This window comes from Corynebacterium marambiense (assembly GCF_016342275.1).
Classification (GTDB): domain Bacteria; phylum Actinomycetota; class Actinomycetes; order Mycobacteriales; family Mycobacteriaceae; genus Corynebacterium; species Corynebacterium marambiense.
Map to the genome: position 1 here is coordinate 229,430 of NZ_JAEIOT010000005.1, position 115,343 is coordinate 344,772.

A 115,343-nucleotide genomic window follows, 5' to 3' on the forward strand; every position below is an offset into this window, starting at 1 on the left:
CCGAGATTTGCGGCCGAAGGACTCCGTCGGGCGTCGCTGACCGACACTGATACCGGCCGAGCGGTGATGCCTTGATGATTGCGGGCGTTATCGCGTGGTCGGCAATGTAGGGATGTACCCGTGAGCCTGGTGACGGATTCGGGGACGATCAGAGGGCTCGTGGGGGCGGTGGCTTCACCGACCGTCGCTGCCGACTGTGCCTCGGACGAACAGGTGCCTTGAGCTGGGTCGGTTGTTTCCTGTTCCCAGAACTTGTGGGCCGCTCGCCTGCTCGATAACGATCAGGTCTATGTGCAGTCGCGGGAGTGATCGTCCGACAAGAGAATCGTACTCTGTCGATTGGCACAGACACTGCAGCTCACTCGAGGATACCGAGGGAAAACCCTGGATTTCCTCCAAAAAGGGACTCGTTCCTGGGTGTCTCTCAGTGCGGGGACCGAATTCGACTGGTCGGGTATTCCGTTGTACGTGCTCTACGTAGCGTTCGGCTGTTTAGGTGTTCATTCTCTCGTCGTTCATGCGGAGAAGAAAGACCAGGGAACCGATATCATGTTGAGTGGCTTCGTTCGAATGGTGGCGGTCCCGGGTGATGACGGAATGAAGAGCCAGTCGGGAAGGCCTTCGGAGTTTTCCCGACCGGCCCCTACTGATGCGTGGGGGAGGGGCGCGAACGTGCGTCGAAGTCGGGACGAACATGAGCGGAGGTGACTGCCCATCGGCGGACACCGGTGGGGTCAGCTGTAGAGATCGTCATCCAGCCACCGTCGCCGACGTGTCGGGGGTGCCTGCGGTGTGTCCTCCGGGGTGGGGGAGGGATGCGCCGCCTGCTCTAGACCATGTCGGGGAGCGGGAGCATCGGGCGTGTGGTTGGTTCCGATGAGGTGCTGCTCCCGACGGGGACGCTGTGGTCGCGCGACAGGCCGCCGGCGGGGACCTCGCGGGTACTCGGAGGAATCCTCCCGCTGCCGTTGTTCCCGGGGATCCTGCACCCGACGACGGGCGGGTTCCCCGACGGAATAACGCTCACGGCGGACTTCCGGACGCAGGTGACGTTCTTCATGTTCGGGGTCCCGCTGCTGCGCAGCCCGGGCATGCCCGGGCTGACGGTCCGTGGCCGCGGACCGCACCGCACGCTGTGCACGTGTCGTACGGTCCCGGTCATCCGTGGTGGGGCGTGGCTGGGACTGCTCGGAGAACAGTTGACGCGGCCCGCCGACGGGCCGCCGACGGGGACTCTGTCCTCCGCCCCGGAGGCTGCCCCCGGAATCCGGATGCATTCGGCGACGCCGTGCAGATTCCTCCTCCATGGTCTTCCGACGGAGCTCCGCGACGGTGGGACGGGTATCACCCTCGACCTTTTGGCGGCGGGCACGGGAGCTGACACTGCGCGCCCTCGCCGCCGTGGCTATATTCCGGTGCTCGGCGTCGGTGATCTGCCTCCGGGCCTGAATATGGGTGCGTTCGGCGATGATCTGCAGCTGGCGTACCCGGGTGAGGCGCAGAGCCGCGACCAGGATGCAGCCGACGGTGGTCGCCGCGAGGATTGGGAAATGCTGCGCCAGCGGGTAGATCGCAGTGGCTATCCCTGTCGCGGAAAACGCGTCACTTCCCTCCGCAGCGGTGGAGCGGGTTATCGTCCAGGCTGCGACGGGGGTGGCAACGCCGAACATCAGCGGGACACCGGCGGTGGTCAGCCAGAGGCCGCGTGGCACGACGAACAGGGTGCACCCGAGGGCTGTAGCTGCGAAGAGCCCGAGGTAGACGCCGCTGATCTGTTGCTGGTTGACACTGATGACCGTACCCACAATCAGAGAGAGGATCATGATGATGGGGCAGCACCACGTCGGAATTCCGGCGCGCCGGACTAAGGAGACGGGGCGCCGGTTGTTCGACCGAATCGGGGACTGCTGGGGCACGGGACGATATGTTACCGACTTCGGCGCTGAATTTCGGTACCGTCACCCCGCGGCGATGCCTCAGCTGTCCGTCAGGCCCCCTCGATCCCATCACCGGGGACAGGAGAATCGCCCGTCGGTGTGATCCTCCGTCCCCTCCCGGTTGCAGGCCGCAGTGTCGTGGGGCGGGTGTTTCCCGCGGGACCGGCGTCCATCTCGTGCAAGGTACGGGCCGTGACCATTACGCGAGACTCCAGGGAACCCAGCGTCGAGTTGTAGGCGTCCACGGCGCGGTCGAGGGCGCTACCCACCTTGTTGTAGTGCTCCGCCATGGTGTTCAGCCGGGAGTACAGCTGCCGCCCGAGCCGGTGGATCGTGGCCGCCTGCTCATTCACCGCCTCCTGCTGCCAGCCGAGTCCCACCGTGCGCAGGAGCGCCACCAGTGTCGTCGGGGTCGCAAGGATAATGTTTCTCGAAAACGCGTGCTCGAGAAGCTCAGGATCCGTAGTCAATGCCGCATCCAGGAAGGGGTCCGCCGGAACGAAGAGCACGGTGAAATCGGGAGTCCGCTCGAATGCAGCGGAGTAGTTCTTCGATGACAGCTGATTGACGTGGCTGCGCAGCTGGTGCGCATGGCGGCGCAGGTGGGCCGCGTGCTCCTCGGGGTCCTCGGTATCCAGCGCATCCAGGTATGCCGCGAAGGGAACCTTGGAGTCCACGATGATTGTTCGCCCCCCGGACAGCCGGACCACTAGATCGGGGCGCAGAGCACCCTCCGAGCCGCGCGCGGAGACCTGCGTGTCGAAGTCGCAATAGCGCACCATTCCGGCCATCTCCACGACCCGTTCCAGTTGCATCTCACCCCATCGTCCGCGGACCTGGGGCGCACGCAGCGCCGTGACGAGTTTGCCCGTCCGGTCTGACAGCATGGTGGAGGTCCGCGTCATCGACTGCATTTGACTGCTTAGCGCGGCGTAGGCCTCAACCCTCTCCTGTTCCAGCGCGCGTACCTGCTGACTCAGCTGAACCACGGCCTGCTGCAGTGGCGCCAGGGAAGTGCTGACCCGTCCGGTGAGTTGTTCGGCTGCGGCGGAGGTTCGTTCGGCGGTGTCCGCCCGGAGTTGTGCGGACGCGAGTTCTGCGAGCCGTGTGACGTCGGTGGTGGTCGCCCTCGAACTCTGTCCGCGGGTGAGCCATCCGAGTACTGCACCGATTGCGATACCGAGAATCAGGGTGAGGAAGAATGTGGCGGGCGGACTCATAGGAATCACTGTGCCATCCGTATCGGACACGGGGACGGCACTAGCGCGGCGTGTCGAAAAGGTGTACGAATTTCGAGGTGAGGTCATGGAAGCGGTTCGTGGAGACCGCGCGATCCGGTGAGGCGCCCATGTCCTTCTCGCCGTCGGCGGCACGGAGGTCACCGGGCCCGTCACCGGTGGATCGCCGCGCCGCCCGCATCCGGCGTCCCGCTTCCTCGCCGTGGCGGGCAGTCAGCGACCCTGCGACGGTAGCGAAGACGATCTGATCCGCAGTCTTCTCGCCGGCGCGCAGCGCGACCATATCCGAAAGGTACCGGAAGAGCACCGCGACCATCGCCGCCGTTGGCACCGCGAGGAATGCCCCTATGATGCCGAACATGCCACCCCCGACGGTGACGGAGACCAGCACGATCACCGGATGCAGATTCATCGCCTTCGATTGGAGCCAGGGAGAGAGAACGTAGCCCTCGAACTGCTGGACCGCGATCGCGAGGATCAGCACCAGGACCGCTTCGGTCATTCCGAGGGACACGAACGCGATGAGGACTGCCAACGCTCCCGCGACGACGGCCCCGACGATGGGGATGAATCCGGCGATGAAGGTGAGCACAGCGAGCACGAGCGCCATCGGTACCCCGATCAGCACGAGGCCGAGGCCGATGAACAGTGCGTCCATCAATGCGACGACCGCCTGTGCGCGGATGAACCCCGACAGGGTGTTCCAGGAACGGGTCAGAAGTTCGGTCAGGTGCCAGCCGATCCTCGGCCCCGTGACCTCCCGCAGCCAGGGCAGGAAACGGTCGCCGTCCTTGAGGAAGAAGAACGTCAGCACGAGTACAATGCCGAGCATGATGAGGATCGTTGAGGCTACCCCGAGTCCGGCGAAGATCTCCCCGGCGATCGTCGAGGCCTGCTTCTGCATCCACGTCGCACCCTCAGCGAGCCAGTCACCCAGATCGCTTCCCTGGAACTCGACTGGTGGGTCCTGCAGCCACAGCTGGACCCGCTGGACGCCCTCAAACGCCTGGTAGTAGAGAGCCTGCGATTGTCGGGCGACACTGGGTGCCATCAGCGCGATCATCCCGCTGAATAGCGCGAGGGTCCCGAGAATCGTGATGATCGCGGCCAGCGCGCCGGGCACTCCGTGCCGCCGGAGCCAGTAGGCGGGCTGGTAGAGCACGGAGGAGACGATCAGGGCGAGAACGACCGGCAGAACCCCCTGCCAGACCTTCAGTAGAACGAACCCGACCATGTAGGTGGCGGCGGAGACGATCAGCAGGCGGAGACACCACGCCGCGAACTCGCGTAGTCCTTCGGCGATGATCACCGACCGGTCGATGGGGGCGTCGGGCTGGAACTCCTCGAATGTACGGGAGGCTTCATTGACAAGGGCGTCCATCCCGTGCAAAGACTGATCGGCTGTCGGATGTGGCGAAGCCGCCGAATCGAAGGACCCGGACAGCATTGAGCTGTCTCCGGGCCTGATGCCGGAGACGCGGTCGGAGGAATCGCGGGCGTCGGTCACAGCCACTATATTGCCCTAAATCGGTGTGTTCCTGAACACGGTGGACCGATGTTGGCAATGGAGTTGATGATCAGGGCTTCTCCTTCTGTCCTAGGAACGGGAAACCCGCCCTTGGCCGTGGGGACGGTCAGGGCGGGTTTTCGGTCGGGGTCGGACCGTCTAGTCGGTGTTGCGGGCCGGGGGACCGGCCTTCTCCTGCTCGATCAGGACGTCGTCCGTCGCGAGGTGCGAGTCGCCGAGGATCCCGGAGGAGTCATCGGGGTGCTTGCGCAGGGCGAGGATGCTCACCAGGAGGCCGCCCCAGATGACCACCATGAACAGGATCATCATCATGATTGCGATACCACTCATTTGCGGGCTCCTAACTGTTCGATCGCGAAGCCTGCGTGCCGCGGGCGTTCCGGATCGTATTTCTGCGGGGTGGTGATCTCGAGCTGCAGGTCGGGGTCGACGCCGAAGTCGGAACCGGGGGGACCGACAAGGGCGATGTTTCCGCGCCACGGGACGAGGCTCATAACGAGGGCAGTAGTCAGGATCAGGGCGACAACACCCCAGCCCCAGACATTCACCTGAATGGTGGTGTATCCACCGTAGTTCTCCTGGATCAGGCTGATCAGTTCCTGCAGCAGCGTGTAGCCCAGAACGATCGTCGTGATGTTCACGACGCAGATGCGCCACAGGTTACCGACCCGGAAGCTGGAGACCGCGTTGAGGTGGAGAGCCATCTCATCCGATCGACGCAGAACCCAGTCCACGATGATGATCGCGATCAGTGCGATGCCGACGATGCCGATGTTGTTCACGAACTTGTCCATGATGTCCAGGGTTGCGAGACCGGAGGTCGTGGCGAACAAGGTCAGGGAAATCAACGTCATGAGAACACCGACACCCAAAGCGGTGGCCTTGCGGGGTAGAGCGAGCTTGTCCTTCACAGCGGAGACAACGACCTCAAGAAGGGAGAACAAAGACGTGAAACCGGCCACGGTGAGGCAACCGAAGAACATGACACCGAAGACGGGGCCGAGAGGCATCTGGTTGATGATCGCCGGGAACGCGATGAACGCCAGACCGATGCCGGAGGTCGCGACCTCGTCGACGGGAACGTTCTGCTGGACAGCCATGTAGCCGAGGGCCGAGAACACGCCGATGCCGGCGAGAACCTCGAAGGAGGAGTTCGCGAATGCGGTCACCAGGCCGGTGCCGGTCAGGTTGGTGCGCGGCTTGAGGTAGGAGGAGTACGTCAGCATGATGCCGAAGCAGATCGACAGGGAGAAGAAGATCTGGCCGTACGCGGCGACCCACACGCCCGGATCGCTCAGCGCGGCCCAGTTCGGGGTGAAGAAGGCGTCGAGACCCTCAGCGGCGCCCTCCAGGGTGACGGAGTAGCCGACCACGAGGATGAAGAGCACGGTCAGGATCGGCATGAACACCTTGGAGATGCGTCCGATGCCCTCGTCCACGCCCATCGCGAGAACGATGATCGCCAGAACCCAGACGAAAGCGAGTGCGAGAGCGATCTGCGGCACGATGTCCATCGAGACCATCTGTGTGCTGTCAAACTTCAGGAAGTCCTCGAAGAAGTACGTGTTGGGGTCATCGCCCCATGCCGTGTTGAAGGATTTCAGGGTGTAGAGAGCCGCCCAACCGATGATGGCGGCATAGTAGATGGTGATGATGAAGCAGATGCCCACCTGAACCCAGCCGACGGGCTCCGCCCAGGTCCGCAGACGACGGTAGGCGAGGGGGGCGGAACCACGGAACCTGTGGCCCAACGCGTAGTCGAGGAAGAGGAGTGGGATACCCGCGGTGATCAGAGCCACCATGTAAGGAATCAGGAATGCGCCGCCACCGTTTTCATAGGCGACGTAGGGGAAGCGCCAAATATTACCCAGGCCCACAGCGGAACCGATCGCCGCAAGCAGGAACGCTATGCGGGTGGAAAATACTTCGCGACCTTGAGAAGTGTCAGCAGCCATTGCCGGCCTTTCGGATCAAGTCGGATGAGGAGATACCGCGGCGATCGGTGGGCGTCGGGGTGGTGACTGGGATTACGACCGCGGTCAAATGTCCGGCGCAGGTGTCGGTGGCAGGGGTGGCGCCATGCCGATTACCTTCAGCGCGTTCTACGGTTTTTCTTAACCTGGAATGACTCTAGCAGCTCATTTCATTGGGTAAAACATGCCGTCCACCAAATGAGAGCCTGGGTGTAGCGGATGACAAGCGCTTTATGACGCATCGCCACTCCTCCCGGCATGCTGCGAGTCCGGTGATATCCTGCGTGCTGCTCAGCGGTTGATAGGATAAGCGACTGTGAGCCTTACTCTTGGAATCGTCGGACTGCCCAACGTCGGCAAGTCAACCCTGTTCAACGCGCTGACCCGCAACGATGTGCTGGCGGCGAACTACCCGTTCGCCACCATCGAGCCCAACGTCGGGCTGGTCGAACTGCCGGACGCGCGACTCAAGCGTCTCGCCGAGATCTTCGGATCCGAGCGCATCCTGCCCGCGACCGTCTCCTTCGTCGACATCGCGGGCATCGTCAAGGGCGCCTCCCAGGGGGAGGGCATGGGCAACAAGTTCCTTGCCAACATCCGCGAATCCGACGCCATCTGCCAGGTCGTCCGAGTATTCAGCGACGACGACGTCATCCACGTCGACGGACGAGTCGACCCCGTCAGCGACATGGCCGTCATCGAGTCCGAACTCATCCTCGCGGACCTCGAGACCATCGAGAAGGCCATACCGCGCCTGGAGAAGGAAGCCCGCAAGGACAAGTCCAAGGCCGCCGAGGTCGAGGCCGTCAAGAAGGCGCAGACGATCCTCGAGGACGACCGCACCCTGTTCAAGGCCAAGGACGAGATCGACCTCGGAACGCTGCGCGAACTCCACCTGCTCACCGCGAAGCCGTTCCTCTACGTCTTCAACGCCGACGAGACCGTACTCACCGACGAGGACCGCAAGCAGGAACTCCGCGACCTCGTCGCACCCGCCGACTGCGTCTTCCTCGACGCCAAGACCGAGACAGAGCTCCTCGAACTCGACGAGGAAGAAGCCGCCGAGCTCCTCGAATCCGTCGGCCAGCACGAACCCGGCCTGCACTCCCTCGCCCGCGCCGGCTTCGACACCCTCGGCCTGCAGACCTACCTCACCGCAGGCCCCAAGGAATCCCGGGCCTGGACGATCCACAAGGGCGACACCGCCCCCCAGGCCGCCGGCGTGATCCACTCCGACTTCGAACGCGGCTTCATCAAGGCCGAGATCGTCGCCTTCACCGACCTCGACGAAGCCGGCTCCATGGCGGAAGCCAAGGCACGTGGCAAGGTCCGCCAGGAAGGCAAGGACTACGTCATGGCCGACGGCGACGTGGTGGACTTCAAGTTCAACGTTTAGCCAACTGTCCATCACTGGTTCTGTGATTTCCGGCCCGCGCAGCACCCGTGCTGGGCACGGGGCAGGATGTGGAACCGGAGCCCTCCCGGATCATGGAACTGGACTTTAACGCCTGGCGTCAATGACGGATTCCGTTATACACTGCTGATGTGATCAGATCGTTCGGCAACAGGGACACCGAGCATATCTGGCAGGAGAAGTACGTCAGGAGCATCGATCGGACGGTTCAGCGGAAGGCCCTCAGGAAACTCGAGCTCATCCACGCTGCCAAGGATGTTTCGGATCTGCGAATACCTCCGGGTAACCGGCTGGAGCGCCTGATCGGTGACCGACGAGGACAATACAGTATTCGTGTCAACGCCCAGTGGCGTATCTGTTTCATCTGGAGGAAGGGATGTGCGGACGATGTCGAACTCGTCGACTATCACTGAAACCGATCTGATCAGTCCGATTCACCCCGGGGAGATTCTCATGGAGGACTTCATTGAAGGCTTCGGCATCAGCCAGAACAAGCTCGCCGTGGAGATCGGGGTTCCGCCCCGGAGAATCAATGAGATAGTGCACGGTAAGCGAGGTATCACCGCCGATACTGCGATCCGGTTGGCTCGATACTTCGGTACCTCCGAGGAGTTTTGGATGAACCTGCAGGCGAACTACGAGCTACGTATGCGGCGGAGGGCCCTGGGTGGATCGATCGCCGGTATCAAGCCTCTGCAGGTTGCGTGACATCAGGCGGCTACGGTGTCCGCTGGATGAGAGGATGAGTTCCGACGGTGGCGCCTGTTCCGGATAGTTGACCTCGGGGTGTCCCGGAGAGCATCGCCGGATTTTCCCTTCCCTCACGCAAGAGGGCCCACATTTTCCTGCGGAGAGACCGCGGGCCCCGATAGGTCGTGTCGAACCATCTTCGTCAGGAGTGGGTGGGCCCACAAGCACCCCTACACTTCTTTCATGATCAGTTCTGTTCCGGTTGACTCGAATGCGCCTAAGTACGTCCACGGCCATGACTCCGCGACCCTCGCCTCGCACACGGTGCGAACCGCCGCGAACTCCTGCGGCTATCTCCTGCCGCACCTGAAACCGGGAATGAGTGTTCTCGACATTGGCTGCGGCCCCGGAAGCATCACTCTCGACCTGGCGGAGATCGTTGGCCCGGAGGGGCGTGTGATCGGCCTCGAGAACACCGCCGAACCACTGGGTGCCGCCCGGCAGATGGCTGAAGGTCGAGGGGATTCGGGGATCCGCTTCGTGGTGGGGGATGTTCTTCAGCTTCCGTTCCCGGACGGATCGTTCGAGGTGGTGCACGCATCAGGTGCTCCAGCATGTCGTTGACTCCGTGAGGGCGCTGACGGAGATGCACAGGGGCTGCGCTCTGGGTGGGGATGTCGCGGTACGGGACGCCGATTACGCGGCGATGTCCTGGTATCCGGAGTACCGGGGAATAGAACGGTGGCTGCACACGTACCGGGAGCTCGCGAAGCGCAGTGGCGGAGAGCCGGACGCGGGGCGTCATCTTCGTGCCTGGGCTAACGCCGCAGGACTCGCCGATCCCGTCATCACGACCAGCGCATGGACGTACGCGGACACGGCCAGTTGCCGGTGGTGGGGCAATAGCCAGGCCGACCGCATCTCCGGGGCGATCTTCCGTGATCGGGCGGCCACCGTTTTGGGGATGACTGATGGGGATCTGGACGAGATGGTGAGGGCGTGGCGAAGCTGGGCTGACCATCCGGATTCGTGTTTCATGATGACCCACGGTGAGATGATCGTCTTCCGCTGAACGAGCGGGATCTTCCGGTGATCCGTGACCGAAGGGTGGTGTGAGCGGATTCTCCTCGGGAGTTGATCCGGAACTCGGTACAGGAGACTCTCATGTTGTCGCCCCAACAGCCTGATACCGGTCAGCGGTGCGTGTTCCGTGCGCTGCCGGGGTGCCTGATGGAACAGGTGCAGGAGCAACCGTCGTCGATACCCTGACCGTCGGTCGAACTGGGCCTCTCCGGCTGTGGTTCCGCCACTTACCTAAGGCAATACGTCGTTGCGGAGGTCGACTCAAAGCGAGCATGATCCAGGTATGTCGTTAAACAAAACTGCGGAATTCGGTGCACCGACAGATGGTGTGGTGAAGCGTCCGCTCATAACGCTCCTGGGGCCGGCGTTCATCGCCGCGGTCGCCTACGTCGATCCGGGCAATGTCGCGGCGAACATCTCCGCCGGGGCGACGTACGCCTACCTGCTCGTCTGGGTGCTCGTGTTGTCCAACGCGATGGCCGTGCTGATCCAGTACCAGAGCGCCAAGCTCGGTCTGGTCACGGGCAGGTCCCTGCCGGAACTGCTGGGGGAGAGGCTCGGCAAGGGCCGGCGGCTGGCTTTCTGGGGCCAGGCGGAGCTCGTCGCCGCCGCGACCGATCTCGCTGAGGTCGTCGGCGGGGCGATCGCGCTGAATCTCCTGTTCGATCTGCCGCTCGTCGTCGGTGGAGCCATCGTCGGCGCCATCTCGATGGGGCTGCTTTTGTTCCAGAATCCCGATCACCAGCGACACTTCGAGTTCATCATCATCGGTCTGCTGCTCATCATCACCGTGGGTTTCCTGAGTGGCCTGGTCATCAGCCCGCCGTCCGCCACCGGGGTGCTCGGTGGTCTGGTGCCGCGTTTCGAGGACACCAATTCGGTCCTGTTGGCGGCCTCCATGCTGGGGGCGACCGTCATGCCGCACGCCATCTATCTGCATTCCAGCCTGGTCAACCACCGGTTCCCGAAACTCGGGCGTGATCTGCCGGGGCTGTTGAAGGCGACGAAGCACGATGTGGTGTGGGCCCTGGTTCTCGCCGGCACCATCAACATCGCGCTGCTGCTGCTGGCGGCGTCGGCACTCGGTGGGGTTCCCGGAACCGACAGTATCGAGGGGGCGCACCACGCGATTGAGCAGGCGCTGGGCCCGGTGATCGGTGTCATCTTCGCCATCGGTTTGCTCGCCTCCGGTCTGGCGTCCACCTCCGTCGGTGCCTACGCCGGCTCGGAGATCATGGCTGGTCTCCTGCACGTCCGGGTTCCGCTGGTCCTCCGCCGGGCGATCACCCTGATTCCCGCCCTGCTGATTCTCTGGCTCTACCCGGACCCGAGCTGGGCGCTGGTTCTCTCCCAGGTCGCGCTGTCCTTCGGTATCCCCTTCGCGATCATCCCATTGGCGCGGATGACCTCCGGGCGGGAGTTGATGGGGCAGTGGCGGGACAACGTGTGGGTGCGTTCGGCGATGGCCGCGATCTCGGTGGCTATCGTGGCCCTCAACTTCCTGCTCATCTACCTGACGTTCGTGCAGTAGACCGAGCCGGCATCACAGTGCGGGAGCGCCCTGCGGAAGTGACGTATCATCGGAGTTCCGCGGTCGGAGGTCAACCGGCCGCCACGTTGACCGGCCCGTCACGGGCCGACTGAAAACACAGGAGAAAACACACCATGTTCGGTGCCACCGTCACCTTCACTGTCCTCGCCATCTGCACGGCTGTCGCCGGTTTCTTCACCTGGGAGCGCAACAAGGGGCTGTCGTTCCTTCTCGGGGGAGCGACGATCGTTCTTTCCTCGATCGCCCTGATCCTGGCGTTCGTCGGCGCGGTCGTCGGATTCTTCAAGTTCCTGCCGATCCTGCTCCTACTCGTCGGCTGTTACATCCTCTACCGCCGACTCGGTTCCGCCCGCTAGTTTTTCGCGTGTCGGAGAGGGCTCTGTATCCCGGTACCGGGATACAGAGCCCTCTCCGTGTGCGTGTCAGTGTTTCTTCTTCCCGAACGGCAAGTTGTGGATGATCCCGAACACGATCGCGCCCCAGGCCAGGCCGAGGACCATGGAGAAGAACGTGTTGACGATCCATGCCGCGGCGCCACCGACGCCCGACCAGCCGCGTACGGCCTCCTCCACGTGGTGCACGAACCCGTACGGTGCGTGGAGCCCGAACTCGTCGATTCCGACGAGGATGATGTGCCCACCGACCCACAGCATCGCGAAGGTCCCGATCACGGCGATGAGATCCAGGACCTTCGGCATGGCTGAGACCAGCGCCCGGCCGAACTTCTTCGACCGGCGGCTGGGGCGTTTCGCCAGCTTCAGGCCGACGTCATCCATCTTGATCAGGACGGCCACCGCCCCGTAGACGAGGGCCGTGATGAATAGGGCGACGATGACCAGCACGGAGGTCCGGGTCCAGAACGGTTCGGTCGCGACCTCGTTGAGGGAGATCACCATGATCTCCGCGCTGAGAATGAGGTCTGTGGTGATCGCGCCCCTCACCAACCGGTCCTCCGCGTCTGGACCGGATTCGCGGACCGGGGTGTCGTGCCCCTGACCGGAATCGAAGAACTTCTCCCATACCTTTTCCGCGCCCTCGTAGCTGAGGTAGGTTCCGCCGAGCATCAGGATGGGGGTGAGGATCCAGGGGGCTACCGCGCTGAGCAGCAGTGCCAGCGGCAGGATGATGATGAGTTTGTTGAACAGTGAACCCTTGGTGATCCGCCAGATGATGGGCAGTTCCCTGGCTGGACGTACCCCCTGGACGAACCGTGGGGTCACTGCGGCGTCGTCGACGACGACTCCGGCGGCTTTCGCGCTGGTGCGGCCGGCTGCAGCCGCGACATCATCGACGCTGGCTGCGGCTGTCCGGGCGATGAGTGCCACATCGTCGAGGAGGGCTGCCAGTCCGCCGGCCATCAGAGGGCCCGCAGCCGGTCTGTGAGCTGTGCATGCATGGGCACAGTATTACTGATGCGCGCCGCCATCGGCGAATGCGTCAGGTCCACAGATGACCGGGTCGGGTCGGTTCTCCAGGCGGATGTCGCCGGGGGCGTGGATCATGGTTGCCTGCATGTCACGACATGGTGCGTGGCGGACTTCCCGGCTATCGCAGTGTGGCCTCGGTGCCGAGCACGATTCCCGCCATGATGAGCGCCAGTCCTCCCACGGCGAGAAACGTGACGACGAAGAAGAAGGGATCGACGGTCGGGGGCCTGCGGACATCGCCGGTGCCGTGCTTCGTGACGAACAGATCGACCTTCTGGCCCACCTGTTCCCGGGCGAAGGAGGTGTGGTGTGGGTCGGTCCACTGATGGAGGCCACCGTCGGGACCCGTGAAGGTGATCACCGCACACCGGAATGGATCATCGGCGGGCGCGCCGGGACGCCGAATCGCATCGATGACGGTGCCCTCGGTGCGGTACCAGCCCCGTCGCAGCCGGATGCGGCGGAAGACGAGACCCGCGGCGGCGGCGATTCCGAGCAATCCGATGCCGAGGAGTGCAGCTGCGTCGAGAAGTCCACTGGTCATGTCTGAAGAACCTACCCTCGCGGAGGGTTTGGCGGTACCGTCAGAAGTGCACAAATGGAGATTCGCTGTGGCGCCACCCTGTCCACCCGATCTCCTTCTGACGACCTGACACCCGAGGGGTTGGATATATGAACACACACGTGAACAAACTCGTCATCGTAGGACTGGGGCACGTTGGCTCCTATGTCCTCGCGGATGCGGTCGCATCCGGGCTCTACGGCGAGATCGCGCTGATCGACACCGCCGACGGGGTAGCACTCGGTGAGGCCTTGGACCAGCATCACGCGACCGCACTCAATACGAGGGTCAACGTCGATGTCCACGCCGGTGACTACGGCGACTGCGCGGACGCCGACGTCGTCATCGTCGCGGCGGGCCCGTCGATCGTCCCCTCGGAGAAAAACAGGGTACCGGATCGCGCCGAGCTCGCGAAGACGAACGCCGCGGTGATCCGCCAGGTGATGGGCGACATCGCCGCGGTGACGCTCGATCCGGTCGTCATCGTGATCACAAACCCCTGCGACACGATGGCCCATATCGCGGCGACGGAGTTCGGATTTCCCCGCGGGCGGGTGTTCGGTACCGGAACGATGCTGGATTCGGCGCGGATGCGGCGGCTCATCGCGGATCGCCACGGTATCGACCCGAGTTCCGTGCACGGGCTGATGCTCGGGGAGCACGGCCTGTCCGCTGTCCCGGCGTTGAGCCTGGTCTCTGTGGCGGGAGTACCGAATTCCGGACTCGGTGACGCGTTCGGCGGTGATCCCTATGAGCTGGATGAACTCGCCCACGAGGTCGTCCGGGCGGCGTACGACGTCTTCAACGCCAAGGGCTGGACGAACGCCGGAGTGGCGCAGTCCGCGATCGTGATGGCGCGGGCTGCGCTGCTCGATGAGCGTGCGGTGTACCCCGCGACGTATCCGCTGGACGGCGAGTACGGGTTGGACGGTGTATCGGTATCGTTGCCCTGTGTCATCGGTCGGGGAGGGGTCCTGCGCCGTGTCGCACCCGAGCTCGCCGAAGATGAGGAGGTGCTGTTGCGGACGTCGGTGGAGGCGGTACAGCGGGCGATGGCCGATGCTGGTGTACGGGTGAGGTGATCAGCCCGCGCTGACACCCGTGACCGTGATCGTGCTGATCCGTTCGGAGCCGCAGGTCGGTTGGTTCACGGGGAGCGTGAGCCATCTGGTGTCGTTCGGAGGGTAGATTTTCAGCTGCTGGGCTCGTTCGGTGGGTTCGCACGCCTCGGCGTTGTATGCGTACGGCTGGCTGAACCTGGTGGAGAACACCGCGGATGTACCGGTGTCCAACCGGACGGGGGAACCTTTCGCCCCGATCTCTCTGTCAGCTGCCGCTCCCACCTGGTTGCCTGCGGCGTCGATGAGAGACACACCCGGGTATCCGGACAGGGTACAGGGGTCACCGGTGTTCGTCAGCCGGATCACGTAGAAGGTGTGGCCGGCACCTGCGCTGGTGGAGTCGACGGTCGCGTCGAGCTGTTGTGCGGGACAGGTACGGGAGGGATCCTTCGGTACCGGTGTCAAGGACGTGGTTCCGGTGGCGATCGAGGGGCTGCTCCCCACGTCGAAGGTGCCTGCGAGCGTCATCTCGGACTGGTCGTGGTCGGCACAGCCAGTGATTAGGGCGGATACGGCGGTGAGGCATGCCAGTAGTATCGTGGCGTGCCGGGGTTCGCAGGTCGTCCGTCCGTGTAGCAGCTCGCCCATGGGGTCACTGGTTCTGCTGTGACTCATCATTACTTCAGGGTAGTCGCAAACTCCCCGCGCGGGAATCTCGGGCGCGGGACGGCCGTTCACCGGTCCCGGACGGACCAGTCGACCGGGTTACGGTATCCCGATGCTCTCTTTCGGGGGTGGTCGCCGGGAGAGTCGCAAAAATGGCGGCGGCATCGCAGCCTCGCGTCCGCCCGGAGTGGCCTGTATCATTGGCTCGGTCCCACGGGTGTCCGAGCGTGAATCGGGCTGAGACGTCGGTTGACCGCGAGGTGTGAACCCCGCGGCGCATCGGTGACCGTAACAACCTGATCCGGGTAATGCCGGCGCTAGGGAGATGAGGAAAACAATGAGCACTTCTGTGCCCGAAACCCGCACACCGATCACGGTCACCGCACCGTCAAAGAAGAGTTGGCGGGTGATCGACATCATCGCACTCGCCGTCCTGGGGGTCGCTGCAGGCCTCGTGTTCTGGGTCTACAACGGCCCCGGCGGCGCCTTCTATGAATCGATCAGCGCCGTCACCCCGGGATTCGGTGGCCTCGCCGTCGGCCCCTGGCTGTTCGCCGGTGTCCTCGGCGGTCTGGTGATCCGCAAGCCGGGTGCGGCGCTTCTGTGTGAGGTCATCGCCGCCTCCGTGTCCGCAGGGCTCGGCAACCAGTGGGGTATAAGCACCCTCTACTCGGGCATCGCGCAGGGGCTCGGGGCGGAGATCATCCTCGCGGTCTTCCTCTACCGCCGCTTCGGTCCGGTCGTCGCAGCGCTCGCGGGCGCCGGGGCAGGCGTCGGTGCGTGGATCCTCGAGGGATTCTTCTACGGGAACTTCGCCAAGTCGACCGAGTTCCAGGTCACTTACCTCGCCACACTCCTGGTTTCCGGCGCGGTCATCGCCGGCATCTGCTCCTGGCTCCTCGTCCGTGCCCTGGCCGCGACGGGTGCGCTGGACCGCTTCGCCGCGGGGCGTGAACGCCAGCGGCAGGTCTAGACCGTGGCACCGGATCCGTCGACCGGTGCCGGTCCCCGGGGAGCGGAGGTCCGCGCGGTCGGTTTCGGTTGGCGGCACGCGGGCCGTCTGCACCCCACAATCGCTGATCTCGACCTGGATATCGAACCGGGGCAGCGCATTCTGTTGCTCGGGGAGTCCGGCTCAGGGAAGTCCACCCTCCTCGCCGCGATCGCCGGGGTGCTCGGCGGTGATGACGAGGGCGATAGACAGGGAACACTACTCGTCGACGGACGTCCGCCCGAGCAGGCCCGTGGTGTCGTGGGAATGGTCCTGCAGGACCCGGACTCCCAGGTCATCTCTTCCCGGGTCGGGGACGATGTCGCCTTCGGCTGTGAGAATCTGGGCATCGGGCGCGCGGAGATCTGGTACCGGGTCGCCCGCGCACTGGATATGGTCGGACTCGATGTCCCACTGGACCATCCGACGGCCGAACTGTCGGGTGGACAGAAGCAACGGCTCGCTCTCGCCGGCGTCATCGCCATGGGTGCGCGCCTGATCCTGCTCGACGAGCCCACCGCGAACCTCGACCCGGAGGGCGTCGCCGAGGTCCGGGACGCCGTCAACCGCGTCGTGCAGGAGACTGGAGCCACCCTCATCGTCGTCGAGCACCGGGTGGAGATCTGGTCCGGTGTCGTCGACCGCGCACTCGTACTCGGCACCGCCGACCGCGGTCTGATCGCCGCCGGACCACTCGACGACGTGATCGCCGCAGAGGGTGCCCACCTTGCGGAGAACGGGGTCTGGGTCCCCGGAATACCCCTGGACCTCCCTTCCGCGGATCCCGTGGATGGCATCGACCTCGTTCCCGCGCTCAGCGCGGAGAAACTCACCGTCGGGTGGGAGGAGGGCCGGCCCGTGGGGGAGCCCCACGACCTGGTTCTCCCGGAAGGTCGGTCCACTGTGGTCACCGGACCGAACGGTGCCGGAAAGTCCACCCTCGCGCTCACGCTGGCAGGGCTGCTCGACCCCCTCGGTGGAACCGTCCACGTCGGTGAGCGTGTCGCAGCGGGACTGTCGGGTGGGCCGCACTTGTGGTCGTCCCGCGATCTGGCGACCCGTATCGGATTCGTGTTCCAGGATCCGGAACATCAGTTCGTCGCGCGGACGGTCCGTTCGGAACTGTTGATCGGTCCGGCCGTCACCGCAGGCGGGCGCGGTCGTCTCGGACTGTGGCGGAGGCTGACCGGCCACGCACCCGCGGATGCGGTCACCTCCGCCGACAGGGAGCGGGTGGACGAGCTCCTCGTGCGCCTGCGCCTCGACCATCTCGCGGAGGCCAATCCATTCTCCCTTTCCGGCGGGCAGAAACGTCGGTTGAGTGTGGCCACCGCGCTCGTCACCACCCCCTCGATCCTCATCCTCGATGAACCGACCTTCGGGCAGGACCGCCGGACGTTCACCGAACTGGTGCTGCTACTGCGCGGGCTCGTCGATTCCGGGGTGACGCTGGCATCGATCACCCACGACCGTCTGTTCGCGGGGGCTCTCGGGGACCACAGGATAGAGGTTGGGAAGCATGCCTGATCTCCTTGCGCGCACCAACCCGGTGGCCCGGATCGCGGGACTCGCCCTCCTGACCACGCCGTTGCTGCTGTCGATCGACGTTGTGTCCGCCGCCTGCTGCCTTGGTGCCATCCTCATCGCACTTCCGTTCACCGGGACGGAGATCCGGCGGCTGCCGATCCGTGCGTGGCCGCTGTTCCTGGCGGCACCGCTGTCGGGGATCTCGATGGTCCTGTACGGCCGACCGGAGGGCACCGAGTACCTCTCCTACGGCTGGATCCACGTGACGGATAATTCGATTCAGCTTGCGCTGGCGATCATGGTTCGCATCTTCGCCATCGGCCTGCCCGCCATCGTGATGATCGGGAGGACCGACCCGACGGATCTCGGGGACAGTCTCGCGCAGATCTGGCACCTGCCGGCGAAGTTCGTCATCGGCACGGTCGCCGGAGTCCGTCTGGCAACCCTGTTCAAGCGCGACTGGCAGGCGATGGGGAGGGCCCGACGGTCTCGGGGGCTTGCCGACGACGGCCGCATCGCCCGTGGTGTGACCATGCTCTTCGGTCTCCTCGTCCTTGCACTGCGACGCGGAGCCAAGCTGGCCACCGCCATGGAGGCCCGTGCGTTTGGTGCGGAGATCACCCGCACCTGGGCGAGGCCGACCCGGCTGCACCCGCGGGACTGGGTTCTGATGGGGGGTTGTCTCGCGGTCTCCCTGCTGTCGTTGGGCGTCGCGGTCGCCACCGGTGACTTCCGTTTCCTGGGGGTGTGATGGACGGGGCCGTCGTATTCGATGCCGCGGTAGATATGCTCGCCGACGCCTGCGCCCGGGGCGCCCGCACGATACTCATCGGCGGACGGTCGGGCTCCGGTAAGACCACGCTCGCCCGGGCGGTGGCGGAGCGGACCGGGCACAGGGTGGTGCACCTCGACGACTTCTATCCCGGTTGGGGTGGTTTGGTTGAGGGTAGTCGGATGGTTGCCCGCGATGTGCTCGCGCCGGTGAATCCCGGTTTCACCCGGTGGGATTGGGGGAACGACTGTCCCGGTGGGTGGGTGCCTCTGGAGCCCGGAGAGGCGCTCATCGTCGAGGGGGTGGGAACGCTGACTCCGGAGAATCTCCGCGCTGCGCGACGACGTGGCCCCTGTGTCACCGTCCGCGTTGATCTCGACGCGGAGACACGCCGGGCCCGCGCCCTGGCCCGTGACCCGGGATTCGGTGATTGGTGGGAATACTGGGCACGCCTGGAGGAACGGCATGCCGCGGATACTGCCAACGTTCTGTCCACCGTCGATCTCGTCGTCACCGGTAGATAGGATCATCCACCATGACAGTAATCCGTATCGCAGCCGTCGTCCTCCGCAACTCCGACGGGGAGGTTCTCAGTGTGCGTAAATGCGGAACCGATGCGTTCATGATGCCGGGAGGGAAAATCGAACCGCGTGAGACGGCCCGCGGGGCCGCAGTCCGGGAGATCTCGGAGGAACTCGGTCTCGACCTGGAACCCGGGGCTCTCACGTTTCTCGGGCGCTTCAGCGCGCGGGCCGCGAACGAAACCGGGTGCAGCGTCGACTGCGACGTATTCATTCACCACGACCCGTTGCGCCGGGTCCCGGACGTCCGGGCGGAGATCGCCGAGGCCCGCTTCTTCCCGGTCGGGTCGACGGCTCCTTCGTTGGCTCCACTCAGTCGTGAGGTGGTGTTCCCGGTATTGGCCGACATTTCCCGCTAAACCGGGGGATCGGGTGTCTGTCAGGCTCGACTCATCTGTCATTCACCGCCCGTATGCTAACGATTCAATAACGGACCCGCGTGCTGAATCGGCTGAGGAGTGGTGAAGGTGCAGGTCCGGACCGTTGGTCGTGCGGGTGGGGCCTGTGGTATCGGATCGCCTATGTGACAGTTGAGGGTAACGCTATCGATAATTGAGGTGGGTGACAGTTAAGATGACCCACAGTGAAACAGACAGTTGACAACGAGACAATACAACTGTCGGGTTCCCGTTCACCCATATTGGAGGTCCCCGCATGACTTTGAAGAAGACCATTGCCGCGATGACCGCGGCCGCACTTGCTGTATCCGTGTCCGCCTGCTCGTCCGACTCCGAGGGGGGCAGCGGCTCGGGCAGTGGTTCAGGCGGCAATTATGTCACTGCCTGGGGTTCTGAGCCGCAGAACCCGCTGGTTCCGCAGGACACCAACGAGACCGGTGGTGGGCGCATCGTCGAGAGTATCTTTGCGGGTCTGGTGTACTACGACGCAGAGGGTAAGCCGCACAATGACCTTGCTGAGTCCATCACTCCGGAGGATGGCAATAAGAAGTTCGTCATCAAGATCAAGGAGGGGGAGACCTTCTCTGACGGCTCCCCGGTGACGGCGAAGAACTTTGTGGACGCCTGGAATTATGCTGTCGAGAACGAAACCTTGTCCAGTTACTTCTTTGAGCCGATCGAAGGTTATGAGGACGGCAAACCGCTGACCGGACTCGAGATCAACGATGATCACACCTTCACCGTTACCTTGGCTCAGCCGGAAGCGGATTTCCCGCTGCGTCTCGGGTACTCCGCCTTCTATCCTCTGCCTGATTCAGCCTTCGAAGACATGGATGCCTTTGGCCAGGAACCGATCGGTAACGGCCCCTACAAGGTTGCGAAGTGGGCGCACAACCAGTCCCTGACGTTGGTTCCCAACGAGAACTACGACGGCGGACGCAAGGTGCAGAACGATGGCATCGAGTTCGTCTTCTACCCCAAACAGGACTCGGCCTATGCTGCACTCCTCGACGGTAACCTTGACGTCCTCGATGCAATTCCGGACTCTGCCTTCACCAAGTACAAGAATGAGCTCGACGGACGCTGGGTCAACGAGCCTTCAGCAGTCTTCCAGTCCTTCACCATCCCGGAGAAGCTGGAGCACTTTAGTGGTGATGAAGGTAAACTCCGCCGTGAGGCCATTTCAATGGCCATTAACCGCGAGGAGATTACCGACAAGATCTTCGACGGAACCCGGACTCCCGCGACGGATTTCTCATCCCCCGTGATTGACGGCCACAGTGATTCACTCAAGGGCTCCGACGTTCTCGACTACAACCCGGAGAAGGCCAAGGAACTGTGGCAGAAAGCCAACGAGATCTCCCCGTGGAGCGGTCAGTTCACCATCTCCTATAACGCTGATGGTGGACACCAGGCATGGGTCGATGCCGTGGCGAACTCTATCAAGAACACCCTCGACATCGACGCAGTGGGCAACCCCTACCCGGACTTCAAGTCCCTGCGCGATGACGTGACCAACCGCACGATCTCCGGTGCGTTCCGTACCGGTTGGCAGGCCGACTACCCGTCCGTGGGTAACTTCCTCGCTCCGATTTACGGTACCGGTGCCGGCTCCAACGACGGCGACTACTCTTCGGCGGAGTTCGACGAGAAGTTGAAGCAGGCCGCGAGTGCATCCAGTGTTGAGGAATCCACGAAGCTCTACAATGAGGCGCAGGAGATCCTGCTTCAGGACCTCCCCGTCATCCCGCTGTGGTACTCCAATGTCACGGCTGGTTGGTCCTCGGCTGTTGACAACGTCCAGTTCGGCTGGAACTCGCAGCCCATCTACTACGGGATCACCAAGAAGTAATCAGAGGTGCCGGTTCGCCCGGTACCACCGACTCCTCACCGACCGTAGTGCGATTCGTCCAACGGATCGGACCAGTACTCAGGTGAGCTGGGTTGACGCCAGGCCCCGGGTCTCCGTTTTCCGGCGACCCGGGGCCTGGCGCGGTAGCCCGGTGTTTTCCTCACCGGGATTGTTCCGCCCCCACTTTCCTCGACAGAAGGAACCCCCATGCTGCGTTACGTAGGGCGCCGTCTGCTCCAGATGATTCCGGTCTTCTTCGGTGCGACATTCCTGATTTATGCGCTCGTATTCCTCATGCCCGGTGACCCGGTGCAAGCCCTCGGAGGTGATCGTGGACTCACCGAGGCCACCGCCGAGCGAATCCGTGCCGAGTACAACCTGGACAAACCGTTCATCATTCAGTATCTGCTGTATCTCAAGGGAATCCTGTCCCTCGATTTTGGTACCACCTTCTCCGGTCAACCCGTCAGCTCGGTCATGGCCACCGCATTCCCGGTGACCATCAAGCTGGCGGTGATGGCTCTGATCTTCGAAGCCATCATCGGTGTCGGCTTCGGTTTTATCGCCGGAGTCCGTCGGGGTGGCATCTTCGACTCCACCGTGCTCGTCATGTCCCTGATCGTCATTGCTGTACCCAGCTTCGTCATCGGCTTCGTCTTCCAGTACGTCGTCGGAGTGAAGTTCAGTCTCCTGCCGTCCACGGTCGGACCTCACGACACGGTCAAGAACCTCCTCATGCCCGCGTTGGTTCTCGGAGCCGTTTCCCTCGCCTATGTCCTTCGGTTGACCCGCCAATCGGTATCCGAGAATCTCACCGCCGACTACGTTCGTACAGCACGTGCAAAAGGCCTGAGCAACAACAACGTCATGGTTCGCCACGTGATGCGGAACTCGATGATTCCGGTCACCACGTTTCTCGGTGCGGATCTCGGCGCCTTGATGGGCGGAGCCATCGTCACCGAGGGTATCTTCGGAATCAACGGGGTCGGTGGCACCATATACAACGCCATCCTGAAGGGCGAGCCGACTACGGTGGTCAGTTTCACCACCGTCTTGGTCGTCGTCTACATCCTGGCGAACCTTCTCGTGGACCTGTTCTACGCCGTACTCGACCCGAGGATCCGCTATGCATGACAACATTGACAAGCCATTGCCCAACCCGACCGTCGATGACGCCGCAGGCACCTTGTTCCCCTCGAACCGGCGTGGCCAGAACCATTTCATCGCCGAGACCGACGAGACAGGTCTTGGTGCCGTTGATGCGGTCGCCGATGAATCTGCGCCCACCAGCGTGTGGGGCGAGTCGTGGCGATACCTGCGTCGTCGCCCGCTGTTCTGGTTCTCTGCGACTCTGATTCTTATCGCGGTGTTGCTGGCAGTTTTCCCGGGGATGTTCACGTCGACTGATCCTGCACTGTGTGAGCTGTCGAACTCTCTCGAAGGACCCCGTGAAGGGCATCCTTTCGGATTTGACAGGCAAGGATGCGATATTTTTGCGCGTACCATCTACGGTGCCCGTGCGTCGGTGACCGTCGGTATCCTCACGACCGCGCTCGTCGTGTTCATCGGAACGGTGATCGGTTCGCTCGCCGGGTACATCGGTGGCTGGATCGACGCCATTCTCTCCCGTATCACCGACACATTCTTCGCTGTTCCGCTGGTGCTCGCCGCGATCGTCGTGATGCAGATGTTCAAGGAACAGCGCACCATCATCACCGTCGTTCTGGTGCTCGGTCTATTCGGCTGGACGTCCATTGCCCGCATCACCCGTGGTGCCGTGATGAGTGTGAAGAACGAGGAATATGTCACGGCGGCCCGTGCCGTCGGCGCGTCACCGGCGAAGATTCTGACCAGCCACGTGCTGCCAAATGCGGCGGCACCGATCATCGTCTACTCCACCGTCGCGTTGGGCGTGTTCATCGTGGCCGAGGCCACGCTGTCATTCCTGGGCATCGGCCTACCGACGACGATCGTCAGTTGGGGTGGGGACATCTCCAAGGCGCAGAGTTCGCTGCGTACTCAGCCGATGGTTCTCTTCTACCCGGCTATGGCTCTGGCACTGACCGTGCTGAGCTTCATCATGATGGGCGATGCCGTACGTGACGCCCTCGATCCGAAGGCGAGGAAGCGATGAGCGATCCCGTGAACCCCACCACCCAGGACGCCGACGGCACCCGCCACATGGGGCACCGCCACGGAGATGATCCGCTGCTTGAGCTGAAGGACCTCTGCGTTTCGTTTACCTCGTCCACCGGCACCGTCGAGGCGGTCCGGAACGTCAACCTCACGATCTACCCGGGGCAGTCCGTGGCCATCGTGGGTGAGTCCGGTTCGGGTAAGTCGACCACCGCCATGGCTGTGATCGGGCTGTTGCCCGGAACCGGCAAGGTTACCAACGGTGAAATCCTGTACAAGGGCAAGGACCTCTCGAAGCTCTCATCCAAGGAGATGGAGGGCTACCGGGGATCCGAGATTGGTCTTGTCCCCCAGGACCCGATGAGTAACCTGAACCCGGTGTGGCGCATCGGAACCCAGATCAAGGAGTCGCTGAAGGCCAACAACATCGCGACCGGTTCCCGCGCGGACAAGCGGGTCGCTGAGCTTCTTGAGGAGGCGGGCCTCCCGGATGCCGAACGCCGTGCGAAGCAGTACCCGCACGAGTTCTCCGGTGGTATGCGCCAGCGCGCGCTCATCGCGATGGGTCTCGCCGCGCGGCCGAACCTCCTCATCGCCGATGAACCGACGTCCGCGCTCGACGTCACGGTGCAGAAGCAGATCCTCGATCATCTCGGGACCCTGGCGAGCGACCTCGGCAACGCCGTGTTGTTCATCACCCACGACCTCGGGCTCGCTGCGGAACGTGCCGAGCACCTCGTCGTCATGCACCGTGGGCGCATCGTCGAGTCGGGGCCCTCGCTCGACATCCTGCGTGACCCGAAGCACCCCTACACGCAGCGCCTGGTTAAGGCGGCCCCGTCACTGGCCAGCGCGCGGATCAGGTCCGCCCAGGAACAGGGGATGGAGACCTCGGAGCTGCTGAGCCACTCGTCAGACCAGATCCCCGACGAAGAAGTCATCCGGGTGGAGAACCTGACGAAGGTCTTCGACATCCGGGGTGCGAAAGGATCCAAGAAGAAGTTCAAGGCTGTCGATGACGTCAGCTTCGGGCTCCGCAAGGGTACGACACTCGCACTCGTGGGGGAGTCCGGTTCCGGTAAATCCACCGTCGCGAACATGGTGCTTAACCTGCTGGACCCGACGTCCGGGAAGGTCTACTACAAGGGCACCGACCTGTCGACGCTGGGCCGCCGGGAACTGTTCGAGATGCGCCGCAAGCTGCAGGTCGTTTTCCAGAACCCGTACGGATCACTGGACCCGATGTACTCCATCTACCGGTGCATCGAGGAACCGCTCAAGGTGCACAAGGTCGGCAACCGGAAGGAACGGGAGAACCGCGTCGCCGAATTGCTTGACATGGTGGCCATGCCCCGGTCCACGATGCGCCGCTATACCAATGAGCTTTCCGGTGGTCAGCGGCAGCGCATCGCCGTGGCCCGCGCGCTGGCCTTGAATCCGGAGGTGATCGTCCTCGACGAGGCCGTCTCCGCGCTGGACGTCCTGGTGCAGAACCAGATCCTCCAGCTGATGGCGGACCTCCAGGATGAACTCGATCTGAGCTACCTGTTCATCACCCACGATCTCGCGGTCGTCCGGCAGACCGCCGACGAGATCGTCGTCATGAAGCAGGGACAGATCGTCGAGTCCGGCACCGCCGACGAAATCTTCGCAGGCGCGAAGGAGGCCTACACCCGGGATCTCATCGACTCGGTGCCCGGTCTCGGGATCGAACTCGGGGCGACCATCTAGACGAGTTCGTTCCGCACGAAAGGCCCGGACCCACGATGAGAATCGGGGGTCGGGCCTTTTCCGGTCGGTGAGTCGGTTCCGGGTATCGGGAGGATCCGACCGGCTGTATACCGTGAACAACTCGGAGTAGGTGAGCAGGATGATGGCGAGAGCGAGGGATCCGAGCATGTCGCCGCCGGCTGGTTCGCTCACTGTATTCGATGAGCAGCCCCTCCGACTTCGAGGGCCTGCTTTGTCGTTGCCCCAGCCTGCGCCGGCGGAACATCCTCGCTCGAGACGACTCGGAGTGCGTGGGAGAACCCCGGGAAAACCGTTGCTGGTTCTGATGGGCAAAGCGGCTGACGTGATGGAAGGGGAGGGGTAGTCGTATCGGCGCAGATGATCGCCGGAGTTCTGGACCGCACGACTGATGCGGAACCGGAGGGGGCTGTAGTAGCAGATGTTGGGCTCGAACGCCGATACTGTCGTGGTCGTGGACGAGGCAGGCGTGGTATCCCCCGGAGATGGTGCGCACCTTGAAGACCGCCCAGGCCACAGGCTCGGTTACCATCGTGATGAACCACGCCCTCCACGACTGGAGGCGAGGTACCTCCGAGGATAAGAAATCCCTGGTGGCCTCGAACCGGAGCTCTGACTCGTGCGGTGCAGAAGGTGGTGGACGAGCGCGTCGAGATGACCGGGCGTTTGTAGGGGATGCGCCTCGGACCTGCCGTGATGACCGGTCGCTGACTACGGGTGTGGGCGATGTGGTGCGCAACGGGCAGCGTCGGGTAGTCGAGCGGATCACCCCGGACGGAACGAAGCAGCCGTCGATCATACGGGACACATTCCACTGCGACGTTGAGTGCATGATCACGGTGTGAACTGGAATAATTCTCCACCGGGCGCTCCGCCCAGGGGCCGGTCATGGATGCGGCCCGCGTGTCTGATCGGGTCGACAAGGCCGGGAAGTATGCGCCGATGGTGTGCGGGCGGCAGGGTAACCGCCGATAAAAGTCCTTTCGGTATCTATCGACTTTTCTATGGAGTATGTGTTGAGCTCAAATTGTGTCTGTTGGAGATCACTTGGGGGAATCAGACTTTACGGTTGCCTGCGCAATTAGTCCAAATACCGCGGATACAAGGAACGCTCCCATGAAGCTGAAGATAACACCGACTCCCTCTTGGGCACCAACTCCAAAAGAAACCCCGAATGACATTACCGTGGATAGGCCCGATGCCAGTAGGAGAGAGAAAAGGATTGCTTCGCCTTTTCTTGATGCCCTATATTTGGAAAGTGATGCTGAACAGATTGCAAGCGTTATCCCACAAGCTATAACTTGCCAAATAGACACTTCGGCCGGGGGTCGTGTTTGGAATGTGTCGCTGATGGAGTGATAATCATTCCATGAAAGCCATAGTGCGGCAGTGATAATTCCAAGGAGGTAGGACGTGAATGCTGGGCCTATAATGCTCCGTAATTCACTTCTTTTCTCCCGTTTTTTCATCTCCCTGGAAATGATTGCTATTCCGATCACTGTTGGAAGTATCACAAACCATGTTGTGCCTAAAAGAAACTGGATAGGTTGAAACAAACTCGACTCCTAGAGATTATCGAGATGGGCGCCAGTCACGGCCAGCCAGTAGGCGTCGCGGAAGTATCGGCAATTGTAGTGTCTTGGGTCTGCTGCTGTGTGGACGTTGCTGCATACTTATGTCTTGGAAGAGGTGATTATCGCAGTCCCAGTAACCTTAGTGGTTTCGGTTAGCTCTGTCCACGCACATGTCATGTCGTGCGCATGCACCAATGTGCATAGGCCGGTTGACCATGTCATACTATGGTTATAAAAATTACTGAGCTTCTTTGTTCGACAGCAGGACCTACGGTTGCTCTGTGGTCTCTCAGAATCGCACTAGACAATCTACGGCCGATCAACGATGTAACTTGCTGCCAATGGAAAAGGCGGTTCTTATCAAATCAAGACCGTTCCGAGACGAAGAAAGTGTACTCTGGAAATGAAATCACTTAAATTCCTCCTGGTCGTGTTGATGATTTGGCTGGCAACCCAAATCATTGTTTGGAGCTTCGCCGAAATGGTATTAGGCGATAGCGGGCTGGCTCATGTCCTGGGCCTCGAAGAAACAGAGCCCTACCTCAAAATTCTTGTCTACACTCTTTTCCCATTACCCTTGGCTGTTGCGCTTGCACGTCGAGTGATTGGGAGGTATGACGCCTGATGTAAACGGCTCTGGCCCGGATTGTCATGGGTTGATGATTCTGAGGTGTCGCTACAGTATTCGGCAGTATTCGGCCTGTTATCCTACGAGATACGGTGGCGGCTCGAATTAGCCTTCAGGTCCGGCGTTTTTCCACATGCTCTGCTCGTGTTGTCTGTCGGGGTCGGGGCGATGGGGTGAAGCTCTCATCATCCGTGAACCCGCTGCCCCGCGGCAGACGGCAGGCGACATCGTCGTGATGAAGCAGGGGCGGGTCGTCGAGGCGGATACCGCCGACGAAATCTTCGCCGGCGCGAAGGAAGCGTACACGCGGGATCTCATCGATTCAGTGCCCGGTCTTGGGATCGAACTCGGGGCGACCATCTAGACGAGTTCGTTCCGCACTAAAGGCCCGTCCCCACGATGAGAATAGGGGGCCGGGCCTTTGTCTGGCCGGGGTGCTACCGGACGGTCGAGGTGTCGTTCTAGGAGGAACCGACCGGGGGCAGCCCCTGCAGGAGGTGCTGCCCGGTCAGGAAGGACAGTTCGGGCGGAAGCTGCAGCATGCTGCTCCCGAGCGGCAGGGGAGCGGGACGGACCGGCGCGATGGTCGGGTACGCGGTGGCGTCGACGAGCGGGGCAGGGGCCCCGGAGACCGCGGGTCGGGGTACGCCGGAATGCCGGCTGATCCAGTCGAGATTCTCCGCGACCGGGACATACCAGGCGACCGTGCCGTCGACCGTGTGCTCGGCCCCGGCGTTCGACATGGCGATCACACCGGTAACCGCGCCGTCCATGAACACGGGGCCACCCGAGTCGCCCCTCTGGATGCGCCCGCCGTCAACCCAGGTCTCGACCATCGTCGCGGAGCGGTCGGGGCTGGGAACGTTGGTAACCCGCCGCTGGACCGTGACTGAGGATTCCTGGACCGGGGGTGCGATGCTGCTGTGGATGCCGCCCCAACCGACGGCCTGTCCGATGTCACCGGGCTGCATGTGGTGCCCGGAGAGCGGCGCGACCGGAGCCGCCGACGGCCGATCCAGTTTGACGAGGGTGAGGTCGACCGTCGGGTGGATGATGACCTCGCGGGCGAAGTGGTGTTCGGCGCGGTAGGTCGGGCCGACGGAGATCTCCGAGGTGTCGCCCTGCCCGACGCAGTGTTTCGCGGTGAGGACCCACTCCGGGGCGATCAGTGTGCCGGTGCAGCTCATGTCCCCGAGTGCGAGCCGGACGGCCGACGCTGCGCGTGCGGGGTGTGCGTTGTGTGCTCCGATGATCGCGCCGGCGGGTGTGGCCACTGCCAGTGGAGACAGCAGCGTGACGCCTGCAGCGGTCGATGCGAGTGCGCGGCGGATGCGGTGGGCCATGGTCTGTGGATTCCTATGCGGTAGGGGCGTGAACGGGTGTTGCTGGAGTGGCCGGTGTTTTCCGGGCCCTTTCCGTGACACTCTACCGTTGTGCGGGCTCCGGGGTGTGTCCCCGGGCGGCGGCGGAGGACCCGTTCTTCTGCTCCCGGACGACACTGCCCGCCTGGACGAAGCGCAGGGCCGAGACGAGGCCCAGTCCGCCGATCAGGTTGGCCAGGGCGACCCACCAGACGAAGGAGAGCCAGTCGGTGAACACCAGTCCCGAGTCCCCGGTGAACAGTCCACCGAAGATGAACAGGGTGTCGAGGATTGAGTGGATGATGCCGGTGGCCGATAGCAGGAATCCGCCGATGGTGCTGGCGATGATCATCGGTACGACCTCGTCGGTGAATTGGTGCATCCGGGTGACCAGGGTCAGGAACATTCCGCCGAGTGCGGCGAGGATGACGTGCTGCGGGTCGATGGGCATGAGGGCGTAGTGCCGGGCCTCCTCGATGAGGTGCGGATGCATATCGGGGTAGGCGACGACGAGGAGCGCCATGATGACCGCCGCACCGATGATGTTCCCGGCGAAGGTGATCGCCCAGAACCTGATCAGACGGTGGAGAGGCATCTTTCCGGCTACGACGGAGGAGACGGGGACGAGGAACCCCTCGGTGAATAGCTCGGAGTGTGCGAGGAGGATGATGACGAGACCGATCGCGAACGCGAGGGACCCGAGCATCTCGCTGCCGGTGGAGGCGGTGACGATGTACTCGGAGAGCAGCCCGACACCGACCTCCAGCGAGCCCATGATGCCGGTGACGAGCAGCGCCGCCGGCGGACGGGCCAGGCGCTCCGTACCCTCGTTGATCTGCTTGATCATCGCCTCCGACAGTCCGTCGGTGTCGGTGACGTCGTCTTCCCGGCAGTCGATGGGGGCGTTCTGTGTCGGATCGTGTTCGTCGGACATTGCGGACTCCTTGGCCGTGTCAGCGCATGCCGACGTCCCACTGTCCCGATCGGGTTCTGGGGCGCGTGCGCGGGGGGTGCCGGTCCGGGGGTCCGGCCGACAGGGCGGGAGGTCAGTTTAGTCAGCCGGTACCGGGGCGGGAAATCCGCGGGGGATCAGGCGGGTTCCACCTGCGGAGGTCTATTCCGCGGGGGTGAGTGTGATCGTCGCGGGATCGGCCCAGTCGAGCTCGATCCCCTTCTTCCGGAGCCAGGCCATGAGGTCGTCGTCGTTGCGGGTGATCCCCTCGACCGCGAGAAGTGTGGTGTCGATGGCGCTTTCGGCGTCCTCCGCGGAGATCAGGCCGGCCGAGGTGGCGGCGGCGAGCTCGTCGATGTCCATGACGTCGACGGGTTCTCCGGTGACGGAGACCAGGTCGACGTAGAGGTCGCGCGTGCGCCACACCCCGTCCGCCCCGGCGGTGATCTCCGCGACATCAACGTAGAAGTCCTGGTGGACGTCGACGCCTTCGCGGAAGTGGAAGATGTTGACCCGCAGGTCCAGTTCCGGGAGGAGCCAGGTCTCCAGGTAACCGAACCTCGGATGATTGGCGCCCCGGGCCATGTAGAGGCCGAAGTCCGTCGTACGGTAGGTGTCGACCTTGCGGATGAATCCCTTGGGGTCGGTGTTCGTTCCGCCGTCGATGTTGAAGCTCTCGTGCTTCACGGGGTGCAGGTCGGTCATGTCGGGTTACCTCACGTCGAAGATTCCGGTTGTCGGGAGGAACCGGCAGGTGGAGTCGCCGCCGTCTCCGGTGGTGGTCACACCACCGTCGAGGAGCGCGACGATCGTCCCGGGGCCGGTGTCGGCGGTTCCGGCGACCGTGGCGGGACCGTCCGGGTTGATTCCGGTGTAGGCGAGGGGGGTCACCCCGGTGCGTAGGGTGTTGATGTTGATCCACCGGACCTGCATGGAGGTCTGCTGGTTCTCCGCGACGCGCTCGGTGCCGAGCGCGGTGAATACGAAGGTCGCGTGTCCTGCGGGGACACCAGGTAACGGCAGGTCGGCGGGGCCGGGCACCGCGATCGCCGTGCCGGTCGCCCTGCTCTGTCCGCCGATACAGTTTTCCGCGACCGTGGGCCAGCCGAACTGGGCGAAGACCGGAGCGTCCTCGGGGATCGGGGCTCCCGGTTCGCCGCTGCCCTCGAAGAAACCGACCGCAGCGAGGAGCATGCCGCGGATGTTCTCGGGGATGAATTCCTGTTCCGCGAGGTCCCGGAGTTGCTGGAGGATGTGCGGGGCCGGGCGGCCGAGGTGGTCCAGCGGCGGCGGGGGGAGCTGGGGGAGGCCGGGGATGCTGGAGCCGAAGGGGGTTGAACCTACAGGGGCTGCGGTCGCTGGTGCGGTACCGAGAGTCGCCGTGGAGACGAGAAGCGCCGTGGTGGCGGCGGCGATTCGGCGGGTGATGCGACGGGAAGTGTCGGGCACGGGGACGGGCTCCATCTGTCTGTGGGGTCGTGAGAAAGGGGACGGGATGAATCTGACGGGTGAATATTACGGTGCCGGAGACAGGGATCAACCCACGAACACATCATTCACAAGAGCAACATCCGCAACTTTAGCCCCTTTTATTTAGTTTTGCACCAGTGATGCCGGTGGGGTTGAGATGGATGTGCGGTGTCCCGTGCCGCTGGGGGCGCGGGGAAGATGCGGCAACCACCGTCGCTGTCACCCCCTGTGTCGCGGAAAGATAACGATTCGTTACACAATCGTGGTGTGCGTCGTTCGGCACGATGTGCCGAACACACGCCGAAAAGCCGAAAAGTGTGGTTCCGGCACCGATGCGGGTACGCTGAACCACCGATTAACACAGCGGAGGGCGCTTCAGTCCCTCCGTTCGCATTCCGCCAGGAGAGAAACCACCAGTGAGTACCACAGAGTTCCGTAACGTCGCGATCGTCGCGCACGTCGATCACGGAAAGACCACCCTCGTCGACGCCATGCTGCGTCAGTCCGGCGCCTTCGAGGAGCGTGCCGAACCCGTCGACCGCGTGATGGACTCCGGGGACCTGGAAAAGGAAAAGGGCATCACCATCCTGGCTAAGAACACAGCCATCCGACGTAAGGGGGTCGGCAAGGACGGTGCCGATCTCGTCATCAACGTCATCGACACTCCCGGTCACGCCGACTTTGGTGGCGAGGTCGAGCGCGCGCTGTCCATGGTCGACGGGGTCGTTCTGCTCGTCGACGCCTCCGAGGGTCCGCTGCCCCAGACCCGCTTCGTGCTGGGTAAGGCACTCGCCGCGAAGATGCCGGTCATCATCGTCGTGAATAAGACGGACCGCCCCGATGCCCGCATTGATGAAGTCGTCGACGAGAGCCAGGATCTGCTTCTCGAGCTGGCTTCCACCATTGAGGATCCGGAAGCCGCCGAGGCCGCGGAGAGTTTGCTCGACCTCCCGGTGCTCTACGCATCGGGTCGTGAAGGCAAGGCGTCGACCGAGAACCCCGGCAACGGCAACGCGCCTGACACCGAGAACCTGCAGGATCTCTTCGACGTTCTCTACAACGTTCTCCCGGAGCCCAGCGCGGACCTGAACGGTCCGCTGCAGGCCCACGTCACCAACCTTGACTCCAGCTCGTTCCTCGGCCGCATCGGTCTCGTACGCGTCCACGCCGGCAGTCTGAAGAAAGGCCAGCAGGTCGCCTGGATCCACTACGACTCCGAGGGCAACCAGCACACCAAGACGGCGAAGATCGCCGAACTGCTCCGCACCGTCGGCGTCAACCGTGTCCCCACCGACGAGGTCATCGCCGGCGATATCGCGGCGATCTCCGGTATCGAGGAAATCATGATCGGCGACACCCTCGCTGATCTGGAGAACCCGGTCGCCCTACCGCGGATCACCGTCGACGAGCCCGCCATCGCGATGACCATCGGTGTCAATACCTCCCCAATGGCCGGACGCGGTGGTGGCGACAAGCTCACCGCCCGTGTCGTCAAGGCGCGCCTCGACCAGGAGCTCATCGGCAACGTCTCCATCAAGGTCCTCCCGACCGAGCGGCCCGACGCCTGGGAGGTCCAGGGGCGTGGTGAGATGGCGCTGTCCATCCTCGTCGAGACCATGCGCCGCGAGGGCTTCGAGCTGACCGTCGGAAAGCCCCAGGTGGTCACCCGCACCATCGACGGCAAGCTGCATGAACCCTTCGAGCACATCGTCATCGACGTTCCCGCGGAGTTCCAGGGGGCTATCACCCAGCTGCTCGCGGCCCGCAAGGGACAGATGCTGTCGATGGACAACACCGGTACCGACTGGGTCCGCATGGAGTTCTCCGTCCCGGCCCGCGGTCTGATCGGTTTCCGCACCACGTTCATGACCGAGACCCGCGGCACCGGTATCGCGAACCACTACTCCGAGGGCTACAAGCCCTGGGCCGGCGAGATCAAGGGCCGTGCCTCCGGTTCCCTGGTCGCCGACCGTACCGGTCAGATCACCGCCTACGCCCTCCAGCAACTGTCGGACCGCGGATCCTTCTTCGTGGAGCCCGGAACCCAGGCGTACGAGGGTATGGTCGTCGGCGCGAACAATCGCGACGAGGACATGGACATCAACATCACCCGTGAGAAGAAGCTGACCAACATGCGTTCGGCGAACGCTGACGCCACGGTCACGCTCGCCAAGGCCCGCAATCTCACGCTCGACGAGGCTATGGAGTTCTGTGGACAGGACGAGTGCGTCGAGGTCACCCCGGAGGTCATCAGGGTGCGAAAGGCGATCCTCAACGCCACCGAGCGCGGTCGCGCCCGCTCCCGCGACAAGCAGCGCAACCAGGGCTGACCCTCACCCCTTGGGGGACATCCCGGCACCCCGTTCCCCGGCCCAGCACCACGCCGCGGAACGGGGTGCCACCATGAGCGGGGCCCTGCGGGCATCTCCACCGACTACGATGGACGTGTGTCTGTTCTCTCTAGTTGGATCCCCGCGACCGGAGCTTTCCGCGCCGGAACCGGTGATTCCGCCACCTCCCGGTTCGGGTCTCTCCGAGTAACGGCCGTCGTGGCCTCCTCGGTGCTGGCCATGATCCTCACCGCGTGTTCATCCGGTGACCCCACCCCACTTCCCGTTGCGCCCGCTGCTGGGAGCTCGTCCGTCGGACCGCACCCGTTCCCTGACGAGGACACCGCTACCGGCGTCGCCCCGGGGCCGGTTTCGCTGGCACAGGAGATCACCATCGGCATTGATCCGCTCGATGGGGGGTTCAACCCGCACCTCATCGCCCAGGATTCGGCCTTCGTCCAGGCTCTCGCCGACCTGGTCCTCCCGGGGGCGTACGTCAACGGCGAACTCAACACCGATCTTGTCGAGTCGGTGGAGTTCATTGAGCCGCCGTCGCCGGGCGTCGCACAGACCGTGCGCTACGAGCTGCATCCATCGGCGCAGTGGTCCGACGGTACCCCGATCACCGGTGCTGACTTCAGCTACCTCCGGGACTCAATGGTCTCCACCCCGGGGGTGATCGGAGCCGCCGGGTATGAGCAGATCAGTGCCATCCGGACGTCTGGCGGGGGCCGCACGATCGACGTGGACTTCCGGCGACGTGTCGCCGATGTCACCGGATTGTTCGATCATCTCCTCCCCAGCCACCTGCTGCGGGACACCACCGACGGATTCACGACGGGCCTGAACGAGTCCATCCCGGCCGCTGGTGGGCGCTACACCGTGGATCAGGTGGACCGGCAACGCGGGGTCGTGGTCCTCGTCCGCAACGACCGCTTCTGGGGATCGGACCCGGCGAGAACCGAAACGCTGGTGTTCCGCGAGATCCGGTCTGTCCAGCAGGGTGTGCAGATGTTGCGCTCCGGTCAGGTCGGCTACTTCGACCTGACCCCGGCGGAAACGACGTTCGAAGCCTTCAGTCTCTTGCCGGACACCCGAGTGTCGGTTCGCGAGCGGGAGGCCAGACTCGAGCTGACCATGTCGGTGACCTCCCCGATCCTCTCCACCGCGGCACTCCGCAGGGAATTCGCGGCGCTCATTGACCGGGAGGTGGTCGCGCGCCTTGCCACCGGACGGTCCACCGACCTCAACATCCCGGGCGGGGTGCCGGGAACCGGGGACGGGACAGCTTTCTCTGATGCCTTCGGTCAAGGAACGTCGACGCCGGAAAAAGAGACGAACATCTCCGCGCAGGCGGATGCGGCGTCCTCCGGTGGTTCCGCCGGACCGGCCGGCCCCACCCTCGAGTCTGCGATCCGCAACCGGCCCCTCCGGATCGCCGCGGATCCGTCGGACCGGACCGCGACCGCCGCGGCGAACACCATCGTCGACCTCCTCTCCAGGAAGAACATCACCGCCGAGGTCGTGCTCGCCCCATTCACCGAGATCGCCGGAGAACTCCTGCCGTCCGGGGATGCTGACGCCGTCGTCGGTCGGCGCCGGAGCACCATCGACCCGGTCGCGGTGGCGGACAGGTTCCTGTGCCCCATCGCGGTCGATCCATCGGACGTAACGGCGGACACTGCCGACCGCGCCACTGACGTCTCCTCGGTGTCCTCCAGTTCCCGGAAAAGACCGGTGATCCGGTCCGGGAACCTCTCGGGCATCTGTGCCAGGAAATTGGACGGGACGCTGATGTCTGTGCTCTCCGGTGAGAAGACCCTCGATGAGGTGCTGCCGGAGCTCCGTGCCGTCGAGCAGAGCGAAATGCTCACGGTTCCGTTGCTCGCAGAGACCCGCATCATCGTGCTGGGACCCGGTATCGTGGTGCCGGACGCGGACATCGAAGAATGGTCGGCGCATCCGGGTACGACAACCGGCCTGTTGTCGACGGCCGCCGGGTGGACCGCCGAGGAGGAGCAGAGATAGATGCGCAACCACGACCTCAAGGGGCTGACGGTGTGTGCGGTTCACGCGCACCCGGATGACGAGGCGATTTGGACAGGCGGGCTACTCGCCCATCTCGCTCGCCGTGGTGCCGACGTTACCGTCGTCACCTGCACTCTCGGTGAACAGGGCGAGGTCATCGGGGATTCGTACCAGGGTCTCGTCGCGGATGCGGCGGACCAACTCGGTGGTTTCCGGATCGCGGAACTTGATGAGTCACTGGCTCACTTGGGGGCATCAGGCGTTCATCTCGGTGGGGCCGGGTGCTGGCGCGACTCAGGTATGGCGGGGGATCCCGCCAACGGGCATCCACGGGCATTCGTCAACTCCGGAGACCGGGCTGTCCACCAACTCGTGGACATTTTCCGGAGCCTTCGCCCCCAGCTGGTCGTCACCTATGGGCCGGATGGCGGGTACGGGCACCCCGACCACGTGCGGGCCCACGAGATCACCCACGCGGCGGTCGAGGAGATGACGTGCGGCGAACCTGCGGGTCGGGTTCCGCAGCGGATCCTCTGGGCGGTCACCGACCGCGCTGAGCAGCAGGTGGGACTCGACGCCATCACGCGGATTCCGGAGGGGTGGCGCCGAGCTGCGGAGGGTGAACTTGCCTCGGTCGACGCCTATGACCTGCGCATTGAGCTCGATTCCGGATGCCTCGCGGCGAAAAAGAACGCTATGGCGGCGCATGCCACGCAGATCTGGTTCGCGGACGGTTCCGTCAACCGGGTCAATCGGTCAGCCGCGTTCGCCACCATCGGAGATCCCGTGGCAGCTCCTCACGTATTCGCCCTGAGCAACCTCATCGCACAGCCGCTGCTGCGAAGCGAGTGCTACCGGATCGGATGGGGAAGCACCCCCGCGGGGATCACGTCGGATGATCCGGTGGCGGGGTTGGAGTTCCCGTGACTGTCGACGTCCCATTGGAGCGGTACACCTACCGTGAGCACACGGTGGGGGAGAAAGCCGGCGGGCTCGCCTGGCTCTCGGTCGGCGCTCTGCTTTCCGTCCTTCTCGAGGTGGTGTACGTCGGTGCCCGGATCACCCTACCGACGGGGCAGACCGTTGCTTTTCCATTCACCATCCTGATCGCCTTCGGATTCACTCTCGTCCTCTCCCGGACGGCCCTCCTCTGGACGGAGAACCGCCTCGTCGCGGGGATTCCACTGGGTGTCTGGCTGGTTGGATACCTCGCTCTGCTCATCTGGCCCGAGGTGACTGGGGACGTCATCGTCGCCCAGACACTGCGCGGGGTGCTGCTTCTCGTGGCGGGGGCGGCCGGTGGCGGTTGGCCGTTGATACGGGGGAAGTGACACAATGGGGTCCGGCGATGGACCAGCCCCTGTCGTCCGACCACCCGAACCGTTTCCACCTGGAGCAACCGAACCACGATGACCTACGTAATTGCGCAGCCCTGCGTCGACGTCATGGACAAGGCATGCGTCGAAGAATGCCCTGTCGACTGCATCTACGAGGGAAAGCGCTCGCTGTACATCCACCCCGACGAGTGCGTCGACTGTGGTGCCTGCGAACCCGTGTGCCCGACTGAGGCGATCTTCTACGAGGATGATGTCCCGGACGAGTGGATCGACTACACCGACGCCAACGCCGCGTTCTTCGACGATCTCGGTTCGCCCGGTGGGGCCGCTCGCCTCGGCCAGCAGGACTTCGACCCGCCGCTGGTCGACAAGCTTCCCCCGCAGGCCTGAGACCAGACGGACGACAGCCCGGCGCGATCCACCGTGACCCGCCGGGCTGTCGTCCGTCAGTGGACAGGTATAAACGGTGGTATGGCATCTCTCACCCGCACTCCTCCCGGAAACGCCCTCCCCGATTTCCCTTGGGACACTATCTCCGACGTGAAGAACAAGGCGGCGCAGCACCCCGATGGTATCGTCAATCTCTCCGTGGGCACCCCTGTGGATGACGTCGCGGAACCGATCCGCGTCGCGTTGGCGGATGCGGCCGCTGAACCGGGCTATCCGCAGACGACTGGTACCCCGGAGCTGAACCGGGCGCTGGTCGAGTCACTGTCCCGCCGCTACAACATGACGGGACTGACACCGGAGAGCGTCCTGCCGGTCATCGGCACCAAGGAGGCTATCGCGCTGCTGCCGATGCTGCTGGGGGTGGGTGCTGGGCACACGGTCATCATCCCCGAGGTCGCCTATCCCACCTACGAGGTCTCGGCGCTCATGTCCGGTGCCCGTCCACAGCGGGCGGACTCCCTGACGCAGATCGGTCCCGCCACTCCGACGATGATGTTCATCAACTCGCCGTCGAATCCCACCGGCAAGGTACTCGGCATCGAGCACCTGCGGAAGGTCGTCGGCTGGGCGCAGGATCGCGGCGTGATCCTGTGCAGCGACGAGTGCTACATCGGCCTGGGCTGGGAGGAGGAGAACCCGCCCCTGTCCATCCTGGATGAAGGTGTCTGCGGCGGAGATCATACCGGTCTCATCGCGATCCATTCACTGTCCAAGTCCTCAAACATGGCCAGCTACCGTGCCGGGGTACTTGCCGGTGATCCGGAGTTGATCGGTCAGTTGCTGGAGGTTCGTAAGCACTGTGGTCTCATGATGCCGGGCCCGATCCAGGCGGCCATGGTCGCAGCTCTCGACGATGACGCCCAGGAAACCGCTCAGAAGGAACGGTACCGGGCACGCCGGGACAAGCTGCTCGCCGCCCTGACGGGTGCAGGCTTCACCGTGGACTACTCGGGGGCCGGCCTCTACCTGTGGGCCACGCGGGGCGAGGACTGCCGGGCCACCCTCGACTGGTTCGCCGAACGCGGGATCCTCGTCGCCCCGGGGGACTTCTACGGCCCCAAGGGGGCCCGCCACGTCCGCATGGCGCTGACGGGAACGGACGAACGCATTGACGCCGCGGTGGCGCGGCTGGCGTGAGCCGCCGTCCTCTCCCGGTCATCGACGGCATCTCCCCGCGCCGGGTCGTTCTCCGAGGGGTGGTGCCGGCTGGCCCTTGCTATGTGGCCGGTGACGCGGGTGATTCACCCTTCCGGTTCGGTGAGGCGATACCTGCGGGTACGGTCCTCGAACGTCCGACTCCCGCGTGGTTCACCCCCGATGTTCCGGTGGAACCGCCGATTCCCTTCGCCCACGTGGTACTCGAGATCACGGGCCGGTACGTGGTCGTGGACAAGCCGCACTTCCTGCCTGCAACGACGAACGGGCGGATCGTCCGGGAGACCGTCCAGACACGGCTGAGGGTGGAACTGGACAACCCTGACATCGTTCCCCTGCACCGCCTGGACCGGCTGACGGCGGGTGCCCTGCTCTGCTCCGCGGATCCGGAAACCCGGGCCGCTTATCAGTCGTTATTTCAGCGCCGTGAGGTAACCAAAACCTATCTGGCCCGGGTGGTGGGGGAGCCTCTGGTGGGGGAGGAGTGGACGACCATCGATCTGCCGATGCGCAAGATCAGCGGTGAACGGGTGGTTCAGGTCGCGGTTGGCGGCGTCCCGACGCGCACCCGGATCCGCCGGACGGGCGACAGACTGGTCGAGCTGCAGCCCGTCACTGGGCACACGCACCAGCTCCGCGCCCTGCTCGCACACCTCGGGTGCCCGATCGTCGGCGATGACACCTACCCAGTGGACACTGGTCTGGATCTCGCTGACTTCTCGACTCCCCTCGGTCTCGTCGCCACCCGGTTGCAGCTGGTCGATCCGGTTGACGGACGGTTCCGGGGCTGGCGGAGTACCCACCTGCCGTGAATGGTGTCGAAGGTGATGATCGCCACTAGGGGACGAATATCCGCCCTTTGAATGCTGAATCGGGGACGGCACGAAGTAGAATGCTCTACTTGGTGGGTACCTGCTATGTGGGGTGCCCCGGGCCGTGCCGATGGGCGGCCACCGTGCTTCCGCTGTACTGGATCGATAAGGACACCCGCTCGTACCATGACGTCAACCACCGGCCGCTACGCCAACAGTCTCCGGCAGTTCATCAAGTTCGGGCTTGTCGGTGGTTCGGGTGTCGTCGTCAATCTCATCGCCGTCGCCGCGAGCAAGAAGATCGCCTGGTGGTGGCACGGGATCACGGAACACGACCCCTTCCTGAATCTGCTCGGCTCCGACTACAACATCCGCTGGTACCACGTGTTCCTGACGATCGCCTTCCTCGTTGCGAATGTGTGGAACTTCCAGCTCAACAGATCCTGGACGTTTCGCTCGTCCACGCACCTAAGCTGGTTTCGGGAGTTCGTGCCGTTCCTGCTCACTGGCCTGGCCGCGCTCGTGGTGAGCCTGGTTGTGGTGACGGCCCTGATGAATCCGGAATCACCGTTCGCGCTGCCCGCGCACATCTTCGACGATTCCTCCGGGATCCGGACCCGTTTCTACTGGGCGACGCTGATCTCGATCATGGTGGCGATGCCGGTGAACTTCGTCATGAACAAGTTCTGGACGTTCCGCTCGAGCCGTGTCGTGGCCGTCCGGGAGCCCACCGTCCCGAGGGCCTGATCAGTCGGCCCCCAGTCGTGCGTCGATGCGCCGGATGTCCCGGCGCCGGGCACGACGGATCAGTCTGGGGCCCGCCACGATCAAGGTGATGAGTCCGGCGCAGGCACCGACGATCAGTCCGAGGAGCCAGTCCGCTCCCGAGGTCGGACCGTTCCGCCAGATTCCGGCCAGCCATGACACGGTGAGGACACCCGTCAGTGCGATCACCGGTGCCGGTGGCCGCGGCGGTGCGGGGCGGGGTACCCGGCGGGTCAACCATGCGTTGGCGATCAGCTCGGAACCGGCGAATGGGAGCACGGCGAGAAAGGACAGCAGTGCCCGTCCGTCCGGAAGGACCCAGGCGAGGATCATTGCGGTGAGCAGTGACAGCTGACCGCAGAGTATCCGTCCCAGTGTCTGCGAGCGGTGGAACGTCCTGATCTGGAATTCGTCCTCGAACTGGTTCTCCGACCAGCGGATCGCGGTGTCCAGGTGTCGGGTGATGGTCATCATCGGTTCCTTTCGTGGGTGATGCCGGGGGCTGTCGTGTTCTGTTCGGCGCCGAAGACCTGCTCGACGGTGGCTCCGAGTTCGCGGCAGATCGCCAGCGCCAGGTGGACGGACGGGGAGTAGTTTCCCTTCTCGATGTTCGCGATCGTCTGCCTGGTGACGCCTACCCGCTCCGCGAGATCGGCCTGGGACAGCTCCGCCCATCGGCGGAGCTTACGCACCAGGTTCTCTGTCGTATCCGGATCCATGGTCATAATGTAAAAAATAATTACCCTCGGGTCAAGGATTATTTCCTGTATGGCCGGACGGAAAGGGAGCTGTGGGGACTGAAAACTGAAAAATCCGTCCCCTCCCGTGCCGGGAGGGGACGGACGGTGCCCGCGCACCGGAGAGCGAGGACGGCGCGTGACTACCGCAGAACCCGGTCCTCACCGGGCAGGAGCGCCTTCTGCCACGGACTGACACCACGAATCCGCGAGTTGGCCAGGGCCGCGATGAACAGCAGGAGGAACATGCCGGCACCGGACATTAGCTGGATGCGTGCACCCGCGTCCGCGAGCATCAGCAGCCCGAGGGCGACGAGTACGGCGAGGGTCGCCCACGTGCACACGGGCCAGGCCCACATCCGGATCGGCAGCTCTGACACCCGCTCCAGTCGGCGCCGGAGTTTCAGCTCGGAAACGGTGATGAATCCCCAGACGATGAGCAGGGAACCTCCTGCCGCGTTGAGCATGAACCCGAGCAGCCAACCCGTGTCCGCGAAATTCAGCACTACCATCACGGTGGCGAGGATGATCGACAGGATGATGGCCGGGACAGGGACCTTTCTGGCATTCACCCGGGAGAATATCGCCGGAGCGTCGCCGCGCTGGGCCAGCGAGAACATCATCCGGGAGGAGGCGAACAGTTGGGCGTTGAACGCGGAGAGCAGTGCGAGCACGATCAGCGTCTCCATCAGTCCCACGACCCCGGGTATTCCGGCGAGCCCCAGAACGAGGGCGAATGGGCTGTCCGCCGCGGTGTTGGCCGCCCCGAGGGTGGAGTAGGGCAGGAGGAAGGTGATCACCAGGACACTGCCCAGGTAGAACACGCTGATCCTCGTGATCGTCGTGCGCACCGCGTTGACCAGTGATCTGCCGGGATCCTCGGATTCGGCGGCAGCGATGGCGACCACCTCGATGCCACCGAAGGCGAAGGCCACGGCGAGCATGCCCGCGGCGACTCCGCCCAGACCGTTCGGCATGAACCCGTCCGCCGTGAACACCGACGACCCGATGTACGGGTGCCCCGGGAGCAGGCCGAAGATGAGAAGGAACCCGATGACTAGGAATCCGGCGAGCGCGAGCACCTTGATCAGTGCGAACCAGAACTCGAACTCACCGAAGGCCCGGACACGCAGGAGATTGACCACCCCGAAGAAGACGACGAACACGAGCGCCGGGACCCACTGCGGGATCGACAACCAGGAACCGATGATCGCCGCGGCCCCGGTCATCTCGGCGCCGAGGACCGCGACGGTGGCGAGCCAGTAGATCCAGCCCTGGGTGAATCCCGCCCACCGGCCGATACCGAGCTCCGCATACTCGGAGAACGAACCGGAGGCAGGCACCACCGACCCCATCTCGCCGAGCATCCGCATCACCATCACGGCGATCGCCCCAGCGGCGATGTAGGCCAGCAGCACGGCCGGCCCGGCAGCCCTGATCCCGACGCCGGTTCCGAGGAACAGTCCCGCCCCGATGGTCGAGCCGAGGCCCATCATGGTTAGGTGCCGGACCTTGAGCCCGGATCCCAGGTGGGTTGTGGTTGCTGTCACGGCGCTCACGTCTCCTGCTGCGTGTCGGCTGAGAATAAAGGTTCCGCAGAACAAGTTACGCGCCTGACGGTGGCGGCGGGACACCGGCCCGGCATTCTCAATTCAGGGAGACGTGGCGTTCGACACGGTTCCCGAGGACCGACCGGATCACGGGCCACTCATGCTCCAGCGCCGAATACAGCACGGCATCATCGAGGGTCCCGTTCCGGAGTCTTGCATGTGAACGGAGGACCCCGTCGCGTTTGAATCCGAGGCGCTCGATGGCGGCCCGGGACGTGGTGTTGGAGAACTTCGTCCGGATCCCCACCCGCGCGCAGTTCAACTCGTCGAACGCGTATCTCAGCAGCAGGAGTTTCGCCTCGGGGTTTGCTCCGGTGCCCTGCGCCGAGGCGCGGAGCCAGGTATACCCGATCTCCAGCCGGGGGACCGTAGGATCCAGATCGTAGAAGCAAGTCACTCCGAGCGCACTGCCGCCGGTCGCTGCGCGAATGACGAACGGGACCATCGTTCCGTCGGCGGCCTGCACCAACTTGCCCGCGATGTCCGCAGTCATGTCGTCGGGCGACGGGGTGGAGGTCCACCACTCCCGGTGGAGATCGCCGTCGCGGACGGCCTTGGACAGCTCCGCAGCATCGTCCGGGTGCAGCGGGGACAGCTCGACGATCCGGCCGGTGAGAGTGGGAGGAGAACTGATCCAGGGCATGGTCGGGTCCTTGTCGTCGTAGTGCCCCGGGGGAAGGGGGCGCCGTCGCGGATTAGCGTAGCCGGTCGCTGGCGTATGCCGCGCTCGGCGGAAGACCGCCGGGCGCGTTCAGGCTCGGGATTGAGCTAGTTCGCGTGCAGGTCGGCGTTGAGCTCCACCTTGGCGGAGCCCCATGCGGTGGCCTCGACCGCGCCGGTGAGCGAGTTCCGGCGGAAGAGAATATTCGAGGCGCCCGATAGCTCGACGGCCTTCACGGAGTCGCCGTCGGCGACCCCGGCGGCCGTAGCTACGTCGCCGAGAACCTTCACCTTGGTTCCTGCGGTGACGTACAAACCGGCCTCGATGACACAGTCATCGCCGAGCGAGATGCCGCACCCTGCGTTGGCGCCCAGCAAGCAGCGCTCGCCCAGGGAGATGACCTGCTTCCCACCGCCGGACAGTGTACCCATGATGGAGGCGCCGCCGCCGATGTCGGTGCCGTCGCCGACGACGACTCCCGCGGAGATGCGGCCTTCCACCATGGAGGAGCCCAGGGTGCCGGCATTGAAGTTGACGAAGCCCTCGTGCATAACCGTCGTGCCCTCCGCGAGGTGGGCGCCCATACGGACCCGGTCGGCGTCGCCGATGCGGACCCCGGTGGGGACGACGTAGTCGATCATCCGGGGGAACTTGTCCACCAGATGAACGGTGACTTTGCCGCGGCGGGAGAGTTTCGCCCGGGTGATCTCGAAATCGGCCACCGGGCAGGGCCCGAAGTTCGTCCAGACGACATTGGTGAGCAGCCCGAAGACGCCGTCCATGTTGAGGCCGTGGGGATGGACTTTGCGGGTGGACAGCAGGTGGAGCCGCAGGTAGACGTCGTACGCGTCCGTCGGGGCGTCATCGAGGTCGGCGATGACGGTACGGACACCGACACGCTCGACACCGCGATCGTCGTCAGGACAGGCGAGGGGGGCGAGGTGATCGGGCAGATCTGCGGCGTCGAGGCGGGTCGTCCCGGGGATCTGTTCTGTGTCTGTGAGCTCGGGGGCCGGGAACCAGCAGTCGAGAACGGTTCCGTCGGGTTGGATGGTGGCGAGTCCGGTGGCTAGTGCTGCAGTCATGGCCTCCAACCTACCGGATACGGCGACGGCCGCCGGATCCACCTACCGGTGGACCCGACGACCGCTGCGATGCGGGGGATTACCCCGGTTGTCACTTCAGTTCGCGGCTTCGGGCGGCTTTGGCCGCCTTCGCGGTATTCGCCCCCGGAGCCAGGAACGAGAGGCCGACGAGCGCACCGAACACGACGATGACCGAGAGAACCTGGTACCGGGCTGCGGAATCGGACAGCATCAGCATGGTGAGGACGACGAGCATGCTGAGCGTGATCCAGCCGAGCCACGGGAAGCCCCACATGCGAACCGAGATCTCGTTGTTGCGTTCCAGCTCCGGGTGCAGGCGGAGGTAGCTGACGATGGTGAAGCCCCAGATGAGCAGCAGTGAACCACCCACGGCGTTGAACAGGAACTCGAGGAGGCCTGCCGGGTTCCAGTACTGCAGAGCGACGGAGACGAACGCGAAGAACATGCTGAGCAGCACGGCGTTCATCGGGACCCCGTCCTTGTTCGTCCGGCCGAGAAGCTTCGGGGCGTTCCCCCGGGTTGCGAGTGAGTAGGCGAAACGGGAGGTGCCGTAGATCTGGGCGTTGAACGCACTCAACAGCGCCAGGACGATCACGAGTTCCATGATCCCCACGATGCCCGGTACGTGCGCCATCTCGAGGACCCGGGTGAATGGGGACTCGGCGGCAGAGTCCGCACCGCTGATCTGGTCGTAGGGCAGGAGGAAGGTGATCACGAGGACGGCGCCGAGGTAGAACACCACGATGCGCCAGATGACCGAGCGGACGGCGGTGGCGATGTTCCGCGCGGGATCGTCGGACTCCGCTGCCGCGATGGTGACGATCTCGATTCCGCCGAAAGCGAACGCCACGGCAAGCAGACCTGCCGCGACACCAGGGAGACCATTCGGCATGAAGCCGTGATCACCGATGAAGTTGCTGAAGCCGACCGGGTCCGTACCCGGCATGAGTCCGAAGACAAGCAGCGCACCGATGATCAGGAAGATGATGATGACCGCGACCTTGATGAACGCGAACCAGAACTCGAACTCGCCGAACCCGGAGACCTTCCAGAGGTTGATCGCCGCGAAAACGACGACGCAGACGAGAGCGGGTATCCAGGGAGCGACCCCGAACCACTGCGACATGATTCCGGCGGCGCCGGTCATCTCCGCACCCATCACCATCACGAGCAGGTACCAGTACAGCCAGCCGGTGGAGAAACCGGCCCAGTGGCCGAGGGCCATCTCGGCGTAGTTGGAGAAGGAACCGGATGCCGGACGGGCTGCCGCCATTTCCCCGAGCATCTGCATCACGAACACCACCAGGATGCCCGCGAAGACGTAGGCGAGGAGGACGGCTGGGCCGGCGATCTGGATGCCTACGCCAGTGCCGAGGAAGAGCCCCGCGCCGATTGCGGATCCCAACCCCATCATGGTCAGATGTCGTGTCTTCAGCCCGGAACCGAGTTCAGTTCTGGAGTTCTCAGTGATTGTCATGGATAAACAATAACTGTTGGTTCCCCTGTGCAAACGCTTAAAACCCCCGGCAGTGTCGAGGAAGCGGTGCGGATTCGGCCCGCGGTGTCCGGATCTCACCGGGCCGTCGTCGGTGTGCGGCCCTGTACGGTGCACAGACGCCTTGTGGCGATCGGCGCGGGTATCCCGGCAGAGTTGACCGGCAATGTGGTTTACGGGGGTGGTTGGTCCTGGCTCCTGCCCCCGCTGGGAACTTTGGGACAGGTGGAGTTGTGTAGGGAACAGTCCGGAATCTGAGAGAAGATCAGCGGCGCCGGGCGACCGGCTCCGGGGATCCCGGCTCATGGTCAATGTGCCAGCCGGACTGACCGCTGAGCTGCGTCGCGGGAGCCGTGACACCGCTGTCTGGGAACCGGAGTGTGGTGGTTCGGTCGACGACAACGTTGTTGCCGATGACGCAGTCATCGCCGAGATCGATCCCGATGACGCCTGCGCCGACACCGATCCGGCAGTTGTCGCCCACACGGACCGGATGCGGGACGTCTGCCCCGCTCGCATCGTCTGTGAGGACGGTCGCAGATAACCCGATGTGGGTGCCCGCTCCGATGACGGTTCCCTCGGACATGAGACCCTCAATGTGGGCCGGTCCGACAGAGCCGGAGTTGTAGGACACGAAGCCCTCTCGCAGCACTCTGGTGCCTTCCGCGAGATGTGCCCCCAGACGGACCCGTTCGGCCTCGGCGATCCGGACACCGGTCGGCACCACGTAGTCCACCATTCGCGGGAGGATGTCGATGGCGTAGACATGGATCAGTCCCCTGGATCGCAGGGAGGTGCGCACGAACTCGAAGTTCTTCGGTAGGCACGGGCCCTTGTTTGTCCACACCACCGTCGCGAGGAGTGACTCGAGTCCCTCCAGATTGGTGTCGTGGGGGCGGATCATCCGGTGGCTCAGAAGGTGTAGTCGCAGGTACACGTCGTGCGCGTCGATCGGGGGTGCGGATAGGTCGGGAATGGTCGTATGGACCGCCACCTGTTCAACCATCCGGTCCTCATCGAGCCTGACCAATGACAGGAGCTTTCGGCTCAGTTTCGCCGCTCCCAGCCGGATTGTTCCGGCGGACACCACCGGTTCCGCCGTGAGTTCCGGTTGCGGGTACCAGGTGTCCAGAACCGTGCCATCCATGGCGATGTTGGCGATACCGACTGCGCTTGCTCCCGAAGTAATCATCGCCCCCAGTTTAGCTGCTTGTGCCCCGACAACAGACATGCTGTCTGACAGGATTACCCCGAAAGTGTCACCGGGTGGGCTGAGGTCGAAAGGGGTGCGCGGACCGTGGGCGCTAGGGTGGGGTGCGTGACCGACATCAGACTGGACCTCACCGCCGACCCCGTTGACCTGACAGCACAACTGGTCGACATAGCAAGCCCTTCCCACCATGAGGGCGCGATCGCCGATGCCATCGAGTCCGCGCTCAGAGAACTCGCGGAGGGTACGGGAATTGAGGTGCTCCGTCACCGCAACAACGTGCTCGCCCGTACCGACAGGGGACTGCCCGAACGGGTCATTCTCGCCGGACACATCGACACCGTTCCGGTGGCCGACAACGTCCCCTCCACACGCGGCACCGATGCCGAGGGCCGGGACACCCTCTTCGGCTGCGGGACCGTCGACATGAAGAGCGGCGACGCGGTCTTCCTCAATGCCTTCGCCCGGCTCGCGGAAAGCCCCGAGCTGTCTCGCGACCTCACCCTCATCTGTTATGAATGCGAAGAAATCGCCGCCGAGTTCAACGGACTAACGCACCTGGTGAGGGATCATCCCGAATGGCTCACCGGTGACGTCGCCATTCTCGGGGAACCTTCGGGGTCGGTGATTGAGGCGGGCTGCCAGGGATCCATCCGGGTGAAGATCACCGCGCACGGTGTCCGTGCACACTCCGCACGGTCCTGGCTCGGCCTCAATGCCATGCACCTTCTCGCACCGGTAATCGCCCGTATCGCCGAGTACCAACCCGGTGAGGTCTGCATCGACGGCTGCACGTACCGCGAAGGCATCAACATCGTGCGCTGCGAATCCTTCGTCGCCACCAACACGATCCCGGACGAGGCGGTACTCTATGTCAACTACCGCTTCACGCCAGACAAGACCGCCGACGAGGCGATGGCCCACCTGCACGACGTCCTCGGTATCCGGGGCGACGAACGCTTCACCGTGGTTGCCGACGACATCTCCCCTGGAGCCCTCCCCGGTCTCGGGCAGCCCGCCGCCGCGGAGCTCGTCGAGGCCACCGGGGGAGAATTCCGGGCGAAGTTCGGCTGGACCGACGTTGCCCGCTTCGCTGAACTCGGTATCCCGGCAGTGAACTTCGGTCCCGGCGACCCGTCCTTCTGCCACAAGCGCGACGAGCAGTGTCCGGTCCACATGATCACCGATGTCTCCGAGACCCTCCTGAACTACCTGCGCCACTGACCCGGAGTCGACCCGGCGAACCGGGCGCGCCGGTGGACCGGGGCGCCAGAACGGACGTGGGGCGTTACCCTGCATGGTGCAGACCCCGTTAGGCAACACCACAACGACAACCGCGAAGGACATCGATGAGCGAGAACACCACGAGCCGGAACCGCTACATGCGCGGCCCCGTACTTGTGCGGGACGGCGGCACGCAGGAGTCCACCACGGACCAGCGGTTGCTGGACACCCAGAAATCGACAGACTGGCTGCACGAGGATCCCTGGCGCGTCCTGCGGATTCAGAGCGAATTTGTCAACGGCTTCGGCGCCCTGGCAGAGATGCCCCTGGCTGTCACCGTCTTCGGGTCCGCCCGCCAGGGGGAGGAAACGGAGTACTACGCGCTCGGAAGGGAACTCGGGGAACAGCTCGTGGCTGCCGATTACGCCGTGATCACCGGCGGCGGCCCCGGACTGATGGAGGCCGGGAATCGTGGGGCGACCGAAGGCGGAGGATTGAGCGTGGGGCTCGGCATCGAACTGCCCCACGAGGAACGGCTCAACCCCTATATCGATCTCGGGCTCCATTTCCGGTACTTCTTCGTCCGCAAGACGATGTTTCTCAAATACAGCCAGGCCTTCGTCTGCCTGCCCGGCGGATTCGGCACCCTCGACGAGCTCTTCGAGGCGCTTTGCCTCGTGCAGACCGGAAAAATTACCAACTACCCGATCGTCCTGCTGGGCACCTCCTTCTGGTCCGGGTTGGTTGACTGGATCAGGGAGCAGCTCGTGGCCAACGGGATGATCGCGCCCGAGGACATGGATCTCGTCATGGTCACCGACTCCCCGGAGGAGGCCGTGGCCCACATTCGCGCCGCCCACCGGGGACTTGCCCGAGAAGCCGAGGAGACCGCCGCCCGTGACTCCGCGGCCGACGCCCGGGCCTAGCCCCATGCGACCGCGACGTTCCGGATACGGGGGAGACGACGGTCTGCCGGTCGTGATGGCTATCGTCAACCGGACACCCGACTCCTTCTATGACCGGGGAGCCACCTTCGCACTCGGGGACGCTCTCGAACGGGTCGACGCTGCGGTCGCGGCCGGCGCTCGCATCATCGACATCGGCGGTGTGAAAGCCGGTCCCGGGGGCCACGTCGGCGAGGCAGAGGAGACAGATCGCGTCGTCCCGCTCATCGCTGCAACGGCGCGCAGGCACCCCGAGGTGACGGTATCCGTCGACACCTGGCGAGCCGGCGTCGCGGACGCGGCGATCACCGCGGGTGCACGGCTGATCAATGACACCTGGGCAGGTCACGACCCAGAGCTCGTTGAGGTTGCCGGCGCGCACCGTGTCGGTTACGTCTGTTCCCACACCGGGGGAGCGGTCCCCCGGACGCGGCCGCACCGCGTGCACTACGACGATGTGGTGGCGTCGGTGATCGACGAGACCACCACGCTGGCGGAACGTGCCGTGACGTGCGGGGTTCCCGAGGACCTCGTCCTGATCGATCCGACGCACGACTTCGGAAAGAACACTTTCCACGGGCTTGAACTACTGAGGCGCGTTGATGAACTCGTCGACACCGGGTGGCCCGTCCTCATGGCACTGTCCAACAAGGACTTCATCGGGGAGACCGTCGGTAGACCCCTGGAACGCAGGGTGTCCGGGACCCTCGCAGCGACCGCCTGGGCCGCGGCCCGCGGTGTTGCGGCCTTCCGGGTGCACGAGGTCGAGGACACCGTTGACGTACTCCGGATGACCGCGGCGATTCGTGGCGACGTCCGCCCGGTGGCCGCAATCCGGGGGCTGGCGTGATCGGGGGCCCGGTACTTCGGGATGTCAGTGTGGTGATTCCCGCGCTCAACGAGGAATCGACCGTCGCGGGTGTCGTCGCCGCGATTCTCTCAGATGAGCCGGGTGAGGTGCTCGTCATCGACTCGGGTTCCCGGGATGCGACGGCGGCTCGCGCCCGCGCCGCCGGTGCCCGCGTCCTGACACGGGAGGAAGCCCTCCCCGGAGTTCCGGTGAGACCCGGGAAGGGTGAGGTGCTCTGGCGTGGTGTCGCCGCTGCTCGGGGAACGGCGGTTGTATTCATCGACGCGGATCTGAGCGACCCCGAACCGGGGATGATCCGAGCGCTGATCGCTCCGTTCGACGATCCCCGGGTGCACCTCGTCAAGGGGGATCACCGCCGTCCACTCGGGGACGACATCGATGGTGGGGGTCGGGTGACACGACTGACGGCACTGCCGTTGCTTCGTGCCCTCAACCCCGAACTCGCCCACATCCGCCAACCCCTGACCGGCGAATACGCGATTCGCCGCCGTACCGCGGTCGATCTTCCCTTCGCCACGGGGTGGGGTGTGGAAGCGGGTCTACTCCTCGATGTCGCGTCCCGGTTCGGCCCCGCAGCCGTCGCCTCCGCCGACCTCGGGATCCGTCGTCACCGCAACAAGCCGACCCAGGATCTAGAGCCGGTGGCCGATGCGGTGGCAGCTGTGATTTTGTCGAGGAACGGCATCGATCCGGTGGGCGTGTGTACTACCCCCGAGCGTCCCCCGCTGTCCGTGCTGTACCCCGCAGCCACCGACGGGTAGCCTGGTAGGGGTTGAGGACATACCCGCCACCATGATGAGTGGCCTGCCCCGAGGAGCTGACCCTGTGTTGACCTGGATCATTTACATTTGCATTCTGCTGGTCCTCATCGTCGTGTTCACCGTTGCGTTCGGGCTGTTGTTCGGACGGGGAGAGTCGCTTCCCCCGTTCGAGGAGCAGCTGCCCGACGTCCATGCACACAACGAAGCTGCTGTCCGAGAGGGGCGGGTCGGCGACATCCGTTTCCGGACTGTCCTACGTGGCTACCGGATGGATGAGGTCGACCGAGTGATTGAAGCCTACGAAAGCAGGATCGCCCGACTCCGGACCCAACTCGACAGGGATAACGCTCCGGTCGAGTGAATCAGTGCCGTGCCTGTGCCGGCCGTCGCCGGTGTGTTGAAAAAAGACTAGGCTGGTAGGCGATACTTCTTAAAACACAAGCTTGTGAAGGAGCTGGACGTAATGGCAGCTATGAAGCCCCGGACGGGAAATGGTCCGATGGAAGCGGCTGAGGAGGGGCGCAAGATCGTCATGCGCATCCCCACCGATGGTGGTGGTCGTCTCGTGGTCGAGCTCAACAAGGAGGAAGCCGCCGAACTGGGTGCCCTCCTCGTCGAGGCTGCGGGCTGACCCTGCCGCTTCAGCAGTAATCGGACCGTCCCGGCAGAAGAACGCCGCGGACGGTCTCTTTTCCGTCATACGACTCTCTGCATCGACGAAAAACCACCCTGTGGCGCCGTTGGGCAGGCTCGTTCGCTACGCGGAACGATCATGCGGGTATCATGAACCGCGCTGACCGGTCACTGTGCCCGGGCCGGATCAACAGCGGCGCCGGTGCACGATTCCATTCACCAACGGTAAGGAGTTTCCCCGACGTGCTCACAGATATCTCCGATGTTCTGGCGGATCCGGTGGATGGGAGTCCTCTGAGCCTCGACAGTGACAACTCCCGGCTGAACAGTGCGTCGGGCAGACACTACGGCATCGCCGGTTCCGGGTACGTGACACTGACCATCGATGAGGTCCACGCCGACCGGGCGGACGATGACCGTATGGTCACAGCGCGCGAGACCTTCCTCTCCCGGGGACACTACGCCCCCTTCGTCGAGGCTGTGACCGGCGCGGTTCAGCTCGCCCTCGATGATGCCGGTGTCGACGATGACGCCCGCCCGGTTATCTGCGAGATTGGCGCAGGCACCGGGTACTACCTCTCCCACACACTTGATGATGTCGAGGGTGCCAGGGGCGTCGGCATCGACCTGTCGATCCCGGCTGCCGAACGCCTCACGACTTGCCATCCCCGGGTCGGGGCCGTCGTGGCGGACGCCCGGCACCGGCTGCCACTGCGGGACGCGTCGGTTGATGTCGTCACCGTGGTGTTCGCTCCCTCGAACCCGAAGGAATTCGCCCGCGTCCTCAGGCCCGGTGGTCAGGTCGTTGTTCTCACCGCGGAAGCAGGACATCTCACGGAACTCCGCGAACCGTTGGGCATCCTCGATGTTCCCGAGGGCAAGGCTGCACAGGTCGTGGAGCAGTCCTCGGAGTGGTTCGATCCGGTTGGGGAACCGGAGCTCGTCGAATTCACGATGCGCCTCGATCAGGAGTCGATCGCGACGCAGACGGGTATGAGCCCATCCGCACGCCATATTCCCTCGGAAATCCTCGCTGAACGCGCCGCACGGCTCCCGGACCACATGACCCTTACCGCTCGCGCAACCGTGACGCGGCTCCAGGTCCGCTGACACCGGGGCCGACCCGCACAACAGGAAAGCGGGGCGCTCCGCTTTCCTGGTTCGCTACTGCTCTACCGGATCCGGATCGAACCCGTCCTCGACCTCACCGAGATCGGTGGAGTCGTGGGACAGAGGGCCGAGCGTCATCGTCTGGAGAACACGCGCGTCGCCGTCGGCGCGGATGGTAAAACCGCTGCAGCCGCCGGTGAAGTACACCCGACTCGCGAGAGCCGCAACCCCGCCGTCTGCGAAGACCTCAATCGTCGATCCGTCGACGATGACCGTAAGAGAATCGGTGTCCGCCTCTGCGAGGGGGCCGGAGGCGACCTGGTCATCACGGTGCGCCGAGTTCATGGAGCGGTCCAGGATGACGCGGTCGCCGTGATGGCTGACGGTCGCCGCCGTCGTACCGGAACCGTCGAGTACGTTGATGCTGACGGACCCGTCCCCGACATCGAGCATCGCGGTGAACATCCGCGCTGCGGTGGTCCCGGGGATGACGTCCGGCAGACCGGGTGTAGGGGTCTGGAACAGCCGACCGCCCTGGAGCGTGACCAACCTGGGCATGGACAGGCAGTTGGCCCAATTCTCTTCAGTGAGACTCTTGTGCCGGGTGGGGTCGTCCTTACGTCCAACACCGTTCATCAACCCGAAGACCAGTGCGCTGTCGCTATGGCGCTCGCCAGTCCCCGTACCGATGAAGTTCGTGTTCCGGGGCCGGGTGAAATCGTGGCCGAAGTCCATCCGCGTAAACGGGGTCCGTACGGTGAATCGTGGGCCGTCCAACGCTCCGACGAGGTACCCGGAGATGTCCGGCCCATCTTCCTGCTCGACCGTGGTCAGCAGGACATCGCGCAGTTCGCCGTCGACTTCGTCGCGGAGCCGGAGCAACCGTGGACTGACCATGCAATGCCCACCGCTGACACCCGGGTCACCCTCGAAGCTCATCGGCCCGCGCACCGTCCACTTCCGGAGATCCTCGGAGTCGAGGATGACCAGCCGCGGCTCGTCGACGTCTCCGGTGACGGCCAGCATCAGCCACGTTCCGGGGCCGTCCGCCAAGACACAGGGCGACCGGAAGTTGTGCCATCCGTCATGGTCCCCCAGCACCCGGCCGATCCTGGACACCGAGGAATCGAGGGCGAGTACATCGTCATCGAGTTCCGCGACGGTCTCGGGCAGTGCGGGGATCGAGGCGACGTGTACCTCGGTTCCGTCTGGGGTGACGGAGGTGAAGAAGAGCTCCGCAGCACCGGAATCCCCGACTGGGACGACGGAACCCGCACGTACCTGGATCTCCGTCCCCTGCGGGGCGAGGACATCGTCGCAGATATCCCAGTCGTAGGGGTTCGTGACGTCGAGCGCCTGGTGTGCCCAGCGGGCGGGAGCTCCCTGCGTCGGCTGATACTGCAGAAACACGTGCCAGAGATCAGCGTCTCGGATCGCAGCGGCCGGGGCGTTGAGGATTCCTTGCTCAGCGGTGACGTGCAGTTCAGGGCGATGGGTTGTGTAGGTCATCGGTGTTCGGACTCCGGAATCGGTGTCAGTGTGTGTCGAGTGAGCGGCGGCCGGCATTCACATCAGGGAGCGGTAGACGTCGATGGTCTGTTCCGCGATGGTCGCCCAGGAGAACTCCTCGACCGCGCGGCGGCGCCCGATCTCTCCGATGCGACGGGCCCGTTCCCGGTCGGAGACCATGGCGTTGACTGCTGCTGCGAGATCCCGCTCGAAGATCTCTGGGTCGGTTTCGTCGTAGTGCACGAGGGTGCCGGTCTCACCGTCGACGACAACCTCGGGGATGCCGCCGACGTCGGAGGCGACGACCGCGGTGCCACAGGCCATGGCCTCGAGGTTCACTATTCCGAGTGGTTCGTAGATTGAGGGGCAGGCGAACGTGTCCGCCGCAGTGAGGATCTCCTGGATCTTCTCCTTCGGCAGCATCTCGGTCACCCAGAACACCCCACCTCCCCGGGAAGCGCGGAGTTCGTCGACGAGAGCGGTGGTCTCCGCGGCGATCTCCTCTGTGTCGGGAGCGCCGGCGCAGAGGACCAGCTGAACGTCCGGATCGAACATCTTCGCTGCCTTGACCAGGTGGCCGACGCCCTTTTGTCGGGTGATCCGGCCGACGAATGCGACGATCGGCTTATCCGGATCGACACCGAGTTCGGTCAGAACCGAGGAGCCGTGGGACTCGATGGCGTCGGTGAAGGTTGGGCGTGGCTGCCACAGCTCACAGTCGATGCCATTCAACACAACGTGGATTCTGTCCGGATCGATCCGCGGGTAGGCGTCGAGGACGGCGCCCTTCATCTTCTCGCTCACGGCGATGACTGCATCCGCGTACTCCATGGTGTTCTTCTCGGACCAGCTGGAGACGTCGTAGCCGCCCCCGAGCTGTTCCCGTTTCCATGGGCGGTGCGGCTCCAGGGAGTGCGCCGTCGCAACGTGCGGGATGCCGTACAGACGGGCGGCGAGGTGTCCGCCGAGACCGGCGTACCAGGTGTGTGAATGGACCACATCGACCCCCGATGCGCCATTCGCCATACGGAGTCCCGTCGACAGGGTCCTGATGGCTGGGTTCGCCTCAGACAGCGCCGGATCGACGCCGTGGGCCCACGTGTTCGGTTCATCCCGGTCGGCTCCCATGCAGTGCACGTCAACCTCCACGAGTTTGCGCATGTAGCGCGTCAACTCGGTGACGTGAACGCCGGCACCGCCGTAGATCTCCGGGGGATATTCCTTGGTCATCATTCCAACTCGCATGCCACCGACGATAGCCGTGCCCGTCACGGCCTGCAGGAACAGCTGGCCGGGGGAGGGGTGGATACGGGGAAAGGGACAGCTCTTGGTCTCTGCGAACATGGGATATCGTCGATCTTTAGCCTCGTTGGCCGCTGAGGCAGGGGGTGCGCCTGAAGTGGTCCTGATCAGAACCTGTGTCGCGTAGCCACGCGTGTTTTGGTCGCAGGTGCTCTGATCCAAGGGCCCTGGAGGTCGGTGTGACGTACAGCATGTCGGCGTATCTGTGGCTGTGGCCACGGGTTTCGCACTTTCGCTGCAGTCAATTCCGCGGAATACCCTCCATCCGTGACCAATGTCTTATACAGTGATTTGTGTGAGGAGCCAACCACATGTCCTAGCCATCGTCCTCGCCGGCGGTGAGGGTAAACGCCTGTCCCCCCTGACGGAGGACCGTGCCAAACCCGCTGTGCCCTTCGGGGGCACCTACCGGCTGATCGACTTCGTTCTGTCCAACCTCGTCAACGCCGGATACATGCAGGTCTGTGTGCTGACGCAGTATAAGTCCCACTCCCTCGACCGGCATATCTCTCAGTCGTGGCAGTTAGCCGGACTCGCAGGGCAGTACATCACCCCCGTGCCTGCCCAGCAGCGTCTGGGTAAGCGGTGGTTCACCGGGTCCGCGGACGCAATTCTCCAGTCGCTCAACCTCATCTACGATGAGGACCCGGAGTACGTCATCGTGTTCGGCGCGGACCACGTTTATCGCATGGATCCCCGCCAGATGGTGGAGGAGCACATTGCGTCCGGTGCATCCGTCTCCGTCGCGGGCATCCGGGTCCCCCGGTCCGAAGCGACAGCGTTCGGTTGTATTCAGTCGAACGATGACGGTGAGATCACCGAATTCCTGGAGAAGCCCTCCGATCCGCCTGCGACACCGGACGATCCCGACATGACCTTCGCGTCGATGGGCAACTACGTCTTCACCACCGAGGCGCTCGTTGAGGCCCTGAAGGCAGACGCGAAGAATGAGAATTCGGACCATGACATGGGAGGGGACATCATTCCCTACTTCGTCAGCAAGAACGAGGCCCACGTCTACGACTTCTCTTCGAACCAGGTTCCCGGTGCCACCGACCGAGACCGCGGATACTGGCGTGATGTCGGTACCATCGACGCCTTCTATGAGGCACATATGGACCTGATCTCCGTACATCCGGTATTCAACCTCTACAACCGCCGTTGGCCGATCCACAACACCGACACTGGAAACTACCCGCCCGCAAAGTTCGTTCAGGGTGGTATCGCCCAGTCGTCCATGGTGGCCTCTGGGTCGATCATCTCCGGTGGTACGGTACGGAACTCGGTGCTGTCTGCCAACGTGGTCATTGAGGAAGGCGCCACCGTCGAAGGCTCCGTTCTCATGCCGGGGGTCCGGGTCGGGAAGAATGCCGTGGTCCGTCACGCGATCCTGGACAAGAATGTGGTGATCTCCGAAGGGGAGTTCATTGGGGTCGATCATGAGCGCGACTCGGGGCGTTTCACCGTGAGTGCCGGCGGTGTCGTCTGCATCGGTAAAAACGTCGTCGTCTAGCCTGCTGGACAGGTTGCACTGGCTGCCGCGCTTGTCGCGGTGACACCGGCAAGCGGGGCAACAACGGCAGAAAGCGCGTTCACGGGATGACCGTGGACGCGCTTTCCTGCGTGCGGTGGTAGATCAGGAGGAGGGTGCCGGGCGCTTCGTGAGGATCGTCATTCCCGCGCCCAATGGAAGCCGGGTAACCAGTGCACCGTCCATCTGACGGACGTGTTCATCGGCCTCCCGGGCGGCGATGGTGTCGCGGTCACGCCGCGTGTCATCGGACAGAGTGCCGTCGAGGAGGCAGTCCGCGAGGATGAGCACCCCGTTGTCGCTGAGCAGGGGCCAAGCCGCGGTGATGAATGCCTTGAGGTCGCTCGGGCGCATGTCGCCGTAGACCAGCTGGTAGGAGCCGTGGGCGAGGCGTCCCATCACTTCGAGGGGCCGCGATGGGAGGAACCGGAATCTGCTGGGACGGTAGCCGGCGGCGGTGAAGGTTGCTCGGGCCTGCTTCTGGTGCTCCGCCTCCGGGTCTATGCACGTGAGATGTCCCCGCTCGCCGAGGCCCTCAAGAAGGTACAGGCCCACAACGCCTGCGGCCGGTGTGACGGCGATGGCGCCCGCCGAGTCCGACGCCACCGCGCCGGCGGCGAGGGTGCTGAGGAGGGAACCGGTGATCTCGTCCGGGACGACGAGCCCGAACTCGCCCGCGTCGCTCCGGGCATTGGTGAGCTCGGGTGGGGTATCGGTGGTCCCGGAGATGTAGGAACTGAGGGCGTTGAAGGTAGTGTCACTCACGGGTTCAAGTGTATGGCCCGTGCCGGTTAAAACGGGCGCAACCCGCCGGTTGTGGTGGCTGTGGCGCCAGTGAATGACCGGGGGAGGGTAATGGGGGCACCGAAGGGGTGTTACGGAACTGACGCGGGAAAATCAGGATGGTTTAAGGACCTGCTTCGTTATAGGATAGATCCCTGATGGAGAATCAAACCATGATGTCCGATCCCTCCGGAATGACCAGTCCCGCTGATGTCCAGTCGACCACCGACTGCGATGGAGTGGCAGCTGCGGAACTCCGTGGAACCGCCGCGTTCGACGCCGGTGCCGCGGCGATGCCGAGTTGGTCTGAGCTGGTCGAAGAACACGCGGACGGCGTCTACCGGCTTGCTTACCGGTTGTCCGGTAATCAGCACGATGCCGAGGACCTCACCCAGGAGACCTTCATGCGGGTCTTTCGCTCCCTCAAGAACTATCAGCCCGGTACGTTCGAGGGCTGGCTTCACCGCATCACCACGAATCTCTTCCTCGACATGGTCCGGCACCGCACCCGCATCCGGATGGAGGCGCTGCCGGAGGACTACGACCGTGTCCCCGGGACCGAGATGACCCCTGAGCAGGCATACAACTTCGCCAACCTCGACCCGGTGCTCCAGAATGCACTCGACGCCCTGAGCCCCGAGTTCCGTGTCGCGGTCGTTCTCTGCGACGTACTCGGCATGACCTACGACGAAATCGCCGACACCCTCGGTGTGAAGATGGGTACGGTACGTTCACGTATTCACAGGGGACGAAGCCAGCTGCGCAGTAGTCTCGTGGATGCCGCGCGCACCGACATCGATGCCCAGCTTCTCATTCCCGTGAGCGCAGACAACTGACCGTCCTCCTGGTGTGCCTCCCGCGTGCGCGGAGACGCAGACTCACGGAACCGCGTATTCTTGACGACAGACACCGGAGAACCCGGACGATGGTCCGGCTCCGGATGGTGAAGTACAGGGAGGCGGTTCTGTATGACCGGACAGCAGCCCGATGACGGGCGGGCGCCCTGCGGAGATGCTCCGCGTCGGGCACGACGTCCCCGCGAGTTCGCTTCTGTCGAGCACCTGAGTCCCGAAGCGGTGGCCGCCTTCGTGGACGGTGAACTTACTCCGGGCGCAGCACACCGGGCGCGGGTACACATGGTTCACTGCGTCGAATGCCGGGATGATGTCGACCAGCAGCGACGTGCGGCGGAACGCCTCCGCATCTGCAGCGAGAACGATGATATCCGTGTCCCCAGCTCCCTCATGGAACGGTTGACCTCGATAGCTCAATCCTGTCCGGCGGGGCCGGGAATTGAGGATGCTGTGTGTTCGCCCCCGGAGACTCTGCTCGACAAGGTCGATATCCTGTACCGCGCGGTCCGTCGGTCGCGGGGTCGGTGATTACGTATGCCTTGCCAGGGAGCACACTTCAGTTAGGATGAAAGGGTGTTCACCAGTGTCGGTTGGTCCGAGATAGCCGTTCTCTTTGTCGTCGGTCTGATAGTCATCGGTCCCGAACGCCTTCCCCGTGTCATAGAGGAGGTCCGTGCGGCGATTCTGGCCGCGCGGACCGCCATCGATAACGCCAAACGCTCAATGAACGAGGAATTCGGCCCGGAATTCGAGGATATCTCCGGTTCTCTCGGTGAGCTCGCCGCCATGCAGCGGATGGGGCCACGTGCGATACTCACCAAGACCCTCTTCGACGGGGACGACAGTGTCCTCGATGCCTTCGATCCGAAGAAGATCATGTCCGGAGATACCGCGGGCCGCGCACACAGGCAGCGGGCCGCGGAACAGGGCACCACCGTCTCCCGGGCCGCCGAGGAGACGGTTCGCGTCGATCGGCCATCCGATGGATCCACCTCCTCTCGCCCGGTGGCTCCGCCGCCCCCGGATGCCGGGCGATCCGGGGCCGGGGACTGGTCGGACGTCACCTAACCGCCGAGTCAACAGCAGAAAAAAGTCCCCGGGGGTGGATGTCCCCGGGGACTTTTCTTCGGAACCGGTCACTGCTGGTTCGCGACCCCCAGATTCAGGGATCTACCGGCCAGCGACTCACGTCGTACGACGATCTTGTCCGCGATACCCCTGATGGCCTTGGACGTGGGTGACTCAGGATGCGCGATAACCACGGGGACACCGACGTCACCACCGGCGCGGAGCGCCGGATCGAGGGGTACCTCACCGAGAAGATCGATTTCGGTGCCCGTCAGGATCGACAGTCGGTCCGCCACGGTCTGCCCGCCACCGGCACCGAACACGTCGACGGTGGAGCCGTCCGGCATCACCATCGCCCCCATGTTCTCGATGACTCCGGCGATGCGCTGCCGGGTCTGCTGGCTGATGGATCCCGCGCGCTCGGCGACCTCGGCCGCAGCCGCCTGCGGAGTGGTGACGATGAGCAGCTCCGCATTGGGGACCAGCTGTGCGACGGAGATAGCGACATCGCCGGTACCGGGTGGCAAATCGAGTAGGAGCACATCCAGGTCACCCCAGAAGACATCGGTGAGGAACTGCGTGATCGCCCGGTGCAGCATGGGACCCCGCCACACGACGGGGGAGTTGCCCTCGACGAAATGGCCGATCGAGATCATCTTCACACCGTGGGCCATTGGCGGCATGATCATATCGTCGACCTGGTGCGGTCTCTCATCCGATCCGAGCATGTGCGGGATCGAATGGCCGTAGATGTCGGCGTCCAACACACCCACGGAGAGTCCTCGGGCAGTGAGCGCCGCCGCGAGATTCACGGTCATGGAGGATTTACCGACTCCTCCTTTACCGCTGGCGACCGCATAGATGCGGGTCGTGCACCCCGGCTGGGCGAAGGGATTAACCACCTCGGTGGCGTTGCCCCGGAGGCTCGTACGCAGTTCGCGGCGCTGTTCGTCGGTCATCACGTCGGTTGTGACGGTCACGTCTGTGACACCGTCCACCTCGGCGACCGCAGCCCTGGAGTTCTCCGTCAGGGTCGACTTCATCGGGCAACCGGCAATGGTCAGATAGATCTCGACCTGCACGGATGAGCCGTCGATGGCGATGGATTTCACCATACCGAGCTCGGTGATAGGGCGCCCGATCTCCGGGTCGGTCACCCGGGCGAGCGCGGCACGGACTTCGGATTCAGTCACGGTAGTCATCACCAGACGATCCTAGCGCGCCATCACCCCGTCACGCTGGGCGGGGCGTTCGCTGATCCGCCGGTTACATCACCCCGCCGAGGTCACCGATTATCGTCGTCACGCTGTTTAATCTCGCCCATGGTCGGTTCCGCGAGCAGGTCCTTTCCGTCGCGTTCGCCGTGCGTGAGATGCTCTCGCGCCTGCCGCGCCGCTGATTCATCGTCGATCTTGGCTTCGAGGCGCTCGAGGAGATCCGTCAGCTCCTCGAGTTCCCGGCGGAGGTAGTCGCGGGTGACCGTCTCGCCGACGGCGATCCGGACGCCGGCGAGCTCACGAGCGAGGAATTCCGTGTCTGCTTTCGTCTGCTCACTCCGTCTCCGGTCCTCCGCGATGACCACGCGGTCCCGGTCCTCCTGCCGGTTCTGGGCGAGGAGGATGAGGGGAGCCGCGTAGGCCGCCTGTGTGGAGAATGCAAGGTTGAGGAGGATGAATGGGTAAGGATCCCAGCTGAAGGTCCAGGCGCCGACGTTGAGTGCGATCCAGATGATTACGAATATCGTCTGCCAGAACAGATACTCACCGGTACCGAAGAACCGGGCGACTTTCTCCGCGAATGCGCCGACCGAGTCTCCGTCGATGTTGATGAGCTTTCGACGCTGGCCGGCTACCGGGGTGTCGAGATCGATGCGCTGGTAATCAGCCACGGGTGGGCTCCTTCACGGTGTGGTGGGGAAAACGGACGGGGTGGTGGCGGCGGGATGTCACCTGGGTGCCTGTGGACCGGGGTGTAGCAGAGGTCGCCTGCCACCCAGTTCCGGATCGGGGCGTAGACCGCGCTCACGCCAGTCATCGGGGAGCATGTGGTCCAGGAGATCATCGACGGCTACGGCGCCGAGGAGGTGCTTGTCGGCGTCGAGAACCGGACCGCACACGAGGTTGTAGGTGGCGAAGTAGCGTGCGGCGGTCTCCTGGTCGTCGTCCGCATACAGCGGGGGCAGATCGGGGTCGAGGCAACCCCCGACGAGTGATCCTGGAGGTTCCCGGAGAAGACGCTGTAGATGGACGCAGCCGAGGTATTTTCCGGTCGGTGTCGCCGTCGGTGGACGAACGACGAACACCATCGACGACAGTGATGTTGGCAGCTCCGGATCGCGGGCGAACGCGAGCGCCTCGGCGACCGTCGTCTGCGGGGTCAAAACCAGGGGCTCGGGGGTCATCAGGGCGCCGACAGTGTCGGGGGAGAAGCTCATCAAGCGGCGGACCGGTGCGGACTCTTCCGGGTTCATCTCCTCGAGCAAGGCGGCGGCCTTAGCGTCCGGCAGTTCACCGAGGAGGTCGGCGGCGTCGTCCGGATCCATCTCCTCGAGGACGTCCGCGGCCCGCTCAAAGTCGAGGGCGTCGAGGAGTTCGGCCTGCCGATCCTCGGGCAGCTCCTGCATGACGTCGGCGAGCCGCTCATCGTCGAGTTCGACGGCGATCTGCTCCCGTTGCTGGGCGGGCAGGGCGTACAGCTGCGTCGCGATGTCCGCCGGGCGCATGTCATCGAACTGGGCGATCATCTCGGCGGTCGCGTCCGGATCGCCGGTGCCGCCTGCGGAGATGCCGTGGACGTGGGACCACGGAACGACGTCGAGTTTCGGGCGCCGTCCGAACTTGGGTTTCTCGTGGTACACGGCGACCCTCGAGATCACCCAGTCGCGTGTGCGGATTCGCTCCAGCTCGACATCGGCGATCTCTAAGGCACGGCCGTGGAGGTGGTCGAGCTCCGGGTCGTCGACCTGGATTTTCGATCCGACGATGTCCGCCATGATGCTGAGTTCACCGGTTCTCGACTGAAATGCCCGCAGTGACACCGATCCGGTGGCGAGCACGATCTCCTGGGGCTCGATTTCGGCGATCCGGAGCATCGGTAGGAAGATCCGCCGCTTGTTGAGCATCTCTACGACGAGGCCGAGCGCCCGGGAGGTCTGTCCGTTGGGGCGCACCGCGATGACGATGTCCCGGACACGACCGATGACATCGGTGTCTGGACCACGGACGACCATACCGGAGAGACGGCCTGCGTACACACGGGTGATAGGGCTCATGTTGATCTACTTTACTGTGCCGTCGACCGGGGAACATTTCGACCCGGCGAGCCGTTGTACGGAGTGGAGGAAGATCCTCCGGAACGCCGGGTGGAGAGCATGTCCACCGTACCTCAGGAGGAGATCGTGAGCATGATACCGTTCGGAACCCCCAGGGCGCAGAATCAGCCGGGGGAGCGCTGCCGTCCGGAGGGCTGGCCCGTCGGTAGCTTCGAGGACTACACCTCCGCGCAGGCCGCGGTCGACATGCTCAGCGACCGTGGTGACTTCCCTGTCAACGAACTCACGATCGTCGGCGTGAACCTCATGGAGGTCGAACGTGTCGTCGGCAGATTGACCTGGGGGCGGGTGCTGGCCGCCGGAGCGGCGTCGGGCGCCTGGATGGGGCTCTTCGTCGGTATCCTGATGAGCCTGTTCAGCGACAGCTTCCTTGCCCCGATGATCTACGGCATCGTCATGGGGGTCGTCTTCGGTCTGATCGCGGCGGCGGTGCCGTACGCCGCGTCGAAGGGCCGTCGGGACTTCGCGACGACGACGCAGATCGTCGCCGGACGATACGACGTCCTCTGCGCCCCGGAGCATGCGCGGCGGGCCCGGGATGAAATTGCCCGGGCAAAACTGGGCGGCCAGTACCGGTCCGGCAGTTGAGCGATGAGTGGCGTCACAACCAGTTCTTGCGATGCAGGAGCCACCACAGGAACACCACTGAACCGGCCATGAGCAGAAGAGCCAGGTAGTACCCGTACCGGAGCCCGAGCTCCGGCATGAATTCGAAGTTCATGCCGTAGATACCGGCGATGACCGTGGGAACGGCGGCCATGATTGCGACGGAGGAGATCTTCCGCATGTCATCGTTTTCCTGCAGTGTGATCTTCGCTACACCTGCATCGATCAGCGCGGAGAGCCGCTCATCGAGGCCCCGCACGTTGTCCACGGCGAGCAGCTCGTGATCGAGGGCATCCCGGAAGTACCGGACCAGTTCGCCGGGCAGCATGTCCCCGTTTCGCTCGAGCAGCAGGCGCAGGGCGGCGGCGAGCGGATCGATGGAGTGCCGCATCTCCAGGATCTCGCGTTTGAGCATGTAGATTGTCTGGATGTCGAAGCGTTCGTTTGGGGTGAACACCTCGGCCTCTAGCTCGTCGACGTCGGCGGCGAGCTCACCACCGATACGCACGTATTCGTCGACCGTCGCATCCGTGATCATCCACGCCACGGAGGCGGGACCGAGCGCGGTCTGCTCGGGATCCTCCTCTACGCGCTTGCGTAGCCCCTTGATGTTGGAGGGTTTGCCGTGGCGGACGGTGATGATGAAGTCAGGCCCGAGGATCATCTGGATCTCTCCGGTCTCGATGATTTCCGACGCGTCGTTCACGGACTCATGTTCCTTGAACATGACGGAGCGGACGACTATGAACAACTGTTGGTCGTAGCGTTCGACCTTCGGACGCTGGTGGGCATTGACCGCATCCTCGACGATGAGTTCGTGGATGTTGAAGGCGTCCGCGATCTCCATCATCTGGCGCTCATTGGGCTCGAGGAGCCCGAGCCAGACCCATCCGCGTCCCTCCCTGCGGACATGGTCGAGAGCGCTCCGGTAGGTGTGACCTTGCTGGTCATCGGCGCCATCGACGTAGACGGTGCACCGTTCTATGGCTTCCTCGACGGGGACATCCGGCCCCATCGGAGAGGGCGTGATCTTGTCGGCGGGAGGTGTCCGGGGTTTGAGTACACGACGGATACTGGGCATCGGGCGGTGACGTTCCTTTGTGCGGTGCGGGCGGGTTTCAACGGGATGGCCAAAATTTCGAAGATTCCCGGACATGGGTCAGCAGTGAGTGTACCGAGTCCGTTGCCGCAGACACCATTATCGGAAATCAGGGCTATCACACGAAAATCCTTCCGGTCGACGTAGAGTAGACACCGGAAAGCGTGGCGGTGCCCGGGAGAACTAGCCTGCGGCCACCGTATGCACGCCGGACGACCCAGGAGACCCCATGACGCTGACTGATACGCCACCGACGCTGCGGCGGTTGTGCAGGGCTGCCTTTGCCGCGGTGATCGGGCTGCCTCTCCTCTCCTCGTGTGCACCAGAACCGGCGGCCCCTCCCGGTGAGTCGGAGTTCCGGCCGGTGCAGATCTCAGTCAATTCCTCATCCATCGAGCAGCGAATCCTCGGCGAGATGTACCAACGGACACTCCGATCACACGACCGGGATGCCTACCTCACCCTGGAGACCGCCTCGAACGATAATCAGCGCATCGAACGGCTCAATGAACGAAGGGCCGATCTCGTCGTCGGCTGTACCGGTGAACTGCTCCACCAGCTCAATCCCGTCGCCGCGGAGGAACTGTCCCGCGAATACACCACTGCGCTGGAATCCGGGGAGGTGGACAAGAACTCGGGGAAGTGGCGGGAAAAGGTCTACTCGGCCATGGTCGGCTCACTTCCGGGGAACATGATGGCGACCGATCCCTCCAATGCTCTGGGCTGTGCGGACTATGACGGTCCGGAGCTTCCGCAGAACATCGTTCCGGTGTACCGGAAGCCGATGCTGAATCGCCGGGACCGGCTCATCCTCAACTCCGTCGGTGGCACAATATCGACCGCTGACATCCGGGAACTGACCCGTGACGCTATGAAATCGAACTCGGTTTCGGTGGCCGTTGTTCCCTATCTCCAGGCGGAGGGGCTGTAGTCCGGGGCATCTATGACGGCGCGGCCGTCTCTTACACACCGTATGACAGGGCCTGCCCCGCCGGAAAACCGGCGGGGCAGGCCCTGTCATACGGACTCCCGCCGATCAGATGTCCGGTGCGAATGCCGATTCGATGAGCTGCTGCTGCTCGAACTGATGGACCTTCGAGATGCCGGTCGAGGTCGAGGACTGCGCACGGCGCGAGATCCTCTTCAGCGGCGGCATGTCCGGTACCCGCTCCGGGAGGTTGAGCGCGAGGAACGGCCAAGCTCCCTGGTTGGCGGGCTCGTCCTGGCAGAACCGGACCTCGGTGGCGTTCGGGTAGATCTCGAATGCCTCCTTGAGTCGGTTGTGCGGGATCGGATGGTACATTTCCAGCCGGATGATCGCGACGTCTTCGCGGCCGTCCTTCTTCCGGCGCTTCTCTAGCTCGTAGTAGAGCTTGCCGGAGACCAGAAGGATCGTGGTGACCTTGTCCACATCACCGATGACGTTGTTGTCGCGGTCGACGAGACGCGGATCGTTGATCACGGAGCGGAACTTGCGCACCTCGGTGAAGTCCTCGACCGGGCTGGCGGCGTCCTTCATACGCAGCATCGACTTCGGGGTGAACACGACCAGCGGACGGTGCAGTTCACTGAGCGCGTGACGACGCAGCAGGTGGAAGTAGTTCGCCGGGGTTGACGGCTGGGCGACGGTCATGGAGCCCTCCGCGCACAGTTGGAGGTAACGCTCGATCCGTGCGGAGGAGTGGTCCGGACCCATGCCCTCGTAGCCGTGCGGAAGAAGCAGGATGACGCCGGAGGTCTGTCCCCACTTGGCCTCGCCGGAGGAGACGTACTCGTCGATGATGGTCTGCGCACCATTTGCGAAATCACCGAACTGCGCCTCCCAGGCGACAACGGCGTCCGGGTTACCCACGGAGTAACCGTATTCGAAGCCCATACCCGCGTACTCGGTGAGCGCGGAATTATAGACGAGGAACTTACCGTTGCCCTTCGACTGCGCGAGTGCGTTGAGCGGGTTGTAGTCCTCGGAGGTCTTCGGGTCGATGAAAACGGCGTGGCGTTGGGTGAACGTGCCGCGGCGGGAGTCTTCGCCCGCGAGACGCACGAGTTTGCCGGAGTTCGCGAGAGAGGAGAAGGCGATGAGTTCGCCCCAGCCCCAGTCGATGCCGCCCTCGTGGACACTCTCCAGACGCTTCTTCGCCACTGGCTGGACGCGCGGGTGGATGGTGAAACCTTCCGGGGTCCGACTGAAGGCCTCCCCGATCTCGACGATGTCGGCCTTGGTGATGGAGGTATCCAATCCGTGCGGGAGTTTCTGGGAACTTGTGATCCCCTCCTGCGCGGAGGCCTGCTTCTTACCGGCCTGCTTGACTTCGTTGAATACGGACTCCATCTGATCGTGGAAGTCACGGATGACGGCTTCGGCGTCCTCGGGGGAGAGGTCACCACGGCCGAGAAGATCCTCGGTGTACCGGGTACGAACGGTGTCCCGGCTATCGATGATCTCGTACATCTGCGGCTGCGTCATCGACGGATCGTCGGCCTCGTTGTGGCCGCGCCGGCGGTAGCAGACGAGGTCGATGAAGACGTCCTTGCCGAAGCGGCGACGGTACTCGGTGGCGAGACGCCCGACCCACACGACAGCCTCGGGATCGTCACCGTTGACGTGGAACACGGGGCAACCGAAGCCCTTGGCGATGTCGGTGGCGTAGTGCATAGAGCGGGCGGAGTCCGGGGTCGTGGTGAAACCGATCTGGTTGTTTACCACGATGTGGATGGTGCCGCCCACGGTGTAGCCACGCAGTTGCGCGAGGTTGATGGTCTCAGGGACGATACCGAGGCCTGCGAAGGCGGCATCACCGTGGAGTAGCAGCGGGACGACGGAGTAGCCGTCCTCGCCTTTGTCCAGGATGTCCTGCTTGGCGCGGGCGATACCCTCCATGACCGGGTTGACGGCCTCGAGGTGGGAGGGGTTTGCCGTGAGTGAGACCTTGATCTCGCCGTCACCGAACATCTGCAGGTGCTGTCCCTCGGCACCGAGGTGATACTTCACGTCACCGGAGCCACCCGCTTGCGCCGGGTCGAAGTTGCCCTCGAACTCGTTGAACAGGTTGTGGAGCGGCTTGCCGACGATGTTGGCGAGGACGTTGAGACGGCCGCGGTGCGGCATACCGATGACGACCTCGTCGAGGCCTTGGCCTGCGGCGGTGTCGATGCAGGCGTCCATGAGGGGGATGAGACTCTCGGCTCCCTCGAGGGAGAACCGCTTCTGTCCGACGTACTTGGTCTGGAGGAAGTTCTCGAAGGCCTCCGCTGCGTTGAGCTTCTGCAGGATGTACTTCTGCTCCGCACCGGTGGGCTTGTTGATGCCCGCCTCGAGACGGTCCTGCAGCCAGGTCCGTTCGTCACGGTCGAGGATGTGGGTGTACTCGGAACCGACTTTGAGGGTGTACGCCTGCCGGAGGGTCGTCAGGACCTCCCGGAGGGTCATCTGTTCGCGACCAGCGAACCCGCCGACGGAGAATTTCCGGTCGAGATCCCACAGCGTCAGGCCGTGGGTGGCGATGTCGAGGTCGCGGTGGTCCGGGATCGGAACCCCGGGCTGGTTCCAGTGCAGCGGGTTGGTATCGGCAATGAGGTGCCCGCGTGAACGGTACGCCTCAATGAGCTGCATGACGCGGGTGTTCTTGTCCACTCCGGTATTCGGGATGTCCTGACGCCACCGCATCGGCGTGTAGGGGACCTGCATGCAGTCGAAGATGTGGTCCCAGAAGGCGTCATCGGTGAGTAGCTGGCTCATCGTGCGCAGGAATTCACCGGACTCCGCACCCTGGATGATGCGGTGGTCGTACGTGGAGGTGATGGTGACCAGCTTACCGACACCGAGCTCGGCGAGACGGTCCTCGGAGGCGCCGGCGAACTCCGCCGGGTAGTCCATCGAACCGACGCCGATGATCGCGCCCTGTCCCTTGGTCAGACGCGGCACCGAGTGCCGCGTTCCGATACCACCCGGATTCGTCAGGGTGATGGTGACGCCAGCGAAGTCCTTGCCGGTCAGTTTGCCCTTCCGGCCACGGGAGACGATGTCCTCGTAAGCCTCGACGAACTCGGAGAAGGAGAGGTTCTCGCACTCACGGATGGCCGCGACGACGAGCGCCCGGGATCCGTCCTTCTGCGGCAGATCGATGGCGAGGCCGAGGTTGATGTGGTCGTGGACCACCATCGTGGGCTTGCCGTCAATGATGTCGTACGAGTTGTTCATTGCCGGATGCGCCATGGTCGCCTTAACCATGGCGTAGCCGATGATGTGGGTGAAGGAGATTTTCCCACCGCGGGTACGGCGCAGCTGATCGTTGACCATCGCGCGGTTCTCGAACATGAGACGGGCCGGCATGTCCCGCACCGAAGTTGCGGTGGGGACCTCGAGGGAGAGATCCATGTTCTTCGCGATGGCCTTGGAGATTCCGGTCAGTTGTGACTTCCCGGATTCGGGAAGATCGCCGATGCGACTCAAGGGAGACTTCGCGAACCGTTCGGCCGCAGCGTCCCTCCTGCGGGTGGTCTCGCCCTCGCACTTCGGCGCGTGGTCGCGGGCTTTGGTCGCCGGGGTCTCGGGAGCCTCTTTCTTCGCCTCGATGCCGATCCCCTTTTCGGGGGCAGTGGGTTGAGAGGATGCCGCGCTCTTCACATCAGCCTTCGCGCTCTTCCCGGAGACAGGCTCAGCGGGCTTCCGCACTGCGGCAGCGGGGGTTTTTTCGGGGGTGCTTGAAGGGGCACCTTGTGTCTCGAAATAGTCCCGCCATTCCTTGTCGACGGACCCGGGGTCCTCCTGGAACTGCTGGAACATCTCGTCTACCAGCCACTGGTTCTGGCCGAAAGTACTAGCGCTGCTCACGGCAGGTGCTCGCCTCATTTCCTTGGTTAACCTACGTCATCATGTCCACTGTAGTCGTCCACTACAGGCTAGTTGCCCCAACCCCGTTCTGTCGCATCATTGCGACGTGGGATCGTGCCGCTTTGTGCCGTGGTGGGAGCGGGGACACATCAATACGGACACCGCACCGCGCTCACGTTACCGGTTTCCGTCGTCCGGTGGCGAGTAAATGCGCCCGCCAACGTTCGCATCGACCCGCATGTGGGCGTTCCACATCGCGCGGTAGCGGGTGTCAGCTTTGACCAACTCCGCGTGGGTCCCGTCTTCGATGATCCGGCCGTTGTCGACGACTAGGATCCGGTCGGACCGAACTGCGGTGGCCAGCCGGTGTGCGACGACGACGGAGGTACGCCCTCCGGTCACGCGTTCTGCGGCAGAGAGCACCGCCGCCTCCGTCGCCGGGTCGAGCGTCGCCGTCGCCTCGTCAAGGAGCAGGATCTTAGGATCGACGAGCTCAGCCCTCGCGAGTGCGATCAGCTGTCGCTGGCCTGAGCTTAGGCCCCGACCCCGTTCTCCAACGGGGTGGTTGAATCCACCGGGGATGCGGGCGATCGCCGCCAGCGCGCCCACTCGACGGGCCGCCGCAGTGATAGTGGAGCGGTCAGCACCAGGTTGCCCGTAGGAGATGTTGTCGGCAACGGTACCGGTGAACAGGTGCGGTTCCTGGGGGACGAGCCCGATCTGTCGGTGCCAGTCGGCGAGCGGGAACTCACGGATGTCGATGTCGGTGGCGCGCACGGAACCGGCTACGGGGTCGTAGAACCGAGCGAGTAGCTTGACGAGGGTGGATTTCCCGGCACCTGTCGGACCGACGACGGCGACCGTGGTACCCGGTTCCAGACGGAGATCCAGGCCTTCAGTGACGGTATGGTCCGTGGCCCCGGGATAGGAGAAGGTGACCATGTCGACGGTCACTGGCCCTGCGGCGGCCGTTTCCGCGCCCACCCGCGTTCCCAGATCCGGAACCTGCGTCCGCGTGGCCAGGAGATCGGTGATCCGCGACAGCCCCACGGAGGCCTGCTGGTAAGCGTCGTAGATCTGGCTCAGCTGCTGGATCGGGCCGAACAGTTGTCCGAGGTACATGATGAAGGCCACGAGGACCCCGGTGCTGATCTGCCCGTCCATGACGAGTCCGGCGCCGACCCCCAGGACGAATGCCTGGGATAGCTCGGAGATGAACGCGATCCCGGGGAAGTACAGCGCGACAGCGGTTTGGGCGCGAATCCGGGTGCGTCGGTAGGCAGTGGCCCGGCCCCCGAATCTCTCCAGCCTGAGAGCTTCGGTCCGGAACATCTGGGCGGTCCGCAGACCCGAAACCGATTCCTGGAAGTCCGCGTTGATCGCGCTCACCTGTTCCCGTGCGCGGGTGTAGAGGCGCGATGAGATTCTGCGGAACACAATGGTGGAAACGAGGATCACCGGGACCGCCCAGACCGCCCACAGGGCGAGTGCCGGGTCGGTGGCCATCAGGACCCCGGCGATTCCGATCAGCGTCCCGACCGCCACGACGGACTGGGCCAGTCCGGTCTGCAGGAAGGAGCTCAAGGCGTCGATATCGGTGGTCATCCGGGTCATGATCCGGCCGGACATGGTGGCCTCGAAGTAGGAGAGACTGAGTCGCTGCAGGTGCGCGTAGGACCGGAGACGCAGACTGAACAGCAGACGTTCACCTGTCCGGGCGGTGAGCACCGTCCTTACGGCGGACGCCGACCAGGCGGTGGCCACCACGACCACGCCCGCGGTCGCGGCCCACCACAGCGCGTGGATGTCGCCCCCGGTGACACCGTGGTCGATCGCGATTCGGACCAAACTCGGGAACGCAAGATCGGTGGCCACACCGATGATGAGCAGCGTGATCACCGCGGCAGTGAGCCCACGGACCTGTCGGAACAGTGTCCACAGCGAGAGCTCGCCCGAATCGGCCCGCGCTACGCCGCCATCGATCCCCGGTTGCTCCGTCGCCGGGGGGAGTGCGGCCACCTGAGCCAGCAGTCCCGGGCTGGGGGGCACGGCGCCTATCCCTCGACCGCGCCCGCCGGCGACGGGTACCGCCCGGGTGATCCCGGGGCTCGGGTTCCAGCGCAGTCCGGGTTGTGGCGTGATCGTCGGCCAGAGCTCCGCATCGGTCGGTTCCCCGTCCCCGGTGTCGTTTTCCGTATGCCGGACCGCGGGCTTCAAAGATGCACCATGGTCGCGGAAGGTGAGATCCATGAGGCGAGCGAAGCGGGGACTGCGGCTCATCTCATCCAGGGGGCCTACGTCCGCGATCCCACCGTCGATCATCAGGGCGACCCGGTCGGCGAGCTCCAGCGTGGACCGCCGGTGAGCGACGGTCAGCACCGTGATGTCCGGGCAGTAACGTCGTAACGCCCGGTAGATCGCCGCCTCCGTGACCGCATCGACCGCTGAAGCCGCGTCGTCGAGCACGAGGACGCGGGGGCGGGCGAGCAGTGCCCGCGCGAGCGCGATCCGCTGCCGCTGTCCGCCGGAGAGGGTCAGACCTTTCTCTCCCACGGGTGTGTCGTACCCCTGCTCGAGAGTCATGATGAAGTCGTGTGCCTGCGCTGCCCGGGCGGCGGCATGCACCTCATCCTCGTCGACCAGCCGACCTCCGGCCCCCACCGTGATGTTCTCCCGGACGGTCGCGGAATAGAGGAAAGCCTCGTCGAAGGCACAGATGACGGTGCCACGGATGACGTCCGTGGGAACCTCCGCGACATCGGTCTCCGTCCCGTCCACGCCGGTGAGCAGGATCCGTCCCGAGTCGGGGGCGTAGAAACGGCCGAGCAACTGGACCAGCATCGTCTTACCCGCACCGGGTGGTCCCACGAGCGCCACCGTCGACCCGGCTGGTATGTCTAGGGACAGGCCAGAAAGAATCGTCCGGTCATCTTCGGCGAAGGTGACCTCATCCAGCCGGATCCCCATCGGCCCGTCCGGGATGCCGTGGCCGGTACCCGCGGGGGGTGTGGACATCGTGGGCCGCAGGTCGATCACCTCGAAGACCCGTTGGACGGAGCTGGCCCCCATCTGCATGCGGACCATCGTCGCTGCGAGTACCCGGGCGACGGTTGTCAGTGTGGACAGGTAGGTGGAGAACGCCACGAACGTACCGACCGTGATGCTGCCGTGCAGGGCGAGCCATCCGCCGAGCGCGATGTTGATCACCAGCGCGATCATCGGCAACTGGTCCAGGGCGGGCTGGAACCTGGCGTTGATGCGGGCGGCGCGCATGCGGTGGGCGTAGAGCTCGCGTCCGGCCTCCTCCATCCGCGCAATCTCGTTCTCCTCCTGGGCGAACGCCTTGACTACCCGTACCCCGGTGACGGTCTCCTCGACCCGGGTCGCCAGGTCGGCGGCCTTCTGCTGGGCCGACCAGGTGGAGGCGAAGAGGCTTTTCCTGCCCCGGGCGCCGAGCAACACGATGACCGGGAGGGTCGCGAGTGCGATGGCCGCGAGAAGCGGTGACAACCAGAGCATCACCATCGTGGTCAGGACGAGCTTCAGCATGTTCCCGATGGTCAGCGGAAGGATCGCGAGGATCCCCTGGAGCGTGGTGACGTCGGAGATGGAGCGGCTGACCACCTGTCCGGTTCGCAGTGCGTCCTGCCCCACCCCATCCAGCCCCTGGAGGGAGTCGAGCAGCTGAACGCGGAGGCGCTGCTGGGTGTCCAGGGAGACGACACCGGCGGTGAACCGGCGGATGAACTGGAAGAGGAACCTAGCGACGGCCACTGCACAGAGCGTGACCACAACCGCGTTGAGCGGAGAAACCCCCGGGAGTAGCCGCGTCAACCGGTCACCGGTGTGCACCCCGAGAGCGATGTCGATCGCGTCGCGTGTGAGCAGCGGCGTGGCGGTCTCGAACAGGGTGACCAGAATTGTCGCCGACAGGGCCGCGACCGCGAGGATTCTCCGCTGGGCTGCTACCCAGAGGAGTCGGAGGAGCGCATCCCGGATGCCGGGAGCGGCAGTCCCTGCCCGATCGGCGACCGTCATCCTTGACCCCTTCCTGTCCACAGGTGCTTCCCCCAGATCATCTCAGAAAGACTGACATGGTTAGCCGGTCGGGGGATGACCGGAAAAGGACGCCGCCCCGACCCGGGTGCGGCGTCCTGGACGGTCGGAGACCGGGGAGCTACTTGTCCCCGTCCGAATCGACGTTTGCCTCAGCCACATCACGGGCGATCTCCGCCGGTACGTCGATGTCCTCCGGAACATCCTTCGGGACCGGAGTGGAGAACTCCGCGGGCAGGCCGCCGAGGGACTCGCCTACATTCGATACGACCTTGTCCGCGAGCCGGTGGTTGGTGTAGGAGCCGACGATTGCACCGATACCCAGGGGCATGATCTTCCCCAACCAGGCGCGGCGGAACTTCTTGCCCATCGTCTTCACCGCGACATTGACCATGCGATTGTTCACGCTGGTCAACTTCGCCCCGGAGAAACTCGACAGGGTTGTGGCGATTGAGCGGCTACCGACACCGGCGGAGAGATCACCCACCGCTGCATCGACGATGGCGGTTCCCGATGACCCGGTGAGAGCGACGAGGATCAACGCGCGGCGGCGTTCAGGATCATGGATGTCCACGTCCCGCAACTTTGCGGACGCCATGGTGTAGAACGCCGCGAGATCCAGGAAAACCAGGGATTCGACACCGATGGCAGCTGCTCCGGTGATCAGTCCGATTCCGGGAACAGCTGCGGCGATACCTGCGGCTCCGCCGGATCCCGTCGCCAACACCGAAAAATGCTGGTCGATGGCCTTCTGTAGTTCGCGGGGGCTGAGTTCCGGATTCTTCGCCCGCATCCAGTCCACGTATTTCGCGATTGTCCCAGCCTGGATGTGCACGGCCTTGTCTAGCCCGGATATCAGCATCCGTCCCGTCGCTCCGGTTCGGCCCTCGAGCGCCTTCGGATCGGAACCGACGGCGTCGGTGATCGGGGGGTCGTTTCGCTTGTCGTTGTTGTCGTCTCCGAAGAGTCCGTCAAAGAGACCCATGGGTGGCACTCACTCATTTCTCATTCTCGTGGGTGGCCCCGGTCGAGGGCTCGCCGGGGTTCGCCAGATTTCCGGCGACGGTGCTGCGCTACATCGTAGATGTGCCCGGAGGCTGATGCGCGGTAGGTGCCGATGGCGCGGCGCGCCGTCGGCACGTTCTTCCGGTCAGGTCGCTGCTTCCCCCAGCTGGGGCGGACAGTCGTTCCAGAGTCGGTCCCTGGCTGGTCCCTGGCTGGTCCCTGCGGCGTCATGCTGCGGTGGAGGCGACGGTCAGGCCGCGGATTCTCCGGTGCCCGTCAGACGCCACTACGGTGTAGGGCAATGGACGATATCACAGCTACCACCGCAGGCCTCATTCGCGGCACACTCGTCTCCGGGATCCGCACCTGGCGCGGAGTGCCATACGGGGCCGACACCTCCGGTCCGAACCGGTGGCGCGCGTCGGCGACCGCGGAACCGTGGAAAGGTGTCCGGGATTGCGGCGATTTCGGCACTGTCGCACCGCAACCCGTCTACTCCTACAAGGACTCGGTGCGGGGCGGTGAGGACTGCCTCAACCTTGACATCGTCCGTCCGGACAGCGATGACACCGACCTGCCCGTCGTCGTCTACCTCCATGGCGGATCCTTCATCGTCGGTTCCTCGCACGAGACGATGCTGCGCGGGTACAACTTCGTTCGAAATCTCAATGTCGTGTACGTGTCCATCAACTTCCGGCTGGGTGTACTGGGGTACCTCGATCTGCGCAGTCTCAGTGACGGGGACTGCGTCGCCAACCCTGCTGTCCGCGATCAGCTGCTCGCCCTCAACTGGGTCCGCGAGAACATCAGGGCATTCGGTGGAGATCCGGACAACGTCACTCTCATGGGAGAATCCGCGGGTGCCGCCGCGGTCACCACCCTGATGTGCGTGCCCGCGGCGGAGGGCCTCTTCCACAAGGCGATCGCACAGTCCGCACCCGCCGCGACACTGCATGCGCCGGTGCAGTCGGAGTACTGGGCGCAACAGCTCATCGGAGCAATGGCGTTTCCGTTGGAGACCACATGCGCCGATCTCCGGCTCGAATCCGCAGCGGATCTCGTCCGCGCTGGGCAGTCGATGTTGTGGCGGTCCAGAGAACTGCTGCAGCTCAACTCCTGTTACGGCCCTACGGTCGACGGTGAGCTTCTCCCGGATCACCCGTTCGACACTTTCGCTGCAGGCCGACAGGCCAAGGTTCCCCTGCTCATCGGGACGAACAATGATGAAGCTTCGGTGACCAAGCTCCTCTATCTCCGGCAGACCGCACGGAGCAGAGCGGCGGCCCGCATGCTCGACGCGTATGACCACTTCAATTCGGCTGTGCTTCTCGACGCGTACAACGGTGCCGTCGAGCGCGCCGATTTCGCACGGATGCTCACGGACGCGGTCTTCTGGGCACCGTCGCTCCGCATCGCCGAGGACCATTCCCGGAGCGCCGACACCTGGATGTACCGGTTCGACTACGCCCCGGCCGCACTCCGCTGGATCGGGCTCGGTGCGATGCATTCATTCGAGTTGACGGCGGTGTTCGGCGCCCACCGGGAGTCCCGCACACACACCCTCACCAGGTTCGGCGGAATCGACGATCTGGGTGTGGTCACCTCGGAGATGCAGGCGTACTGGGGGAACTTCATCCACCACTCGATCCCCGGATCGGGTTGGCCCCGGTACCGGCTCGCCGGCGAAGCGGGCCCGGGGCGTGCGACCCGGATCTTCGACTCCGAGTCCACCGTCGTCTATGATCCCCGTTCCCACCTGCGCCGTGCCTGGCGGAACTACGACATGAGGGAGTGGGGCGCCGGGAGGCCAGACATCCTTGACATTCGTGGGGCAGCACCGGAGGACGTCCCCGGAACCGGGGATCCCGGGTATTTCGACGGATAAACTGAGAAGGGAAGTTCCCCGATACAACCGGATGAAGGAGGCGACGGATGGACCCCGTGTTCGGGCAGCTACTTGCGGAGTATCCTCGTTTCCTGACGGCCCTCGAACCGGCGGAACACAGTCGGACCATGACCGTGACGGACCTCGCGGAGCCGGCCGTCATTGAACGTGCAGTGGCAGCTGCGGCGGAGATCTTCGGGATCGACGATCCGAGACACGCGGGGCAGCTGTGGTGGTTCTCCGCGGTGAATTCCCTCGTGTCGCCCGCGGTGACGATGATGGTCGAGTACGACCGCGTCCCCGACCTTGATCTCGCGACCGGGAGGGTATTCCTCCGGGATCCGGTGGACCGGTGTGATGATCCCGGAGCGGGCTACTGGATCGGATTCACCCCGGAGGTCTTCTCCACCGGTTCGGAGGAGACACACCGTAGAGCGGGGGAGGGCTTCTCGCGATCCGTCGGACCGGTGGTCTCGGTGCTCTCGCGTGTGGCGGGTATCAAGCCTGCCCCGCTCTGGGCGGTGGCCGCGGACGGTCTGGCCCAGGCCGCCGTCGAAGCCGGTAATGAGGCATTCGATCCATATCTAGGGGTCCGGGTCGCGTCACGTCTGGTCTCCGGGTTGGCGGCGGCGACACCTGCGGGTGTCGTGGTTCCCGCCCCGCGTTTCTTCGACATAGTCGACGGTACGGTGACCCCGACGGACATGGACGCCGTGTCCGCAGAAGAGGAACCCGACGAGGTCCACACCGTCGTCAAGAGAGCGTCCTGCTGCATGGTCTACCGGTCACCGAGCTCCGGAAAATGCCTGTCCTGCCCCAGGCAGGACCCTGCCGAACGCGAGCGGAAGCTGATTGCCGCACTCGATCAGTAGGGTCTCCGAGGACTGTCTGGCTACGGTGCAGGTGGAACCACCACCGCGCCGGGCGTCACGGCACTAGGCTGTCAGGTGTCCCGGTGCCTGCACCTGGATTCGGGCGCTGGGTATGCCGAGTTCCCAGTTAACTCACCGACACAACCGCCAGTCACTGGAAGGTGCACCACGACATGAGCTTCTATGAGGATCTTGCTGCCGCCCTGGACGCCGAAGGAATTGAATCACGCGTCAACGACGACACCCTGTTCGTGCCGATCTCATCCGGTGTCGAGATCCAGTTCGACGTGACGAATGAGCTGCTTCCGGCGGCGAACATCTACATTGCGGCCGCCCCGGAGTCCTGTGCGGGGGAGATGATTCCGGATGCCGACGAGGAGGAGTTCGAAGCCGTCCTGGTCTCGGCGGTGTTCTCGGTCGACGCGGCGGTGGATGCCGTTCTCGATCACATGGCGACCGACGCGATCGTCGATCTCGTCGATGAGCTGGTCACTGACCCGGACGGCCGCTTCGGGGATCTCCAGTTCACTGCGATCGAGGGGGAACCGATCACGGTTCGTTCGCTCGCCGCGGAGAACTCCGAACTCGACATCGTCATAGACATCGTCGACGGGGAGCCGACGGCGACAGTCACCCTCACCGCGTTCGACCCTGATCTCGAAGCACTTCTGGATGACCAGCTCAACGGCGTGGACGGCCCAGTCGATGATGAGGTGATCGAGGAGCTCATCGGGTGTTTCCTCGATGAGGGTCTGATCCTCCCGGAACAGACCATGGGGCTCGGCACGTACACGGATTTCAGCCGACTGCTGACGGTGATGCCCTTCATCGCGGAGCATGTCGCCGAGTGGGAGGAGGACCTCACCAACACCGCTGATGACTACGACGCCCTCTTCGGCGACATCGGGGACGATGGGGACATGGTCGAGGATGACCTTGAGGCCTTCGACCTGGACGGTAATGACGGGGACGGTTCCCTTCCCCGGTAGCGGGGATCTACTTCGCTCGTTTGGGGTTCAGGCCGCGTAGGGATGGCCGTCGAACAGTTGATCCGGGGCAGGAACGGGGTGGAATGCCCGTTCGACGATCCAGCAGAAGGTGGGAGCAGGTTCGCCCGTCAGCTCAAAGACACAGCCGTCGCTTTCCGGACCTGCGACGGCTGTGGCCCATGCTTCGGCACGTGCGGGATCGATCCGTTCCCCGGTCGGAGCCGTCAGGCGCAACGTGATCAGGTAGGCGGGGGTTCGGGTGACCCCCTCGGTGCGGAGCCGGGTGCGGACGGCTTCACCCACCAGGTAGCGCTGGAGAGTGGCTTTCATGCGGGGGTGACCGTCCACCCCGGGTATCAAGGCGGATGGTGGGCGCCATGTCGCGGTCAGGCGGGCAAGTGACCGCGGATGGCGCATCATGGAACGTATCGCTTCCAACTGTCGAGCGCACCCGGTTCGGACCGTGAATCCCGGAGATTCGATCGGCGGTTTGGATGTCCGGCCATCACGGCGGTCACGGCGTGCGCGCAGGAGCTGCCCTTCGGAGACGCCTGCGGTTCTCCGGGGGATCTTCCGTGAGACACCTGTTGATTTCCTGGGGATGAACATGCCCCGAACGTAGGGGGAGGGAGGGACGCCACCCACCATGGGCATCGAACATGTGTTCTATATCTGCGAGGGTGGCGGCACCCACCACCGCCCTATGTACCCGAGTGCATCCCCACCGGCGAGTGGAGTTAGCCTGAACAGGTGGCGAGAGAGAAGACGGATCAGCAGTTGGCGAAAACCCCCATCCCCCAGGAGATCTGGGTGCTGGTCTCAGCGGCATTCGTGATCGCGGTTGGCTTCGGGCTCATCGCTCCCATCATTCCGCAGTTCGCGCGCAGCTTCGGGGTGTCTATGGCTGCGGCAGGCCTCGTTGTGTCCGTGTTTGCCGGTTCCAGGCTCTTCTTCGCGCCGGTCTCGGGGCGGTTGGTCGACCTCATCGGTTCACGGCGGGTGTATCTGACGGGTCTCATCACCGTCGCCGTGGCGACGGGGCTCGTCGCCTTCGCTCAGGAGTACTGGCACATCGTTGCCCTCCGGGCCATCGGTGGAATCGGCTCGACGATGTTCACCGTCTCTGCGATGGGCCTGATCGTCAGGATTTCCCCACCGGAGATTCGTGGGCGTTCGTCCTCGGTATACGCCACCGCCTTTCTCACTGGTTCGATCATTGGGCCGGTGATCGGGGCGGCCCTGTCGGTGCTGGGGATGCGGATCCCGTTCCTCATCTACGGAGCGGCGCTGTTCCTCGCGTCGTTCATCGTGTGGTGGAAGCTCAGCGCCGCGAAGATCTACGGGTACGACCATGACACCTCCGCACCACCGATGAGGTTCGCGGAGGCGATTCGCGACTCCGCGTATCGCAGTGCCTTGGTCGGGGGGTTCGCCAACGGATGGGCGAACCTGGGTGTCCGGGTGGCGTTACTACCGCTGTTTGCTGCAGCCGCATTCCACACCGGTGGCGCGGTGGCGGGAATCGCCTTGGCTGCCTTCGCTGTCGGCAACGCCTCCGCGCTCCAGGTCTCGGGCCTACTTGCTGACAGGATCGGCCGGAAACCACTGATCATCGCAGGGCTCGTTATCAACGGATTGTTCACGGCGGCGATCGGTCTGACGTCGGTGCCGTGGGTGCTGCTGGCGGTGTCCGCCGGTGCCGGCGCCGGCGCAGGGCTGTTTCTCCCGTCGCAACAGGCGACCCTGGCGGACATCATCGGTAACCACCGATCGGGTGGAAAGGTTCTCGCGAATTTCCAGATGGCACAGGATCTCGGGGCGATCGCGGGACCCGTGGTCGTCGGCGCCCTGGCGGATGCGTTCGGGTACCGTGCGGCATTCGCGGCATGTGGCGTGGTGAGCCTGTTGGCGGCGACAGTATGGCTCGGTGGTCGGGAAACCCTGGATGGTCGGCGTATCGTCAGGCCCGCCCGGATCTGACCGCCAACCACCAGATACCGGCTGTGATACGTCGATAGTGGGATCTGCATTTCGTCCGATATGTCGGAAGAACGGATGAATAATCGCGGTTGACTTTCATTTTTTTGACGGTCGATCCGACTACCTGAAAATAGTGAGCGGAGTGTCTCCACAGTATTATCTGTATTGACATGTCCTCTCTTTTTTGGTGACTAAAGCGTGTTTGCGGTTGGTAATATTCTCCATTTTGGTAGAAATGTTCGGATGTTTGCACACCAAATTTATCGTCGGAAATCGGATACCGATGTTGCCATGAGGGTCCGGTTTGACTGTTTGATGGTTACTATCTGACGTTCTGGCATCTCGGGGGCTGAGGTTGTTTCGGCATATCGCCAGCTCGATGCATGTTATCGAAGAAATGTCGGGGCTGGTAATCCTTACGGTGGTGGAGAGGGGGCTTTTTGCGGCAAGGTGATGACCGCTGAAATTGCCCCCTTGCCACCCCCGTGAATTCTTGTGACCTGCGTCGCAATAAACAATTTATTAATTTATGTGACACGCCTCACCGGGAGGTTAATTGGGTGTTACAGTTTTGGGACCAGTAACACTTAGGTTCCTGGAACGCCGCGGCCTTCGTTAAAGGGCGCGTGAGGAGGACACATGAAACACCTCATTAACATCGACAACGGTGGAACACTGACCGATGTCTGCGTGTGGGACGGGGATCAGTTTTCGTTCACGAAGACACTCACCACACCCTTCGATCTCTCAGAATGCCTGTTCGAGGGGATCGCCAAAGCGTCCGCGAACCTGTACGACGAGCGCGATCTCATCCGGCTGCTCCACGAGGCGGATCACATCCGCTACTCCACGACACAGGGAACCAATGCCCTCGTCGAACGGAAGGGACCATCCATTGGGTTGCTCGTCGAAGACCCCTCAGTGATTGACGCCATGCAGTCGGACGACGACCACTCCACACTCTTCGCCGATCTGATCGGCAACCGGGTCGAGACCTTTGACCTTTCTGATGACGAGCTAGAGTTCAGCCTTGTTCAGACCGTCAACAAGCTCACCACCGACGGCGCCGCACGGCTCGTCGTTGTTGGACGCGACGCGGAGTCGGAGCGGACCGTCAGGAATCTGCTCCTCCGCAACTTCCCGCGTCAGCTGCTCGGTTCCGTACCGGTTCTCTGCAGCTGGGAGTTCGTCAAAGATGCGAATGACGCCCGCCGTGGCTGGTCATCCGTGGTCAACACATTCCTCCACCCCGTCATGGAACGGTTCCTCTACCAGGCCCAGTCCCGCCTCCGGGAGAACAAGGTGACGAACCCGCTCCTCGTCTATCGGAACGACGGAGCATCGTCGCGGGTGTCGAAGTCAGTCGCCCTGAGAACCTACTCCTCCGGACCCCGGGGAGGTCTGGAAGGGACGGCGGCACTCGCCCGGAGCTACAACCTCGCGCACGTCCTGATGATGGACGTCGGCGGAACCACCACCGACGTCGGCGTCGTCGACAGGTGCACCATCGACACACAGCGTCGTGGCCGCGTCGGCGAGGCGACGATCTCATTCCCGATGTCGAGCGTGCACAGCTCCGGTGTCGGAGGCAGCTCGATCATCAGCGTCCGCGACGGGAGGATCGTCGTCGGCCCGCGTTCCGTCGGTGCCGCCCCCGGCCCCGCCTGTTTCGGTCTCGGTGGCAAGGACGCCACGATCACCGACGTGAAGGTGCTGCTCGGAATCCTCGATCCCGAAACCTATCTCAACGGACAAATGCACCTCGATGCTGCCCGAAGTCGCGCGGTCATCACCTCGACGATCGCGGAACCGCTCGGCATCAGTCTCGAAGAAGCCCTGATCCGGATGGAGGACGCGTACCTCGACACGATGGCGGAAACGTTCCGCGATCTGGTGCAGGAAGACACGACTCTCGCCGCGTTCGGCGGAGCAGGCCCGATGAGCGCCTGCGGCGCCGCCGAGAAGGCTGGTGTCAAACGTGTGCTGATACCGCGTATGGCCGCCGTGTTCTCCGCGTTCGGCATCTCCTTCTCCGACATCGGGAAGACCTACGAGAGCAGCATCTCCGAGAACACTCGCGACAGTCTGCAGCGGAACTACGACGACCTGCTGCACCGCGCTGAGCGCGACATGTTCCAGGAGGGATACGCCCTCGACGAATGCCAGATGAAATGGACCATCGAGGAGCACGACGCGAACGGCGAGGTCCTCGCGAGCCGCGACTACGAGAACGGTGAAGAGGTCGCCGACTCCGGTCATAACCTTATGCTCTGCCTCGATGTGAAGAAGGTGCTCCCGCACGCCGATCTCGCGGCCAACGACAGCGTGGACACCTCAGAGGCGACCTCGACCGGTACTCGAACCGTCCGCGTCAGCCCCGATGAAACCCAGGATCTACCGGTCTACGTACTCGAGGACCAGATCCCCGGGGCGACAGCAGCCGGACCGGCGATTCTCGAGGGCCCGTTCTTCACGGCACGAGTGACCCCGGGCTGGACGTTCACCGTCACCAGCAATGGCGATCTCATCATCACCGACGAACGCTGATCCACCTTCACCCGAGACCTTAAGGAAACACTGTGCGAGTCCCCATGACCGAGTACCTGCTCATCGATCTCGACACCGAACGGTGGGTGTGCCGCAGCTGCGGCCACGACATCGGTGACGCGAACGACAACTACAAGCCGGGCTGCCTGGTGTATGACCGGGATCCTACCGAGATCCACCAACCGATCATCGATCCCGAACGATACGAGTACACCTTCTCCCCGGACCCCGAATACTGCCGGATCCTCGAGTTCTACTGCCCCGGTTGTGCGACTCAGCTGGAAACCGAATACGTCCCACCGGGACACCCCCCGACCCGCGACATGGTCATCGACGTCGCCGCCCTGCGCAAGCAGTGGGAGGAACGGGGTGTCGATGCGGAAGAAGTGTTCAACTACGGCCCCGGCGAAGACGCCCAGAAGTACACAGCAGAACTCAAGAAGAAAGCCGCCGACTCACAGCGCTGAGTTGCGAAAACGAAAGCAGGAGACATCCATGAAACGCATCTCCGTCGACATTGGCGGCACATTCACCGACTGCTTCTTCGTGTGGGACGACACCTACATCGAAGCGAAGGCGCTGACGACACACCACAACCTGGCCCTGGGCTTCAACGAGGCGCTCGACCTGGCGTGTGAGCGCGCCGGATTGGACCGCGAGACGGCCCTGTCCGGAGTGGACTCGGTACGGTACGCGACCACTTTGGGAACCAACGCGCTCATCGAGCGCAAGGGCCCGAGAGTCGGGGCGATCGTCACGCACGGCTTCGAGGACACGATCCCGCTGTCCCGTGGCCGGGGCTACGGCGAAGGCCTCGACTACTCCATGCAGCAGAACATGCCCGCCGCCGAGCGGCCAGAACCTCTCGTACCGCGTGCCCTGATTCGCTCAGTCAAGGAGCGCATCAACTCCGCAGGAAAGGTCGTGGCCTCACTGCGGGAAGAGGACGTCCGGAACGTCGTCCGGGAACTGATGGACGCTGGTGCCGAGGCCATTGTCGTTTCCCTGACCAACGCCACCGAGAACCCGGTTCATGAGCTCAAGATCCAAGAGATCCTCCTGGAGGAATACCCCTCCCATGAGCTCGGGGCCGTCCCGGTTCTCCTCGGACACCAGGTCTCCGGACGGAAGGGCGAGTACGTCCGCGCGACGTCCACCATCGTCGACGCCTTCCTCCACGAGATCATGTTCCACGCGCTGAGCCAGCTGTCTAACAATCTCCGCGAGTCCGGGTACACCAAGCCAATGCTGGTCAACCACAATTCCGGTGGTATGGCGCAGATGAACTCGACAGACGCCCTGCAGACCATCCATTCTGGTCCCATCGCCGGTGTTGGTGCCGCAGAGCATCTCGCGAACTCCACCAACATCGGAAGCGTCATCAGCACCGACATGGGTGGAACCTCCTTCGATATCGGGCTTGTTCCCGAAGGCGGTGTGAAGCACTACGACTTCATGCCCACCATCGACCGGTGGTTGGTCAGCGTCCCCATGGTCCACCTTGACACCCTCGGTGCCGGTGGCGGATCCATCGCCAGCTACGACCGCATCCACCAGTCCGTCAAGATTGGTCCCGAATCCGCTGGCTCCAACCCGGGTCCGGCCTGCTACGACCGCGGTGGCCTTAAGCCGACGGTCACCGACGCCGACCTGCTCCTCGGATACCTCGACCCCGACAATTACGCCAACGGCTATATCAAGCTGAATCCGAAGCGTTCGGTGTTCGCTATCGAGGAGACCCTCTGCGATGAGATGGACATGGATGTCCTGGACATCGCGAAGCTCATCAAGAACTCCGTCGATGAGCAGATGGCGATCGGCATCGGCAAGGAACTGCGTGTCCGTGGTTACCTGCCCGAGGACTTCACGATGCTCGCCTACGGCGGCAACGGACCGCTCCACGCCTGCGGCATAGCGCGTCATGTCGGCATCACCCGCGTGCTCGTCCCGCCGTTCAGCTCCGTGTTCTCCGCCTGTGGCGCGGGAAACATGCAGCAGCTCCACTTCCACGAGCGGGGCACCCACATCACGATGTACAACGCGACAACCCGGGCGCTGTACGACGACTATGACGCGTTCAACGAGATCGTCGAGGACCTCGAGGCCCGTGGACGCGAGGACCTGCGCCGCCAGGGATTCGATGCTGAGGACGTCAAGTACCGTCTTGAGCTCGACATGCGCTACGGGAACCAGCTCCTCACCCAGGCAGTGACGCTGGACATCAACCGGATGAATGGCGTCGGTGACGTCCTGCAGATGATCAAGACGTTCGGCGACGTTTACAGTCACCGCTTCGGCTCCAACTGCGCCGCCCCGGAGGCCGGTATCCGCGTGAATACGGTCCGCGTCGCTTCCTACGTCGAAGGGGACACCGTCAACTTCGAATCTCTCACGGACGGTGGCGAGCGGGCCGTCCCCGAGGCCGTGGGGGAGCGTCGCGTCCACTTCGTCGACGTCGAAGGAGCCATTGACACTCCGGTGTACAACCATAACGCTCTGACCGCCGATGCGGTCATCCCGGGTCCGGCGATCGTCACCACGGAAAACACCACATTCCTGGTCGAACCCGGATGGCACCTGGAACCCACTGAACAGGGCGCCGTATGGCTCCTGCAGGACTGATGAACGACACCACGAGGAGATTGCAATGACCACAGTCGACAGAGACACGACAACGTCCACCCCAGCCAAGGAACTCACCGCACAGGAACAGGAGTGGGTCGACGCCTTCATGGACGAGACCACCCTGTTCCTCGGGCCCGACCCGGAGATCATGCGGAGCCACAGCATCGCAGAACGTAGCGAATATGAGGACGAGTGCATCTCCAAGGGGATTGACCGGATCCAGGTGGAGCGCATCCGCAAGCGTATCTCCGGGGCCCTCGATGAGGGATACGAGATGTGTGAGGCACAGGGAGCTGCGCCCGGCGCGAAGTGGGGTGACCTGACCACTGCGATCTACACGGCGGAAGGGGACGTCTCCTATCTCTCCTGCCACGGGGTCATCGCCTTTTCGGCGATCCTGCACCATCCGATTCGGTACATCATGAAGTACTGGAAGGACGAGCCGACCGTGGGTATCCACGCCGGTGACGGCTTCATCCACAATGACGCCCGTTACGGCAATGTCCACAACACCGATCAGTCGATGATCATGCCGATCATCCGCGACGGTGAGATCATTGCCTGGGTCGCCGCCACCATCCACGAGGGTGAGAACGGCGCCTGCGAACCCGGCGGAATGCCCTCCGGCTCTGAGACCCCGTTCGATGACGGACTCCGGATGAGTCCGTTCAAGATCGTCGAGAAGGGGCATCTCCGCAGAGACCTGCTGACCTTCCTCCAGCACTCCGTCCGAGACCCGAAGCTCCAGCTCGCCGACCTCAAGGTCAAGATCGCCGCGGTGAACCGCATCATGGACCGGATCAACACCCTCATCGACGAGGTCGGGGTCGAGACCTTTGTGGCCGCGATCCGGATCACCATCGAGGACGTTGATGCCGAGGTGCATCGTCGCATCGGTGAGCTGCCGGACGGTACCTATTCGTTCAACCAGTTCATGGACTCCACGCTCAAGGAGAACATCCTGATCAAAATGGCGTGCAAGATAACAGTCAAGGGTGATCAGATGACGGTTGACCTCAGAGGCTCCGGCCCAGAGATCCTCAACCGGGCGATGAACTCGCCACTGTGTTCCGTGAAGTCGATGATGATGCAGGCGATCCTCGCCTTCTGGTGGCCGGACCTTCCCCGGTGCACCTCCGCGATGAGCTGCATCGAGATCATCTCCGACGAGGGAACCTGGTCGGACGCCTCCTACGATGCGCCGATGGGACAGTCCCTCCAAGCATCCTTCCGTGGTTTCTCCTGCATGCAGGCGCTCTACGGCAAGATGCAGTTCTCCACGCCACGCAAGTACTCGAACGTCGTGGCGAACTGGTACAACCAGATCAACACGTTCCTCTGGGGTGGCGAAACACAGCACGGCGACCAGGTCGGCAATCTCTGCGCGGACCTCAACGGTATGCCCGGCGGCGCCAAGCCTTTCCGCGACGGTGAAGATTCCGTATCCCCGCTCTTCTGCGCCATGGCGGACACCGCCGAGCAGGAGATCATGGAGGAGGAGGTGCCCTTCATGCAGCTGGTGTCGAAGCGGCTGATCAAAGACAACATGGGATTCGGCAAGTTCACCGGTGGTATGGGCTACGAGATGATCGTGGCCTCCGAGGGAACCCCCCACTGGGGCTTCATGACGGTGACCTCCGGGTCCAAGTTCAGCTCCATCTACGGCATGTTCGGCGGCTATGGCTGCGGAGCCTACCCGCTCGCCATGGTTAAGGGCGTCAACACCTACGACAGTTTCCGCAAGGACTCGCGCACCTTCGATCTCTCCATTGAGAAGGTCATGAACGAGCGACCCTTCGAGGGCGCCAAGTACATGACCTCCCACATGGGACTGCAGTTCGACGTCGCCAAGGACGGTGAGCTGTACATGATCGCCCAGGGCGCCGGTGGTGGGTACGGTGACCCGATCGAACGCGACCCCGACTCCGTCGTCCACGACGCGGAACTCGGCCGTATCTCGCCAAAGGTTGCCCGGGACATCTTCTGTGTCGCATACGACGAGGAGCACTTTCGTCTGGACGCCGCAGAGACGAAGCGCCTGAGGGAGGCACGTCGCAAGGAACGGCTCTCCCTGGGCAAGCCCTACGCCGAGTTCATCGAGGAATTCGTCACCGATGAACCCCCGGAGGACCTGCTCTACTACGGCAACTGGGGTGATGACACCGAGGAACTCACCGCAACGGTGTTCACCGTCAATGGCCGGAAGCGGGTCACCGGAAAAGTCGGCGAGCTGCCGATCGTCATGATCCCGGATCGCCGCGAACTCAAGATCGAGGTACTCGAAGCCCGGATCGCGGAGCTCGAGGAGAAGCACGGCGAGATGGTCTCCAAGAAGAGCTGACCCGTCTCTCCACAAACCTGGGCGCGGCTCCACGCCGCCCCAGGGAAGCACCATTTCTGCACACCACACATCGCCCCAGCGGCAAGGAGAATCCCATGACACCGACATCCCTCACCGACCTCATCACGACCCCACCCTCGGACCGGAGGACCGCGGTATTCCTGGACCACGTACCGTTCGGCGAACGGGTCATCCTGCATGGCGAACTCCCGTATCTCGATGCCCCGGCCACTGCCAGCTACTACGGGCAGGCGCAGGGCATGCTGAACTCTGACGCGACCGTCATCGACGTCGGAGCTCTCTACGATGCTGTGCTGGCATCGAACGCCGATCTGCGCACCGCCATGGGGACACGCTCACGAACCGGATACGCACTCCGTACTATGCTCGCCGATGATTCGGCCGCGACAGTGACGGCGCGGATCCTCACCGCGACCAGCCACACCAGCCGAGTACCGTTCCTCCTCCGGCTCCCGTCCCCGCTCATCTGGCTCGCTCAGGCGGCCGAAGCAACCGGGAACACCGACTTCAGTTCGATCACCGCGGATCACGCCGAGTCGGCCGCGATGTACGTGGCTGATTGGCTGCGCCGCTTCGTGGACGCGCCCGTAGTTGGCCTCATCCTCGACGGGCGTCGTGCCGGGGCGTACGCGGAACTCCCGCCCGAGGACATTGACGCATACCAACCCGTGATCAACGCCGCCGAGCACATCGGCTGGTCCGTACTGCTGCAGACGGAGGGCGGTGTCGAGGTCGCTGGAGAGGACGTGCGCGGCGCCACCATCGACCCGGGGTACTGGCTGGGCACAGGGACCGTGCCGCAGGCCGATTTCCTCGTCACACAGATTCCGGCCGAAGCCGAGCCGGAGACCGTCCTCGAACGTCTCGAAGCTCTCTGATCCGATTCCAGATACCCACGATTCGGAACAGGGTCCGGCACCGCAATCGGATACCACCCAGCTGAGGAGCATGACGTGAGCAAACTACACACAGGTGGCACCACTGAATTGGTGTCGGGATTGATCAAGGACGGCATGTCGATCGCCGTCGGTGGCTTCGGGCTGTCCGGCAACCCGTTCGACCTCATCGAGGCAGTCCAAGCTTCGGGAGCCAAGGACCTCACCATTGTCTCGAATAACATGAGCATTGACGGCATAGGGCTTGGACTACTCCTGGAATCCCGCCAGGTGAAGCGAGTCCTGGCCTCCTACGTCGGCGAGAATAAGGCATTCTCCGAACAGTATCTCTCCGGTGAACTCGAGTTGGAGTTCGTCCCCCAGGGATCGCTCGCCGAACGGCTCCGGGCCGCCGGGGCGGGAATACCCGCCTTCTTCACCCCCACCGGCTACGGGACCATCGTCGCTGAGGGCAAGGAGGTGCGCGAGATAGATGGGAGACACCACATCCTCGAACACGCGATCAAGACGGACCTCGCCCTCGTCCACGCCGCCACCGCGGACCCCAATGGCAATCTCGTCTACAACCGCACCGCACGGAACTTCAATCCGGTCTGCGCGATGGCCGGCCGGATCACGATTGCCGAGGCGGAGGAGATCGTCGACCTCGGTGAACTCGACCCTGACTTCATCCACACGCCGGGCGTCTACGTCCAACATCTGGTGCAGGCCGCACCCCGAACTAAACCGATCGAACGGGTGACTACCCGACCGCGGCCCGACCGGGCCGACACGGGGAAAGGAAACTGAGCCGACATGTCCTGGACAAGAGAAGAAATGGCGGCGATCGCCGCAGCCGAGATCAACGACGGCGACTACGTCAACCTGGGAATCGGCATCCCCACGATGATCGCCAACCAGCTACCCGACGGGGTGAACATCATCCTCCAGTCGGAGAACGGAATCCTCGGCATGGGGCCCTTCCCGTACGAGGGGGACGAGGACCCGGACCTCATCAACGCCGGGAAACAGACCGTCACCCTGAACAGGGGAGCGGTGGTGTTCGACTCCGCGGAGAGCTTCGCCATGATCCGTGGCGGAAACCTCAAACTCGCGGTACTCGGCGCCATGGAGGTCTCTGAAAAAGGGGACCTCGCGAACTGGATTATTCCCGGCGTCATGGTCAAGGGAATGGGGGGCGCGATGGATCTCGTGGCCGGTGCCCCCAGAGTCATCGTGCTCACCGACCACGTCGACAAGAAGGGGCGCCCCAAGCTGAAAAAGGAATGCTCCCTGCCGCTCACCGGGACCCAGGTCGTCGACCGCGTCATCACAGACCTCGCGGTGTTCGACATCACTGAGCGTGCAGGAATGGTGCTCCGGGAACTCGCGCCGGGCGTCACCCTCGAACAGATCGAGGAAGCCACTGAAGCGGCATTCACCGTCATCATCGGTGACGCCCGAACCGAAGGAGAACCGTCATGAAACGCGAAGCTGTCATCGTGGGTGCCGCCCGCACGCCCCAGGGAAAACTCCTCGGGGTACTCAGAGAAGTGCAGGCTGTCGAACTCGGCGGAGTCGCCATCAGGGCCGCCGTCGAACGGTCGGGGGTGAACCCTGGGCACATCGACCAGGTCATCATGGGTCAGACGATCCAGGCGGGATCCGGACAGGTTCCGGCACGTCAGGCTGCGATCAGGGGCGGTATTCCCCTCAGCGCGTTCGCAGACACCCTGAATAAGGCCTGCCTCTCAGGCATTGAGGCAGTGGTCCAGGCGGCCCGCCTGATCCGGTGCGGTGACGCCGAGGTCGTTGTCGCCGGGGGACAGGAATCCATGACCCGTGCGCCGCACCTGCTCACCGCGGCACGCTCTGGAACCGCTCTGGGGCCGACCACCGCGGAGGACGCGATGCTGTTCGATGGGCTTCAGGACCCGTACACCGGTGAGACCATGGGGGCTCTCACGGAGCAGGGGAACGGAGACCGGGGCATCACCCGCGAACAGCAGGACGCCATCGCGGAACTGAGCAACCGGCGTGCCCATGAAGCACAGCGGGAGGGGCGATTCCGTGAGGAGATTGCCCCGGTGACCATTCCGAAACGGAGGGGAGAACCCGTCGTTGTGGACACCGATGAGGGAATCCGGGGAGATACCACCCTGGAGAGCCTCGAGAAACTCCGGCCGGCATTTGCCGTGGACGGAACGATCACCGCGGGCAACTCCTCCCAGATTTCGGACGGCGCCGCGGCACTCGTCGTGGTCAGCCGCAGGTATGCGGAACGACACGGGCTGAACGTACTCGCCGCCATCGAAGGATCGGGCAGTACGGGCGGACCGGACCACTACCTCCATTCCAAGCCCGCCGATGCCTTGAAGAAAGCCCTGGCGGACAGCAAAATACGGCTCGAGGACGTCGACTTCATTGAAATCAACGAGGCCTTCGCCGCCGTGGTCGTGCAATCCCTGCGTGACCTCGACCTGGACATGGGAAGATGCAACCCCAATGGAGGTGCGATCGCTCTAGGACATCCCCTCGGTGCCTCCGGAGCACGCGTGCTGGTGACCGCGGTATACGAACTCGCCAGACGTGGAACCGGGACCGCCGCCGTGAGTCTCTGCGGTGCGGGAGGTCAGGGGCAGGCGATGGTGATCAGCCGCTACTGAAAATACCCACGTTTGAGAGTCTCGCTGGCAACTTCAGAAATGTTCCAACCATCACAGATGGAGCTCCCCCGGGGTGATATTTTTTACGGCTTATCGCCGATCATTTTTCCCTCGATTGTTTCGACTATGTGCAGTTTCTCTGGTTATTGCGGGCGCTGGATATGCTTGGGTTGAGGAGCATGTCGGGAGGGGGATGTATCTAGCAGTTATGGTTTATGAACCGCGTACCTAGTTGGGTCGACGAAGAAATAGCTATTGTGGCGACTTTTTTTTATCGACCAAATTAGAAGCATCTTAGTCTTAGGGTAAATGAAGTTTGTTACCTATATAGTGTCCTGGACAATGCTAGTATCCGCCCTTGCGAATAGGGTGTGAGGAGTTTTGAACTCCTAGCGAAATTGCTAGAGAAACGGCATATATTTCTAACTGATTCTCTGAATGTTTTTGTGGTCAGGGCTGATGGTGAAAAGCCTGGCTGAATAATTATTGTGGATACGGCAATCTTTTTTGAAAAATAGATTAGGTATTGAATAGTATCTTGGGTTTACGCTAGCAAACTTTTAAAATATAGAACTTTTCTATAATTTACGAACACCATTTGTTCTTGCTTCGTCCCCTCGAATAATTTATTCCCGGGAATGATTTTGCATTGAGAAGTTTGGGGCTGTATTATTTTTATAATAGTTAAGTTTTGGTCTCTGCTTCGTATCTTGTTTGGAAACGAAAAAATACTAGGACGTTTTTGGGGGTGTCGACCCGAGGTTTGCTTTATTTTACTGAAGTGGTGGCACGTCTGTCCTGACTCTGGATTAGCCAACTGAGTCTTCTACGCGTACCGTAGAGGAGTACTGCTTTTCACCAGCCGGCATCCCCGGTGCAGGTACACCTGATCCGGTTGAATGCCAGTACGGCCTCACCGGATCATCGGGATGCTGGTTGTGTCGTGTCCGCGAAGACGTCGTCAGTCGCCAGGAGCTGACTGCGATGGACTCTCTCGCGTAGACACCATCTCCCATCGACGAGTCAGACGCCCCGACCGGGGCGATCTGTTAGATGTGGACCGGCAAGGCTCAGGTGTGGCAAGCAGGACACGGCACCTCGGGACGCGAGTCTCGGGTAGCGCCGGTCGGTGCGGTCCCATAAGACATGCGCCGATACCAACACCAAGAAAAACAATGTGTGAGCCGCGCGAACAGCGTGCGGAATGACATGAGCAGCGCGAAATATGAAGTCGCGCAGAAGAATGAGGATGGCGCAGTGAACGCCCAGAACGACAATAATGTGAATACCACCGGTGATGAGAATGAGATCATCACCCTGGATGACGTGGTCAACGCAGGTACCGAGAACGGTATCCCCGAGCAGAACACCGAAAACCCCGACAGTGAGACCGTCGTCGTGACGGTCGCCAGCGATGAGGACACCGCCGCCGACGCCGAGGCACTCGCCGAGGTGGTTTCCTCCGAAGGGACTCCCACCGAGGAAGCTCCGGAAATCGCCGCCGACAACGCCGAGCCCGTCGCTGAGAAGCAGGAGACCACCCCTGATAAGGCTCCCGAGCCGGATGCCGAGGAAGAGGACGTAAACGGCTTCGCCGGGCTTGGGCTTCCCGAGCGCACCCTCGAGGCCGTCCGCAAGATCGGCTACGAGTCCCCCTCGCCGATCCAGACCCAGACGATTCCGCTCCTCATGGACGGACGGGACGTCGTCGGGCTCGCTCAGACCGGTACCGGTAAGACTGCTGCATTCGCACTGCCCATCCTCTCTCGGATCGATCCGTCGCTGAAGGCGCCGCAGGCCCTCGTCCTCGCGCCGACTCGCGAGCTCGCGCTCCAGGTCGCCGATGCGTTCCAGGGGTTCGCTGACCACATCGGTAACCGCATCAACATCCTGCCGATCTACGGCGGCCAGGCCTACGGCGTTCAGCTCGGCGGACTGCGCCGCGGTGCTCAGATCGTTGTCGGTACCCCTGGCCGCGTCATCGACCACCTGCAGAAGGGCTCGCTGGACATCTCCGGCTTGCGCTACCTCGTCCTCGATGAGGCCGACGAGATGCTGAACATGGGCTTCCAGGAGGACGTCGAGCGGATCCTCGCGGACACCCCGGCGGAAAAGCAGGTTGCCCTGTTCTCCGCGACAATGCCCAACGGTATCCGCCGCATCTCGAAGCAATACCTCAACGACCCGGTGGAGATCACCGTCAAGTCGAAGACCCGTACCAACACGAACATCACGCAGCGCTACCTCTCCGTTGCGCACCGGAACAAGATCGATGCGCTGACCCGCATCCTCGAGGTCACCGAGATCGAGGCCATGATCGTGTTCGTGCGCACCAAGCATGAGACCGAGGAAGTTGCCGAGAAGCTGCGCGCCCGCGGGTTCTCTGCGGCCGCCATCAACGGTGATATCGCTCAGGCTCAGCGTGAACGCACCGTTGATCAGCTCAAGGATGGTCGCCTCGACATCCTCGTTGCGACGGACGTTGCCGCCCGTGGCCTGGATGTCGAGCGCATCAGCCACGTTCTCAACTTCGACATTCCCCATGACACCGAGAGCTACGTCCACCGCATCGGCCGTACCGGCCGTGCGGGCCGCTCCGGTGAGGCGATCCTGTTCGTCACTCCCCGTGAACGTCGCATGCTGAAGTCCATCGAGCGGGCCACCAATGCGCCGCTCAATGAGATGGAGCTGCCCAGCGTCGAGGAAGTCAACGAATCCCGCAAATCCAAGTTCGCGGACTCCATCACCGCTGCGCTCGAGGATAAGCAGGTCAACCTCTTCCGTCACCTGGTGAAGGCGTACTCCGAGGAGCACGACGTGCCGCTGGAGGACGTTGCGGCCGCACTCGCCACTCAGGCTCAGGCTGGCAATGACTTCTTGCTCAAGGAACAGCCGAAGCGGGACCGTGAGCGCTTCGACCGTGACCGTGACCGCGGTAATGACCGCGGTGGGCGTTTCGAACGTGGCGATCGACCGGACCGTGGTGACCGAAGCGGAAACGCCCGCTTCGACCGGGGCGACAAGAACCTCTCCGTGTATCGTGTCGCAGTCGGTAAACGCCAGCACGTTCGCCCGGGTGCCATCGTCGGTGCGCTGGCCAACGAAGGTGGACTGACTTCCCAGGACGTTGGACGCATCACTATCAATGTTGACCACACACTGGTTGAACTCCCCAAGGATCTGCCCCGTGAGGTCTGGGACAAGCTCTCTGACACCCGCATATCCGGCCAACTGATCCACCTCGAGCACACCCCGGACGCGCCGATCGGACGTCAGTCTTCCGGCGGCAGCGGTTTCCGTGGTGGCGACCGTGGTGGCGATCGCGGTGGCCGTGGTGGTTTCCGCGGCGGTGACCGTGAGGATCGCGGTGGTCGTGGTGGTTTCCGCGGCGGTGACCGTGAGGATCGCGGTGGTCGTGGTGGTTTCCGCGGCGGTGACCGTGAGGATCGTGGTGGTCGTGGTGGTTTCCGCGGCGGTGACCGTGAGGATCGTGGTGGTCGTGGTGGTTTCCGCGGCGGTGACCGCAATCATGACCGTGGCGGCTGGCGCAACTAGCTTCGGCCGACGGGCTTTCCCGACTGTCCCCTGAGTGGGGAGTCGGAATGTCAACCCCCTGATCAGACACCGGTTCAACGGGTCTGCTCAGGGGGTTTCATGTGTGTAGGTCCGAGGCTGCGACGGTTATCAAAAAAGAAAGGCTTGCCTAAAAAATGCTAGTTGTTGTGTGAGTAAATACTGGAATAACAATGAGAATGCTCGTGGGTCCCCGTGCGTTGAACCCTCGCCGTACAATTCCCGCCCGCCACAGAACTAGAACACGCATACACGATGAACCTAAGATTCAGACCTCTATCGAAAACCGCGGTGGCTGCCCTCGCCGCCCTGACCATCACCTGCCCGTTGACCTCGGCCATCGGGGTCGGTGTCGCGGCGGCGGATGTCAACTCGACCATCGGTCTTGAACCTACCCCGGGAAAACAACAGTCCTACCCGGACGACCATCGTGCACTCGCGTGGGGTATCCGTTTCTCTTTTATGAACTATGTAGACGGACGTCAGCCCCAGCATGTTCTCGAGGCCCGCTTCCGCAACGGATCGGTCCAGTGGCCCTACATCTCGACGTCGACTCTGGCAGACGGGCGGATCCAGGTGCAGTAAGGCGGAACGATCAACTTTATGAAGTGCTGCCCGCAGGACGGAACCGGTTATGCGCGGGGTCAGTGTGACCTCGACCTGACGTTCGCGGATCCCCGCATAGTCTTTGACCCGGTCACGGGCGAGGGTGAGCTGCACATCAACCGGCACACGAAGCAGTACAACGGTGGTTGGTTCGGGCCGGAGGAAGTGCTCCTCGGCGCCCTCAACGTCGGTGCCGGGCGTTTCAACAGCGAAGATGGGGTGATGACCTGGGATCACGTCACCGCGACCCTGACTGAAGAAGGGAACACCGCTTTCTCCAACTTCTACACCCCAGGCGGGAACCTCGCCCCACTCAATTTCAGCTACCCCGGTTCCTTCACCGGCGGGCTCGAGGGTCCCTCCTGTCGTGCCACCAGTGACGTCATCACGGACATCCCCTGGGACAACGCGGTGAGTGTGTTCGAGCACAGCTCCGGTGCCGTGATCGTCGTGGCCAACTACGACGGGACCGGACCGTCCAGGGTTATTCAAAAGGCCTCAAGACGCAGCTCTTCAGTGAAGAGATTGACAGTATCCTCAGTTCTGATGCCGCGTGGGACAAACCAGACGGACACCCTCTACTACGCAGGCTCCGACAAGCTCTCCGCCTACAAAGTCTCAGTGCCCACCTCCGGGTTGTCTCATGATACCGTCGCCGCCACCGTGCCGGAAATCTCAACGATCACGGTGAATGGGGAGAAACAGGATGCTAGGAACAAGATCACCGGTGTCGCATTTGGGGAGGAAACCGGAACTCTCGGCGTTCTGTACAAGACTGGCCGCCAGCATGGGGGTTCATCTCCGTCGACCGCTCGGGAACGGCGAAGAACTGGGATCTGCCCCGCGCCTTAGATGTCCTGGGCAGGGAACTGGACAACGACTACACCGTGTACCTGTACGGCGACGAGTACAACTACGGCTGTCGCACCGGGCTCAGGGCTCTCCCCGACGGGACCTTCCTGCACGTCAGGGATGGCAATTTCGTCTACGAGGACGGCAGCGTCAGTGGTGGCGTGCCCGTGCACATCGATCCCTCCGCGGAGACGGTGACTCCGTTCATGAACATGGTGGATCTGCAGAACGAGATCCACGGTGTTCATCTTGGGTCCAACGGAACCAGGGGAGTAGCGGTACGTGGTGATCTCGTAGCCATCTGGAACAATCTCTCCTGGACCGAGAGCCCAGAACCGCAGAGTGATCAGACGCGGCCCCTGATCGCGTTCTACCGCTACAACAACGCCGGTCAGAGTTTCACCAGGCTCGGTGCAGGTGTCGTGGGGGACAAGGTCGACGAATACGCCGGTGTCGGATTCCTCGCTTATGGTGACGCTGTCGTCGCTTCCGGACGCTCCGGTGAGGTCGCTATCGTCGATCCATCCTCGAACGGGCTCGATGGAATCAGCGACCAGATCGGTTACAGTCAACACGTGAAGGACACCCGTTTCCTCTTCAACGAGGGAATCAGGGAGTTCAGCGATGGTTCGCTCTACATCATCGATCGTTCGCAGGATTCCTTCGGCAAGAACTTCTTCGTCGGTGTCGTGCGTCTGTCCCCGACGGGGTCCACTAGCCAGCGGGATCCCGAGATCGAACAGATCCACATGGACTATGTAGCACCCGTCCAAGAGGATCCGACTGAGACATCTGAACCGACTTCCACTGGGACGTCTGAGCCGACCTCGACCCAGACTCCTGAACCGGCAGAACCCACTGGCTCCGCGAAGTCCTCATCGGCAGCACCGCTCAACCTTCTGGGAATCGGTGTGCTGTTGGCCCTGATTGCGGCGATCTTCCACTTCATCACCCACCCGATGTAGAGCACGCGTTTGCTGTGACAGGACGCGTCAGGATCGGTGCCGGGCTCGGTAACCGCAGTCAGATTCCGATGGCGGATCCGCACCCGCTAACGAAACCCGGAGCTGAGTGGATAGGATCAACAGAAGCCACGCTTTTACCGGCCACCCCGTAAAGTCGTTATTGGTCCGGTCCTCCCGGAAGTCCCAATCGCTCGCGTACGGCACCCGGCCTCCGCGGCCGAGTGCCCCGACCCTCGGAAAGAACAATCCATGCATACCTTGTTCCGTCGCTCAGTCACTCGATCGGGTATCGCGGCCGTGACCGCCCTGGCCATGTCTGCGGTGGTCCTCGCACCGGTCTCGGTTGCCGAGGAAACCCGTGTAGATACCGTCGTTGGAGCGGTCGAGGCCACCGGGGAGAACCGGGACGGCGCAGTCGCGGTAATTGAAAAGTCCGCAGCTGCCCCGCTGGCACTGGTGGCTCCTCCGGAGGACTACACCCCGCCGAAACCGGCCGGTTCTGCGGCGCAGCTTTCCTCGGGTTTTAATGTTCTGAACAGCACCGAGTCACTGTCCGGTAAGAGCATCAGTCTGAGTGCAACGTTGGGCCCAACCGGCATCATCGGCCTCGGCTGGTTGTTCGCTCTAGTGTTCATCATCGCCCGGCAGGCCAACGTCCTCCCCACGCCCCTGGTCGATTTTTCGCCGTCTGCGGATGCTCTGCAGGGGTTGTCCTCCCGGATTCTTCCGCAGCCCGCCCGCTGACCACAAGCTCGACGCCCGAACGGGGTTCAATCCTGGACGGTGATCATGAAAAAGACCCGTTCTGAACCCGCTGCAAAGTCGGGTCGAACGGGTCTTTTCGTACGTTCTTGTGCCTGTGGCTCGGTCGTGAGACTCAGATCATCATCAGGATCGCGACGATGAACCACAGGAGGGAGAAGATGCCGCCGAACATCGAGAGCTTCTTCGTGATGGTGGGCCAGTCGACGGCAGTTGCCGTGGTATCTGCGGTTGTCCCTATGTTCAGCGCTGCGGCAGGATCATCATCGTCGGTGGCGACCCCGAGATCGGCCATCAGCACCTTCTGGCGGGGGATAATCAGGAAGAACAGGATTCCCCAGGCTATTACGGACAACAGAATCGATGCGTGGAAACGACCGTCCTTCAGAAATGCCGTATCGGTGAAGAACAGTCCGAGTCCGAGTAGGGGAACGAGAAGTGACAGGAAACCGTAGGTTTTCGTGATGCGGTGGAGCATCGCCGCGGAACCCACCGCGGGCTTGTCACCGTCATGGGCGGCGCGGGCACGGCCCTGGAACATGGAGACGGCGATGGTCACCGGACCCAGGAAAACGATTGCTGCCAGCACATGCAGAATGCTGATGAGATTGTCCACGTCGGGGATCGGCCTCTCGAAAATTGGGGAAAAGAAGGTCACCGACCACCATAACCCGGCGAGCGGTGACCGAGGCAAAGGGTGGGGCTGCTTCAGAAGAACGCGTCGGCTATCCCCGCGAGCAGGCACTGCCGCTGCATCGTCGCCGCATCGTCGACGGTGAGGGCCAAGTGGTACTCCCGAGCCACCGCCGCCAGCCTGCGTACGTACCAGCAGCGCGCCCAGCGATCTGCGGGCAACCAGTCCGCAGGAAGGGAATCGGACTTCTCGCGGTTCTGTCGGGCGGTGACGACGACGAGATTCGCCGGGTCGTTCGCGAACCGGATGCGCGTGCTCCGGTCCCACTCGGCCGCGCCCATGTCCCATGCCGCGGAAAGTGGGTAAACGTGGTCGACCTCGATACGTTGACCCGGGTCCGTGGGGCTGGTAGCCATCATCCACCCGGAGTACGGATCGCGCCCGGGTGCGGCATGCACACCGCAGTCTGGGGTGACGGTCGCGTCCGGGAACTCGGCGACGAGCATCACCTCGTGGGTCGTGCAGGTTCGGGATCCGATGTGCGCCCGGTTCCAGCCGGTTCCAAACCGGTTGCGATGGTATCCGGGGACATCGGGACGGTTTTCGGTGAGGGAGATGCGTGGCAGTGTTTCGGCCAACGATGGTGGGGGAGCCTGTCCCGGTGGAATCCGGCCCATCGTCGGGGCGAGGGTGTACATCCCGAGCAGCAGGGTCGACAGAGTGAGGAGGCGGAGGACCCACGTCGGGGGATGAACCGGATTTACGGTGTTCGTCATGGACATTCTGACTCGCTATGAGCGGGTCCGGTTCCGCCGGATAGCGGCGAAGCCCGCCCCACCGTGAGGGTGGAACGGGCGTCGGGAAGGCGTGTCAGAGGAGGATGATCGGCTAGATCTCGCCCTTGGCGACCTTGGCCTGAACCTCTTCCACGGCGAGTTCCGGGTTCTCGTCCGCGAGCTTCGAGAGGCGCGCGGCCTCGTCGAATTCCTTGGTGACGCCGCGGGACGGGGGAGCGGTCGTGAGGGAGACGGCGATCATGACGATGGCCGCGAGGAAGAAACCGGGAACCATCTCGTAGAGAGTGTCGCCCAGCGGGGACTGGCCCCAGAAGAACGAGACCAGCGCACCGGTGGCCATACCTGCGATGGCCCCGGGGGTGTTGAGGCGGCGCCAGTAGAGCGATGCGATCACCACGGGACCGAATGCCGAGCCGAAGCCGGCCCAGGCGAACCCGACCAGTCCGAGGATTGACGCGTTCGGGTTCCATGCCAGGATGGCGGCGATCATGGCGACACCGACCACCGCGGTACGGGAGTAGTACACGAGCTTCTGGTTGGTCATCGGGCGCTTGTGGAACAGGCGCAGCAGATCCTCGATGAGAGCGGATGAGGTGACCAGAAGCTGCGAGGAGATCGTCGACATGATGGCGGCCAGTACAGCGGTGAGCACCAGTCCGGCGATCAGCGGGTGGAACAGGATACGGGCCATGTCGAGGAAGATCGTCTCGTAGGAGTCGCGGTCGGTGATCGCGATGTTCGGGTCCTGGCCGAAGAATGAGGTGCCGATCAGTGCGACGGCGGCGGCGCCAATGACGCAGAGCAGCATCCAGCCGATGCCGATGCGACGGCCTGCCTTCGCCTCCTTCGGGGAACTGAGCGCCATGAAACGGACGATGATGTGGGGCTGTCCGAAGTAGCCGAAGCCCCAGGCGAGGTTACCGACGACGGCGGCGAAGGAAACACCGGAGATCATGGAGAAGTAGTGGGTGTTCACCTCCCCGTCCGTCCAGGGGCCGTATTCCCGGGTGGTGGCCCAGGTGAAGATGGAGCCGGGGTCATTCATCACGAACAGTGCCATCACAGGAACGATGAGCAGCGCGGCGAACATGATCATGCCCTGCACAGCGTCGGTGTAGCAGACGGCGAGGAAGCCGCCGATGACCGTGTAGATGACGGTGACGACGGCGACGACGAGGAGACCGGTGTGGTAGTCACCGTCAAAGGTCGCCTGGAAGTACTTGCCGCCCGCCACCATGCCCGCGGAGACGTAGAAGGTGAAGAACACCAGGATGATCAGGGAGGAGATGATGCGCAGTGTGTGCGAGCTGTCCCGCAGTCGGTTCTCGACGAAGGAGGGGATCGTGATCGAGTTGTTCGCGATCTCCGTGTAGCTACGTAGTCGTGGTGCGACCCAGAACCAGTTGGCCCAGCAACCTATGAGGAGGCCGATGGCGATCCACAGCTCCGAGAATCCGGTGACGAACAGGGCCCCAGGGAGGCCCATGAGGAGCCAACCCGACATGTCCGAGGCGCCGGCGGAGAGCGCGGCAACGAACGGATTCAGGCCGCGTCCGGCCAAAACGTAATCGTCGTATTCATCGGTCTGGCCGAAGCCCCAGAAGCCGATGGCGAGCATGACGAGCATGTAAATAACAATGGCTATGACGAACCAGGTCTGTTCGGCCATGTGTCCTCCTAATGTGCTTGATGGCGGTGTATGCGATGGCTACCGTCTCGTGCAGTGAGGTCTCGTTGCGAGGTACCCGTGTGCCGCTCGAGGAGCACCCCGGTCGTGAGACAAGCCTTAACGACGGTTTCACACCAGCTTAGAGCGAGCAACCTGAAGCGGGTTACTCGACAAAAGTAATTACTGTGAGGGCTGTCGAGAATTGTCGTCTCGACGTTGCGGAAACTGGTGGTGAGGCTTATTTTCTCGGCTGAGAGCCCCGCTTGTGTTGGCGGTGTTCGCGGCGCCCCTGGGATGGTGCCCGGTTTGGGGGTGGTCGAAAACCAGCCAACCCTTGACTGGTGGGAATGGCTGCGGTTCGTGAGTGCCGAACATTTGTTCACCCGTCATGAGTGGCCTGCTCGGTACCGGTGGTAGAAAAGACAGCATGACGTCGACGCCCACCCACCTGGTCCACGGACTGTGGTGTCGGGAGACGGGATTTCATCTGTGGATCGAGCAGGTGGAGGGACATCGGGTGGTCGGACCGGATTCCGTTCCGCGGGGCACGCTGCCTGCCGTACTGGAGGTGGCACTCGCAGGCCGACCGTTCCGGCACAGAATCCCCGTGGTCCTTCAGACCCCAAAGCAGCGTCGGGTGAGTCTCACCGTCCCCACGGCAGCGTTCACGCCAGCGCAGGCAGTGGAGCTGTTGGCGCAGCTGGCTCCGCTGGATCAACCCGGGCCCGGGGTACCGCGGAACCAGCGGGCGGCCGTCGCTCCCGACTTGCTCTGGCTGATCCGGTTGTATCTGGGACTAGAACGGTTCGTCCGTGCAGGGCGGGTATCTCTGCGGTGCCGCTGGAACGAAGGCGAGTGGTGGCCGGAGTGGCAGTTGGTCCTGGGCGCTGACGAGGCGATGTGGCTGACCGCGATGGCCGCCGCTGCACCGCGGATCTTGACGGTCAACGCCTCCACCGCGATCGCCGAGGAGCTGGCTAGTGTGCTCCCGCACTGGATCGCTCTCGCATATCTCGCCGATGTCGATCTTGCGACCTCGGACCGTGAACCTCACCCGTTTGTTCGTGCCCTGCTCGCCGGTGAAGCGTTCCGCCGGGGTAGCGCTCGATTGGTTGCCGGGCTGACGGAATGGCGCGACTCCCTGGACAGTGAACGGTTGGAACTGGTTTTCGTCGTGGAGGAACCCAGGTCCGTGGATGAAGATCCGCGCGGTCCGGTCCCGTCAGCCCCGGGAGATGACGGGGTGGCCGAAGTGTCGCGGGCGCTGGCGGCCAGGCGGACCGTCACCGCTCTCCGCGGCCTCGCCGACACCACGGACCGGCCGCCTGTCGCGGACGAAAAGGTCGGTGAACTCTGGCGTATCCAGGTTCGCGTGCGCAAGGACGGCGGGACACCGGAACCGTTCCGGCGGGGGATCTGGCCCGTCGAGATCTGGCAGAAACTGAGTGACCGGCACCAGCGGGCCATCTGGATCAGCGGACTCCTCGATGATTCCCGGTTCGGGGTCGCGCTCCGGGGAGTCGTCGGAGGGGACGACGGGGACTGGGACGTCGCACTTACGGGCAGTCAGATCCTCACCTTCATCGAGAAGGACGCGGAGGCGTTGCGGAAGGAGGGGTTCCTCGTCATGCTGCCCGCCTCGTGGTCCCGTCAGGAGGTCGGACTGAAGGTCTCCACCTCCTCGCCCCAGGACCCAGGGGTGGAGGGGAGCACCCACCGGCGGTTCGGTCTCGACCAGATCGTCGAGTACGACTGGCGCCTCAGTCTCGGGGACACGGTCCTCAACGCGGAGGAGATGGCCGATCTGGTCAACTCTCGCGACGGACTGGTCAAGCTCCGCGACAACTGGGTGGTGGCCGACCGGAAGAGCGTCGCGAGGGTGGCGAGGTACGTCAGCCAACTGGTCCGGGCCGGCGAAGGGCACCTGCAGGAGGAGGTCGAACGCTGCCGTGGGGCACTGGCTGCGGCGAAGATGTCGGGTACTGGGGACATCGAGGAGTTCGAGAAGGCGTTGGCCGACGCCGAGCGGGCGTACGCCGAGGAAACCGGCACTTCGGGTTCCCTCTCTGCGGCGGAACTCCGGAAACTCGCCCTGGAGAACTCCGCTGAGGACGACACACCCGTGGAGTTCACCGCGACCGGATGGCACGCTCGGTTCATGGGGGATACCGTCGGCGCCGGAGACGGGGACGCGGGGCCCGCCGTACCTGACCAACCAGCGCCCGTCCGTCTCGCGGTACCGGACACCGTTCACGCGGAGCTCCGTCCCTACCAACGTCGGGGTGTGGACTGGCTTCACTGGATGTCGCGGGCTGGGCTCGGGGCGGTACTCGCCGACGACATGGGGCTGGGGAAGACCCTCCAGATTCTGGCGCTCACCGCCGTGGAGAAGGAGGAGGCGGGAACAGACGGGGAATTCGGCCCGACCCTCATCGTCGCCCCGAATGCGGTGCTCGCGAACTGGGCCGCGGAAGCCCGTCGCTTCGTCCCGTCCCTGAAGGTCATCATCCATCACGGTGGATCCCGGCTGAAGGAGGATGTGCTCAGTGCTGCGGTGGAGGGAACCGACATCGTCATCACCAGCTACGGCACCGCGGCCCGCGACCGGGCGACCCTCAGTGCAATCGACTGGTGGCGGGTGGTCCTCGATGAGGCCCAGCACATCAAGAACTCCGCGACGGCGGTCTCCAGGGCCGTCAGGTCCATCCCCTCGCGGCACCGCGTCGCACTGACCGGAACACCGGTGGAGAACCGGTTGTCCGAACTACGCTCGATCATGGACTACTGCAATCCCGGCGTGCTCGGCAGCGCTAACTTCTTCCGCAACCACTACGCGAACGCCATCGAGAAGTATGGCGACGAGGAGATGTCCGAAAGACTCCGTACGTTCACCGCCCCGTTCATTCTCCGCCGGGTCAAAACCGATCCGTCGGTCATCGATGATCTCCCGGAGAAGAACGAGACCATCCTCCGCGTGCCGATGACACCCGAGCAGGCCGCGCTGTACCAGAGCTACGTCAACGATGTGAAGGAGAAACTGGCGGGAACCGAGGCCATCGCGCGACGGGGTCTCGTCCTCGCGGCGATCACCAGAACGAAGCAGATCTGCAACCACCCCGCGCACTATCTGGGGGACGGGTCACCGGTCTCACTCCGAGGGAAACACAGATCCGGCAAGGTATCGGCACTCATGGATTTGCTCGACGAGACGACCGCGGAGGGGGAGAGGACCATCGTGTTCACCCAGTACCGGGCATTCGGCACCATCCTCGCCCCTTACCTCTCGTCCCGCTTCGACCGGGAGATCCCGTTCCTCCACGGTGGACTGTCGCGGGCCCGACGAGACCGGATGGTCGCCGATTTCCAGGCTCCCGACGGTCCACCGGTGATGATCGTCTCGCTCAAGGCTGGCGGTACAGGACTCAATCTCACCGCCGCCAACGTCGTGGTGCACATGGACCGGTGGTGGAATCCCGCCGTGGAGAACCAGGCGACAGATCGTGCCTACCGGATCGGCCAGCTCAAGGACGTCCGCGTCTACATGATGGTCACCGAGGGCACGATCGAGGAGTCGATCCAGGAGGTCCTCGAGGGGAAACGCCGTCTCGCCGGGACCGTCATCAGCGGGGGAGAGGGATGGATCACGGAACTGTCGGATGAAGAACTGGCGGAACTGTTCAGCTACCGGGACCGAGTCGGTGCGAGGGGGTCCCGGGCCGCCGATCCGCCGACCGGTCCGGTCACACTGAAGGAGGAGACGGAGCGATGAGTCCCAAGGAAAAGCCTCGCAGGGGACACGTGACGGGGGCCGACAACGTCATCTACGCCAACTTCGGACGCACCACCCGGGTCACGGAGACCTCCCGCCCCGGAACCTCGCGGAAGAAGACCGCCCCCGTGAGCCCCGTCACCCGTAGGCTCGGTGAGGGGGTCGCCGAGCTGGCCGAGGAGGGGCGACGGAAGCGCGGCCGCGCCTACGCCGACAACGGGAACGTGCTCTCGGTCGTGGTTGACCGGGACCGCATCACCGGCACGGTCGCCGGAAGCCAGAACGAGCCGTTCACCGTCACCGTGGGACTCGCGTACAGGAGCGCCGAGGACCTGCAGGAGGCGATCAGGGTTCTAGCAGGGGACCCCCGCGGCATAGACGCCGTGCGCCGCGGCAGCATTCCCGATGAGGTCCTGGATGTCCTGCTCTGCGCGGATGCCGCGGAACTGCGACTCCACTGCACCTGCCCGGACCCGACGCCGGTGTGCAAGCATTCCGTGGCGGTCGCCCGCGTCGCTTCGGAGAAGTTCGATGCCGGTCCGCACCTCCTCTACGCACTGCGCGGCGTCGACCCGGTGTCCGTGCAGCGGAGCATGAGTGGGGCGGTGGCCAAGCGCGGGGAAACAGCGGTGGTGAGTTCGGAGGAGTTCTGGCAGGGCGGGCAGTTGCCCCCGCTGCCGGACCCGGCGCTGGCTCCGCTCATCGACGACACCGACCCCGAGAAGCTCGCCGACGCGTTGTTCACGGCCTCGTACACCAGGATCGAGGCCCGCGCCGGGGTCGCCGACATCACCGAGCTCTACCATCACCTCACCCGCGGACCTCGGAGCAGTACATGACCACGATCACCTTCCTCCACACGTCCGACTGGCAGCTCGGGATGGAACGCTGGTTCCTTCCACCAGAGGCACAGTCCCGCTTCGACCAGGCCCGCATCGATGCCATCCGGGCACTCGACGCCGCAGCGGTCGACCACGGGTGCTCGTTCATACTGGTCGCAGGCGATGTCTTCGAGCACAACAGCCTCGCGGACCACACCACCGGGCGTGCTCTCGAGGCACTGGCGTCGCTGCGAACCCCCGTCTGGCTCCTGCCCGGCAACCATGACCCACTGACGGCTACGAGCCCTTTCTATGGTGCGTGCACCATCCCCGGCGTCAATGTCCTGGCCGACGATACGCCGGTGGAGGTAGCCCCCGGGATCGAACTGGTCGGTGCGCCACTCACCGCCAGATACGCGAGTGAGGACCTTGCTGCCCGCGCACTCGCACGACTGGAACCCACATCAGGTATCCGGATCCTCACCGCCCACGGACAGGTGCAGCACCGGGGAGGCGAACCGGCCCCGGGGTTACTCGACCTCGGCACCCTGGAAGACGCGGTGGCGCGCCGGGTCATCGACTACGTCGCACTCGGTGACACCCACTCCGCCCAACCGGTGGGCGGAACAGGGAGAATCTGGTTCTCCGGTGCTCCGGAGGTCACCGACTACCACGATCTCGACTCCGCTGGGGGCGGGGAGGACAACTCGGGCACCGCCCTCGTGGTCACGGTGACCGTCGATGACGACGATCCTGACTCGGTGGCGGACGTCTCGGTCGAGCAGATCGACGTCGGGACGTGGACTTTCGAGGCGCTCGGTGCGGAAATCAACTCCGCCGAGGATGTCACGGCCTTCATCGCCCGGCTGGAGGCCTACCCGGATAAGGCCCGGACGGTGATCAAGTACGCGCTCCGCGGATCCGTCGACCTCTCCACGTGGCAGCGGCTCGAATCCGGGATCACCCGCCTGCAACCCCGGTTCGCTTCCCTCCGTGAACGCCCCCGGCTGATGGATATCACAGTGGTTCCGTGCGACGAGGAGCTCCGGGAGCTCCAGCTGTCGGGCTACGCGGCTGGCGCATGGGACGAGCTCCTCGACGCGGCTCTCGGCTCCGAAACTACGCCCGCCGATCCGGTCGCCAGGGATGCCCTCCGGCTGCTCCACCGATTCGCTGAGAAGGGACACTGACATGCGCATCCACTCGATCACCCTCGACAACGTCCGTGGAATCGGTCATCTGGAGCTCAGTGACCTGCCCGAAACCGGTCTCATCGTCATCAGCGGAGACAACGAACAAGGAAAATCGACCATCCTCGAATCCGTACGGACGGTACTCACCGTTCCCCACTCGAGCAGCCGCAAAGAGGTCAGGGCACTTCAGCCGGTCGGGGAGGACGTCGCGCCCCGCATCGAACTCGCCGCGACGGTCGGTCCCTATTCCTTCACCGTCACGAAAAGCTATCTCCGGCAGAAGTCAGCTGTACTCACCGTGTGTCGGCCCCATTCGGAGAACCTCACCGGGCGTGACGCTGAAGACCGGCTTACCGCAATCCTCGACGAGTACTTGGACACCGCTCTCATGGACGTTCTCTTCGTCCGACAGGGCGAGCTGGATGCCGCGGTCTCGACCGCAGGTGTCCCCTCGCTCGCCCGTGCGCTCGAATATCCGGATGGCCCGAATAGCGATGTAGGCTCCCCGGTTGAGGAAGGAGAAGAACTCCTTCGGCGCGTCGAGGAAGAGTACGAGCGCTACTACACCGCCGCCCGCGGGGCGGAGACAGGGGAACTCAAAGCGACGCGGAAAGCCGCGGACAGTGCCGCGACGGAACTCGATGATGCCGCCGCTGACGTCGAGAGGCTCGCCGGGTACGTGGAGGAGGTCCGCCGCTGGTCCGAGGAAGAGTCCGCGGCGCGGGGGCGCCGCCCCGGGGCCATCAGAGAACGCGCCGAGCTGCGGGCTTCCGCGAAGCAAGCGGAGCAGGCGGCTGCTCGTGTGACGGCGGCGGAGAACGCTCTCACCGCAGCCACCGCGACCCTGGAGGCGTCGCTGGCGAACCTCCGGCGGCGGAAGGGACTCACTGCCCAGGTGGCGACGATGGCGGAGGAACTCGCCGCCCTCACCGATGCCCGTACGGATCTCGCCGAGGCCGCAGACCGGGAGCAACGTCGGATCGACGAGCTTCGGGTGGAGCTCGGCGCGGCAGAGGAAGACCTCACAAAAGCCACAGAGCTGGTGGAGTCCAGGGAACGGCAGCACAAGGACGTGCTCGTCGCTCTGCGGCGGACGGAACTCGAGGGTGTCCTCGGGGAACTCGATGCGCTCGACGGGCGCATGTCGACGCTCCGGGCGGAGTTGGCGGAGAACATCGTCACCGAACCGGATGTCGCCGCAGCGGAGAAAGCAGAACTCGAGCTCACCCTCGCCCGTAGCAGGAGGGACTCGGCGTCGGCCAAGATCTCCCTGACAGCGGCGGAACCGACCGACGTCGCGATCGACGGGGAAGCCGTCACGCTTGACGATGACGGGCGCACCTATGACATCACTGAGACGATGACCTTCACCACGGCGGGGGTGACCGCCGTGATCACCCCCGGTGCCGGAATCGAAAGCGCGAACGCCGATGTCAGTTCCGCGGAACAGGCGCTTGAGACCATACTTCGGGCGATGGAATGTCCGGATGTAGATACGGCCAGGAAACGGCTCGCTGGATACCGGGCGCAGGAGCGGGAACTTGCGGCCCTCCGCCGGGAGCGTCAGGCCACGCTCGCAGGGCGGGACGAACACGCGATGAAGCACGAAATGACCGCACTCGGTGATCCTGGAACCGGACTCCCGGCGGGTCCGGACGATCTCGACGATGTCGAGGAAAAACTCGAGGCGGCGAAGACCGCCAAGCTTGACGCCGAGAACCGGGTTGCGCTCGTCAGGACGCAGTTGTCTGCTCAATCGGAACGTCGGGCCAAGGAGGCTCTCGCTGTCCACGACGCGAGAATCGGGTTCTCGCGTGCGGCCCTCACTCGTGCTGAGGAGGCTCTCGACGGAGGGGAACCGGACATCTCGGAGCCGACCGAAACTGAGCTGGAGAAGCTCATCGACACGCAGACGCGAGCGAAGACGGATGCTGCCGGGGAACTTGAAGCAGCCAGACTGGAGCTCGACGCGGTGAACCCCGAACTGGTCGACAAACTGCTCCGAGGCGCGGAAGCGCAGGTGCGGTCGATCGATGAGACGATCAGGCAGGCGGAACGTGCGGTCGCGGAAAACAGGGGACGGATTGAGCAGGCCACCGGTGCAGAAGAACGCCTGGAGAAAGCAGCGTCCGCTGAACGACGGGCTCGGGAGGACCTGTCATCGACGCTTCGTCGGGCGGAAGCAGCGGGGAAACTGCGGGAGGTCCTTCTCCGGCACCGGGACCAGGCGCGTCGCCGGTATGCGGAGCCGTTCGCACGGCGACTCACCACGATGGCTGCGACCGTGTTCGGTCCGGACGTGAGTTTCGGATTGACGGAGGAGCTTGCGGTCGCGGACCGTACCCTCGGACAGTTGACCATCGACGTCGACTCGTTGTCGGGCGGTGCCCGGGAGCAGATTGGAATTCTCGTTCGACTGTCCGTCGCGGAACTGGTCGGACAAGCTGAGGGGGTGCCTGTGTTCATCGATGATGCGTTGGGGAGCACGGATAGTGGGCGTCTCCGCCGGATGGCGACGGTCCTCGCCGACGCCGGAAAAGTGGGGCAGGTGTTCGTCCTCACCTGTGTGCCGGCCCGCTATGACCACGTCCCCGGGCGTCGGCACCTGACGATGTCGGAGCTGCGGAAGTGATGACGACCCGGATGTCATGGTCGCCATATGGGGGTTCCACATGTACTCCACGGCCAATCTCGGGGTCGGGAAGTGGTGTCAGGTTCACGTCCCCGGTTCTCCTTATCCGCTACGGACCAGTGCGCACTTACCGGGGTTAACCGGGCTGTCACACTCATACCTCGTGGTTCCGGGATTTCGAGCTTGGAGTGACGCCCGATACAGTCAATGGCATGAATAGGGATCCCCAACCGGCGCCACGCTGGCTGTCGCCGGAGGAGCAGGCATTCTGGCGTCTCCTTCTCTCCGCGGTACGTAAGGCGAGCCGGTGCATCGAGGAGACACTGGTCACCGACCATGGGCTGTCCACGTCCGAGTTCGCTGTCCTCGTCAGCCTCTCAGAGAATCCTGACCGGCAGATGCGACTTCGGGATATCTGTTCCGACCTCGACTGGGACCGGTCACGGATGTCGCACCAGATCACCCGGATGCAGCGTCGTGGCCTCGTGATTAAAACCCGGTGCGCGGGTGACGCGCGCGGAGTGGTCGTACAGATCACCCCTGAGGGGACCGAACGTCTCGTCGCGGCGGTACCGAAGCATGTTGAGTCGGTGCGGCGTCTGATCTTCGACGACCTGGATCCCGCCGACATTCCCCTATTGAGCCGGTACCTCGAGACCGTATTGAAGGTCGACAACGTCCCCGGGGCCGAGGGATTCGATCCCGAACGGCACGCATTCCCCGACACCGACGGGTCGACCGCGTAACCGGATCGCACCCCGTGCTTGATCGGTCACCCGGCACCAGCACAGATGTGCGCCGGGAAAGATCAGGGAAAGGTCCGGGAAATCCCTGATGTGGTTGACCACGGTACCCCGGATAATGGAATCCGTAGGGGAGATCATCAACCAGCCCGTCCCCGGCAGCTCGAGAAAGGTGCGATCATGGAATACGGACATACTGACAGCGGCCCCCGCACCGGGGATGGTGCACCTCTTCTGAAGCGGAAACTGCGTCGCAGCGCAACCGACAGGATGGTCGCCGGAGTTCTTGGTGGAATCGGAGAGACCTACGGGATCAACAGCACCTTGCTGCGCATCTTGTTCGTGGCGTCGTTCCTGCTCCCCGGCCCCCAGATGCTGTTCTACTTCGTCATGTGGTTCATCATGCCCAGTCCTGAGGCGTGACCTGGTTCCGGGCAGCCAGACCCGCCGAACTGGAACGGCCTGTGACCGTGAGGGCCTGACCCCGTAGAACCTCCAGGTCAGGCCCTCAGAATGTGGTTGGGGGGCTGGGTGTCGTGCCGCCGGGTTGAGTTGACGCCCAACCCGTCAATGACTGCACTGCGCTCGCGCTGGTACCTCCCAGCTCAGGAGCGATCGACTGGAAGGATTACTCCGTATCCGTCGGTCCGTGTCCCGGACCCGCGGGGGTCTCGCCGGGTCACCCGGTGGCCAGGAACGGTCTTCCGCGAGACCACTCAATCAACTGTCATCGCTGGACGTTTCGTCGGGGAATCTGCGGAAGCTCGTCGGAGTCGGGAACCGGGTCTCGTAGTTCAGTACCCGGACGGAATCAGCTGACGGATACGCAAAGGAGAGGCTCCACCACTGTTGGTGGTGGAGCCTCTCCTTGTCTGTGGTGCCCCCGACACGAATCGAACGTGCGACCTTTGGTACCGGAAACCAATGCTCTATCCCCTGAGCTACGGAGGCGTGTCAACGTGGTTCCTGGTGGAGTAGCGTACCCCGCACCGGTGACCGCGCAACGCATATGACTTTAGCACCCGAGGGGGCTCGGTCACCAAACGGCTCTCCGGTAGCTGGTACCGGCGCAGGTGGGCGGTCCCTGGGTGGTGCCCTGAACCGGTGGGAAGGTTGTCGCCCACTAATCCATCGACTGCGCGTTACTCTGGTTTCTTGGGACTGGCCCTTCCTCTCGGCCCTGATCATCCGGCTGAATCTCGGGGACACCCTAGGGCATTGTTCCGTAGTCGGAACGGGTCTGCGTCACCGGTGCCCCGGGCGGATGTCGACCATCCAGTACGCCGCAGTAGTCTCGCCCGGTCACCACGGGGTGATGATCCGACGTGCCTAGTCTGCATCCGTCCGGAACGAGGGCCTGGGCCTCACCTGTGACACCGGTCCGGGGTGCTCTCCACAAGGTCCCGTATCGACTGCTGCATGGAACCTTCAGTGGGGTCGCATGACTACTGTTTCTACGGATTCTGCACGGCGCCGTCGCGGCCCGGAAGCGAACCGCTCCCGGCGAGGTATGCACACGATCCCGATCGTCGGACCCGGCCCGGGATATATCCCCGAAGCCCGAATCGGTGTCTGGTTCCCTGGTGGTTGCCGCGATAGGTATAGCGTCGGGCTTCCGCTCCATAGGTATCGGTCGAGGGCCCACGGGTCGCTGGTGGGTAGGACCCATATGGGCCTGGTGCCGGTCGACAGGTTTTTCGCTCGGTCAGATGCTACGGGATAGGGAGGCATCAGCGACCGCCGTGTCGAGCGTAGCGGGTGTTCCGGCCCGGACGTGGGGAATCGGCGGTGCGAGTGAACCATCGGCACGTGGTCACGGAATACACCGTGAGGTGGTCAGACGCCTGTTGCAGACAAAGGACACCGGGCGACCGGAGGTTCGGTCACTCAGTGTCCTTTGATTTGAGGTTGAGCGGCGCGGTCAGTCGACGATCACGACGATCAGCGTGCGGGGGCCGTGAACCCCCTCAACGCGACTGAGTTCGATGTCCGAGGTCGCGGACGGGCCGGAGATCATCGTGATCGGCTGGCGCCGGTCGAGGCGCTCGATCATCGCGGGGACTCCGTAGACGACGCTGTCGCGGCGCACGATGCAGATGTGGCAGTCCGGGACGAGGGTCAGGGCACGGCGTCCGCATTCGGGGCCGGTTTCCAGGCAGATCGTGCCGGTCTGCGCCGAGGTGACCCTGCTGTCTGTGACCACGACGTCGACCTCGTTGAGAAGCCGGGGGTCGGTGTCCCAGTCGTCGGGCCCGGCGTCACCGTCGAAGCCAGAGAACAGTTCGGCATCAAGGCCCTCGGCGTACCGGACCGTGCGGGCGCCCCGGCCCTTGAGGATCGAGGTGATGGTGTCGCTGACCTTGTCCGGTGTGGTCTCCTCGACGATGGCCTTGTAATCGAGGAGCCTGTCGACCAGGACCTCCTTGAGCTCAGGCCAGTCCATGTCGGGCTCAAAATTGTACTCGCGGGGAACCGCCACCGGGCCGGGGGCGGTGTTGGCGAGCTTGTGGGCGTTCCTGATCCGCTTCAGAATCTCCTTCTTCGCGGCCGCATTCGTCGAGCGCTCCAGTGCGCTGCGGGTGCCGGTGGACATCAGTTCTCCTCCCCGTTCTCGTCGCCGGAGGCGGCGTTCTCAGAGCCGGGGATACCGGTGCGCCGCGCTTCGGCGAGCAGTTCCCGGGCCTCGTCGGTGTCGAACCACTGCCGGAACGATTTCTTCGGTGGTACGCAGGTGTCTCGCACGTCGGTCCAACCGGCGAGGAAACTCGGCAGATGGGTGATCCGCCCATCGAAGCCGCCGAGGATCCGGCCGAGGAACACCAGGTGCGTTGCGGCGTTCCAGATGTGCCGGTTGCCGAAAGCGAGCCCCATGGCGCCCATGATGACACCCTCGATCTTCGGTTTGTGACCCTCGATCTTCTGGTGCCGCAGCTCCAGCAGCGCGGACGGGATGTCGATTTTGACCGGGCAGGCCTCGTAGCAGGCACCACACAGTGAGGATGCGTACGGCAGGGAGGCGTTCGGATCATGGGCCGAGTCGATTCCCGTGAGTTGCGGGGTGAGGATCGCGCCGATCGGACCCGGGTAGGTCGAACCGTAGGCGTGCCCACCGGCACGCTCGTACACGGGACAGACGTTGAGGCAGGCCGAGCAGCGGATGCACTTGAGTGCCTCGCGGCCGATCTCGTTGGCGAGTGCCGCGGTCCGTCCGTTGTCGATGAGCACGATGTGGTAGTTCTGTGGACCGTCGCCCTCGGTGACACCGGACCACAGGGAGGTGTAGGGATTCATCCGCTCACCGGTGGAGGAGCGGGGGAGCAGCTGCAGGAACACCTCGAAGTCGCGGAATGTCGGCAGGAGCTTCTCGATGCCCATCACGCTGATGAGGGTCTCGGGCAGGGTGAGACACATCCGCCCGTTGCCCTCGGATTCGACGATGGCGACGGTGCCGGTCTCCGCGACGCCGAAGTTCGCGCCGGAGATCGCGACCTTCGCGCGCATGAACTGCTCCCGGAGGAAGAGCCGTGAGGCTTCCGCGAGTTCGGCAGGCTCGGTTGACAGGGTCTCGTCGGTGGTGGGCATCTCCTTGACGAAGATGTCCCGGATCTCGGCGCGGTTCCGGTGGATGGCGGGGACCAGGATGTGACTCGGTGTGTCGTGGCCGAGTTGCACGATCAACTCGGCGAGGTCGGTCTCCCGGGCAGAGATCCCCGCCTCCCGGAGCTGGTCGTTCAGCCCAATCTCCATCGTCGCCATCGACTTGATCTTGACGACGTTGGTTTCGCCGGTCTGTTTGACGAGTTCAGTGACGATGGCGCCCGCCTCGTTGGCGTCCCGCGCCCAGTGCACGTGTCCGCCGCGGGCGGTAACGGACTGTTCGAACTGTTCGAGGAGTTCCGGCATCCGGGCCATGACATCGCGTTTGATGTGGGATCCGGCTTCACGAAGCCGCTCCCAGTCATCAATCTCGGTGATGACCTGCATGCGCTTGTCGCGGATGGTGTGGGTCGCCTTGTGCAGGTTGCGGCGCTGGGTGGCGTTGTCGAGTTCGGTCTCCGCCGCCTTGGTGAAGCTCTGGGTGCCGCGGAGGTGTCCGACACCCTTCGGTGCGCGGGGCGGCATCTTCGGGGTTCCGAGGAGCGTTGTCACAGCATGGCCTCCTTCGAGTAGATGGCGGAGTCCGGCTGCCACGGGTGCTGCTTCGTGGAAGCGAGGATCTCAGCCATGTGGAGGGCTCGCACACCCGACTGCTGCCGGGAGAGCGACCCACCGATGTTCATCAGGCAGGAGGCGTCACCGGCGGTGACGTATTCTGCCCGGGTGTCGCGGATGTTGCGGACCTTGTCGGCGACCATCGCCGCCGAGGTGTGGGCGTTCTTCACGGAAAACGTGCCGCCGAATCCGCAGCACTCGTCCGCGTGGGGCAGTTCGACGAGATCGATTCCCTCGACGTTGCGAAGCAGCCGGAGCGGACGGTCACCGACCTTGAGGAAGCGGAGCGAGTGGCAGGTCGAGTGGTAGGTCACCCGGTGGGGGAAGAATGCCCCGAGCTGATCGACGCCGGCGACATCGATGAGGAACTCCGAGAGATCGTAGGTCTTGTCGGCGGTCTTCTGGGCGGCGTCCGCCAGTCCCTTCCTGCCGTACCGCTTGGCGACGTGAACGTGCTGTTCCCGGACGGCGCCCGTGCAGGAACCGGAGGGGGCGACGACACAGTCGATCGACGGGTCGGAGAAGGCATCGACGTAGTTCTCGATCTGCGGAACCGCTTCACGCTGGTATCCGGTGTTGACGTGCATCTGACCGCAGCAGGTCTGCTCCGGGGGGAAAACGACCTCGTGCCCGAGGCGTGAGATGACCACAGCGGTGGCCTTGACCGCGTCTGGGAACATCGCGTCCCCGATGCAGGTTGAGAAGAGAGCGACACGCATGGGTGCTCCTCGCTGTTGATGGGCTGTCTAATTCACTGAAGCCTTGCCTAATCCGCCATGGGTGAATGTGGTGGCACGACTGATGGTTTCCACGATACTCCTCCGGCCGGTTGTGAGTCACACAAAAACAGGAGTCTTCGTGGGGGTTGTTCTCGGAGGAACACAGCTGTTCCTCGACGATAACGGTGCTGGTGAACGTCTTTATTTCTAGATCCGCGCCGAAGCCCGATAGATGTGGCTGTAGTGGGTGTAAGGA

Annotated in this window: 99 protein-coding genes, 1 tRNA gene and 1 pseudogene (1 of these 101 cut by a window edge); 63 read left to right on the plus strand and 38 right to left on the minus strand. The window is 63.7% G+C overall.

What is annotated here, in order from left to right; translation table 11 throughout:
• Positions 1–40, plus strand: the 3' end of a protein-coding gene (locus JDV76_RS03740; RefSeq protein ID WP_198735545.1) for a 4-hydroxy-3-methylbut-2-enyl diphosphate reductase. 932 nt of this gene lie to the left of the window's left edge; the window shows 40 of its 972 coding nt (coding positions 933–972); its start codon lies off the left edge, out of view; the stop codon is at positions 38–40.
• 694 nt (positions 41–734) lie between these two features.
• Here JDV76_RS03740 and JDV76_RS03745 read toward each other — a convergent pair.
• The 5 genes from JDV76_RS03745 to JDV76_RS03765 form a co-directional block, all read right to left on the minus strand.
• Entirely contained in the window at positions 735–1,916 is a 1,182-nt protein-coding gene (locus JDV76_RS03745; RefSeq protein WP_198735546.1) for a DUF6542 domain-containing protein, read from the minus strand.
• Between the two features lie 71 nt (positions 1,917–1,987).
• Positions 1,988–3,157: a DNA recombination protein RmuC gene (locus tag JDV76_RS03750; RefSeq protein ID WP_198735547.1), complete on the minus strand. Its 1,170-nt coding sequence runs from the start codon at positions 3,155–3,157 to the stop codon at positions 1,988–1,990.
• Between the two features lie 40 nt (positions 3,158–3,197).
• Positions 3,198–4,622 carry an AI-2E family transporter gene (locus JDV76_RS03755; RefSeq protein WP_376993010.1) on the minus strand — a complete coding sequence of 475 codons (1,425 nt, stop codon included), beginning with the start codon at positions 4,620–4,622 and terminating at the stop codon, positions 3,198–3,200.
• A gap of 219 nt (positions 4,623–4,841) precedes the next feature.
• Complete coding sequence (metS, locus tag JDV76_RS03760) at positions 4,842–5,033, minus strand: methionine/alanine import NSS transporter subunit MetS (protein ID WP_198735548.1); 192 nt, start codon at positions 5,031–5,033, stop codon at positions 4,842–4,844.
• Positions 5,030–6,658 (minus strand): sodium-dependent transporter, encoded by a 1,629-nt coding sequence (locus JDV76_RS03765; RefSeq protein ID WP_198735549.1) that lies wholly within the window; start codon positions 6,656–6,658, stop codon positions 5,030–5,032. The genes metS and JDV76_RS03765 overlap by 4 nt, the downstream gene beginning before the upstream one ends.
• Positions 6,659–6,992: 334 nt before the next feature.
• On the opposite strand from JDV76_RS03765, the gene ychF reads away from it, so the two are divergent.
• The 7 genes from ychF (at position 6,993) to JDV76_RS03795 (ending at position 11,771) form a co-directional block, all read left to right on the plus strand.
• Complete coding sequence (gene ychF / locus JDV76_RS03770) at positions 6,993–8,072, plus strand: redox-regulated ATPase YchF (RefSeq protein ID WP_198735550.1); 1,080 nt, start codon at positions 6,993–6,995, stop codon at positions 8,070–8,072.
• Positions 8,073–8,221: 149 nt separating this feature from the next.
• Entirely contained in the window at positions 8,222–8,503 is a 282-nt protein-coding gene (locus JDV76_RS03775; protein ID WP_198735551.1) for a type II toxin-antitoxin system RelE/ParE family toxin, read from the plus strand.
• The gene (locus JDV76_RS03780) at positions 8,478–8,798 is read left to right on the plus strand and encodes a HigA family addiction module antitoxin (protein WP_198735552.1); all 321 of its coding nucleotides are present in this window, start codon (positions 8,478–8,480) and stop codon (positions 8,796–8,798) included. The genes JDV76_RS03775 and JDV76_RS03780 overlap by 26 nt, the downstream gene beginning before the upstream one ends.
• Before the next feature lie 225 nt (positions 8,799–9,023).
• A complete protein-coding gene (locus tag JDV76_RS12495) occupies positions 9,024–9,404 on the plus strand; it encodes a methyltransferase domain-containing protein (protein WP_232958817.1) in 381 nt (126 codons plus the stop codon).
• Positions 9,385–9,852, plus strand: a complete 468-nt coding sequence (locus tag JDV76_RS12500; RefSeq protein WP_232958818.1) for a methyltransferase domain-containing protein — start codon at positions 9,385–9,387, stop codon at positions 9,850–9,852. Before JDV76_RS12495 ends, JDV76_RS12500 begins: the two co-directional genes overlap by 20 nt.
• 294 nt (positions 9,853–10,146) lie before the next feature.
• Complete coding sequence (locus tag JDV76_RS03790; RefSeq protein WP_198735553.1) at positions 10,147–11,394, plus strand: Nramp family divalent metal transporter; 1,248 nt, start codon at positions 10,147–10,149, stop codon at positions 11,392–11,394.
• 134 nt (positions 11,395–11,528) lie between these two features.
• The gene (locus JDV76_RS03795; RefSeq protein WP_198735554.1) at positions 11,529–11,771 is read left to right on the plus strand and encodes a hypothetical protein; all 243 of its coding nucleotides are present in this window, start codon (positions 11,529–11,531) and stop codon (positions 11,769–11,771) included.
• A gap of 66 nt (positions 11,772–11,837) precedes the next feature.
• Here the strand turns inward: JDV76_RS03795 and JDV76_RS03800 are convergent, their stop codons facing one another.
• Both JDV76_RS03800 and JDV76_RS03805 read right to left on the minus strand, forming a co-directional pair.
• Positions 11,838–12,773: a DUF808 domain-containing protein gene (locus tag JDV76_RS03800; protein WP_198735555.1), complete on the minus strand. Its 936-nt coding sequence runs from the start codon at positions 12,771–12,773 to the stop codon at positions 11,838–11,840.
• A gap of 187 nt (positions 12,774–12,960) precedes the next feature.
• On the minus strand, positions 12,961–13,386 hold the full coding sequence (locus JDV76_RS03805) for a DUF3592 domain-containing protein (protein ID WP_198735556.1): 426 nt from the start codon (positions 13,384–13,386) through the stop codon (positions 12,961–12,963).
• A 128-nt stretch (positions 13,387–13,514) separates the two neighbouring features.
• On the opposite strand from JDV76_RS03805, the gene JDV76_RS03810 reads away from it, so the two are divergent.
• Entirely contained in the window at positions 13,515–14,486 is a 972-nt protein-coding gene (locus JDV76_RS03810; RefSeq protein ID WP_232958819.1) for a lactate/malate family dehydrogenase, read from the plus strand.
• Here JDV76_RS03810 and JDV76_RS03815 read toward each other — a convergent pair whose 3' ends face one another.
• Positions 14,487–15,113: a DUF4232 domain-containing protein gene (locus JDV76_RS03815; RefSeq protein WP_198735557.1), complete on the minus strand. Its 627-nt coding sequence runs from the start codon at positions 15,111–15,113 to the stop codon at positions 14,487–14,489.
• A 355-nt stretch (positions 15,114–15,468) separates the two neighbouring features.
• Here JDV76_RS03815 and JDV76_RS03820 point away from each other — a divergent pair, with 355 nt between their 5' ends.
• The 9 genes from JDV76_RS03820 (at position 15,469) to JDV76_RS03860 (ending at position 25,119) form a co-directional block, all read left to right on the plus strand.
• Entirely contained in the window at positions 15,469–16,104 is a 636-nt protein-coding gene (locus JDV76_RS03820; RefSeq protein WP_198735558.1) for an ECF transporter S component, read from the plus strand.
• 3 nt (positions 16,105–16,107) lie between these two features.
• Complete coding sequence (locus tag JDV76_RS03825) at positions 16,108–17,649, plus strand: ATP-binding cassette domain-containing protein (protein WP_198735559.1); 1,542 nt, start codon at positions 16,108–16,110, stop codon at positions 17,647–17,649.
• Positions 17,642–18,400 (plus strand): energy-coupling factor transporter transmembrane component T family protein, encoded by a 759-nt coding sequence (locus tag JDV76_RS03830; RefSeq protein WP_198735560.1) that lies wholly within the window; start codon positions 17,642–17,644, stop codon positions 18,398–18,400. The genes JDV76_RS03825 and JDV76_RS03830 overlap by 8 nt, the downstream gene beginning before the upstream one ends.
• Positions 18,400–18,945: a nucleoside/nucleotide kinase family protein gene (locus JDV76_RS03835; RefSeq protein WP_232958820.1), complete on the plus strand. Its 546-nt coding sequence runs from the start codon at positions 18,400–18,402 to the stop codon at positions 18,943–18,945. Before JDV76_RS03830 ends, JDV76_RS03835 begins: the two co-directional genes overlap by 1 nt.
• Before the next feature lie 11 nt (positions 18,946–18,956).
• Positions 18,957–19,361 carry an NUDIX hydrolase gene (locus JDV76_RS03840; protein ID WP_198735561.1) on the plus strand — a complete coding sequence of 135 codons (405 nt, stop codon included), beginning with the start codon at positions 18,957–18,959 and terminating at the stop codon, positions 19,359–19,361.
• A 295-nt stretch (positions 19,362–19,656) separates the two neighbouring features.
• Complete coding sequence (locus tag JDV76_RS03845) at positions 19,657–21,252, plus strand: peptide ABC transporter substrate-binding protein (protein WP_198735562.1); 1,596 nt, start codon at positions 19,657–19,659, stop codon at positions 21,250–21,252.
• Positions 21,253–21,459: 207 nt separating this feature from the next.
• Positions 21,460–22,386 carry an ABC transporter permease gene (locus tag JDV76_RS03850; RefSeq protein WP_198735563.1) on the plus strand — a complete coding sequence of 309 codons (927 nt, stop codon included), beginning with the start codon at positions 21,460–21,462 and terminating at the stop codon, positions 22,384–22,386.
• On the plus strand, positions 22,379–23,386 hold the full coding sequence (locus JDV76_RS03855) for an ABC transporter permease (protein ID WP_198735564.1): 1,008 nt from the start codon (positions 22,379–22,381) through the stop codon (positions 23,384–23,386). The genes JDV76_RS03850 and JDV76_RS03855 overlap by 8 nt, the downstream gene beginning before the upstream one ends.
• Positions 23,387–23,433: 47 nt before the next feature.
• Positions 23,434–25,119: a dipeptide ABC transporter ATP-binding protein gene (locus tag JDV76_RS03860; protein ID WP_198735802.1), complete on the plus strand. Its 1,686-nt coding sequence runs from the start codon at positions 23,434–23,436 to the stop codon at positions 25,117–25,119.
• A 1,061-nt stretch (positions 25,120–26,180) separates the two neighbouring features.
• On the opposite strand, the gene JDV76_RS03865 is transcribed toward JDV76_RS03860, so the two are convergent.
• Positions 26,181–26,636 (minus strand): hypothetical protein, encoded by a 456-nt coding sequence (locus JDV76_RS03865; protein WP_198735565.1) that lies wholly within the window; start codon positions 26,634–26,636, stop codon positions 26,181–26,183.
• 836 nt (positions 26,637–27,472) lie between these two features.
• Between JDV76_RS03865 and JDV76_RS03870 the strand changes: the two genes are divergently transcribed.
• Positions 27,473–27,703 (plus strand): hypothetical protein, encoded by a 231-nt coding sequence (locus JDV76_RS03870; RefSeq protein ID WP_198735829.1) that lies wholly within the window; start codon positions 27,473–27,475, stop codon positions 27,701–27,703.
• 97 nt (positions 27,704–27,800) lie between these two features.
• Here the strand turns inward: JDV76_RS03870 and JDV76_RS03875 are convergent, their stop codons facing one another.
• The 4 genes from JDV76_RS03875 to JDV76_RS03890 all read right to left on the minus strand — a co-directional run bounded on the left by JDV76_RS03875 (position 27,801) and on the right by JDV76_RS03890 (position 31,101).
• Positions 27,801–28,682, minus strand: coding sequence for a S1 family peptidase (locus tag JDV76_RS03875; RefSeq protein ID WP_198735566.1), 882 nt, complete (start codon positions 28,680–28,682; stop codon positions 27,801–27,803).
• A gap of 82 nt (positions 28,683–28,764) precedes the next feature.
• A complete protein-coding gene (locus tag JDV76_RS03880; protein ID WP_198735567.1) occupies positions 28,765–29,634 on the minus strand; it encodes a formate/nitrite transporter family protein in 870 nt (289 codons plus the stop codon).
• Between the two features lie 180 nt (positions 29,635–29,814).
• A complete protein-coding gene (locus JDV76_RS03885; RefSeq protein ID WP_198735568.1) occupies positions 29,815–30,357 on the minus strand; it encodes a ribonuclease FAU-1 family protein in 543 nt (180 codons plus the stop codon).
• A gap of 6 nt (positions 30,358–30,363) precedes the next feature.
• Positions 30,364–31,101 carry an Rv1157c family protein gene (locus JDV76_RS03890; protein WP_232958821.1) on the minus strand — a complete coding sequence of 246 codons (738 nt, stop codon included), beginning with the start codon at positions 31,099–31,101 and terminating at the stop codon, positions 30,364–30,366.
• Between the two features lie 437 nt (positions 31,102–31,538).
• Between JDV76_RS03890 and typA the strand changes: the two genes are divergently transcribed.
• The 8 genes from typA to JDV76_RS03930 all read left to right on the plus strand — a co-directional run bounded on the left by typA (position 31,539) and on the right by JDV76_RS03930 (position 39,981).
• Complete coding sequence (gene typA, locus JDV76_RS03895) at positions 31,539–33,452, plus strand: translational GTPase TypA (protein ID WP_198735570.1); 1,914 nt, start codon at positions 31,539–31,541, stop codon at positions 33,450–33,452.
• A 117-nt stretch (positions 33,453–33,569) separates the two neighbouring features.
• Entirely contained in the window at positions 33,570–35,480 is a 1,911-nt protein-coding gene (locus JDV76_RS03900) for an ABC transporter substrate-binding protein (RefSeq protein ID WP_198735571.1), read from the plus strand.
• On the plus strand, positions 35,481–36,407 hold the full coding sequence (gene mshB, locus JDV76_RS03905) for an N-acetyl-1-D-myo-inositol-2-amino-2-deoxy-alpha-D-glucopyranoside deacetylase (RefSeq protein ID WP_198735572.1): 927 nt from the start codon (positions 35,481–35,483) through the stop codon (positions 36,405–36,407).
• On the plus strand, positions 36,404–36,811 hold the full coding sequence (locus JDV76_RS03910; RefSeq protein WP_248140864.1) for a hypothetical protein: 408 nt from the start codon (positions 36,404–36,406) through the stop codon (positions 36,809–36,811). The genes mshB and JDV76_RS03910 overlap by 4 nt, the downstream gene beginning before the upstream one ends.
• A gap of 78 nt (positions 36,812–36,889) precedes the next feature.
• Positions 36,890–37,207: a ferredoxin gene (gene fdxA / locus JDV76_RS03915; RefSeq protein WP_198735573.1), complete on the plus strand. Its 318-nt coding sequence runs from the start codon at positions 36,890–36,892 to the stop codon at positions 37,205–37,207.
• An 81-nt stretch (positions 37,208–37,288) separates the two neighbouring features.
• Positions 37,289–38,404: a succinyldiaminopimelate transaminase gene (dapC, locus tag JDV76_RS03920; RefSeq protein WP_198735574.1), complete on the plus strand. Its 1,116-nt coding sequence runs from the start codon at positions 37,289–37,291 to the stop codon at positions 38,402–38,404.
• An 83-nt stretch (positions 38,405–38,487) separates the two neighbouring features.
• On the plus strand, positions 38,488–39,234 hold the full coding sequence (locus JDV76_RS03925; RefSeq protein ID WP_198735804.1) for a pseudouridine synthase: 747 nt from the start codon (positions 38,488–38,490) through the stop codon (positions 39,232–39,234).
• Positions 39,235–39,420: 186 nt separating this feature from the next.
• Positions 39,421–39,981 carry a GtrA family protein gene (locus tag JDV76_RS03930; protein WP_198735575.1) on the plus strand — a complete coding sequence of 187 codons (561 nt, stop codon included), beginning with the start codon at positions 39,421–39,423 and terminating at the stop codon, positions 39,979–39,981.
• Here JDV76_RS03930 and JDV76_RS03935 read toward each other — a convergent pair whose 3' ends face one another.
• The 7 genes from JDV76_RS03935 to JDV76_RS03965 all read right to left on the minus strand — a co-directional run bounded on the left by JDV76_RS03935 (position 39,982) and on the right by JDV76_RS03965 (position 46,800).
• Positions 39,982–40,470: a hypothetical protein gene (locus JDV76_RS03935; RefSeq protein ID WP_198735576.1), complete on the minus strand. Its 489-nt coding sequence runs from the start codon at positions 40,468–40,470 to the stop codon at positions 39,982–39,984.
• A complete protein-coding gene (locus JDV76_RS03940) occupies positions 40,470–40,718 on the minus strand; it encodes a helix-turn-helix transcriptional regulator (protein WP_198735805.1) in 249 nt (82 codons plus the stop codon). Before JDV76_RS03940 ends, JDV76_RS03935 begins: the two co-directional genes overlap by 1 nt.
• A 161-nt stretch (positions 40,719–40,879) precedes the next feature.
• Positions 40,880–42,232, minus strand: a complete 1,353-nt coding sequence (locus tag JDV76_RS03945; RefSeq protein WP_232958866.1) for an amino acid permease — start codon at positions 42,230–42,232, stop codon at positions 40,880–40,882.
• Positions 42,233–42,383: 151 nt separating this feature from the next.
• Complete coding sequence (locus tag JDV76_RS03950; protein WP_198735578.1) at positions 42,384–42,989, minus strand: GNAT family N-acetyltransferase; 606 nt, start codon at positions 42,987–42,989, stop codon at positions 42,384–42,386.
• A gap of 125 nt (positions 42,990–43,114) precedes the next feature.
• The gene (gene dapD, locus JDV76_RS03955; protein WP_198735579.1) at positions 43,115–44,092 is read right to left on the minus strand and encodes a 2,3,4,5-tetrahydropyridine-2,6-dicarboxylate N-succinyltransferase; all 978 of its coding nucleotides are present in this window, start codon (positions 44,090–44,092) and stop codon (positions 43,115–43,117) included.
• 91 nt (positions 44,093–44,183) lie between these two features.
• On the minus strand, positions 44,184–45,590 hold the full coding sequence (locus JDV76_RS03960) for an amino acid permease (RefSeq protein ID WP_198735580.1): 1,407 nt from the start codon (positions 45,588–45,590) through the stop codon (positions 44,184–44,186).
• A 283-nt stretch (positions 45,591–45,873) separates the two neighbouring features.
• Positions 45,874–46,800 carry a DapH/DapD/GlmU-related protein gene (locus tag JDV76_RS03965; RefSeq protein ID WP_198735581.1) on the minus strand — a complete coding sequence of 309 codons (927 nt, stop codon included), beginning with the start codon at positions 46,798–46,800 and terminating at the stop codon, positions 45,874–45,876.
• A 135-nt stretch (positions 46,801–46,935) separates the two neighbouring features.
• Between JDV76_RS03965 and dapE the strand changes: the two genes are divergently transcribed.
• The 7 genes from dapE (at position 46,936) to JDV76_RS04000 (ending at position 52,361) form a co-directional block, all read left to right on the plus strand.
• Entirely contained in the window at positions 46,936–48,042 is a 1,107-nt protein-coding gene (gene dapE / locus JDV76_RS03970) for a succinyl-diaminopimelate desuccinylase (RefSeq protein ID WP_198735806.1), read from the plus strand.
• A gap of 125 nt (positions 48,043–48,167) precedes the next feature.
• Positions 48,168–48,968 (plus strand): LOG family protein, encoded by an 801-nt coding sequence (locus tag JDV76_RS03975; RefSeq protein WP_198735582.1) that lies wholly within the window; start codon positions 48,168–48,170, stop codon positions 48,966–48,968.
• A 4-nt stretch (positions 48,969–48,972) separates the two neighbouring features.
• Entirely contained in the window at positions 48,973–49,836 is an 864-nt protein-coding gene (gene folP, locus JDV76_RS03980; protein WP_198735583.1) for a dihydropteroate synthase, read from the plus strand.
• Between the two features lie 29 nt (positions 49,837–49,865).
• Positions 49,866–50,618 carry a glucosyl-3-phosphoglycerate synthase gene (locus JDV76_RS03985; protein ID WP_198735584.1) on the plus strand — a complete coding sequence of 251 codons (753 nt, stop codon included), beginning with the start codon at positions 49,866–49,868 and terminating at the stop codon, positions 50,616–50,618.
• Positions 50,619–50,685: 67 nt separating this feature from the next.
• Complete coding sequence (locus JDV76_RS03990; RefSeq protein WP_232958823.1) at positions 50,686–50,979, plus strand: DivIVA domain-containing protein; 294 nt, start codon at positions 50,686–50,688, stop codon at positions 50,977–50,979.
• A gap of 102 nt (positions 50,980–51,081) precedes the next feature.
• Positions 51,082–51,249, plus strand: coding sequence for a DUF3117 domain-containing protein (locus JDV76_RS03995; RefSeq protein ID WP_198735586.1), 168 nt, complete (start codon positions 51,082–51,084; stop codon positions 51,247–51,249).
• Between the two features lie 245 nt (positions 51,250–51,494).
• Positions 51,495–52,361, plus strand: a complete 867-nt coding sequence (locus JDV76_RS04000; RefSeq protein ID WP_198735587.1) for a methyltransferase domain-containing protein — start codon at positions 51,495–51,497, stop codon at positions 52,359–52,361.
• 54 nt (positions 52,362–52,415) lie between these two features.
• On the opposite strand, the gene JDV76_RS04005 is transcribed toward JDV76_RS04000, so the two are convergent.
• Entirely contained in the window at positions 52,416–53,870 is a 1,455-nt protein-coding gene (locus tag JDV76_RS04005) for a GH32 C-terminal domain-containing protein (RefSeq protein ID WP_198735588.1), read from the minus strand.
• 57 nt (positions 53,871–53,927) lie between these two features.
• On the minus strand, positions 53,928–55,115 hold the full coding sequence (gene glgA / locus JDV76_RS04010) for a glycogen synthase (protein WP_198735807.1): 1,188 nt from the start codon (positions 55,113–55,115) through the stop codon (positions 53,928–53,930).
• Positions 55,116–55,446: 331 nt separating this feature from the next.
• Here glgA and glgC point away from each other — a divergent pair, with 331 nt between their 5' ends.
• Positions 55,447–56,685: a glucose-1-phosphate adenylyltransferase gene (gene glgC, locus JDV76_RS04015; RefSeq protein WP_198735589.1), complete on the plus strand. Its 1,239-nt coding sequence runs from the start codon at positions 55,447–55,449 to the stop codon at positions 56,683–56,685.
• A 123-nt stretch (positions 56,686–56,808) separates the two neighbouring features.
• Here the strand turns inward: glgC and JDV76_RS04020 are convergent, their stop codons facing one another.
• Positions 56,809–57,468 carry an O-methyltransferase gene (locus JDV76_RS04020; protein WP_198735590.1) on the minus strand — a complete coding sequence of 220 codons (660 nt, stop codon included), beginning with the start codon at positions 57,466–57,468 and terminating at the stop codon, positions 56,809–56,811.
• Positions 57,469–57,680: 212 nt separating this feature from the next.
• On the opposite strand from JDV76_RS04020, the gene sigE reads away from it, so the two are divergent.
• The 3 genes from sigE to tatB all read left to right on the plus strand — a co-directional run bounded on the left by sigE (position 57,681) and on the right by tatB (position 59,408).
• On the plus strand, positions 57,681–58,322 hold the full coding sequence (gene sigE, locus JDV76_RS04025; protein WP_232958869.1) for an RNA polymerase sigma factor SigE: 642 nt from the start codon (positions 57,681–57,683) through the stop codon (positions 58,320–58,322).
• Between the two features lie 132 nt (positions 58,323–58,454).
• Positions 58,455–58,868 carry an anti-sigma factor family protein gene (locus tag JDV76_RS04030; protein WP_198735591.1) on the plus strand — a complete coding sequence of 138 codons (414 nt, stop codon included), beginning with the start codon at positions 58,455–58,457 and terminating at the stop codon, positions 58,866–58,868.
• A gap of 45 nt (positions 58,869–58,913) precedes the next feature.
• On the plus strand, positions 58,914–59,408 hold the full coding sequence (gene tatB, locus JDV76_RS04035; RefSeq protein WP_198735592.1) for a Sec-independent protein translocase protein TatB: 495 nt from the start codon (positions 58,914–58,916) through the stop codon (positions 59,406–59,408).
• A 68-nt stretch (positions 59,409–59,476) separates the two neighbouring features.
• Here tatB and JDV76_RS04040 read toward each other — a convergent pair whose 3' ends face one another.
• The 3 genes from JDV76_RS04040 to JDV76_RS04050 form a co-directional block, all read right to left on the minus strand.
• Entirely contained in the window at positions 59,477–60,610 is a 1,134-nt protein-coding gene (locus JDV76_RS04040) for an Mrp/NBP35 family ATP-binding protein (RefSeq protein WP_198735593.1), read from the minus strand.
• An 83-nt stretch (positions 60,611–60,693) separates the two neighbouring features.
• Positions 60,694–61,296: a DUF1003 domain-containing protein gene (locus tag JDV76_RS04045; RefSeq protein ID WP_198735594.1), complete on the minus strand. Its 603-nt coding sequence runs from the start codon at positions 61,294–61,296 to the stop codon at positions 60,694–60,696.
• 57 nt (positions 61,297–61,353) lie between these two features.
• A complete protein-coding gene (locus JDV76_RS04050; RefSeq protein ID WP_198735595.1) occupies positions 61,354–62,679 on the minus strand; it encodes a magnesium transporter MgtE N-terminal domain-containing protein in 1,326 nt (441 codons plus the stop codon).
• Between the two features lie 132 nt (positions 62,680–62,811).
• Between JDV76_RS04050 and JDV76_RS04055 the strand changes: the two genes are divergently transcribed.
• On the plus strand, positions 62,812–63,327 hold the full coding sequence (locus tag JDV76_RS04055) for a YflT domain-containing protein (protein ID WP_198735809.1): 516 nt from the start codon (positions 62,812–62,814) through the stop codon (positions 63,325–63,327).
• 13 nt (positions 63,328–63,340) lie between these two features.
• On the opposite strand, the gene JDV76_RS04060 is transcribed toward JDV76_RS04055, so the two are convergent.
• Positions 63,341–64,426, minus strand: coding sequence for a magnesium and cobalt transport protein CorA (locus JDV76_RS04060; protein WP_232958824.1), 1,086 nt, complete (start codon positions 64,424–64,426; stop codon positions 63,341–63,343).
• Between the two features lie 247 nt (positions 64,427–64,673).
• Between JDV76_RS04060 and JDV76_RS04065 the strand changes: the two genes are divergently transcribed.
• Positions 64,674–65,375 carry a hypothetical protein gene (locus tag JDV76_RS04065; protein ID WP_198735596.1) on the plus strand — a complete coding sequence of 234 codons (702 nt, stop codon included), beginning with the start codon at positions 64,674–64,676 and terminating at the stop codon, positions 65,373–65,375.
• Between the two features lie 105 nt (positions 65,376–65,480).
• Here the strand turns inward: JDV76_RS04065 and JDV76_RS04070 are convergent, their stop codons facing one another.
• From JDV76_RS04070 to JDV76_RS04080, 3 genes are all read right to left on the minus strand, one after another.
• Positions 65,481–69,278: a multifunctional oxoglutarate decarboxylase/oxoglutarate dehydrogenase thiamine pyrophosphate-binding subunit/dihydrolipoyllysine-residue succinyltransferase subunit gene (locus JDV76_RS04070; RefSeq protein WP_198735597.1), complete on the minus strand. Its 3,798-nt coding sequence runs from the start codon at positions 69,276–69,278 to the stop codon at positions 65,481–65,483.
• Positions 69,279–69,455: 177 nt separating this feature from the next.
• A complete protein-coding gene (locus tag JDV76_RS04075) occupies positions 69,456–73,316 on the minus strand; it encodes an ABC transporter ATP-binding protein (RefSeq protein WP_198735598.1) in 3,861 nt (1,286 codons plus the stop codon).
• A gap of 139 nt (positions 73,317–73,455) precedes the next feature.
• A complete protein-coding gene (locus JDV76_RS04080; RefSeq protein ID WP_198735599.1) occupies positions 73,456–74,319 on the minus strand; it encodes a hypothetical protein in 864 nt (287 codons plus the stop codon).
• Positions 74,320–74,640: 321 nt separating this feature from the next.
• Here JDV76_RS04080 and JDV76_RS04085 point away from each other — a divergent pair, with 321 nt between their 5' ends.
• From JDV76_RS04085 to JDV76_RS04095, 3 genes are all read left to right on the plus strand, one after another.
• Positions 74,641–76,224 (plus strand): carboxylesterase/lipase family protein, encoded by a 1,584-nt coding sequence (locus tag JDV76_RS04085; RefSeq protein WP_198735600.1) that lies wholly within the window; start codon positions 74,641–74,643, stop codon positions 76,222–76,224.
• 47 nt (positions 76,225–76,271) lie between these two features.
• Positions 76,272–77,096 carry a (2Fe-2S)-binding protein gene (locus JDV76_RS04090; RefSeq protein WP_198735601.1) on the plus strand — a complete coding sequence of 275 codons (825 nt, stop codon included), beginning with the start codon at positions 76,272–76,274 and terminating at the stop codon, positions 77,094–77,096.
• 173 nt (positions 77,097–77,269) lie between these two features.
• Positions 77,270–78,085 (plus strand): hypothetical protein, encoded by an 816-nt coding sequence (locus JDV76_RS04095; RefSeq protein WP_198735602.1) that lies wholly within the window; start codon positions 77,270–77,272, stop codon positions 78,083–78,085.
• Positions 78,086–78,112: 27 nt separating this feature from the next.
• Here JDV76_RS04095 and JDV76_RS04100 read toward each other — a convergent pair whose 3' ends face one another.
• Positions 78,113–78,415: a hypothetical protein gene (locus JDV76_RS04100; protein ID WP_198735603.1), complete on the minus strand. Its 303-nt coding sequence runs from the start codon at positions 78,413–78,415 to the stop codon at positions 78,113–78,115.
• 420 nt (positions 78,416–78,835) lie between these two features.
• Between JDV76_RS04100 and JDV76_RS04105 the strand changes: the two genes are divergently transcribed.
• From JDV76_RS04105 to JDV76_RS04170, 14 genes are all read left to right on the plus strand, one after another.
• A complete protein-coding gene (locus JDV76_RS04105; RefSeq protein WP_198735604.1) occupies positions 78,836–80,065 on the plus strand; it encodes an MFS transporter in 1,230 nt (409 codons plus the stop codon).
• Between the two features lie 639 nt (positions 80,066–80,704).
• On the plus strand, positions 80,705–82,612 hold the full coding sequence (locus tag JDV76_RS04110; RefSeq protein WP_198735605.1) for a hydantoinase/oxoprolinase family protein: 1,908 nt from the start codon (positions 80,705–80,707) through the stop codon (positions 82,610–82,612).
• Positions 82,613–82,644: 32 nt separating this feature from the next.
• Complete coding sequence (locus JDV76_RS04115; RefSeq protein WP_198735606.1) at positions 82,645–83,079, plus strand: acetone carboxylase subunit gamma; 435 nt, start codon at positions 82,645–82,647, stop codon at positions 83,077–83,079.
• Between the two features lie 28 nt (positions 83,080–83,107).
• Complete coding sequence (locus JDV76_RS04120; RefSeq protein ID WP_198735607.1) at positions 83,108–85,234, plus strand: hydantoinase/oxoprolinase family protein; 2,127 nt, start codon at positions 83,108–83,110, stop codon at positions 85,232–85,234.
• 25 nt (positions 85,235–85,259) lie between these two features.
• Complete coding sequence (locus JDV76_RS04125) at positions 85,260–87,578, plus strand: hydantoinase B/oxoprolinase family protein (protein WP_198735608.1); 2,319 nt, start codon at positions 85,260–85,262, stop codon at positions 87,576–87,578.
• A 95-nt stretch (positions 87,579–87,673) separates the two neighbouring features.
• Positions 87,674–88,477: a hypothetical protein gene (locus JDV76_RS04130; protein WP_198735609.1), complete on the plus strand. Its 804-nt coding sequence runs from the start codon at positions 87,674–87,676 to the stop codon at positions 88,475–88,477.
• Between the two features lie 75 nt (positions 88,478–88,552).
• Entirely contained in the window at positions 88,553–89,284 is a 732-nt protein-coding gene (locus tag JDV76_RS04135) for a CoA transferase subunit A (protein WP_336244241.1), read from the plus strand.
• Between the two features lie 6 nt (positions 89,285–89,290).
• Positions 89,291–89,959 carry a 3-oxoacid CoA-transferase subunit B gene (locus JDV76_RS04140; RefSeq protein ID WP_198735610.1) on the plus strand — a complete coding sequence of 223 codons (669 nt, stop codon included), beginning with the start codon at positions 89,291–89,293 and terminating at the stop codon, positions 89,957–89,959.
• A complete protein-coding gene (locus JDV76_RS04145) occupies positions 89,956–91,140 on the plus strand; it encodes an acetyl-CoA C-acetyltransferase (protein WP_198735611.1) in 1,185 nt (394 codons plus the stop codon). The genes JDV76_RS04140 and JDV76_RS04145 overlap by 4 nt, the downstream gene beginning before the upstream one ends.
• Positions 91,141–92,349: 1,209 nt before the next feature.
• Positions 92,350–94,695, plus strand: coding sequence for a DEAD/DEAH box helicase (locus tag JDV76_RS04150; protein ID WP_232958826.1), 2,346 nt, complete (start codon positions 92,350–92,352; stop codon positions 94,693–94,695).
• Positions 94,696–95,004: 309 nt separating this feature from the next.
• Positions 95,005–95,298 (plus strand): hypothetical protein, encoded by a 294-nt coding sequence (locus JDV76_RS04155; RefSeq protein ID WP_198735612.1) that lies wholly within the window; start codon positions 95,005–95,007, stop codon positions 95,296–95,298.
• Positions 95,299–95,307: 9 nt separating this feature from the next.
• On the plus strand, positions 95,308–96,171 hold the full coding sequence (locus JDV76_RS04160) for an HtaA domain-containing protein (RefSeq protein ID WP_336244243.1): 864 nt from the start codon (positions 95,308–95,310) through the stop codon (positions 96,169–96,171).
• Between the two features lie 35 nt (positions 96,172–96,206).
• Positions 96,207–97,136 carry a hypothetical protein gene (locus JDV76_RS04165; RefSeq protein WP_198735614.1) on the plus strand — a complete coding sequence of 310 codons (930 nt, stop codon included), beginning with the start codon at positions 96,207–96,209 and terminating at the stop codon, positions 97,134–97,136.
• Positions 97,137–97,385: 249 nt separating this feature from the next.
• The gene (locus JDV76_RS04170; RefSeq protein WP_198735615.1) at positions 97,386–97,880 is read left to right on the plus strand and encodes a hypothetical protein; all 495 of its coding nucleotides are present in this window, start codon (positions 97,386–97,388) and stop codon (positions 97,878–97,880) included.
• Positions 97,881–98,013: 133 nt separating this feature from the next.
• Here the strand turns inward: JDV76_RS04170 and JDV76_RS04175 are convergent, their stop codons facing one another.
• The 3 genes from JDV76_RS04175 to putP all read right to left on the minus strand — a co-directional run bounded on the left by JDV76_RS04175 (position 98,014) and on the right by putP (position 100,998).
• Entirely contained in the window at positions 98,014–98,514 is a 501-nt protein-coding gene (locus JDV76_RS04175) for a DUF2269 domain-containing protein (protein ID WP_198735616.1), read from the minus strand.
• Positions 98,515–98,606: 92 nt separating this feature from the next.
• Positions 98,607–99,308, minus strand: a complete 702-nt coding sequence (locus JDV76_RS04180; RefSeq protein WP_198735617.1) for an HNH endonuclease family protein — start codon at positions 99,306–99,308, stop codon at positions 98,607–98,609.
• A 112-nt stretch (positions 99,309–99,420) separates the two neighbouring features.
• Entirely contained in the window at positions 99,421–100,998 is a 1,578-nt protein-coding gene (gene putP / locus JDV76_RS04185; protein WP_198735618.1) for a sodium/proline symporter PutP, read from the minus strand.
• Between the two features lie 427 nt (positions 100,999–101,425).
• Between putP and JDV76_RS04190 the strand changes: the two are divergent.
• The 6 genes and pseudogenes from JDV76_RS04190 to JDV76_RS04215 form a co-directional block, all read left to right on the plus strand.
• Positions 101,426–104,692, plus strand: a pseudogene (locus JDV76_RS04190) (SNF2-related protein); the annotation flags it as partial.
• 71 nt (positions 104,693–104,763) lie between these two features.
• On the plus strand, positions 104,764–105,606 hold the full coding sequence (locus JDV76_RS04195) for an SWIM zinc finger family protein (protein WP_198735619.1): 843 nt from the start codon (positions 104,764–104,766) through the stop codon (positions 105,604–105,606).
• The gene (locus JDV76_RS04200; protein ID WP_198735620.1) at positions 105,603–106,778 is read left to right on the plus strand and encodes a metallophosphoesterase family protein; all 1,176 of its coding nucleotides are present in this window, start codon (positions 105,603–105,605) and stop codon (positions 106,776–106,778) included. The genes JDV76_RS04195 and JDV76_RS04200 overlap by 4 nt, the downstream gene beginning before the upstream one ends.
• Before the next feature lies 1 nt (position 106,779).
• Positions 106,780–109,413, plus strand: coding sequence for an AAA family ATPase (locus JDV76_RS04205; RefSeq protein ID WP_198735621.1), 2,634 nt, complete (start codon positions 106,780–106,782; stop codon positions 109,411–109,413).
• Between the two features lie 212 nt (positions 109,414–109,625).
• Complete coding sequence (locus JDV76_RS04210) at positions 109,626–110,159, plus strand: MarR family winged helix-turn-helix transcriptional regulator (protein ID WP_198735622.1); 534 nt, start codon at positions 109,626–109,628, stop codon at positions 110,157–110,159.
• 177 nt (positions 110,160–110,336) lie between these two features.
• Positions 110,337–110,579: a PspC domain-containing protein gene (locus JDV76_RS04215; RefSeq protein WP_198735623.1), complete on the plus strand. Its 243-nt coding sequence runs from the start codon at positions 110,337–110,339 to the stop codon at positions 110,577–110,579.
• 452 nt (positions 110,580–111,031) lie between these two features.
• Here JDV76_RS04215 and JDV76_RS04220 read toward each other — a convergent pair.
• The 4 genes from JDV76_RS04220 to JDV76_RS04235 all read right to left on the minus strand — a co-directional run bounded on the left by JDV76_RS04220 (position 111,032) and on the right by JDV76_RS04235 (position 115,087).
• Positions 111,032–111,107: transfer RNA gene (locus JDV76_RS04220), tRNA-Arg, on the minus strand.
• 970 nt (positions 111,108–112,077) lie between these two features.
• Positions 112,078–112,749: a LutC/YkgG family protein gene (locus JDV76_RS04225; RefSeq protein WP_198735624.1), complete on the minus strand. Its 672-nt coding sequence runs from the start codon at positions 112,747–112,749 to the stop codon at positions 112,078–112,080.
• The gene (locus tag JDV76_RS04230) at positions 112,749–114,305 is read right to left on the minus strand and encodes a lactate utilization protein B (protein ID WP_198735625.1); all 1,557 of its coding nucleotides are present in this window, start codon (positions 114,303–114,305) and stop codon (positions 112,749–112,751) included. The genes JDV76_RS04225 and JDV76_RS04230 overlap by 1 nt, the downstream gene beginning before the upstream one ends.
• Positions 114,302–115,087 carry a (Fe-S)-binding protein gene (locus JDV76_RS04235; RefSeq protein ID WP_198735626.1) on the minus strand — a complete coding sequence of 262 codons (786 nt, stop codon included), beginning with the start codon at positions 115,085–115,087 and terminating at the stop codon, positions 114,302–114,304. Before JDV76_RS04235 ends, JDV76_RS04230 begins: the two co-directional genes overlap by 4 nt.
• Positions 115,088–115,343 lie beyond the last annotated feature (256 nt).

Excerpts from the sequence above, each read along its gene's own strand:
- JDV76_RS03960 (WP_198735580.1), bottom strand. The coding sequence starts at position 45,590 with ATGACAATCACTGAGAACTCCAGAACTGAACTCGGTTCCGGGCTGAAG.
- JDV76_RS04210 (WP_198735622.1), top strand. The coding sequence starts at position 109,626 with ATGAATAGGGATCCCCAACCGGCGCCACGCTGGCTGTCGCCGGAGGAG.
- metS (WP_198735548.1), bottom strand. The coding sequence starts at position 5,033 with ATGAGTGGTATCGCAATCATGATGATGATCCTGTTCATGGTGGTCATC.
- JDV76_RS04040 (WP_198735593.1), bottom strand. The coding sequence starts at position 60,610 with ATGACTACCGTGACTGAATCCGAAGTCCGTGCCGCGCTCGCCCGGGTG.
- JDV76_RS03795 (WP_198735554.1), top strand. The coding sequence starts at position 11,529 with ATGTTCGGTGCCACCGTCACCTTCACTGTCCTCGCCATCTGCACGGCT.
- JDV76_RS03830 (WP_198735560.1), top strand. The coding sequence starts at position 17,642 with ATGCCTGATCTCCTTGCGCGCACCAACCCGGTGGCCCGGATCGCGGGA.
- JDV76_RS12495 (WP_232958817.1), top strand. The coding sequence starts at position 9,024 with ATGATCAGTTCTGTTCCGGTTGACTCGAATGCGCCTAAGTACGTCCAC.
- JDV76_RS04140 (WP_198735610.1), top strand. The coding sequence starts at position 89,291 with ATGTCCTGGACAAGAGAAGAAATGGCGGCGATCGCCGCAGCCGAGATC.
- JDV76_RS03835 (WP_232958820.1), top strand. The coding sequence starts at position 18,400 with ATGGACGGGGCCGTCGTATTCGATGCCGCGGTAGATATGCTCGCCGAC.
- JDV76_RS03840 (WP_198735561.1), top strand. The coding sequence starts at position 18,957 with ATGACAGTAATCCGTATCGCAGCCGTCGTCCTCCGCAACTCCGACGGG.
- sigE (WP_232958869.1), top strand. The coding sequence starts at position 57,681 with ATGACCAGTCCCGCTGATGTCCAGTCGACCACCGACTGCGATGGAGTG.
- JDV76_RS03870 (WP_198735829.1), top strand. The coding sequence starts at position 27,473 with ATGCTCTGCTCGTGTTGTCTGTCGGGGTCGGGGCGATGGGGTGAAGCT.
- JDV76_RS03855 (WP_198735564.1), top strand. The coding sequence starts at position 22,379 with ATGCATGACAACATTGACAAGCCATTGCCCAACCCGACCGTCGATGAC.
- JDV76_RS04150 (WP_232958826.1), top strand. The coding sequence starts at position 92,350 with ATGAGCAGCGCGAAATATGAAGTCGCGCAGAAGAATGAGGATGGCGCA.
- JDV76_RS04225 (WP_198735624.1), bottom strand. The coding sequence starts at position 112,749 with ATGTCCACCGGCACCCGCAGCGCACTGGAGCGCTCGACGAATGCGGCC.
- JDV76_RS04145 (WP_198735611.1), top strand. The coding sequence starts at position 89,956 with ATGAAACGCGAAGCTGTCATCGTGGGTGCCGCCCGCACGCCCCAGGGA.
- JDV76_RS03790 (WP_198735553.1), top strand. The coding sequence starts at position 10,147 with ATGTCGTTAAACAAAACTGCGGAATTCGGTGCACCGACAGATGGTGTG.
- JDV76_RS03810 (WP_232958819.1), top strand. The coding sequence starts at position 13,515 with ATGAACACACACGTGAACAAACTCGTCATCGTAGGACTGGGGCACGTT.
- JDV76_RS03930 (WP_198735575.1), top strand. The coding sequence starts at position 39,421 with ATGACGTCAACCACCGGCCGCTACGCCAACAGTCTCCGGCAGTTCATC.
- JDV76_RS03880 (WP_198735567.1), bottom strand. The coding sequence starts at position 29,634 with ATGTCCGACGAACACGATCCGACACAGAACGCCCCCATCGACTGCCGG.
- JDV76_RS04235 (WP_198735626.1), bottom strand. The coding sequence starts at position 115,087 with ATGCGTGTCGCTCTCTTCTCAACCTGCATCGGGGACGCGATGTTCCCA.
- JDV76_RS03885 (WP_198735568.1), bottom strand. The coding sequence starts at position 30,357 with ATGACCGACCTGCACCCCGTGAAGCACGAGAGCTTCAACATCGACGGC.
- JDV76_RS04055 (WP_198735809.1), top strand. The coding sequence starts at position 62,812 with ATGATACCGTTCGGAACCCCCAGGGCGCAGAATCAGCCGGGGGAGCGC.
- JDV76_RS04050 (WP_198735595.1), bottom strand. The coding sequence starts at position 62,679 with ATGAGCCCTATCACCCGTGTGTACGCAGGCCGTCTCTCCGGTATGGTC.
- JDV76_RS04195 (WP_198735619.1), top strand. The coding sequence starts at position 104,764 with ATGAGTCCCAAGGAAAAGCCTCGCAGGGGACACGTGACGGGGGCCGAC.
- JDV76_RS03950 (WP_198735578.1), bottom strand. The coding sequence starts at position 42,989 with ATGCCCTGGATCAGTTCTCCTCCCACTCTCACCGGCCGGATCGTCGAG.
- JDV76_RS03860 (WP_198735802.1), top strand. The coding sequence starts at position 23,434 with ATGGGGCACCGCCACGGAGATGATCCGCTGCTTGAGCTGAAGGACCTC.
- JDV76_RS03935 (WP_198735576.1), bottom strand. The coding sequence starts at position 40,470 with ATGACCATCACCCGACACCTGGACACCGCGATCCGCTGGTCGGAGAAC.
- JDV76_RS03815 (WP_198735557.1), bottom strand. The coding sequence starts at position 15,113 with ATGGGCGAGCTGCTACACGGACGGACGACCTGCGAACCCCGGCACGCC.
- fdxA (WP_198735573.1), top strand. The coding sequence starts at position 36,890 with ATGACCTACGTAATTGCGCAGCCCTGCGTCGACGTCATGGACAAGGCA.
- JDV76_RS04075 (WP_198735598.1), bottom strand. The coding sequence starts at position 73,316 with ATGACGGTCGCCGATCGGGCAGGGACTGCCGCTCCCGGCATCCGGGAT.
- JDV76_RS03780 (WP_198735552.1), top strand. The coding sequence starts at position 8,478 with ATGTCGAACTCGTCGACTATCACTGAAACCGATCTGATCAGTCCGATT.
- glgC (WP_198735589.1), top strand. The coding sequence starts at position 55,447 with ATGTCTTATACAGTGATTTGTGTGAGGAGCCAACCACATGTCCTAGCC.
- JDV76_RS04170 (WP_198735615.1), top strand. The coding sequence starts at position 97,386 with ATGCATACCTTGTTCCGTCGCTCAGTCACTCGATCGGGTATCGCGGCC.
- JDV76_RS03765 (WP_198735549.1), bottom strand. The coding sequence starts at position 6,658 with ATGGCTGCTGACACTTCTCAAGGTCGCGAAGTATTTTCCACCCGCATA.
- JDV76_RS03965 (WP_198735581.1), bottom strand. The coding sequence starts at position 46,800 with ATGATTACTTCGGGAGCAAGCGCAGTCGGTATCGCCAACATCGCCATG.
- JDV76_RS04090 (WP_198735601.1), top strand. The coding sequence starts at position 76,272 with ATGGACCCCGTGTTCGGGCAGCTACTTGCGGAGTATCCTCGTTTCCTG.
- JDV76_RS03845 (WP_198735562.1), top strand. The coding sequence starts at position 19,657 with ATGACTTTGAAGAAGACCATTGCCGCGATGACCGCGGCCGCACTTGCT.
- JDV76_RS03850 (WP_198735563.1), top strand. The coding sequence starts at position 21,460 with ATGCTGCGTTACGTAGGGCGCCGTCTGCTCCAGATGATTCCGGTCTTC.
- JDV76_RS04125 (WP_198735608.1), top strand. The coding sequence starts at position 85,260 with ATGACCACAGTCGACAGAGACACGACAACGTCCACCCCAGCCAAGGAA.
- JDV76_RS04205 (WP_198735621.1), top strand. The coding sequence starts at position 106,780 with ATGCGCATCCACTCGATCACCCTCGACAACGTCCGTGGAATCGGTCAT.
- JDV76_RS04065 (WP_198735596.1), top strand. The coding sequence starts at position 64,674 with ATGACGCTGACTGATACGCCACCGACGCTGCGGCGGTTGTGCAGGGCT.
- dapD (WP_198735579.1), bottom strand. The coding sequence starts at position 44,092 with ATGACTGCAGCACTAGCCACCGGACTCGCCACCATCCAACCCGACGGA.
- JDV76_RS04130 (WP_198735609.1), top strand. The coding sequence starts at position 87,674 with ATGACACCGACATCCCTCACCGACCTCATCACGACCCCACCCTCGGAC.
- JDV76_RS03875 (WP_198735566.1), bottom strand. The coding sequence starts at position 28,682 with ATGGCCCACCGCATCCGCCGCGCACTCGCATCGACCGCTGCAGGCGTC.
- JDV76_RS03995 (WP_198735586.1), top strand. The coding sequence starts at position 51,082 with ATGGCAGCTATGAAGCCCCGGACGGGAAATGGTCCGATGGAAGCGGCT.
- JDV76_RS03805 (WP_198735556.1), bottom strand. The coding sequence starts at position 13,386 with ATGACCAGTGGACTTCTCGACGCAGCTGCACTCCTCGGCATCGGATTG.
- JDV76_RS04200 (WP_198735620.1), top strand. The coding sequence starts at position 105,603 with ATGACCACGATCACCTTCCTCCACACGTCCGACTGGCAGCTCGGGATG.
- dapC (WP_198735574.1), top strand. The coding sequence starts at position 37,289 with ATGGCATCTCTCACCCGCACTCCTCCCGGAAACGCCCTCCCCGATTTC.
- JDV76_RS04095 (WP_198735602.1), top strand. The coding sequence starts at position 77,270 with ATGAGCTTCTATGAGGATCTTGCTGCCGCCCTGGACGCCGAAGGAATT.
- JDV76_RS03750 (WP_198735547.1), bottom strand. The coding sequence starts at position 3,157 with ATGAGTCCGCCCGCCACATTCTTCCTCACCCTGATTCTCGGTATCGCA.
- JDV76_RS03975 (WP_198735582.1), top strand. The coding sequence starts at position 48,168 with ATGAGCGAGAACACCACGAGCCGGAACCGCTACATGCGCGGCCCCGTA.
- JDV76_RS04060 (WP_232958824.1), bottom strand. The coding sequence starts at position 64,426 with ATGCCCAGTATCCGTCGTGTACTCAAACCCCGGACACCTCCCGCCGAC.
- JDV76_RS04005 (WP_198735588.1), bottom strand. The coding sequence starts at position 53,870 with ATGACCTACACAACCCATCGCCCTGAACTGCACGTCACCGCTGAGCAA.
- JDV76_RS04085 (WP_198735600.1), top strand. The coding sequence starts at position 74,641 with ATGGACGATATCACAGCTACCACCGCAGGCCTCATTCGCGGCACACTC.
- JDV76_RS04110 (WP_198735605.1), top strand. The coding sequence starts at position 80,705 with ATGAAACACCTCATTAACATCGACAACGGTGGAACACTGACCGATGTC.
- JDV76_RS03940 (WP_198735805.1), bottom strand. The coding sequence starts at position 40,718 with ATGGATCCGGATACGACAGAGAACCTGGTGCGTAAGCTCCGCCGATGG.
- JDV76_RS03755 (WP_376993010.1), bottom strand. The coding sequence starts at position 4,622 with ATGCTGTCCGGGTCCTTCGATTCGGCGGCTTCGCCACATCCGACAGCC.
- JDV76_RS04180 (WP_198735617.1), bottom strand. The coding sequence starts at position 99,308 with ATGACGAACACCGTAAATCCGGTTCATCCCCCGACGTGGGTCCTCCGC.
- mshB (WP_198735572.1), top strand. The coding sequence starts at position 35,481 with ATGCGCAACCACGACCTCAAGGGGCTGACGGTGTGTGCGGTTCACGCG.
- putP (WP_198735618.1), bottom strand. The coding sequence starts at position 100,998 with ATGGCCGAACAGACCTGGTTCGTCATAGCCATTGTTATTTACATGCTC.
- JDV76_RS04100 (WP_198735603.1), bottom strand. The coding sequence starts at position 78,415 with ATGAAAGCCACTCTCCAGCGCTACCTGGTGGGTGAAGCCGTCCGCACC.
- JDV76_RS04030 (WP_198735591.1), top strand. The coding sequence starts at position 58,455 with ATGACCGGACAGCAGCCCGATGACGGGCGGGCGCCCTGCGGAGATGCT.
- JDV76_RS03800 (WP_198735555.1), bottom strand. The coding sequence starts at position 12,773 with ATGGCCGGCGGACTGGCAGCCCTCCTCGACGATGTGGCACTCATCGCC.
- folP (WP_198735583.1), top strand. The coding sequence starts at position 48,973 with ATGCGACCGCGACGTTCCGGATACGGGGGAGACGACGGTCTGCCGGTC.
- JDV76_RS04215 (WP_198735623.1), top strand. The coding sequence starts at position 110,337 with ATGGAATACGGACATACTGACAGCGGCCCCCGCACCGGGGATGGTGCA.
- JDV76_RS04120 (WP_198735607.1), top strand. The coding sequence starts at position 83,108 with ATGAAACGCATCTCCGTCGACATTGGCGGCACATTCACCGACTGCTTC.
- glgA (WP_198735807.1), bottom strand. The coding sequence starts at position 55,115 with ATGCGAGTTGGAATGATGACCAAGGAATATCCCCCGGAGATCTACGGC.
- JDV76_RS03945 (WP_232958866.1), bottom strand. The coding sequence starts at position 42,232 with ATGATGGGCCTCGGCTCGACCATCGGGGCGGGACTGTTCCTCGGAACC.
- JDV76_RS03820 (WP_198735558.1), top strand. The coding sequence starts at position 15,469 with ATGAGCACTTCTGTGCCCGAAACCCGCACACCGATCACGGTCACCGCA.
- JDV76_RS04080 (WP_198735599.1), bottom strand. The coding sequence starts at position 74,319 with ATGGGTCTCTTTGACGGACTCTTCGGAGACGACAACAACGACAAGCGA.